123 protein-coding genes and 1 tRNA gene (2 of these 124 running past the window's edge) are annotated in these 109305 nt (G+C 66.7%); 77 read left to right on the top strand and 47 right to left on the bottom strand.

The window, feature by feature from the left end; translation table 11 throughout:
- Nucleotides 1–450: the start of a bifunctional phosphopantothenoylcysteine decarboxylase/phosphopantothenate--cysteine ligase CoaBC gene (coaBC, locus tag AC06FA_RS11395; RefSeq protein WP_478068391.1), read on the bottom strand. It extends 813 nt beyond the left edge of the window; only the first 450 of its 1263 coding nucleotides appear in the window; it begins with the start codon at nt 448–450; its stop codon lies off the left edge, out of view.
- Between the two features lie 226 nt (nt 451–676).
- Here coaBC and AC06FA_RS11390 point away from each other — a divergent pair, with 226 nt between their 5' ends.
- The 4 genes from AC06FA_RS11390 to AC06FA_RS11375 all read left to right on the top strand — a co-directional run bounded on the left by AC06FA_RS11390 (nt 677) and on the right by AC06FA_RS11375 (nt 4760).
- Complete coding sequence (locus AC06FA_RS11390) at nt 677–1303, top strand: response regulator (protein ID WP_478068390.1); 627 nt, start codon at nt 677–679, stop codon at nt 1301–1303.
- A 69-nt stretch (nt 1304–1372) separates the two neighbouring features.
- On the top strand, nt 1373–2077 hold the full coding sequence (radC, locus tag AC06FA_RS11385; RefSeq protein WP_478068389.1) for a RadC family protein: 705 nt from the start codon (nt 1373–1375) through the stop codon (nt 2075–2077).
- A 103-nt stretch (nt 2078–2180) separates the two neighbouring features.
- The gene (argS, locus tag AC06FA_RS11380) at nt 2181–3869 is read left to right on the top strand and encodes an arginine--tRNA ligase (RefSeq protein WP_478068388.1); all 1689 of its coding nucleotides are present in this window, start codon (nt 2181–2183) and stop codon (nt 3867–3869) included.
- A gap of 21 nt (nt 3870–3890) precedes the next feature.
- Nucleotides 3891–4760, top strand: coding sequence for an SPOR domain-containing protein (locus AC06FA_RS11375; protein ID WP_478068387.1), 870 nt, complete (start codon nt 3891–3893; stop codon nt 4758–4760).
- Nucleotides 4761–4894: 134 nt separating this feature from the next.
- On the opposite strand, the gene AC06FA_RS11370 is transcribed toward AC06FA_RS11375, so the two are convergent.
- Together AC06FA_RS11370 and AC06FA_RS11365 are read right to left on the bottom strand one after the other, a co-directional pair.
- On the bottom strand, nt 4895–5644 hold the full coding sequence (locus AC06FA_RS11370; RefSeq protein WP_478068386.1) for an SDR family NAD(P)-dependent oxidoreductase: 750 nt from the start codon (nt 5642–5644) through the stop codon (nt 4895–4897).
- Between the two features lie 148 nt (nt 5645–5792).
- Nucleotides 5793–6269 (bottom strand): hypothetical protein, encoded by a 477-nt coding sequence (locus AC06FA_RS11365; RefSeq protein WP_478068385.1) that lies wholly within the window; start codon nt 6267–6269, stop codon nt 5793–5795.
- An 84-nt stretch (nt 6270–6353) separates the two neighbouring features.
- Between AC06FA_RS11365 and AC06FA_RS11360 the strand changes: the two genes are divergently transcribed.
- On the top strand, nt 6354–6821 hold the full coding sequence (locus tag AC06FA_RS11360; RefSeq protein WP_478068406.1) for a YehS family protein: 468 nt from the start codon (nt 6354–6356) through the stop codon (nt 6819–6821).
- Here AC06FA_RS11360 and AC06FA_RS11355 read toward each other — a convergent pair.
- On the bottom strand, nt 6790–7677 hold the full coding sequence (locus tag AC06FA_RS11355) for a LysR family transcriptional regulator (RefSeq protein ID WP_478068384.1): 888 nt from the start codon (nt 7675–7677) through the stop codon (nt 6790–6792). The two genes, AC06FA_RS11360 and AC06FA_RS11355, sit on opposite strands and share 32 nt — an antisense overlap.
- Nucleotides 7678–7821: 144 nt before the next feature.
- On the opposite strand from AC06FA_RS11355, the gene AC06FA_RS11350 reads away from it, so the two are divergent.
- Nucleotides 7822–8955: an MFS transporter gene (locus AC06FA_RS11350; RefSeq protein WP_478068405.1), complete on the top strand. Its 1134-nt coding sequence runs from the start codon at nt 7822–7824 to the stop codon at nt 8953–8955.
- A 76-nt stretch (nt 8956–9031) separates the two neighbouring features.
- Nucleotides 9032–9421: a DUF6165 family protein gene (locus tag AC06FA_RS11345; RefSeq protein WP_108748204.1), complete on the top strand. Its 390-nt coding sequence runs from the start codon at nt 9032–9034 to the stop codon at nt 9419–9421.
- 7 nt (nt 9422–9428) lie between these two features.
- Here the strand turns inward: AC06FA_RS11345 and AC06FA_RS11340 are convergent, their stop codons facing one another.
- Complete coding sequence (locus tag AC06FA_RS11340) at nt 9429–10106, bottom strand: response regulator (RefSeq protein WP_478068383.1); 678 nt, start codon at nt 10104–10106, stop codon at nt 9429–9431.
- A gap of 193 nt (nt 10107–10299) precedes the next feature.
- Nucleotides 10300–10872 carry an OmpO family porin gene (locus tag AC06FA_RS11335; protein WP_108748202.1) on the bottom strand — a complete coding sequence of 191 codons (573 nt, stop codon included), beginning with the start codon at nt 10870–10872 and terminating at the stop codon, nt 10300–10302.
- 276 nt (nt 10873–11148) lie between these two features.
- On the opposite strand from AC06FA_RS11335, the gene AC06FA_RS11330 reads away from it, so the two are divergent.
- Complete coding sequence (locus AC06FA_RS11330) at nt 11149–11508, top strand: DUF1428 domain-containing protein (protein WP_478068381.1); 360 nt, start codon at nt 11149–11151, stop codon at nt 11506–11508.
- Between the two features lie 15 nt (nt 11509–11523).
- Here the strand turns inward: AC06FA_RS11330 and AC06FA_RS11325 are convergent, their stop codons facing one another.
- From AC06FA_RS11325 to AC06FA_RS11310, 4 genes are read right to left on the bottom strand one after another with little or no spacing between them, the layout of a single operon-like run.
- Nucleotides 11524–12213, bottom strand: a complete 690-nt coding sequence (locus AC06FA_RS11325; RefSeq protein WP_478068380.1) for a hypothetical protein — start codon at nt 12211–12213, stop codon at nt 11524–11526.
- Between the two features lie 39 nt (nt 12214–12252).
- Nucleotides 12253–13287: a cupin domain-containing protein gene (locus AC06FA_RS11320; protein WP_478068379.1), complete on the bottom strand. Its 1035-nt coding sequence runs from the start codon at nt 13285–13287 to the stop codon at nt 12253–12255.
- Between the two features lie 17 nt (nt 13288–13304).
- Nucleotides 13305–14021 (bottom strand): ATP-binding protein, encoded by a 717-nt coding sequence (locus AC06FA_RS11315; protein WP_478068377.1) that lies wholly within the window; start codon nt 14019–14021, stop codon nt 13305–13307.
- 35 nt (nt 14022–14056) lie between these two features.
- A complete protein-coding gene (locus tag AC06FA_RS11310; RefSeq protein ID WP_478068376.1) occupies nt 14057–14560 on the bottom strand; it encodes a Dps family protein in 504 nt (167 codons plus the stop codon).
- A 225-nt stretch (nt 14561–14785) separates the two neighbouring features.
- Between AC06FA_RS11310 and AC06FA_RS11305 the strand changes: the two genes are divergently transcribed.
- From AC06FA_RS11305 to AC06FA_RS11285, 5 genes are all read left to right on the top strand, one after another.
- On the top strand, nt 14786–16732 hold the full coding sequence (locus AC06FA_RS11305; RefSeq protein WP_478068375.1) for a PAS domain-containing sensor histidine kinase: 1947 nt from the start codon (nt 14786–14788) through the stop codon (nt 16730–16732).
- A 1-nt stretch (nt 16733) separates the two neighbouring features.
- Nucleotides 16734–17369: a response regulator transcription factor gene (locus AC06FA_RS11300; protein WP_478068374.1), complete on the top strand. Its 636-nt coding sequence runs from the start codon at nt 16734–16736 to the stop codon at nt 17367–17369.
- A 125-nt stretch (nt 17370–17494) separates the two neighbouring features.
- Nucleotides 17495–17902 carry a response regulator transcription factor gene (locus tag AC06FA_RS11295; protein WP_478068373.1) on the top strand — a complete coding sequence of 136 codons (408 nt, stop codon included), beginning with the start codon at nt 17495–17497 and terminating at the stop codon, nt 17900–17902.
- A 66-nt stretch (nt 17903–17968) separates the two neighbouring features.
- On the top strand, nt 17969–18805 hold the full coding sequence (locus AC06FA_RS11290; RefSeq protein WP_478068372.1) for an alpha/beta fold hydrolase: 837 nt from the start codon (nt 17969–17971) through the stop codon (nt 18803–18805).
- A gap of 58 nt (nt 18806–18863) precedes the next feature.
- Nucleotides 18864–20054, top strand: a complete 1191-nt coding sequence (locus AC06FA_RS11285) for an MFS transporter (RefSeq protein WP_478068371.1) — start codon at nt 18864–18866, stop codon at nt 20052–20054.
- A gap of 60 nt (nt 20055–20114) precedes the next feature.
- Here the strand turns inward: AC06FA_RS11285 and AC06FA_RS11280 are convergent, their stop codons facing one another.
- Nucleotides 20115–21020: a histone gene (locus AC06FA_RS11280; protein WP_478068370.1), complete on the bottom strand. Its 906-nt coding sequence runs from the start codon at nt 21018–21020 to the stop codon at nt 20115–20117.
- A gap of 457 nt (nt 21021–21477) precedes the next feature.
- Here AC06FA_RS11280 and AC06FA_RS11275 point away from each other — a divergent pair, with 457 nt between their 5' ends.
- The 9 genes from AC06FA_RS11275 to AC06FA_RS11235 all read left to right on the top strand — a co-directional run bounded on the left by AC06FA_RS11275 (nt 21478) and on the right by AC06FA_RS11235 (nt 29688).
- Entirely contained in the window at nt 21478–22911 is a 1434-nt protein-coding gene (locus AC06FA_RS11275) for a Do family serine endopeptidase (RefSeq protein WP_478068369.1), read from the top strand.
- 100 nt (nt 22912–23011) lie between these two features.
- Entirely contained in the window at nt 23012–23374 is a 363-nt protein-coding gene (locus AC06FA_RS11270) for a hypothetical protein (RefSeq protein ID WP_478068368.1), read from the top strand.
- 8 nt (nt 23375–23382) lie between these two features.
- On the top strand, nt 23383–23853 hold the full coding sequence (locus tag AC06FA_RS11265) for a phage holin family protein (protein ID WP_108751902.1): 471 nt from the start codon (nt 23383–23385) through the stop codon (nt 23851–23853).
- Entirely contained in the window at nt 23850–24326 is a 477-nt protein-coding gene (locus AC06FA_RS11260) for a protein sip-5 (RefSeq protein WP_478068367.1), read from the top strand. The genes AC06FA_RS11265 and AC06FA_RS11260 overlap by 4 nt, the downstream gene beginning before the upstream one ends.
- A gap of 67 nt (nt 24327–24393) precedes the next feature.
- On the top strand, nt 24394–25494 hold the full coding sequence (locus AC06FA_RS11255) for an AI-2E family transporter (RefSeq protein WP_478068366.1): 1101 nt from the start codon (nt 24394–24396) through the stop codon (nt 25492–25494).
- A 31-nt stretch (nt 25495–25525) separates the two neighbouring features.
- Nucleotides 25526–26245 (top strand): HAD family hydrolase, encoded by a 720-nt coding sequence (locus AC06FA_RS11250; protein WP_478068365.1) that lies wholly within the window; start codon nt 25526–25528, stop codon nt 26243–26245.
- A gap of 3 nt (nt 26246–26248) precedes the next feature.
- A complete protein-coding gene (locus AC06FA_RS11245; protein ID WP_478068364.1) occupies nt 26249–27616 on the top strand; it encodes a leucyl aminopeptidase family protein in 1368 nt (455 codons plus the stop codon).
- A gap of 435 nt (nt 27617–28051) precedes the next feature.
- Nucleotides 28052–29155: a catalase family peroxidase gene (locus AC06FA_RS11240; protein WP_478068363.1), complete on the top strand. Its 1104-nt coding sequence runs from the start codon at nt 28052–28054 to the stop codon at nt 29153–29155.
- Nucleotides 29152–29688, top strand: coding sequence for a cytochrome b (locus AC06FA_RS11235; protein ID WP_478068362.1), 537 nt, complete (start codon nt 29152–29154; stop codon nt 29686–29688). The genes AC06FA_RS11240 and AC06FA_RS11235 overlap by 4 nt, the downstream gene beginning before the upstream one ends.
- Nucleotides 29689–30068: 380 nt before the next feature.
- Here the strand turns inward: AC06FA_RS11235 and AC06FA_RS11230 are convergent, their stop codons facing one another.
- From AC06FA_RS11230 to AC06FA_RS11215, 4 genes are read right to left on the bottom strand one after another with little or no spacing between them, the layout of a single operon-like run.
- Entirely contained in the window at nt 30069–30671 is a 603-nt protein-coding gene (locus AC06FA_RS11230; protein ID WP_478068361.1) for a response regulator transcription factor, read from the bottom strand.
- Nucleotides 30668–31882: a sensor histidine kinase gene (locus AC06FA_RS11225; protein ID WP_478068360.1), complete on the bottom strand. Its 1215-nt coding sequence runs from the start codon at nt 31880–31882 to the stop codon at nt 30668–30670. Before AC06FA_RS11225 ends, AC06FA_RS11230 begins: the two co-directional genes overlap by 4 nt.
- 6 nt (nt 31883–31888) lie before the next feature.
- Nucleotides 31889–32665 (bottom strand): ABC transporter permease, encoded by a 777-nt coding sequence (locus AC06FA_RS11220; protein WP_478068359.1) that lies wholly within the window; start codon nt 32663–32665, stop codon nt 31889–31891.
- The gene (locus AC06FA_RS11215) at nt 32662–33558 is read right to left on the bottom strand and encodes an ABC transporter ATP-binding protein (protein ID WP_478068358.1); all 897 of its coding nucleotides are present in this window, start codon (nt 33556–33558) and stop codon (nt 32662–32664) included. Before AC06FA_RS11215 ends, AC06FA_RS11220 begins: the two co-directional genes overlap by 4 nt.
- Nucleotides 33559–33761: 203 nt before the next feature.
- Here AC06FA_RS11215 and AC06FA_RS11210 point away from each other — a divergent pair, with 203 nt between their 5' ends.
- The 5 genes from AC06FA_RS11210 to AC06FA_RS11190 all read left to right on the top strand — a co-directional run bounded on the left by AC06FA_RS11210 (nt 33762) and on the right by AC06FA_RS11190 (nt 41488).
- The gene (locus AC06FA_RS11210) at nt 33762–35009 is read left to right on the top strand and encodes an efflux RND transporter periplasmic adaptor subunit (protein WP_478068357.1); all 1248 of its coding nucleotides are present in this window, start codon (nt 33762–33764) and stop codon (nt 35007–35009) included.
- Nucleotides 35010–35112: 103 nt separating this feature from the next.
- On the top strand, nt 35113–35802 hold the full coding sequence (locus AC06FA_RS11205; protein WP_004153799.1) for an ABC transporter ATP-binding protein: 690 nt from the start codon (nt 35113–35115) through the stop codon (nt 35800–35802).
- Nucleotides 35803–35816: 14 nt separating this feature from the next.
- Nucleotides 35817–36974: an ABC transporter permease gene (locus AC06FA_RS11200; protein ID WP_478068356.1), complete on the top strand. Its 1158-nt coding sequence runs from the start codon at nt 35817–35819 to the stop codon at nt 36972–36974.
- 12 nt (nt 36975–36986) lie between these two features.
- Entirely contained in the window at nt 36987–38303 is a 1317-nt protein-coding gene (locus tag AC06FA_RS11195) for an ABC transporter permease (protein ID WP_478068355.1), read from the top strand.
- Nucleotides 38304–38662: 359 nt separating this feature from the next.
- Nucleotides 38663–41488, top strand: coding sequence for a TonB-dependent receptor plug domain-containing protein (locus AC06FA_RS11190; RefSeq protein ID WP_478068354.1), 2826 nt, complete (start codon nt 38663–38665; stop codon nt 41486–41488).
- A 168-nt stretch (nt 41489–41656) separates the two neighbouring features.
- Here AC06FA_RS11190 and rarD read toward each other — a convergent pair whose 3' ends face one another.
- Together rarD and yedA are read right to left on the bottom strand one after the other, a co-directional pair.
- On the bottom strand, nt 41657–42583 hold the full coding sequence (gene rarD, locus AC06FA_RS11185) for an EamA family transporter RarD (protein ID WP_478068353.1): 927 nt from the start codon (nt 42581–42583) through the stop codon (nt 41657–41659).
- Between the two features lie 24 nt (nt 42584–42607).
- Nucleotides 42608–43513, bottom strand: a complete 906-nt coding sequence (yedA, locus tag AC06FA_RS11180; protein WP_478068352.1) for a drug/metabolite exporter YedA — start codon at nt 43511–43513, stop codon at nt 42608–42610.
- 245 nt (nt 43514–43758) lie between these two features.
- On the opposite strand from yedA, the gene AC06FA_RS11175 reads away from it, so the two are divergent.
- Complete coding sequence (locus AC06FA_RS11175; protein ID WP_478068351.1) at nt 43759–45093, top strand: MFS transporter; 1335 nt, start codon at nt 43759–43761, stop codon at nt 45091–45093.
- A 13-nt stretch (nt 45094–45106) separates the two neighbouring features.
- Nucleotides 45107–45460: a hypothetical protein gene (locus AC06FA_RS11170; RefSeq protein ID WP_478068350.1), complete on the top strand. Its 354-nt coding sequence runs from the start codon at nt 45107–45109 to the stop codon at nt 45458–45460.
- 409 nt (nt 45461–45869) lie between these two features.
- On the opposite strand, the gene AC06FA_RS11165 is transcribed toward AC06FA_RS11170, so the two are convergent.
- The 4 genes from AC06FA_RS11165 to AC06FA_RS11150 form a co-directional block, all read right to left on the bottom strand.
- On the bottom strand, nt 45870–47522 hold the full coding sequence (locus AC06FA_RS11165; protein WP_478068404.1) for a M28 family metallopeptidase: 1653 nt from the start codon (nt 47520–47522) through the stop codon (nt 45870–45872).
- Nucleotides 47523–47601: 79 nt separating this feature from the next.
- Nucleotides 47602–48534, bottom strand: a complete 933-nt coding sequence (locus tag AC06FA_RS11160) for an MBL fold metallo-hydrolase (RefSeq protein ID WP_478068348.1) — start codon at nt 48532–48534, stop codon at nt 47602–47604.
- Between the two features lie 184 nt (nt 48535–48718).
- Entirely contained in the window at nt 48719–49015 is a 297-nt protein-coding gene (locus tag AC06FA_RS11155; protein ID WP_478068347.1) for a hypothetical protein, read from the bottom strand.
- A gap of 136 nt (nt 49016–49151) precedes the next feature.
- Entirely contained in the window at nt 49152–50444 is a 1293-nt protein-coding gene (locus tag AC06FA_RS11150; protein WP_478068346.1) for a tryptophan--tRNA ligase, read from the bottom strand.
- A gap of 108 nt (nt 50445–50552) precedes the next feature.
- Between AC06FA_RS11150 and AC06FA_RS11145 the strand changes: the two genes are divergently transcribed.
- Entirely contained in the window at nt 50553–51374 is an 822-nt protein-coding gene (locus tag AC06FA_RS11145; RefSeq protein ID WP_478068344.1) for a hypothetical protein, read from the top strand.
- Nucleotides 51375–51455: 81 nt separating this feature from the next.
- Here the strand turns inward: AC06FA_RS11145 and AC06FA_RS11140 are convergent, their stop codons facing one another.
- The 6 genes from AC06FA_RS11140 to AC06FA_RS11115 all read right to left on the bottom strand — a co-directional run bounded on the left by AC06FA_RS11140 (nt 51456) and on the right by AC06FA_RS11115 (nt 56984).
- Nucleotides 51456–51677: a CsbD family protein gene (locus tag AC06FA_RS11140; protein ID WP_312252261.1), complete on the bottom strand. Its 222-nt coding sequence runs from the start codon at nt 51675–51677 to the stop codon at nt 51456–51458.
- A 203-nt stretch (nt 51678–51880) separates the two neighbouring features.
- Nucleotides 51881–52018: an entericidin A/B family lipoprotein gene (locus AC06FA_RS11135; protein WP_108748165.1), complete on the bottom strand. Its 138-nt coding sequence runs from the start codon at nt 52016–52018 to the stop codon at nt 51881–51883.
- Between the two features lie 167 nt (nt 52019–52185).
- Nucleotides 52186–53106 carry an arginase gene (gene rocF / locus AC06FA_RS11130; protein WP_108748164.1) on the bottom strand — a complete coding sequence of 307 codons (921 nt, stop codon included), beginning with the start codon at nt 53104–53106 and terminating at the stop codon, nt 52186–52188.
- A gap of 104 nt (nt 53107–53210) precedes the next feature.
- Entirely contained in the window at nt 53211–54155 is a 945-nt protein-coding gene (locus tag AC06FA_RS11125) for an ankyrin repeat domain-containing protein (protein WP_478068343.1), read from the bottom strand.
- A 58-nt stretch (nt 54156–54213) separates the two neighbouring features.
- Nucleotides 54214–54984, bottom strand: coding sequence for a DUF3011 domain-containing protein (locus tag AC06FA_RS11120; RefSeq protein WP_478068342.1), 771 nt, complete (start codon nt 54982–54984; stop codon nt 54214–54216).
- 356 nt (nt 54985–55340) lie between these two features.
- Nucleotides 55341–56984 (bottom strand): fatty acid--CoA ligase, encoded by a 1644-nt coding sequence (locus AC06FA_RS11115; RefSeq protein ID WP_478068341.1) that lies wholly within the window; start codon nt 56982–56984, stop codon nt 55341–55343.
- A 128-nt stretch (nt 56985–57112) separates the two neighbouring features.
- On the opposite strand from AC06FA_RS11115, the gene AC06FA_RS11110 reads away from it, so the two are divergent.
- The gene (locus tag AC06FA_RS11110; RefSeq protein ID WP_478068340.1) at nt 57113–57787 is read left to right on the top strand and encodes a response regulator transcription factor; all 675 of its coding nucleotides are present in this window, start codon (nt 57113–57115) and stop codon (nt 57785–57787) included.
- A 4-nt stretch (nt 57788–57791) separates the two neighbouring features.
- Here AC06FA_RS11110 and AC06FA_RS11105 read toward each other — a convergent pair whose 3' ends face one another.
- From AC06FA_RS11105 to AC06FA_RS11090, 4 genes are read right to left on the bottom strand one after another with little or no spacing between them, the layout of a single operon-like run.
- Nucleotides 57792–61127, bottom strand: coding sequence for a hybrid sensor histidine kinase/response regulator (locus tag AC06FA_RS11105; protein WP_478068339.1), 3336 nt, complete (start codon nt 61125–61127; stop codon nt 57792–57794).
- Between the two features lie 46 nt (nt 61128–61173).
- Complete coding sequence (locus AC06FA_RS11100; RefSeq protein ID WP_478068338.1) at nt 61174–61656, bottom strand: MaoC/PaaZ C-terminal domain-containing protein; 483 nt, start codon at nt 61654–61656, stop codon at nt 61174–61176.
- Nucleotides 61653–62531 (bottom strand): alpha/beta fold hydrolase, encoded by an 879-nt coding sequence (locus AC06FA_RS11095; protein WP_478068337.1) that lies wholly within the window; start codon nt 62529–62531, stop codon nt 61653–61655. Before AC06FA_RS11095 ends, AC06FA_RS11100 begins: the two co-directional genes overlap by 4 nt.
- Before the next feature lie 11 nt (nt 62532–62542).
- A complete protein-coding gene (locus tag AC06FA_RS11090) occupies nt 62543–64741 on the bottom strand; it encodes a TonB-dependent receptor (protein WP_478068336.1) in 2199 nt (732 codons plus the stop codon).
- A gap of 168 nt (nt 64742–64909) precedes the next feature.
- On the opposite strand from AC06FA_RS11090, the gene AC06FA_RS11085 reads away from it, so the two are divergent.
- The 3 genes from AC06FA_RS11085 (at nt 64910) to AC06FA_RS11075 (ending at nt 67485) form a co-directional block, all read left to right on the top strand.
- Nucleotides 64910–65914: an extracellular catalytic domain type 1 short-chain-length polyhydroxyalkanoate depolymerase gene (locus AC06FA_RS11085; RefSeq protein WP_478068335.1), complete on the top strand. Its 1005-nt coding sequence runs from the start codon at nt 64910–64912 to the stop codon at nt 65912–65914.
- Nucleotides 65915–66140: 226 nt separating this feature from the next.
- Nucleotides 66141–66773, top strand: coding sequence for a hypothetical protein (locus tag AC06FA_RS11080; RefSeq protein WP_478068334.1), 633 nt, complete (start codon nt 66141–66143; stop codon nt 66771–66773).
- A gap of 46 nt (nt 66774–66819) precedes the next feature.
- Entirely contained in the window at nt 66820–67485 is a 666-nt protein-coding gene (locus AC06FA_RS11075; RefSeq protein ID WP_478068333.1) for an SOS response-associated peptidase, read from the top strand.
- Between the two features lie 17 nt (nt 67486–67502).
- Here the strand turns inward: AC06FA_RS11075 and AC06FA_RS11070 are convergent, their stop codons facing one another.
- A complete protein-coding gene (locus AC06FA_RS11070; RefSeq protein ID WP_478068332.1) occupies nt 67503–67847 on the bottom strand; it encodes a hypothetical protein in 345 nt (114 codons plus the stop codon).
- A gap of 712 nt (nt 67848–68559) precedes the next feature.
- Between AC06FA_RS11070 and AC06FA_RS11065 the strand changes: the two genes are divergently transcribed.
- Entirely contained in the window at nt 68560–69723 is a 1164-nt protein-coding gene (locus tag AC06FA_RS11065) for an AlbA family DNA-binding domain-containing protein (protein WP_478068331.1), read from the top strand.
- A gap of 61 nt (nt 69724–69784) precedes the next feature.
- Here the strand turns inward: AC06FA_RS11065 and AC06FA_RS11060 are convergent, their stop codons facing one another.
- Genes AC06FA_RS11060 through AC06FA_RS11045 form a run of 4 tightly spaced genes read right to left on the bottom strand, consistent with a single transcriptional unit; the run spans nt 69785 to nt 73428 of the window.
- On the bottom strand, nt 69785–70489 hold the full coding sequence (locus AC06FA_RS11060) for a DNA-methyltransferase (protein ID WP_478068330.1): 705 nt from the start codon (nt 70487–70489) through the stop codon (nt 69785–69787).
- Nucleotides 70407–70664: a Com family DNA-binding transcriptional regulator gene (locus AC06FA_RS11055; RefSeq protein ID WP_478068329.1), complete on the bottom strand. Its 258-nt coding sequence runs from the start codon at nt 70662–70664 to the stop codon at nt 70407–70409. Before AC06FA_RS11055 ends, AC06FA_RS11060 begins: the two co-directional genes overlap by 83 nt.
- Nucleotides 70661–71671: a phage portal protein gene (locus AC06FA_RS11050; protein WP_478068328.1), complete on the bottom strand. Its 1011-nt coding sequence runs from the start codon at nt 71669–71671 to the stop codon at nt 70661–70663. Before AC06FA_RS11050 ends, AC06FA_RS11055 begins: the two co-directional genes overlap by 4 nt.
- On the bottom strand, nt 71671–73428 hold the full coding sequence (locus AC06FA_RS11045; RefSeq protein ID WP_478068327.1) for a terminase ATPase subunit family protein: 1758 nt from the start codon (nt 73426–73428) through the stop codon (nt 71671–71673). The genes AC06FA_RS11050 and AC06FA_RS11045 overlap by 1 nt, the downstream gene beginning before the upstream one ends.
- A 154-nt stretch (nt 73429–73582) precedes the next feature.
- Here AC06FA_RS11045 and AC06FA_RS11040 point away from each other — a divergent pair, with 154 nt between their 5' ends.
- The 24 genes from AC06FA_RS11040 to AC06FA_RS10925 all read left to right on the top strand — a co-directional run bounded on the left by AC06FA_RS11040 (nt 73583) and on the right by AC06FA_RS10925 (nt 90659).
- The gene (locus tag AC06FA_RS11040) at nt 73583–74446 is read left to right on the top strand and encodes a GPO family capsid scaffolding protein (protein ID WP_478068326.1); all 864 of its coding nucleotides are present in this window, start codon (nt 73583–73585) and stop codon (nt 74444–74446) included.
- Nucleotides 74447–74479: 33 nt separating this feature from the next.
- The gene (locus tag AC06FA_RS11035; protein WP_478068325.1) at nt 74480–75496 is read left to right on the top strand and encodes a phage major capsid protein, P2 family; all 1017 of its coding nucleotides are present in this window, start codon (nt 74480–74482) and stop codon (nt 75494–75496) included.
- A 3-nt stretch (nt 75497–75499) separates the two neighbouring features.
- Nucleotides 75500–76207, top strand: a complete 708-nt coding sequence (gene gpM / locus AC06FA_RS11030; RefSeq protein ID WP_478068324.1) for a phage terminase small subunit — start codon at nt 75500–75502, stop codon at nt 76205–76207.
- A 104-nt stretch (nt 76208–76311) separates the two neighbouring features.
- On the top strand, nt 76312–76779 hold the full coding sequence (locus tag AC06FA_RS11025) for a head completion/stabilization protein (RefSeq protein ID WP_478068323.1): 468 nt from the start codon (nt 76312–76314) through the stop codon (nt 76777–76779).
- Entirely contained in the window at nt 76779–76994 is a 216-nt protein-coding gene (locus AC06FA_RS11020) for a tail protein X (RefSeq protein WP_478068322.1), read from the top strand. The genes AC06FA_RS11025 and AC06FA_RS11020 overlap by 1 nt, the downstream gene beginning before the upstream one ends.
- 2 nt (nt 76995–76996) lie before the next feature.
- Nucleotides 76997–77350, top strand: coding sequence for a putative holin (locus AC06FA_RS11015; RefSeq protein WP_478068321.1), 354 nt, complete (start codon nt 76997–76999; stop codon nt 77348–77350).
- Nucleotides 77343–77618: a phage holin family protein gene (locus AC06FA_RS11010; protein ID WP_478068320.1), complete on the top strand. Its 276-nt coding sequence runs from the start codon at nt 77343–77345 to the stop codon at nt 77616–77618. The genes AC06FA_RS11015 and AC06FA_RS11010 overlap by 8 nt, the downstream gene beginning before the upstream one ends.
- A 1-nt stretch (nt 77619) precedes the next feature.
- Complete coding sequence (locus tag AC06FA_RS11005) at nt 77620–78255, top strand: glycoside hydrolase family 19 protein (RefSeq protein ID WP_478068319.1); 636 nt, start codon at nt 77620–77622, stop codon at nt 78253–78255.
- Nucleotides 78255–78779, top strand: coding sequence for a hypothetical protein (locus AC06FA_RS11000; RefSeq protein ID WP_478068318.1), 525 nt, complete (start codon nt 78255–78257; stop codon nt 78777–78779). The genes AC06FA_RS11005 and AC06FA_RS11000 overlap by 1 nt, the downstream gene beginning before the upstream one ends.
- Entirely contained in the window at nt 78776–79261 is a 486-nt protein-coding gene (locus tag AC06FA_RS10995) for a phage tail protein (RefSeq protein WP_478068317.1), read from the top strand. The genes AC06FA_RS11000 and AC06FA_RS10995 overlap by 4 nt, the downstream gene beginning before the upstream one ends.
- Nucleotides 79258–79725, top strand: a complete 468-nt coding sequence (locus AC06FA_RS10990; RefSeq protein WP_478068316.1) for a phage virion morphogenesis protein — start codon at nt 79258–79260, stop codon at nt 79723–79725. Before AC06FA_RS10995 ends, AC06FA_RS10990 begins: the two co-directional genes overlap by 4 nt.
- Before the next feature lie 80 nt (nt 79726–79805).
- Nucleotides 79806–80696, top strand: a complete 891-nt coding sequence (locus AC06FA_RS10985) for a baseplate assembly protein (protein WP_478068315.1) — start codon at nt 79806–79808, stop codon at nt 80694–80696.
- A complete protein-coding gene (locus AC06FA_RS10980) occupies nt 80689–81246 on the top strand; it encodes a phage tail protein I (RefSeq protein WP_478068314.1) in 558 nt (185 codons plus the stop codon). Before AC06FA_RS10985 ends, AC06FA_RS10980 begins: the two co-directional genes overlap by 8 nt.
- Before the next feature lie 11 nt (nt 81247–81257).
- A complete protein-coding gene (locus AC06FA_RS10975) occupies nt 81258–82979 on the top strand; it encodes a hypothetical protein (protein ID WP_478068313.1) in 1722 nt (573 codons plus the stop codon).
- 92 nt (nt 82980–83071) lie between these two features.
- The gene (locus AC06FA_RS10970; protein WP_478068312.1) at nt 83072–83638 is read left to right on the top strand and encodes a phage baseplate assembly protein V; all 567 of its coding nucleotides are present in this window, start codon (nt 83072–83074) and stop codon (nt 83636–83638) included.
- Entirely contained in the window at nt 83635–83994 is a 360-nt protein-coding gene (locus AC06FA_RS10965) for a GPW/gp25 family protein (RefSeq protein ID WP_478068311.1), read from the top strand. Before AC06FA_RS10970 ends, AC06FA_RS10965 begins: the two co-directional genes overlap by 4 nt.
- Nucleotides 83995–84009: 15 nt before the next feature.
- Nucleotides 84010–85179 carry a phage tail sheath protein gene (locus tag AC06FA_RS10960; protein WP_478068310.1) on the top strand — a complete coding sequence of 390 codons (1170 nt, stop codon included), beginning with the start codon at nt 84010–84012 and terminating at the stop codon, nt 85177–85179.
- A gap of 22 nt (nt 85180–85201) precedes the next feature.
- The gene (locus tag AC06FA_RS10955; protein WP_478068309.1) at nt 85202–85711 is read left to right on the top strand and encodes a phage major tail tube protein; all 510 of its coding nucleotides are present in this window, start codon (nt 85202–85204) and stop codon (nt 85709–85711) included.
- 58 nt (nt 85712–85769) lie between these two features.
- Nucleotides 85770–86093 (top strand): phage tail assembly protein, encoded by a 324-nt coding sequence (locus AC06FA_RS10950; protein ID WP_478068308.1) that lies wholly within the window; start codon nt 85770–85772, stop codon nt 86091–86093.
- Between the two features lie 8 nt (nt 86094–86101).
- Nucleotides 86102–86218: a GpE family phage tail protein gene (locus AC06FA_RS10945; protein WP_329757733.1), complete on the top strand. Its 117-nt coding sequence runs from the start codon at nt 86102–86104 to the stop codon at nt 86216–86218.
- 12 nt (nt 86219–86230) lie between these two features.
- Nucleotides 86231–86368 carry a hypothetical protein gene (locus AC06FA_RS10940; RefSeq protein ID WP_478068307.1) on the top strand — a complete coding sequence of 46 codons (138 nt, stop codon included), beginning with the start codon at nt 86231–86233 and terminating at the stop codon, nt 86366–86368.
- Between the two features lie 22 nt (nt 86369–86390).
- Entirely contained in the window at nt 86391–89255 is a 2865-nt protein-coding gene (locus AC06FA_RS10935) for a phage tail tape measure protein (protein WP_478068306.1), read from the top strand.
- A gap of 10 nt (nt 89256–89265) precedes the next feature.
- Complete coding sequence (locus AC06FA_RS10930; RefSeq protein ID WP_478068305.1) at nt 89266–89667, top strand: phage tail protein; 402 nt, start codon at nt 89266–89268, stop codon at nt 89665–89667.
- Nucleotides 89664–90659 (top strand): phage late control D family protein, encoded by a 996-nt coding sequence (locus AC06FA_RS10925; protein ID WP_478068304.1) that lies wholly within the window; start codon nt 89664–89666, stop codon nt 90657–90659. Before AC06FA_RS10930 ends, AC06FA_RS10925 begins: the two co-directional genes overlap by 4 nt.
- A 54-nt stretch (nt 90660–90713) precedes the next feature.
- Here AC06FA_RS10925 and AC06FA_RS10920 read toward each other — a convergent pair whose 3' ends face one another.
- Both AC06FA_RS10920 and AC06FA_RS10915 read right to left on the bottom strand, forming a co-directional pair.
- Entirely contained in the window at nt 90714–91727 is a 1014-nt protein-coding gene (locus AC06FA_RS10920; protein ID WP_478068303.1) for a hypothetical protein, read from the bottom strand.
- Between the two features lie 615 nt (nt 91728–92342).
- Nucleotides 92343–92774 carry a helix-turn-helix domain-containing protein gene (locus AC06FA_RS10915; RefSeq protein WP_478068302.1) on the bottom strand — a complete coding sequence of 144 codons (432 nt, stop codon included), beginning with the start codon at nt 92772–92774 and terminating at the stop codon, nt 92343–92345.
- 69 nt (nt 92775–92843) lie between these two features.
- Here AC06FA_RS10915 and AC06FA_RS10910 point away from each other — a divergent pair, with 69 nt between their 5' ends.
- From AC06FA_RS10910 to AC06FA_RS10840, 15 genes are all read left to right on the top strand, one after another.
- A complete protein-coding gene (locus AC06FA_RS10910; protein ID WP_478068301.1) occupies nt 92844–93176 on the top strand; it encodes a DNA-binding protein in 333 nt (110 codons plus the stop codon).
- Nucleotides 93173–93514, top strand: coding sequence for an ogr/Delta-like zinc finger family protein (locus AC06FA_RS10905; RefSeq protein WP_478068300.1), 342 nt, complete (start codon nt 93173–93175; stop codon nt 93512–93514). The genes AC06FA_RS10910 and AC06FA_RS10905 overlap by 4 nt, the downstream gene beginning before the upstream one ends.
- A 110-nt stretch (nt 93515–93624) precedes the next feature.
- Complete coding sequence (locus AC06FA_RS10900; RefSeq protein WP_478068299.1) at nt 93625–93789, top strand: hypothetical protein; 165 nt, start codon at nt 93625–93627, stop codon at nt 93787–93789.
- Nucleotides 93786–94355, top strand: a complete 570-nt coding sequence (locus tag AC06FA_RS10895; RefSeq protein ID WP_478068298.1) for a hypothetical protein — start codon at nt 93786–93788, stop codon at nt 94353–94355. The genes AC06FA_RS10900 and AC06FA_RS10895 overlap by 4 nt, the downstream gene beginning before the upstream one ends.
- Complete coding sequence (locus AC06FA_RS10890) at nt 94355–94660, top strand: hypothetical protein (RefSeq protein ID WP_478068297.1); 306 nt, start codon at nt 94355–94357, stop codon at nt 94658–94660. The genes AC06FA_RS10895 and AC06FA_RS10890 overlap by 1 nt, the downstream gene beginning before the upstream one ends.
- Nucleotides 94660–94905, top strand: coding sequence for a hypothetical protein (locus AC06FA_RS10885; protein ID WP_478068296.1), 246 nt, complete (start codon nt 94660–94662; stop codon nt 94903–94905). Before AC06FA_RS10890 ends, AC06FA_RS10885 begins: the two co-directional genes overlap by 1 nt.
- A 109-nt stretch (nt 94906–95014) precedes the next feature.
- The gene (locus tag AC06FA_RS10880) at nt 95015–97705 is read left to right on the top strand and encodes a toprim domain-containing protein (protein ID WP_478068295.1); all 2691 of its coding nucleotides are present in this window, start codon (nt 95015–95017) and stop codon (nt 97703–97705) included.
- A gap of 85 nt (nt 97706–97790) precedes the next feature.
- Nucleotides 97791–98216 (top strand): hypothetical protein, encoded by a 426-nt coding sequence (locus AC06FA_RS10875; protein ID WP_478068294.1) that lies wholly within the window; start codon nt 97791–97793, stop codon nt 98214–98216.
- Nucleotides 98209–98394, top strand: a complete 186-nt coding sequence (locus AC06FA_RS10870) for a hypothetical protein (RefSeq protein WP_478068293.1) — start codon at nt 98209–98211, stop codon at nt 98392–98394. Before AC06FA_RS10875 ends, AC06FA_RS10870 begins: the two co-directional genes overlap by 8 nt.
- Nucleotides 98387–98599: a hypothetical protein gene (locus AC06FA_RS10865; RefSeq protein WP_478068292.1), complete on the top strand. Its 213-nt coding sequence runs from the start codon at nt 98387–98389 to the stop codon at nt 98597–98599. The genes AC06FA_RS10870 and AC06FA_RS10865 overlap by 8 nt, the downstream gene beginning before the upstream one ends.
- Complete coding sequence (locus AC06FA_RS10860) at nt 98592–98783, top strand: hypothetical protein (protein WP_478068291.1); 192 nt, start codon at nt 98592–98594, stop codon at nt 98781–98783. The genes AC06FA_RS10865 and AC06FA_RS10860 overlap by 8 nt, the downstream gene beginning before the upstream one ends.
- Nucleotides 98776–99360 carry a hypothetical protein gene (locus AC06FA_RS10855; protein ID WP_478068290.1) on the top strand — a complete coding sequence of 195 codons (585 nt, stop codon included), beginning with the start codon at nt 98776–98778 and terminating at the stop codon, nt 99358–99360. The genes AC06FA_RS10860 and AC06FA_RS10855 overlap by 8 nt, the downstream gene beginning before the upstream one ends.
- Nucleotides 99357–99629 carry a hypothetical protein gene (locus tag AC06FA_RS10850; protein WP_478068289.1) on the top strand — a complete coding sequence of 91 codons (273 nt, stop codon included), beginning with the start codon at nt 99357–99359 and terminating at the stop codon, nt 99627–99629. The genes AC06FA_RS10855 and AC06FA_RS10850 overlap by 4 nt, the downstream gene beginning before the upstream one ends.
- Nucleotides 99630–99631: 2 nt before the next feature.
- Entirely contained in the window at nt 99632–99856 is a 225-nt protein-coding gene (locus AC06FA_RS10845) for a hypothetical protein (protein WP_478068288.1), read from the top strand.
- The gene (locus AC06FA_RS10840; protein ID WP_478068287.1) at nt 99856–101034 is read left to right on the top strand and encodes a site-specific integrase; all 1179 of its coding nucleotides are present in this window, start codon (nt 99856–99858) and stop codon (nt 101032–101034) included. Before AC06FA_RS10845 ends, AC06FA_RS10840 begins: the two co-directional genes overlap by 1 nt.
- A 101-nt stretch (nt 101035–101135) precedes the next feature.
- Here AC06FA_RS10840 and AC06FA_RS10835 read toward each other — a convergent pair.
- The 4 genes from AC06FA_RS10835 to birA form a co-directional block, all read right to left on the bottom strand.
- Nucleotides 101136–101211 (bottom strand) — tRNA-Thr (locus AC06FA_RS10835).
- Between the two features lie 52 nt (nt 101212–101263).
- Nucleotides 101264–102109: an SPOR domain-containing protein gene (locus tag AC06FA_RS10830; protein ID WP_478068286.1), complete on the bottom strand. Its 846-nt coding sequence runs from the start codon at nt 102107–102109 to the stop codon at nt 101264–101266.
- 9 nt (nt 102110–102118) lie between these two features.
- Complete coding sequence (locus tag AC06FA_RS10825; protein WP_478068285.1) at nt 102119–102850, bottom strand: type III pantothenate kinase; 732 nt, start codon at nt 102848–102850, stop codon at nt 102119–102121.
- Complete coding sequence (gene birA / locus AC06FA_RS10820) at nt 102847–103812, bottom strand: bifunctional biotin--[acetyl-CoA-carboxylase] ligase/biotin operon repressor BirA (RefSeq protein WP_478068284.1); 966 nt, start codon at nt 103810–103812, stop codon at nt 102847–102849. Before birA ends, AC06FA_RS10825 begins: the two co-directional genes overlap by 4 nt.
- 131 nt (nt 103813–103943) lie before the next feature.
- Between birA and AC06FA_RS10815 the strand changes: the two genes are divergently transcribed.
- Complete coding sequence (locus AC06FA_RS10815) at nt 103944–104219, top strand: hypothetical protein (protein WP_108748150.1); 276 nt, start codon at nt 103944–103946, stop codon at nt 104217–104219.
- 8 nt (nt 104220–104227) lie between these two features.
- On the top strand, nt 104228–104974 hold the full coding sequence (locus AC06FA_RS10810) for a M90 family metallopeptidase (protein WP_478068283.1): 747 nt from the start codon (nt 104228–104230) through the stop codon (nt 104972–104974).
- A 75-nt stretch (nt 104975–105049) separates the two neighbouring features.
- Here the strand turns inward: AC06FA_RS10810 and AC06FA_RS10805 are convergent, their stop codons facing one another.
- The 5 genes from AC06FA_RS10805 to dusA all read right to left on the bottom strand — a co-directional run bounded on the left by AC06FA_RS10805 (nt 105050) and on the right by dusA (nt 108873).
- Nucleotides 105050–106474, bottom strand: coding sequence for an ATP-binding protein (locus tag AC06FA_RS10805; protein WP_478068403.1), 1425 nt, complete (start codon nt 106472–106474; stop codon nt 105050–105052).
- Between the two features lie 25 nt (nt 106475–106499).
- Nucleotides 106500–107183, bottom strand: coding sequence for a response regulator transcription factor (locus tag AC06FA_RS10800; protein ID WP_053520384.1), 684 nt, complete (start codon nt 107181–107183; stop codon nt 106500–106502).
- A 71-nt stretch (nt 107184–107254) separates the two neighbouring features.
- Nucleotides 107255–107629, bottom strand: a complete 375-nt coding sequence (locus AC06FA_RS10795; protein ID WP_478068281.1) for a PepSY domain-containing protein — start codon at nt 107627–107629, stop codon at nt 107255–107257.
- 10 nt (nt 107630–107639) lie between these two features.
- The gene (locus AC06FA_RS10790; protein ID WP_478068280.1) at nt 107640–107783 is read right to left on the bottom strand and encodes a hypothetical protein; all 144 of its coding nucleotides are present in this window, start codon (nt 107781–107783) and stop codon (nt 107640–107642) included.
- 58 nt (nt 107784–107841) lie between these two features.
- Nucleotides 107842–108873 carry a tRNA dihydrouridine(20/20a) synthase DusA gene (dusA, locus tag AC06FA_RS10785; protein WP_478068279.1) on the bottom strand — a complete coding sequence of 344 codons (1032 nt, stop codon included), beginning with the start codon at nt 108871–108873 and terminating at the stop codon, nt 107842–107844.
- A gap of 161 nt (nt 108874–109034) precedes the next feature.
- On the opposite strand from dusA, the gene AC06FA_RS10780 reads away from it, so the two are divergent.
- Nucleotides 109035–109305, top strand: partial view of an addiction module antidote protein gene (locus tag AC06FA_RS10780; RefSeq protein ID WP_478068278.1) — the 5' portion only. Its footprint extends 38 nt past the window's final position; only the first 271 of its 309 coding nucleotides appear in the window; the start codon lies at nt 109035–109037; the stop codon falls past the right edge of the window.

Here is a 109305-nt window from a genome sequence, read left to right as displayed (position 1 = left end):
GATGTTGGCCTGGGTGGCCGGGTGCAGCCACATGCGATGGTTCATGGCCGGGCACACGGTGAGCGGTGCGGTGCTGGCCAGGCACAGCGTGCTGACCAGGTCGTCGGCGTGGCCGTGGGCCAGGCGGGCCAGCAGATCAGCGGTGCCGGGGGCGACCACGATGCGGTCGGCCCAGCGCGCCAGTTCGATGTGGCCCATGGCCTGCTCTGCCGCGCTGTCCCACAGCGTGGTGCGCGTGGGCTGCCCGGACAGTGCCTGGAAGCTGAGCGGGGTGACGAACTGCTGTGCACCGGCGGTCATGGCCACCTGCACCAGGGCGCCGGCGTCGCGCAGGCGCCGCACCAGTTCCAGGGCCTTGTACGCGGCGATGCCACCACCCACACACAAAAGCAGTTTCTGGCCCGCCAGCGCGCGGGCCGGCGCGGGGGAGGCGTTGGGAGAATCAGCCACCTGGAAATCCTGTGCAAACGAGGGCGCTAGCTTACCCGAAGGGCGGTGGCGTCCCGGTGCATGGCGCACATAGCGGCCCGCTATCAGCACATAGGGTTATGACCACATGAACATCCGGATCGGCCATTGTTCGATTCGGAACTTTCCTATACCTGCACGCCTGTGGTGTTTGCAGAATCACAGGTGGCCACGCCGCGTGCGCCGTTTGTTTTCCCAGGAGCCCGCCGTGCACCCGCGCATCATCATTGCCGACGACCACCCGGTCGTCCTGCACGGCATCCGCATCGTGCTGGAAGGCCACAGCCTGGACGTGGCCGGCGCCGCATGCGATGGCGCGGGCCTGCTGCAGCTGGTCGACCAGCACCGCTGCCACGCCGTGCTGACCGACCTGGCGATGCCCGGCCCCGGGCCCGACGGCCCGGAACTGGTGGCCGCCCTGCGCGAGCGGCACCCCAGGCTGCCCGTGGTGGTGCTGACCGGCGCGCGCCATCCCGGGCTGCTGGATGGCTTGCTGCGTGACGGCGTGCAGGGTCTGGTCGACAAGACCGCCGATTTCGCCGAGCTACCGCAGGCGCTGCACGCCGCAATGGCCGGCCAAGTTTTCGTTTCACAGCAGCTGCGGCGGCACCTGCAGTCGCGCGACCTGCTGTTCCAGCGCGAGCCGTCGCCGCTGTCGGCGCGGGAAGAGGAGGTCCTGCAGCTGCTGGCGGACGGACTGAGTGTGAACGCCATCGCCGACCACAGTGGCCGCAGCGCCAAGACCATCAGCCGGCAGAAGGCCGAGGCGAAGCGGAAACTGGGCCTGCACAGCAACCAGGAGCTGTACGACTACCTGCAGCGCAGGCGCGATTGAGGGCTGGCCCCACGCCAGGGCGCGGGAAGCGCCGATGGGGGCCAAGCGCGTGCCTGCCCACAATGAGCCATGACCATCCACGACTGGCCTGAAAGCGAACGCCCCCGCGAGAAACTGCTGGCCCGCGGCCCGGCGGCACTGTCCGACGCCGAACTGCTGGCCCTGTTCCTGGGCTCGGGCTTCGGCGGCCGCGATGCCGTGCAGACCGCCCGCGACCTGCTGCAGGCCCATGGCCCCCTGCGCGTACTGCTGGACCGCCCGGCCAGCGAGCTGACCCGCCTGCCCGGGCTGGGGCCGGCGCGCAGCTGCGCCCTGGCCGCCGGACTGGAGCTGGCCCAGCGCTATCTGGCCGCCGAACTGCAACAGGGCGACTGCGTGGGCGAGAACCCTTCGGCGGTGGGCCGCTACCTGCAGCACCGGCTGCGCGGGCAGGCCCGGGAAATCTTCATGGCCCTGTTCCTGGACAACCGCCATCGCCTGCTGGCCTGCGAGGAACTGTTCCAGGGCACGATCAATGCGGCGCCGGTCTACCCCCGCGAAGTGGTGCGCCGGGCCCTGCTGCACAACGCCGCAGCGGTCATCCTCAGCCACAACCACCCCTCGGGCGACCCTGAACCCTCGGCGGCCGACACCCGCATCACCCGCGAGCTGCAGCAGGCCCTGGCGATGGTGGACGTCAGGTTGCTTGACCACTTCGTGGTGGGCGAAGGGCGCCCGGTTTCATTTGCTGAACGAGGCCTTCTGCCAAAGCTGAGCGCCCGCCTGCAAGGCTGAACACGGCGGCGCGTCGGTCTTCACAAGTCGCGTCCGGCCAACGACCAGGCCGGCATCTGCGCTAAAATGGGCGATTCCGCCGCTCATTCTCACAGCAGGCCTCGTGAAAAATCTCCTCCGCGCCCTGATCAACCAAGGCATCGAAGCCTTGCGCGCCAATGGCACCCTGCCCGCCGACACCCTGACGCCGGACTTCGTGGTCGAGCGCCCGAAGACCCGCGAACACGGCGACTTCGCCACCAACGCCGCCATGCTGCTGGCCAAAGCCGCACGCAGCAATCCGCGTGCGGTGGCGCAGGCGCTGGTCGAGGCATTGCCGCGCAGCGAGGATGTCAGCAAGGTCGAGATCGCCGGCCCTGGCTTCATCAATTTCCACCTGGCCCCGGCCGCCTACCAGCGCGAAGCCGCGCTGGTGCTGAAGGAAGCCCAGGACTACGGCCGCAATCTGTCCGGCAATGGCCGTACCGTGGGCGTGGAGTATGTGTCGGCCAACCCGACCGGCCCGCTGCATGTCGGCCACGGCCGCGCGGCGGCCATCGGTGACTGCATCGCCCGTGTGCTTGATGCCAATGGCTGGAACGCCAAGCGCGAGTTCTACTACAACGACGCCGGCGTGCAGATCGAGAATCTGGCGCTGTCCACCCAGGCCCGCGTGAAGGGCATCGCCCCCGACCAGGACGGCTGGCCGGAAGGCGGCTACCGCGGTGAATACATCGCCGATGTCGGCCGCGCCTACATGGCCGGCGCCAGCGTCGACCTGGAAGGCACCACGGTGGTGGGCGCCAAGGACCCGGACGACCTGCAGGCCATCCGTCGCTTCGCCGTGGCCTACCTGCGCAACGAGCAGAACCTGGACCTGGCCGCGTTCGGCGTCGATTTCGACATCTACTTCCTGGAAAGCTCGCTGTACGCCGACGGCAAGGTGGCCGAAGCGGTGGCCAAGCTGCAGGCCTCGGGCCACACCTACGAGGAAGGCGGCGCACTGTGGCTGCGCAGCACCGACTTCGGTGACGACAAGGACCGCGTGATGCGCAAGTCCGACGGCACCTTCACCTACTTCGTGCCGGACGTGGCCTACCACCTGTCCAAGTGGCAGCGCGGCTACGAACGCGCGATCACCGAACTGGGTGCCGACCACCACGGTTCGCTGGCACGCGTGCGCGCCGGCCTGCAGGCCATGGAAGTAGGCATTCCGCAGGGCTGGCCCGAATACGTGCTGCACCAGATGGTGACGGTCATGCGCGGGGGCGAGGAAGTGAAGCTGTCCAAGCGTGCCGGCAGCTACTTCACCCTGCGCGACCTGATCGACGAAGCCGGCCGTGATGCCACCCGTTGGTTCCTGATCGCGCGCAAGCCCGATTCGCAGCTGACCTTCGACATCGACCTGGCCCGCCAGCAGAGCAACGACAACCCGGTGTTCTACGTGCAGTACGCGCATGCCCGCGTCTGCAGCCTGCTGCGCCAGGCGCAGGAGAAGGGCATCACCCACTCGCCCAGCGCCGGCGTGGCCGGTCTGACCCGCCTGGACGATGAAGCCTCGCTGTGGCTGATGGTGGAAATGTCGCGCTACCCGGAAGTGGTGGAATCGGCCGGCACACTGATGGAACCGCATCTGGTGGCGCAATATCTGCGCGAACTGGCACACGCGTTCCACACGTGGTATCAGAGCAAGAAGATCCTTGAACTGGACCAGTCCGAGCTGGACGCACGCCTGGCCCTGGCCAACGCGGCACGGCAGGTGCTGGCCAACGGCCTCGACCTCCTGGGCGTCAGCGCCCCGGAAAAAATGTAATTCCCCGGAGAAGCAGTAGACATGGCAGCACGACGCGGCAAGACACAGGCCCGACGCAACAGCAGCAGCCAGGGCACGCCCGGATGGGTGTGGCTGGTGGCCGGTGTGGCGATTGCCGCCGTCGTGTTCCTGGCGGCGCCGAACCTGTTCAAGGGTGAGGGCGACGGCTTCCTGCGCGCCGGTCCGCAGCCGAACCCGAACGCGCAGCCGGCGCCGGTGGCCGATGCCGATGCCGATGTGGGCAGCCAGCCGGCCACGCCGGCGGCGGCTGCCAAGCCGACGGAACCGGAAAAGCCGACGGCCACCCAGTACGACTTCTATACCCTGCTGCCGGGCAAGGAAGTGGAGATGTCCGACGCTGAGCTGGCCGCCAGTGCGCGTGCGGAAGAGCAGCGCCGGGCGAAGGCCGAGGCGCAGCGCGCGCAGGCAGCGCTGGAAGGCAAGCCGGTGCCGGCGGCCCCTGCGGCGGCCCCTGCGGCCGCACCGGTGGCAACGGCCAGCGTGGCCAGCACCGCCGCGGTGACCGCCACCGAACGTCCGTTGCCGGCCCCGTTGAGCGAGCGTCCCGTAGCGGCACCGGCCACCCCGCCGGCGGCAGCGCCGGCACGTACCGAAACGGTGGCCTCGCAGCCGGCTGCCGCACCGGCCGCCGCTGACAACACGCGTTACATCCTGCAGGCGGGCGCCTTCGGTGCTTCCGGCGATGCCGAAGCGACCAAGGCCAAGCTGGCGATGATGGGCCTGGCGGCCCGCGTTGAATCGGCGCAGATCAACGGCAAGACCGTGTACCGCGTGCGCATGGGGCCGTATGGCAGTGCCGGTGAGCTGGCCGAGGCCAAGCAGAAGCTGGATGGCACCGGCTTGCAGGCGATGGCGATCAAGGCGCAGTAAATGAAGAAAGCCGGGCAATGCCCGGCTTTTCTGCTTTTGTAGAGTCGAGCTTGCTCGACTGCTGTTGAAATCAGTCGAGCAAGCTCGACTCTACCAAGGCAATTGGGCAGTCGAGCATGGCTCGACTCTACAGATTACCCGCGGGCGACCTGGAAGCCGGCGAACGACTGGCTGACCGGCATCAGTTCCAGGCGATTGATGTTCAGGTGCGGCGGCAGGGTGGCCACCCAGAAGATCTGTTCGGCAATGTCTTCAGCGGTCATCGGGTTGGCGCCGGTGTACAGCTTGTCCGACGCGGCCTGGTCGCCATGGGTGCGCACCACGGTGAATTCGGTTTCGGCCATGCCCGGCTCGATGGTGGTCACGCGCACGCCGGTGCCGTGCAGATCCGAACGCAGCCCCAGCGAGAACTGGCTGACAAAGGCCTTGGTACCGCCATAGGCGTTGCCGCCGGGGTACGGATAGACGCCGGCCACCGACGAGATGTTGATGATCGCGCCCTTGCGCTCCACCAGCAGCGGCAGCAGGCGGTGGGTGAGCGTGACCAGCGCGGTGATGTTGGTGTCGATCATGGTGGTCCAGTCCTGCAGGCTGGCGCTCTGCGCCGGCGCGGTGCCCTGGGCCAGACCGGCGTTGTTCACCAGCAGGTCGATATCGCCGAAGGCCGGCGGCAGGGCCAGCAGCGCGGCTTCCATGGCCACCGGATCGCGCACGTCGAACACCGCCGCGTGCACCACGTCCTGGCCGTAACGGTCGACCAGCGGCTGCAGGCGTTCGCCGCGGCGGCCGGTGGCGATCACCTTCCACCCGGCCTGGGCGAAGCGATGGACGGCGGCGGCGCCGAAGCCGGATGTGGCGCCGGTAATCAGGACGGTGCGGGTCATGCAGACAACTCCGTGGGGAACCAGACCCCCATTCTGGCACCCTCGGCCGGTGCCTGCGTTGCCCGATCAGGCCGGGTTGGTCAGGCTTGGGGCCTTGCTGGGGTCAGAGCCCTTTGCCCTGGGCAAAGGGATCCGACCCCGGGGTTGTTCAGCGCAGGCGGAACACGCGTGCCTTGGGCAGGTCTTCATCCACCTGCAGGAACCAGCGCCCGGCAATGCCGGGTATCACTTCGATCTGCGGCGCCTGCAGCGGCGCGCGCAACGTCATCTGGCCCTTCATGACCTGCCACTGCTGGCCGTTGTCCAGGGTGAACACGGTGCCGGGGGCCCAGCCGGCCACCTCGCCCACCAGCCGCGCACTGACCGGGCCTTCTTCCAGCCCCAGGTGCATGGCCGCCGGCGCGGGCACGCCCGCTGGCACTGGCGCAGCGGCGGTGCCGGCAACCGGCTCACCGGCTTGGGCCTGGCGCAGCGCGCGGTTCAGCGCCTGCAGCTGTGCCGGGCTGAGCCCGACTTCGGCCAACTGGGCCGCACTGAGCCGCTGTTCCAGCGGGACGTACGGGGCCTGGGCGGCGGCGCTGAAGCTGCTGGCCAGCAGCAGGACGGAAAGGGCAAACCGGCGCATCGCGAGGACCTGTGCAGGAGAGCGCCCACGATGCTGCAATCCGGTGACAGTCCGGTGACAGGCGCCACCCCGGTACAATGGGCCATGATCAACAACGATGTACTGCGCAGCGTGCGCTATTCGCTGGACCTGGGTGACCACCACGTGGTGGCCCTGTGCCAGCTGGCCGACCCGGCCTTCGTGGTCGATGCCGAACAGGTGAAGGCCTGGCTGCGGCGCGATGACGAAGCTGGTTTCGCGCCGATGGATGATGGCGCGCTGGCGCATTTCCTGGATGGCCTGATCGTGCACCTGCGCGGCCGCGACGAGAGCCAGCCGCTGCGCCCGGTGGAAACCCGCATCGACAACAACCTGGTGCTGAAGAAGCTGCGCGTGGCCTTCCAGCTGCGCGACGTGGATCTGATGGAGATCTTCGCCAGCGCCGGCTTCCGCGTGTCCAAGTCGGAAGTGGGCGCGCTGTTCCGCCAGCCCGGCCACAACAATTACCGGCGCTGCCTGGACCAGATGCTGCGCAACTTCCTCAAGGGCCTGAGCCTGCGCCTGCGCGGCTGAGCACGGCCTGCACGAAGGCACGCGCGGCCGGGGTCGGCAGGCGCTGCCAGACCAGATGCACGCGGCGCGAGGGGGTGGGCTGCAGCGGCACCTGCACCACCTGCTGGAAACCGGCGGCGATCGACACCGGCACGATGCCGATGGCCAGGCCCTGGCGGACGAAACGTTCCACCAGTTCCATCAGGTTGACCTCGAAACGCACGGCATGCGGCAGCCCCGCCGCGGCGAAGGCATCGTCGGTCTGCCGTCGCGCACCGGTGCCGCGGGGGAAATCCACCAGGGCTTCGTCCTGCAGGTCGGCCAACGCCAAGCGTCGCCGGCGCGCAAGCCGATGGCCGGGCGCCAGCACCGCCACCAGGTCCTCTTCCAGCAGCACCTGCTGGCAGACACCATCCAGTTGCGCCGACGGCGCCAGGCCGACCAGCGCCACATCCAGCACGCGTGCCTGCACCTGCTCGATCAGGGTCTCGCTCTTGTCTACCCGCAGCTGGAACTCGACCTGCGGGTGCGACTGCTGGAACGCAGCCAGCAGCGCGACCACGTCGATATCGGTAAGCGAGGAAATCTGGCCGATGGCCAGCATACCGCGTACCTCGCCGCTGACCGCGGCCACGTCGGCCCGCAGCCGGCGCAGGCTGGCCAGCACCTGCCGTGCATGTACCAGCAGTGCTTCACCGGCCGCCGTGGTGCGCACCTGACGCGGCAGGCGCTCGAACAGTGGCGTGCCCAGTTCCTGCTCCAGATGCGCGATCTGGTGGCTCAGCGCCGACTGCACCACGTGGCAGCGTGCGGCGGCACGGGTGAAGTTGCCTTCTTCGGCCAGGGCCACGGCGAACTCAAGCTGCTTCAGATTCACCCATGTATCTCATTTTCAGATGACAGGGATGATGATGATTCATTTCCATCATGGGCGCAGCAGGCGGACACTGAGCACCCCCGCACTACGGAACAACGCGTGAGCCCTGCCCTTCCCCCCCTGCACCGCTGGCAGGTCCTGCTGATGTCGGTCGCCACCGGTGTCGCGGTGGCCAGCAACTACTATGCGCAGCCGTTGCTGCACACCATCGCCGATGCCTTCGGGGTGCCGTTCGGGCAGGTGGGCATGGTCGTGACCGCTGCGCAGCTGAGTTACGCCGCTGGCCTGATCCTGCTGGTGCCGCTGGGTGACCTGTTCGAGCGACGCCGCCTGATCGTGGTGATGAGCCTGCTGTCGGCCACCGGGCTGGTGATCAGCGCGTGCGCGCCGTCGCTGACCTGGCTGCTGGTGGGCACGGCCATCACCGGCCTGTTCTCGGTGGTGGCGCAGGTGCTGGTGCCGTTTGCCGCCACCCTGGCGGCGCCGGAGCACCGCGGCCGCGTGGTCGGCACGCTGATGAGCGGGCTGCTGCTGGGCATCCTGCTGGCGCGCACCGTGGCCGGCCTGCTGTCCAGCCTGGGCGACTGGCGCCTGGTCTACGCCATCGCCGCCGCCGTGCTGGTGCTGACCGCAGCAGCGCTGCAGCGTGGGCTGCCACGCTTCCACCACACCGCCGGCCTGGGATACTTCGCGCTGCTGCGTTCGATCGGCACGCTGTTCGTGCAGGAACCGGTGCTGCGCCAGCGCACCCTGCTGGGCGCCTGCAGCTTCGCCATGTTCGCCATCTTCTGGACGCCGCTGGCCTTCCTGCTGGCGCAGCCGCCGTATGCCTACAGCGACGCCACGATCGGGCTGTTCGGCCTGGTCGGCGCCGCCGGCACGCTGGCCGCAGGCTTGGCCGGGCGCATGGCCGATCGCGGCCAGGCCGGCCGGGCGACCGCCATCGCGCTGGTGATGCTGCTGCTGTCCTGGCTGCCGCTGGGGCTGTCGGCCCACTCGCTGCTGGCGCTGCTGGTGGGCGTGGTGGTGCTGGACCTGGCTGCCCAGCTGCTGCATGTCAGCAACCAGAACCTGATCTACGCCCTGCAGCCGGAGGCGCGCAACCGACTCAACGCCGGCTACATGACCGGCTACTTCATCGGCGGTTCGCTGGGCTCGCTGCTGTCGGCGCAGGTGTACCAGCACTTCGGCTGGACCGGCGTCTGCGTGGCGGGCGCCAGCGTGGCCGTGCTGGCCCTGCTGGTGTGGCTGCCCGGCGCGCTGCGCGCACGCCCGTAGCGCCCGGCCAGGCATCTGCGGCGGTCGCAGGGAACAGGCGCGCTATCATGGCCGCCTGTTTCCAGGAAGCAATCGCGTGGACGCCATTCTGACCCCGGTATCGATCGGCGAGCTGATCGACAAGATCACCATTCTCGAGATCAAGGCCGAGCGCATCACCGATGCCGCCAAGGTCGCCAACGTGCGCACCGAACTGGACGGCCTGCTGCCCCTGCTGCAGCAGCAGCTGCAGGCCCAGCCAGCGCTGCAGGCGCTGAAGGTGCAGCTGAAGGAGATCAACGAGCGCATGTGGGACATCCAGGACCAGCTGCGCGACAAGGAAGCCGCACAGGTCTTCGACGATGCATTCGTGCAGCTGGCGCGCGGCGTGTACGGCACCAACGGCGAACGCATCGTGGTGAAGAACGAGATCAACCGCGTGGCCGGTTCGGCGCTGGTGGAAGAGAAGCAGTACCAGGGGCAGTAAGCCGGCCTCAGCTGCATTCCAGCAGATGGCGGATACGGAACAGCTCGCCATCGCTGCGGATGCCCAGTTTCTGGTAGGCCGCTTTCTTCTGCGTGCTGATGGTGCTGGCCGAACGCTGGAAGCGCTGGGCCATTTCGCCGGTGCTGCAGCCCTGCAGCACCAGATGCAGCACCTCGCGTTCGCGGCGGCTGAGCGGTGCCAGGCTGGGTGCCAGCGCTGGCACCGGCTGTGACCGGCTGAGCTGCGCGCGCAGGTCGGGCGGCACGAACCGACCGCCGCGCGATACGACGTCCACCGCACGCAGCAGCACATCCGGCGCCGTGGCCTTGGACAGGAAGCCGCGTGCACCGGCCTGCATGGCCGTGGCGACCGTACTGGCATTGCAGTGCGCCGACAGCACCAGGATCGGCAGCTGCGGCCAGGTACGCGACAACTGGCGCAGCAGGGCCAGGCCGTCCCCCAGGTCACCCCGCGGCAAGGCATCGATCAGCAGCAGGTCGACGCCCTCGGGATCGCGCTGCAGATGCAGCAGCAGTTCGCCCTCGTCGGCAAAGCTGCCACACACCTGCACGCCGCTGTGCTGCCGCAGCAGCACCTCCACACCCAGCCGCAGCACCGGGTGCGGATCCAGCAGTGCCAGTCGGCACACTCGCTCAGGTAAAAGGGACGGAAGGACGGGCGGCATCAATGCGTGTCCGGCATTTTCGGAAATGCCACCGTAGGCTGCGGCTGTGCGGCGCGGAATCCAATTCGTTGCAATGCAACACGCGCCCCGCGCCACCGGTCATGCGCGGTTTCGATAGCTGAAAACAGAACAGGCCCGGTCACGACCGGGCCTGTTCGGGCATTGCCAGCGCGCGCGGCGCGTGGCGCTGCAATTACCAGCTGAAGCGCGGGCCGACGGTGTATTCCTTGTCGCCGTGGCGGTTCATCTTCAGCTCGCCATTCACGCCCCAGTTCTGGTTCAGCTTCACCTGGCCACCCAGGCGGCCGTACCACTGGCCGTCGATATCGACGCCGTGCTTCTTCGAATAATCTTCGTAGCCGACCAGGCCGTAGACTTCGGCGTGGGCACCGAAGGCGGTGCGGATACCGGCTTCAGCGCTGTAGCCGTTGAAATCCAGACCGTGCTTCTGGTCGAACTTCTGGTAGGCCACGCGGGCGACGAAGTCGCTGGACGGTGCGATTTCGACGTTGTAGCCGGCACCGACCTTCCACTGATCGACCTTGATGTTGGTGTGGTCCACTTCCTGACGGCTGTATTCACCGAAGGCGTGGAAGTTCGGCAGGAAGCCGTAGGAACCCTTGACGCCGTAACCATCAGCCTTCACGCCATCAACGTCGGTCTTGGCGTAGTCCGCCTCGGCGTAGTTGTAGGACAGGTTTTCAGCGGCCGAAGCGGTGAACGGCAGGGCGGCGGCCAGGGCCAGGGCAATCAGCGAATTCTTCATGGGGGTACACCTTTACTTTCTTATGGTGTGCAGCAGCGCCAGGGCGCCATCGCATCGGGAATGTAAATTCTCCGTTATTCGACACAACGCTCCCTGAAAACCCCGGTCTTCGCATTGCTGAATTTTCTGGCTTGATTCAGGCAGTTTCTGGCATACGCGCGCGCTGCGTGCACATGCACTGCATTCCAATGGCCACACGCGTGTCGATTGCACGCGCCCTCATTCGTCGAACCAGCAAGACCGTGCATCCGCCACGGTCCACCACGGAGGCAAGTGATGAGCTACATCGATGGTTTCGTCCTGGCGGTGCCCACTGCCAACAAGGAAAAATTCCTGGCCCACGCCCGCATGGGCGATGTCGTGTTCATCGAATACGGCGCGCTGCGCGTGGTCGAATGCTGGGGTGACGATGTGCCACCGGGCAAGACCACTGACTTCTTCGGCGCGGTGAAGGCCACGCCGAATGAGACGGTGGTGTTTTCCTGGATCGAGTGGCCCGACAAGGCCACCCGCGATGCGGGCATGCAGAAGATGATGGAAGACCCGCGCATGGATCCGTCGAAGAACCCGATGCCCTTCGACGGTGCGCGGATGATCTATGGCGGCTTCGTGCCGATCCTCGATCTGTTGCCCTGACCGGCGCGAGGCAACTCAGCGCGTGCCCGGGTCGTCCTCGCTGGCATGGCCGGCGCCCAGCGCGGCGCCGGCCCCCAGGCCGAGGCCGCCCATGCCAGCGCCCATACCGCCTCCGCCTCCGCCACCACCACGCGCACCCTTCGCATCGCCCTCGGCGCTGCGCGCCTTGCCGCCCGCCCCGCCACTGGCCGGCCGCGTCGGGCCTTGCGGTGGAATCTGCAGGTCGGCCGGCACCGGCGCCAGGTCCAGCGCCTGGCGTACGAAGTCTCGCAGGGACACCACCAGGTCATGGATGTGTACGGGACGGCCCTGCGCCAGTTCCGTGGCCGCACGCGCCGCCAGCCGCACCTGTTCGTCGGTGCCCAGCAACAGGATGTCCGACAGCGCCGCTTCCACCGCATCGCGGATGCGCCGTGCACGGTCCGAGCCGGGCTCGGCGCTGCCGCTTTCATGGGCGCGCTGGCGCAGTTCGCGCAGATGGGTGGGGTCCACGCCCAGATCGCCGGTGAACGAGCCGCCCAGCGTCTTGTAGGCCGCCATCAGCGTGCGCAGGCGCTCGTTGATCTGCCGGTTCTCACGCTCGCGGCGCTGCTGCAGGGTCTGCATCACCAGCAGGCGGATGCCCACGCCCAACAGGGTGATCAGCACCAGCCCGGCCAGCGTGGACAGGACCCCCTGCCAGGAACTGAAGTCGATTCCGCGCATGCTCAGACCTCCCCGGGAAGGCCTTGATGGTGGCGCAGGTCAGGTGGAGGGATCGAGAGGATTGCGGCGGGCCACGATCAGCGGGTCGCGCGTGGTGGCCGGCAGCACCGGCACCCGCTCCACCGGCACGCCGAAGGTCGCGGCCAGGGTGGCCGGGGCCAGCGCCGCGCCGCACAGCCGATAGCCGATGTCGGCGGGCATTGGCCGGTCGAAGAACACCAGGAAGTGGATGTCCTGCCCCAGCGCTTCGATCTGGTGCGGATAGGCCGGGGGAATGAAGTACACATCGCCCGGCGACAGCAGGTAGGTGTCGGTGCTGCCATCAGGGTCGAGCACGGTCATGCGGGCGTGGCCGCGGTGGACGTAGCCCATTTCCGCCGTATCGGGGTGCCAGTGCGGTTCGCGCATGCCGTCATCGCCGATCTGCAGCGAGTACATGGCCAGGTGCCGCAGCGCGGGCCAGAACTGGCTGCGTGCCACCCGCGCGTGCCCATACGGAAACGCCACCGGCGCCGACTGCGCTTCCACGTCGAAGCGCAGCGGTTGGGCGTGATCCAGCGACGGGGGCGGCAGACCCACCGGGCGCGGCACCAGGTAGCGGCTGTGGGTATCGCGCGGCAACGCCGCGAACGCGCTGGCCGGCAGATCGAAGGTGTTGCCCAGCACGGCATCGCTCATGGCACCGAAGGCTGCCTGCAAGGCGAAATCCTGCGGGTGCGCATGGCTGAAAGCGATGATCAGTTCGGCGCGACCGGGGCCCAGGTTCTCGATCAGGTGCAGGGCACCGCTGGGAACATGGAACATCTGCCCTTCTGACACGACGAACGCACTGACCTGGTCGCCGTTGTCGATCACCTGCACACGTACCTGGCCCTGGCAGACGTAGGCCAGCTCATCGGCATTGGCGTGCCAGTGCGCTTCGCGCATGGCGTCGGCTTCCAGCCGCAGGCGTTTGATCGACAGCCCCTGCAGCAGCGGGAAGGCCGTGCCGTCGAGGCGGCGGACTTCACCCAGCGCACTGGCATGGGCCAGTTCGGCATGGGCCAGCGAACGGACGTGACGGGACAGGGTCATGGCATTCTCCGTGGCGATCAGGCGGTGGTGCTGGGCAGCGCCAGCAGGAAACAGGTGCCGCGGCGCGGCGAAGACTGCACATCGACGAAGCCGCCACTGGCTTCCACCGCCGCACGCACCTGGGCCAGACCCAGCCCGCGCCCCGGCCCGCGGCTGCTGGCGCCGGGCTCGAACACGCGTGCGGCAACGGCAGGATCGATGCCCGGCCCGTTGTCGGCCACGCGCACGATGCCGTAACGGCCGGGCGTACGCCCCGGACCGGCCACCACCAGGGTGCAGGCATCGGTGCTGATGCGCAGCCGCGCACCCGCCGGGCAGGCTTCGCGTGCGTTCAGCGCCAGGTTCACCAGCGCCCGCTGCAGGGCACTGCGGTCCACCTGCACGCGGCCGGACAGCGCGCATGCATCCAGCTCCAGCTGCATGGCCGGGGCGATGGCGTGCTGGAGCAGCGGCGCCATTTCCTGCACCAGCTCGGCCAGTTCCACGCCGTCACTGCTGCACGGGCGCGGAATGTCCTGGCCCAGGAACAGCCGGGCCATGCCGGCGCCCTGCTGCAGGGCCTGGCCGGCCACGTCCAGCAGCGCGCTGTCGGCGGGGCCGAGGCGGCCGCCCTGCAGCGCCAGCCCGATCGCCGCGGCGGCCGCCTGCAGCACGTTGTTCAGGTCATGGCCCAGCATGGCCAGGCGGCTGGCGGGGGACGGCTCGGCGGGGGCCACTGCCAATGGGGTGTGCATTACCGCTCTCCTTGCAATGCGGACGGGTCGAGTGATCAGCGGGTTTCGCGGCAGGCGCCCAGGAACCAGCTGCGGCGTTCGGCCTCGTCGATCCACGTTTCGATCAGGCTGGTACTGGCCACGTCGCCGTACTCGCTGCACACGCCATGGGTGGCACGCAGGAAGCCGGCCAGGCGGCGGTTGTCGTCGGCCAGTTCGGCCAGCATGTCCTGCGCGGTGACATAGTCGGCATCGTTGTCCAGCAGGCGCTGGATGCGCTGGATGTGGCCGATCGAACGCAGGGTGGTGCCGCCGACCTTGCGCGCGCGCTCGGCAATGGCATCGGTAGTGGCCAGCACCTGTGCCGACTGCTCGTCCAGCATCAGGTGGTAATCGCGGAAGTGCGGGCCGCTCATGTGCCAATGGAAGTTCTTCGTCTTCAGGTACAGCGCGAACATGTCGGCCAGCAGCGCGGTCAGCGCCGGGGCCAGATCGGCGGCGGCCTGCGCGCCCAGGTCGTTGCGTACACGCAGGGCAGTGGAGAAGGTGGGTGCGGTCATGGCGGCGTTTCCAGGAGGGGACGGATCCAGCGTAGGCAGCGCGCGGGCCGGCGCCCATTGCACCTGGGTATCGCCCGGGGCATACCTTGGTTTGCCCGGCCGGCTGCGCACATCCGTGCAAGACACCGCGCCGGTTCCTTGCCCAGCATGGGCGGGCAAGGGACCGTAGCAGCGGTCTTTCGGCGTGGCCGACAGGCGGCGCCCCACCCTGGCACAGGAGGCCCGATGCCAACGCCGCGCACCCCATCCCCCTGGACCCCGGCACCGCACCCCAGTGGCGGCGGCGACGTGGTGTTCCCGCACCGGATCATTCCGGCGATGGCGCTGCGCGCGGTGGCCTGCGTGGTGGTGCTGGCCATTGCCCTGTTCGATACGCTGTCCACGCTGGAAGGCGCGGTGGCGGTGCTGTACGTGCTACCGGTGCTGCTGGTGGCGCGTACCGGTCGCCGCGGCGACATCATCGCCGTGGCCGTGGCTGGCGCCGGGCTGACCCTGTGCGCCTACCTGGATACCCACGGCATCGACCACGTGGGGCCGCAGACCGTGCGCGCGCTGGTCAGCCTGGTGGCGATCGCGATCGCCGCAGTGCTGGCACTGCAGAACCAGCGTTCCATGCGCACCCTGGCCGACCAGGCCGTGCTGCTGGACCTGTCGCACGACATGATCTTCGTGCGCGACCCGGCCGGGGTGATCGGCTTCTGGAACCTGACCGCCGAACAGGTCTACGGCTGGAGCCGCGAGGAAGCCGCCGGACAGCCCGCCGACCGTCTGCTGCAGACCCGCTACCCGGCGCCGCGGTCGCAGATTGAAGCGGACCTGCTGCAGCATGACCGCTGGGAGGGACTGCTGACGCAGCGCACCCGCGATGGCCGCACGCTGTGGCTGGAGAGCCGCTGGGTGCTGCAGCGCGACCGCCAGGGGCGACCGCTGCGGGTGCTGGAAACGCACACCGATGTGAGCGAGCGGCAGGCTGCACACGCGGCACTGGTGCGCAGCGAGCAGCGCTACCGGCGCATGTTCGACGGCAGCCGCATCGGCGTGGTGGAACAGGACTGGAGCGAAGTGCGTGCCGAGCTCTCGCGGCACGGAGTGGGTGACCGCGCGCAGTTGCAGGCCTACCTGCAGGCCTCGCCGCAGGCGCTGACAGGCTTCCGCCAACGGGCACGGCTGGTCGGCCTGAACCCCGCGTTCCGCCGCCTGATCGGTGAAGGTGCCGCCCCGGCCACGGTCGATGCGGTGCTGGCCGACGACGACCGCACCTTCGCCGCATCGCTGGCGGCGTTCGTTTCCGGTGCGCCCCATTGCGAAGGCGAAACGACCATCGTGCGCGCCGACGGCAGTACGGTGCCAGTGCTGTTCACCATCACCTTCCCCGATCGCCGCGAAGGCGATGGCACGGTGCTGGTGTTCGTGGTCGACATCCACGAGCGCAAGCAGGCCGAGGCGCGCGCCTTGGCCGCGCAGGCCGAACTGGCCCATGCCAGCCGGGTGGCCACCCTGGGTGAGCTGACCGCATCGCTGGCGCATGAAGTGAACCAGCCGCTGATGGCCGTGGTGACCAATGGCGAAGCCGGGCTGCGCTGGCTGCGCCGACCGCAGCCGGAACTGCACGAGGTGGAACAGGCGATCGAGCGCACCATTGCCGAAGGGCGCCGCGCCAGTGGCATCGTGAAGAACGTGCGCGACTTCCTGGGCAAGACGCCAGCCGCGCACGAAGTGCTGGCGCCGGCGGTGCTGGTGGACGACGCGCTGCGCCTGCTGCAGCACGAACTGCAGCGCGAGCAGGTGCAGGTACAGGTGGACCAGGCGACCGCGCTGCCGGACGTGCCGGGCCAGCGCATCCAGCTGCAGCAGGTGCTGGTGAACCTGCTGCTGAACGCCTGCCAGGCCATGAGCGGCCAGCCCGGCATGCGCGCCCTGCGCATCGAACTGCAGGCCGTCGAAGGCCATGTGCGCATCGACGTGCGCGACACCGGACCGGGCATCGCCGCCGAGCACGTGGCGCGCCTGTTCGAGCCTTTCTTCACCACCAAGCCACAGGGCATGGGCATGGGCCTGCCGATCTGCCGCACCACCGTGGAAGCCCATGGTGGCCAGCTGCAGGTGCACAGCACACCGGGCACCGGCACCTGTTTTACCCTGCTGCTGGCCACTGCACCGGAGACCGCCTGACATGCATCGCTCCCCGCCCCCGCCCGCCGCGCCACCGCTGGTGGTGATCGTGGATGACGATCCGTCCGTGCGCACCTCGCTGGACAGCCTGCTGCGCTCGGTCGGGCTGCAGACGCGCTTGTACGCGGCCCCTGGCGAACTGGGCGCGCAGCCACTGCCCGACGTGCCCGGCTGCATCGTGCTGGACGTGCGCCTGCAGGGCGTGAGCGGGCTGGATGTGCAGGCCCAGCTGGCCGCCCAGGGCGTGGCCCTGCCGGTGGTGTTCATGACCGGCCATGGCGACATCCCGATGACGGTGAAGGCGATGAAAGCCGGCGCGGTGGATTTCCTGGCCAAGCCCTTCCGCGACCAGGACATGCTGGACGCGGTGACCGCGGCCATCGAGCGCGACCGCCAGCGCCGCCAGAGCGATGGCGCGCTGGACGGCGTGCGCGCGCACTACGCCACCCTGACCAGCCGCGAACGCGAGGTGATGGCGCTGGTGGTGTCGGGCCTGATGAACAAGCAGGTGGCCGCCGAACTGCAGTTGAGCGAGATCACGGTGAAGATCCACCGCGGAAACGTGATGCGCAAGATGGGCGTGCGCTCGCTGGCCGAGCTGGTGCGCCAGGCCGAAGCCCTGGGCATCGGCCACTGAGCACAGGCCGCGCCCGGGCCGCTACCCACACCTGCGTATGATGGTGGCGGCCGCGCGACTGCGGCATAAAGGACACCAGCCAAGCCCGGACCCGTTGCGTCCGGGGTGGCACGAAGGAGTCCCACATGTTTCCGCCCCCCCTCATCGCGATCGTGGACGACGATGCCGGCGTCCGCGCGTCGCTGTCCAGCCTGATGCGTGCGCTGGGCTATGCCGTGCGTGCCTACGCCCACGGCCAGGCGCTGCTGGATGACAGCACGCTGCCCGCGCCGGCCTGCATCATCAGCGATGTGCAGATGCCCGTACTCGATGGCGAACAACTGCAGGCACGCCTGCGCGCGCGCGGTGAGCTGCCGCCGATGATCTTCCTGACCGCCTTTCCCACGCCCGCGGTGGAACAGCGCGTGCGTGCGTCCGGCGCGGTGGCGTTCCTGCGCAAGCCGGTGGACGCCGATGCCCTGGCCGGCTGCCTGCAGCGGCTGCTCGACGCCGGCGATCACACCAAGGTATGCCCCGGCGAACCGAGCGTGTGATGTTGCGCCAAGCCCCCCAGGCGTAGCGTGGACCTCGTTCCCACCCACCCCTGAGGAGTTACCCGGATGAGCACTGTCACCACCCCCGATGGCGTCGAGATCTTCTACAAAGACTGGGGCCCGAAGGAGGCCCAGCCGATCGTCTTCCACCATGGCTGGCCCTTGTCCAGCGATGACTGGGACACGCAGATGCTGTTCTTCCTGGCCAAGGGCTTCCGCGTGGTGGCCCATGACCGTCGTGGCCACGGCCGTTCGGCGCAGGTGAGCGAAGGCCACGACGTGGATCACTACGCCGCCGATGCCGCGGTGGTCATGCAGCACCTGGACCTGCGCAATGCCGTGCACATCGGCCATTCCACCGGCGGTGGCGAAGTGGCGCGCTACGTGGCCCGCTACGGCCAGCCGCAGGGCCGCGTCGCCAAGGCGGTGCTGGTCAGCGCGGTGCCGCCGATCATGCTGCGCACCGCGGCCTACCCCAAGGGCCTGCCGATCGATGTGTTCGACGGCCTGCGCGCCGCGCTGGCAGCCAACCGTTCGCAGTTCTTCCTGGACCTGCCCGGCGGCCCGTTCTATGGCTTCAACCGCGACGGCGCACAGGTAGTGCCCGGTGCCATCCAGAACTGGTGGCGGCAGGGCATGGCCGGCAGTGCCAAGGCACACTACGAGGGCATCAAGGCCTTCTCCGAAACCGACTTCACCGACGACCTGAAGGCGATTACCGTGCCGACCCTGGTGCTGCATGGTGACGACGACCAGATCGTGCCGATCGAAGCGGCCGCGCGTGAGTCGATCAAGCTGCTGGCCAACGGCACGCTGAAGGTCTACCCGGGCTATCCGCACGGCATGCTGACCACCCACGCCGACGTGATCAATCCGGACCTGCTGGCCTTCGTGCAGGGCTGAGGTCCATCCGCGCGGGCAATGCAGCAGACCCGCGCGTTTTTCCGCCAGGAGCCGTGTCATGTCTTCCTCCCCCACTGCGGTCGGCGCCACGCGCGCCGCACCGTTGTTCGCCATGGCCGTGGCCGCCGGCCTGGGCGTGGCCAACATCTACTACAACCAGCCGATGCTGGCGGCCATGGCCCATGACCTGGGCGACGTGCGCGTGAGCAGCTGGATACCTGCGTTGACCCAGCTGGGCTATGCCGCCGGCCTGCTCCTGCTGCTGCCGCTGGGCGACCGCCACGAACGGCGGCGGTTGATCGTGCTGCAGTTCCTGGCGGTAGCGGTGGCCTTGGTCGTGTCTGCGCTGGCGCCAGGGCTGGCCACGCTGGCGACCGGCGCGATCGTGCTGGGTGCGGCCGCCACCGTGGCCCAGCAGATCGTGCCGTTCACCGCCCTGCTGGTCGAGCCGGAACGACGCGGTGCGGCCATCGGCACGGTGATGAGCGGCCTGCTGGCCGGCATCCTGCTCAGCCGCACGCTGGCCGGGCTGGTGTCGAGCGCCAGCAGTTGGCGCGCCATGTTCTGGCTGGGCGTGCCGCTGGCGCTGGGCGCGGCGCTGCTGATGGCGCGTTCGCTGCCACGGCATGCACCACCGGGCCACCCGCCGGGCTACGGCGCGCTGCTGGGATCGTTGCGCACCCTGTGGCGCGACCATCCGCTGCTGCGCCGCGCCACCTGGGCGCAGGCGCTGCTGTTCGCCTCGTTCTCGGTGTTCTGGACCACGCTGTCACTGCACCTGGCCGCGCCGCCGCTGCAGCTGGGCGCCGCCACGGCCGGGCTGTTCGGCATCATCGGCGTGGTGGGCGTGGCGATCGCACCGGTGGCGGGGCGCCTGGCCGACCGCCGCGGCCCGGCACCGGTGGTGCGGCTGGGCGTACTGGCCACTCTGGCGTCGTGGCTGCTGCTGGGCCTGTGGCCGGGACTGGGCGGTCTGGTACTGGGCGTGGTGGTACTCGACTTCGGCGTGCAGGTGGCGCTGGTCAGCCACCAGCACCAGGTGTACGGCCTGCATCCGGAGTTCAAAAGCCGGCTCAACACCGTCTTCATGACCGGCATGTTCCTGGGCGGGGCGTTCGGCTCGTGGGCCGGCGCGCTGGCCTGGCATCACTTCGGCTGGACCGGCGTGGCGGTGTTCGGCGGTGCCTTGCCGCTGCCCGCGCTGGCGGTATTGCAGGCACGGCCAGCGGCGCCGCTGGCGCGCCACTGACAGGCAATAAAAAACCCTTCCGCCCTGAGCGGGCGGAAGGGTTCATGGCGTCAGCGCGGCTTACTTGCGCTTGGCAGCCTTGCGCACGGCCTTCTTGGCCGGCGCCTTCTTGGCGGCAACCTTCTTCGCCGGTGCCTTCTTGGCAGCGACCTTCTTCAGCGGTGCAGCCTTCTTGGCCACGGTCTTGCGGGTCGCGGCGACCTTCTTGCCGACCACCTTCTTGCCGACCACCTTCTTGGCGGCCGCAGTCTTCTTGGTGGCGACCTTCTTGGTGGCAGCGACCTTCTTGCCGACCGCCTTCTTGGCCACGGCGGTCTTCTTGGCCACGGCCTTCTTGGCAACGGCAACCTTCTTGCCGACAACCTTCTTGGCAGCGGCGGTCTTCTTGGTGGCGACCTTCTTGGTCACGGCAGCCTTCTTGCCGGCCACCTTCTTGGCGGTCGCGACCTTCTTGCCGACCACCTTCTTGGCGGCCGCAGTCTTCTTGGCGACGGTCTTCTTGGCCACGGCAGCCTTCTTGGTGGCGGCCTTCTTCACGGTGGCGACCTTCTTGCCGGCAGCCTTGGTGGCAGCCTTGGTGGTCTTCTTGGCCGCAGCGGCCTTCTTGGTCACGGCCTTGCCGGCAGCCGCCTTCTTCTTGGCCACTTCCTTCTTCAGGGCAGCGGCTTCGGCCTTGGCGTTCTTCTTGGCGGTTTCCAGCTTCTTCTTCGCCTTGGCAACGGTCTTGCCGACCGACTTGGCAGCCTTCTCGGCCTTCTTGGCAACGGTCTTCTCGACCTTGGCCACGGCCTTCTTGGCCTTGGCAACGCGGGTACCGGCAGCCTTGGTGGCGCGCTTGACGGTCTTCTTGACCGACTTCACGGCGTCTTCGGCGGCGTGGGCGATGGTCTCGCCAACGTTGGTGGCGGTTTCTTTGACGTTCTCGACGGCGTCGGTCACGACCGACACACCATTACCGTTGCTCATGTTGCCCTCCTGGGGGCCTGGATTATCAAAACGGGGCGATGCTATACCGACAATCGCCGTCGTGGAACGGGTCACGCTTCTGTAGTCGCATCCTGTGCGACGCCGCTGCTGTATGCAAACACCGCAATCGGGCCGCGCGCCATTCATCAAACCCCTTCTTTTCAGCGGTGCGCGCAAGTTCGGCTGCGCGCGGCAGTGGTGCACGCACGCGCGAGCGCGCCGTGCCAAGGCCGCCGGTGCGAGCGGCCACCGCCATGCTCATATGCGCGGAACTGCGCAAGTATCGCGCCGTGTCGGCGTGTCGCTTCCGCCATGACACGCGTCCCCGCCACGGCCGGGCGGCGTTGCATGTGCTTATCGTTTTTCATGGGCCATTTATCCGGATCGCGACACACTCATTCAGCTTGTTCTACCGTATAGGCCTACGGCCCCCATCCACGCCAACAATTTGACTGCCATGCGACCGCTACCCACCCTGCTCACGCTCGCCATTGCCGCAGCCTTCGGCGGCTTCGTTGCCACCGGCCTCAACGCGCACCTGGACAACCGTGCCGATGCAGCGCCGTTGCCGGCCGCACTGCCCACCGCCGCGGCCCTGCCTGCGTCGGTGGCCGGGCAGGCGGTACCCTCGCTGGCGCCGATGCTGGAAAAGGCCATGCCGGCGGTGGTCAGCGTCAACACCAAGCAGGTGGTGCGCGTGCGCAACCCCTTCTTCAACGACCCGTTCTTCCGCCGCCTGTTCCCGGACATCCCGCAGGAGCGCATCAACGAATCGCTGGGCTCGGGCGTGATCATCGATGCCAGCGAAGGGCTGGTGCTGACCAACCACCACGTGATCGACAACGCCGACGACGTGCAGGTCACCCTGGCCGACGGGCGCACGGTGAAGGCCGAATTCCTCGGCTCGGACCGCGACACCGATATCGCGCTGATCCGCATTCCGGCGCAGAACCTGGTCGACATCAAGCTGGCCGACAGCAACCAGCTGCGCGTGGGTGACTTCGTGGTGGCCATCGGCAATCCGTTCGGCTTCAGCCAGACGGTCACCTCGGGCATCGTGTCGGCGGTGGGCCGTAGCGGCATCCGCGGGCTGGGCTACCAGAACTTCATCCAGACCGATGCATCGATCAACCCCGGCAATTCCGGTGGCGCGCTGGTCAACCTGCAAGGGCAGCTGGTGGGCATCAACACCGCCAGCTACAACCCGCAGGGCAGCATGGCCGGCAACATCGGCCTGGGCCTGGCCATTCCATCCAACCTGGCCCGCAGCGTGGTGGACCAGCTGGTGAAGCATGGCGTGGTGGTGCGCGGCACGCTGGGCATCGAGAGCCAGAACCTGAGTGCGCAGATCGCCCAGGGGCTGGGCCTTGGCGAAACGCGCGGCGCGCTGGTTACCCGCGTGCTGGCCGGTTCGGCTGGCGCCAGCGCCGGGCTGAAGCCGGGCGACGTGGTGGTGTCGGCCAATGGCCAGCGCGTGGACAGTGCCGAAGCGCTGCACAACGTGGAAGGCTTGGCCGCCGTGGGCAGTGTGCTGACCCTGGACGTACGCCGCGAAGGCAAGCCGCTGCAGATCAAGGCCACGCTGAAAGAGCAGGCACGTGCGGTGACCGGCGACAGCCTGGACCCGCGCCTGGGCGGGGCCACCTTCGTCGACCTGCCCGAATCGCTGCGCCAATCCGGCGTGGGCGGCGTGCTGGTCAGCGAGGTCAAGCGCGGCAGCCGCGCCGCCAGCAACGGCCTGCAGCAGGGCGACATCATCGCCGAGGCCACGGTGGGTGAATTCGCCGACCTGGCCAGCTGGCGCGCCAATTTCCAGCAGCGCCCGCCGACCCTGGTGCTGCGCATCCTGCGCAACAATGGCCAGCAGCAGGGGCAGTTGGTGATGCGCTGATCGCCCCGCCGTAACACCCCCTATACCCGGCCAATGCTATTGCTACCCGTCCCATCGGCCGAACATCCGTTCGTCCCCCCATCGCAACAGGAGTGATTCGATGAGCCCCACCAATACCGAGAACCTGAAGGAACACCTGGGTGAAGCCGGTTCCCACCTGAAGCAGGCCGCCAGCGCTGCCGGCGGTGCGATCAAGGGTGCAACCGGCGCGGCCGGTGACGAACTGCGCATCGGCAAGGCCAACGTCAAGGCCGAGCTGTCCGACAGCGCCCTGTCGGGCCTGGCCGCTGCCGAATTCGGCGGTGCCGCCGCCAAGGAACAGGTCGATGCGCTGATGGACAAGGGCAAGGATCTGGTGGACAGCGCCGCCGAGCTGATCCGTGAGCGTCCGCTGGCCTCGTTCGGCGTTGCCTTCGCCGCCGGCTGGCTGATCGCCAAGCTGGCCAGCAGCAGCAACAAGTAAGCCGCGGCGTGAGCGAAGACACCACGCAGGCTCCCGATCCGGCGGCCACCCCGCCGCTGGACGAGAGCATCCGCCAGGTCGGCGCGGCCGGTAAGGCCGCCGCCGATTCGGCCAAGCACTCGCTGCGTTCGCTGCGGCGCCTGGCCTCGGCCGACTTCGCCCTGGCCCGCAGTGCGTTCGGCCGTGCGCTGGCCTGGGCCGGGGTCGGCATCGTGTTCGGTGCCTCGGCCTGGCTGCTGATGGCGGCCACCCTCATCGCCCTGCTGCAGAGCTGGGGCCTGAGCTGGCTGCAGGCACTGCTGATCACCTCGCTGCTGAGCCTGGCGGTGACCGGCTACGCGATCTGGCGAGTGTCCTACTTCTTCCACCACACCGGCATGCACGCCACCCGGCGGCAGCTTTCGCGCCTGGGCCTGTTCGACGAGCCCAGCGAGGATGATCCGGACGCCGATGTGCAGATCCCCGAGGGCAAGCCATGAAATTCGGCGCACTGCAGCGGCGGGTGAAACGCTGCGAACAGGTCGTGGCCGTGCGCATGGCCGAAACCCAGGACAACTGGGGCGTGCTCAGCCAGGTGTGGCGACGCGGCTGGTCGCCGCTGCGCATCGTGGTCGTCGGCTTGGCCGGCGGCTTCGTGGCCGGCAAGCTGGAAGTGCCGGGCAAGGTGAACGGCGCGCGCTGGCTGCAGATGATCGGCTCGGTGTCCAACCTGATGGCCAGCGGCCAGGCCGCATTCGCCGCAGCGATGGCGGCCCATGCCGCCGATACCGCCGACGAAGCCGCCGAGACTGCGGATGCCGCCGCCGACACCGCGGCGGATACGGCGGCCGGGCACACCGCAACGCGGGCGGCCGAACCGCCGGCCGCTGCCGCATCAGTACCGCCGCGCGCGGCCGACGAGCTGCGCGTGCCGCAGCCGGCCGAGGCCGCGACCGACGTCTCCGAACGTTGACACGACAAACCCGCCGCGTTGATCGCGGCGGGACGATAATGCGCTTCCCTTCCCGGTCGGTGCGCCGATGAGCGAGCCCCTGTTGTCCCCGTCGTCGCCCGCGCCCGACGCGCCCCTGCCGCCACCCTTGCGCCCACGCGGGCCGATGTCGCTGGTGATCCTGGCCACCCTGGCCGTGGCGTACACCCTGTGGGCGGCGCAGGACATCTTCCTGCCCATCCTGCTGGCCATGTTCTTCGCTCTGGTCGGCAACCCGATCCTGCGCCTGCTGCAGAAGCTGTGGATTCCGCGCGCGCTGGGCGCCCTGCTGATCCTCGGCGCCGGGCTGGGGGTAACCACCGCGCTGGCCGTGCAACTGGTAGGCCCGGCCATGGACTGGGCGCAGGAAGCACCGCAGCAACTGCGCAAGGTGGCCCGCCAGGTGCAGGACCTGACCAAGCCGGTGCAGCAGGCCAACCAGGCGGCGGAAAACTTCGCCCGCGTGGCTGGCGGCGAGAGCAGCCGCCGCGTGCAGGTCATCCGTACCCAGCTGGACGATCCCTACCGCATGCTGACCCGTGCCCCGCGTCTGGCCGCCTCGGTGCTGGCGGTGGTGCTGCTCACCCTGTTCTTCATGATCTACGGTCAAAGCCTGCAGCGCGCGGCCATCGCGTTGTTCCCCAACCGCCAGCAGCAACGCTTCACCAGTGACATCCTGCGTTCGATCGAACGCGAGGTATCGCGCTACGTGCTGACCATCACCGTCATCAACACCCTGGTCGGCCTGCTGTTCGCCGGCGTGCTGATGCTGCTGGGCATCGGCCTGCAGGAAGCGTTGCTGTGGGGCACGGTGGCGGCGCTGCTCAATTTCGCACCGTATGTCGGCCCACTGATCGGCGTGGCGCTGATGCTGCTGATGGGCTTCGTCGAATTCCGCGACCCGCTGCAGGCACTGCTGCCGGCCGCCGCCTACCTGGCCCTGCATACCCTGGAAGGCCAGCTGGTGACCCCCATCGTGCTGGGCCGGCGCATGAAGCTGTCACCGCTGGTGCTGATCCTGGCGCTGATGGTCTTCGGCTGGGCCTGGGGCATGATCGGCCTGCTGCTGGCGGTGCCGCTGCTGGTCTGCATCAAACTGGTGCTGGCACGGCTGGAGGGCATGCAGGGCTGGGCGCGGCTGCTGGAATGAAAGCCCGGCCGCGCGGGCGTAGAATGGCGGGGTGAACTTCCCTGTCCTTGCCATCACCCTCGACCTCGACGACACGCTGTGGCCGTTCGCTCCCATCGGCGCCCGCATCGACCAGGTCCTGTACGACTGGATGCGTGAACACAGCCCTGCCACCGCCGCGATGTATCCGGTGGCGGCCATGCGCGAACTGCGCGAGCGCTCGTTCCGCGACAACCCACAGCTGCATTTCGACCTGAGCGCGTTGCGCCGGCTGACCCTGCAGGAAGCCCTGCAGAACAGCGGCGCCAGCCTGGATCTGCTGGAGCCTGCGTACGAGGCGTTCTACGCCGCGCGCAACCAGGTGGAATGCTACCCGGACGCGCTGGACGCGCTGGCCCGCATCGCCGCGCGCGTGCCGGTGGCTGCACTCAGCAACGGCAACGCCGATCTGGAACGCATCGGCCTGGCCCATCACTTCGCCTTCCAGCTGGGTGCCCGCGAACACGGCGCCGCCAAGCCGGAACCGAGCATCTTCCATGCCGCCTGCGAACGCCTGGGCGTGGCCCCGGCGCAGGTGCTGCACGTGGGCGACCACATTGAAATGGACGTGGCCGGCGCGATCGCCGCGGGCCTGCGCGGCTGCTGGATCAACCGCGAAGCGGCCACCTGGAATCATCCGCAGCTGCAGCCTGACCTGCAGTTCGACACCCTTACCGGCCTGGCCGATTGGCTGGATGCCAACCTCGATGCCGCCGCACCCCGGAGTAGCTGACGCATGAGCGAGATCACTGGTTTCACCGCTTCCACCGCCACCGCCCTGCCGCTGTACGTGCTCGACCGCAGCCAGTTCGAGGCCTGGAAAGCCACCCAGCCGGCGGCCACCCAGGCCTGGCTGGGCGCACAGGGCTTCAACGGCGCCGCGCACAGCGTGGCCCTGCTGCCGGGCAGCGAGGGCCTGGCTGGCGCCGTGATCGGCGTGGGTGACCGTGCCGATGCCTACAGCTACGCCCATGCCCCGCACGCCCTGCCTGAAGGCAGCGTCTGGCAGCTGGCCAGCGACCTGAGCGCCGACGAGCAGGCCCTGCTGCAACTGGGCTGGGGCCTGGGCAGCTACCGCTTCGACCGCTACCGCAAGCGCAACCGCGCGCCGGCACAGCTGGTGGCGGCGCCGCAGGGTGAAGTGGCCGACCTGATCGCCGCCAGCCTGCGCGTGCGCGACTGGGTGAACACCCCCACCGAAGACATGGGCCCGCAGCAGCTGGAAGATGCGGCGCGCGCGCTGGCCGACGCACACGGTGCGCAGGTCGAAGCGATCACCGGCGATGCGCTGCTGCAGCAGAACTTCCCGGCCATCCATGCCGTGGGCCGCGCCTCGCACCGCGCGCCGCGCCTGGTGGTGCTGCGCTGGGGCAAGGAAAGCGACCCGGCGTTGGTGGTGGTCGGCAAGGGCGTGTGCTTCGACACCGGCGGCCTGGACATCAAGCCCGCCGACGGCATGCGCAACATGAAGAAGGACATGGGCGGCGCCGCCCACGCCCTGGCGCTGGCCGGGCTGGTGATGGCGCAGCAGCTGCCGGTGCGGCTGACCCTGCTGGTACCGGCGGTGGAAAACGCGATCGGCCCCGATGCGTTCCGCCCCGGCGAAGTCATCGCCACCCGCAAGGGCCTGAGCGTGGAAATCGACAACACCGATGCCGAAGGCCGGGTGATCCTGTGCGATGCACTCACCTTCGCCAGCGAACAGCAGCCGGACCTGGTGCTGGATTTCGCCACCCTGACCGGTGCGGCGCGCATCGCGCTGGGCCCGGACCTGCCGGCACTGTTCAGCAACGACGACAGCGTGGCCCAGCAGTGGCTGCAGGCCGGCGATGCCACCCGTGACCCGGTGTGGCGCATGCCGCTGTGGCGCCCGTACCTGCGCTATCTGTCCAGCGGCGTGGCCGACCTGGCCAACGCCGGTTCGCGCATGGCCGGTTCGGTCACTGCCGCGCTGTACCTGGAACGCTTCCTGGCCGAGGGCCAGCGTTGGGCGCACCTGGACGTGTACGCCTGGAACGACGGCGAACGCCCGGGCCGCCCGGCCGGTGGCGAAGCGCTGGCGCTGCGTTCGGCCTGGGCGATGCTGAAGGCGCGTTACGGCTGAGCCACGTAGACCTGTCCCACCGGCCCGGCCGGTGGGAGGGCGGCGTGAGGATCCTCGGCACACGAGCGGGGCCGGCCATGGCGGCCATGGCGGCCATGGCGGTCTGCGGTCTGCGGTCTGCGGTCTGCGGTCTGCGGTCTGCGGTCTGCGGTCTGCGGTCTGCGGTAGAGTCGACTGTTAGTCGACTGCTCTTCAATGGGTCGTGGAAAATCCCGCGCTGCGCGCGGTAGTCGACTAACAGTCGACTCTACCGGTCGGCGTTCCCGGGCGGGGTTTCGGTCGGCGTTCCCGGTCGGCGTTCGCGCCGAGGTTCCCGGCCGGCGGCATTGGCGGGCCTGGCAAATCTGACGAAAAATTGAATACCGGGCCTGGAAGGGTTCTGCGAGGATGTGCGGGTCGACCACCCACACGATCCGTGAAGGCAGGAACCCGACCATGCCCTTGTTCCGCTTTACCCGCGCCGGCCAGGGGCCGCGCTCGCCCCGCCCGCACACGCCCCTGCCGTGGATTGCGCTGATCGCGCTGATACTGGGCGGTGTTGCGTTGCTCTTCGCCTGGCTGGCCGGCTGGATCGGCAACCGCCTCACCGCGCAGCGCTTCACCGACACCATCGAAGCCACCGGCCCGGCCCATCCCGGCTTCCGCCGTGCGCACAGCAAGGGCATCTGCGTAAGCGGCTGGTTTGAACCCAGCGCGCAGGCACGCACGCTGTCCAGCGCGCGCGTGTTCTCGCAGCCGCGGGTGCCGGTGATGGGCCGCCTGTCGATCGGCGGTGGCGATCCCTACGGCGCCGACAACACCGCACGCGTGCGCAGCCTGGCCGTGCAGATGGTGAGCGATGACGGCCAGGATTGGCGGATGGCCATGAACAGCTTCCCGTTCTTCGCCGTGCCCACCGCCGAAGCCTTCTTCGAACAGACCCGCGCCGGCATTCCGGACCCGGCCACCGGCAAGCCCGACCCGGCGAAGATGGCCGCCGTGCTGGCGAAATACCCCAGCGCGCAGGCGTTCCAGCAGTGGGCCAGGACCGCGCCGTGGACCAGCAGCTGGGCCGACACCACCTACAACAGCGTGAACAGCTTCTGGTTCACAAACGCCCAGGGCCAGAAGCGCGCGGTGCGCTGGCGCTGGCAGCCGCAGGCGCCGGTAGTGGAAATGGATGCCGAGGCGCGCAAGCAGGCCAGCATCGATTTCCTCAGCCAGGAACTGCGCCAGCGCCTGGCCAGCGGCCCGGTGCGCTGGAACCTGGTGGTCAGCACCGCCGCCGCCGGCGATGCCATCGACGACCCGTCCGTGCCGTGGCCCGAATCCCGCGAGCAGGTGGTGGCCGGCGTGCTCAGCCTGGACCGCATGCAGTCGCAGGAAGAAGGCGCCTGCGGGCAGATCAACTTCGACCCCCTGATCCTGCCCAGTGGCGTGCGTGGCAGCGACGACCCGATCCTGGCCGCACGCTCGGCGGTGTACTCGCAGTCCTTCAACCGCCGCGAACGCGAACGCGCCGCTGGCAACGTCGAACAACCGAAGGAGGCCGCACGATGAACACCGGCAACGGCCACTTCAACCTGCTGGCGCGGCTGCTGCACTGGACCATGGCGGTGATGATCGTGGCCATGCTGTTCATCGGCGTGACCATGGTCGCCTCGTTGCACCTGCGGCCGATGCTGATCGACCTGCACCGGCCGCTGGGCGTGGCGATCTTCGTGCTGGTGCTGCTGCGCCTGTACAACCGCCTGCGCCACCGGCCGCCACCGTTGCCGGCCGATCTGCCGGCCTGGCAGGTGCTGTCGGCGAAGGCGTCGCACTGGATGCTGTACGGGCTGATGCTGGCGATGCCGTTGATCGGCTGGGCGATGCTGTCGGCGGGCGGATACCCGATCACCCTGTGGGGCGGCGTGCACCTGCCGGCGCTTGTGCCGCACAGCCCGGCCCTGTATGCCGCCCTGCGCAATGCGCACAGCCTGCTGGCCTACGTGCTGTTCGCCACGGTGCTGATGCACGTGGGCGCGGCGCTGTTCCACCTGTGGGTGCGCCGCGACGGCGTGTTCCAGGCCATGGCCCGCGGCAAGGACTGAACGGGTAGCGCCGGGCCATGCCCGGCGGATCGTTTCCGCGCCTGCAGGCGAACAGCAACCGAGCATGGCTCGGCTCTACAGAAAGCGCGCACCACTGGGAGCTTCCAGCCCCAGAATGCCGGCACTCGCGGCTGTGGCTGTTGATGTTTCCGCCTTGTAGCGAGCCGAGCACCGCAGGTCCGGCGAGGGCGAAGAGGCGCCGGTGTCTGAGCGCAGCGAGTTCGGCGCCGTCCCTCGACGGACCGAGGAGCGCAGGGTACCGGCGCGCAGCGCCGGCTCGCGGATGGCGGAGCGTTTCTTTAGTTACTTTCTTTGCGCGCAAAGAAAGTGACACCCCCGTAGAAACCGGCCGCCGAGCATGCCCCGGCGCTAGCGGCGCCCTACAGCCAGCCTTTCTGCCGCGCCAGCCGGTACGCTTCGATGCGGTTGGCCACCCCCAGCTTGCCGATGCATTCGGACAGGTAGTTGCGCACCGTGCCGTGCGACAACCCCAGCTGTTCGGCAATCTCGCTGGCACTGCGGCCTTCGCCGGCCAGGCGCAGCACGCGGCGCTCGCGGTCGGTCAGCGGGTCGGCCTGCGACCAGGCATCGAGCGCCAGCTGCGGGTCGATCGCCCGGACGCCCTGCTGCACCTTGCGCAGCGCCTCGGCCAGATTCTCCGCCGGCGCGTCCTTCAACAGATAGCCCAGCACGCCCGCTTCCAGCGCGCGGCGCAGGAAACCGGCACGGGCGAAGGTGGTCACGATCACCACCTTGATCGGCAGTTCCTGCCGCGCGATGCGCTGGGCCAGCTCCAGACCGGTCAGGCCCGGCATCTCGATGTCGGTCACCAGGATGTCCGGCTTCAACTGCTGCAGCATCCGCCACGCCGTTTCACCATCGGCCGCACTGCCCAGCACCTCGATATCCGGTTCCAGGCCCAGCAGGGCCGACAACGCACCCCGCACCATGGCCTGGTCTTCGGCCAGCAGGATACGGATCATGCGGCGCCCTCCTGCGGCAATGCTGCCGTGGCCACCGGCACCGTGGCAGCGGCCAGTGGAACGCGCACGGTCAGCACGGTGCCCTCGCCACGCGGCGACTGCACGGCCAGCGCACCGGCCAGCGCGGCCACCCGCTCGCGCATGCCGCACAGCCCGTTGCCTTCAGCCTGCACCCCACCGCGTCCGTCATCGCGTATCTGCATCACCAGTTGCCGCCCTTCCTGCATGAACTCGACCTGCGCCTGCGTGGCCTGTGCATGGCGCACGATGTTGGTGGCCGCCTCGCGCAGCACCAGCGCCAGGCCGCGCTCCACTTCCACCGGCATCGGCGGCGGCACGCTGTACTGCAGATGCACCTGCTGGCACTCCAGCAGCAACCGCGCCGAGGCCAGCTCACCGGCCAGATCGCTGGCACGAATGCCGGTCACCGCGCTGCGTACCTGCGCCAGCGCTTCGCGGGCAATCGCTTCGGCTTCGCCGATCTCCTGCCGTGCACGTTCGTCCTGGCGGTCGTACAGCTTGCGCGCCAGTTCCAGCTTCAGCGTGATCAGCGACAGGGTATGACCCAGCAGGTCGTGCAGGTCGCGGCCGATGCGCTCGCGCTCGGCGGTGGTGGCCAGCCGCCGCACTTCGTCCTGGGAAAGCTGCAGCGCCACGTCGCGCTGGTGGCTGAGCGATTCCACGTTCACCACCAAGCCAACGATGAACGAAACCGCCGGCATCCACACCAGCGCCTGCCAGGGGTAGCCGAAGTACAGCGCGGCCGTGCCGAACAGCAGGTTCAGACCGGTCAGCTGCAGCAGATACACCCACCAGCCGCCGCGCCCGCTCATGCGCAGCAGCACGCAGCCGAACACGAAGTAGCTCAGGCCCGACGGGTACCAGGGCAGCAGCACCAGCGCCATGGCGACCATCGCCAACGCGTAGCGCCAGGCATGGTGGCGCGGTGCCAGCATCACCCGCGCGTACAGCAGCAGGAACAGCGGATAGCTGACCAGGGTGATGAACAGCCAGCGCAGGGTGAAGCCATTGCCCAGCACAGGGGTCAGGAAGATCCACACCGACCACAGCAGGTGGATGGCGCCGCTCCACGGCGACTTGCCCCGCCGCAGCAGATCGGCCACCGATGAATCCGGCGCGGGGCGCAGCAGCGACGCAAGCCAGTTCGATGGCACGGGGGAATCCAGGCGGGGATGATCGCTGTCGATCATGCCAGTTCAGCCGATCCGACGCAGGCGGCGGCGCGCCAGCAGCAGGGCGGCCGTGGCCACCGCCAGCAGCGCCAGCAGATGGCCCAGCGCGCTGCCGGCGGCGGGCTGCCCCACTACCGGCAACGCCAGCTGCGCCAGGTGCCAGGTCGGCCACAGTGGCGCCACGGTGGAAAACACCTTAGGCAAAGCGGCCAACGGCAGCCACAGGCCGGACAGCAGGGCCAGCGGCAGGTACACCAGGTTCACCACCGCCGGCGCCGCGCTGGCCCCCACGTGGCTGCCGATCAGCAGACCGATGGCCCCCAGTGGCACCGCGGCCAGCGCCGCTACCGCCAGCAGCTGCAGGATCTGCAACGGCTGCAGCCGCACGCCACCGAAGGCATGCGCCACCGCGATCAGCAACGCGGCGATAAGCGCGGCAAACAGCACCGCCATCGCCAGCCGCGCCAGCAACGGCGCCGCCGCCGGCAGCGGCAGCGCACGCTTGAGGGTCAGCAGGCCGCCTTCGCGGTCCAGCGCCAGCTGCACGCCAAAGCCGAACAGGGCGGGCGCCATCGCACCGAACACGCAGTAGGTCGCCAGCAGGTACAGCGGTGCGTGGCCACGCCCCAGCAGCACGCCGAACAGCAGGTAGAACAGCACCGGGAACAGCAGCGACGGCAGCACGAAGGCCGGCGTCCGCCAGGTGCGGCGCAGTTCGGCCTGCAGTTCGGCGGCATAGGGGCGCAGCGTGGTGCGCCAACGGCCTGCGCCGGTGGATTCAGGGCGGACGAGGGTGTTCATGCAGCCTCCCGGGTCAGTTCAAGGAATGCGTCGGCCAGGGCGGCGCCCTGCACTTCCAGCTCCTGCAGCTGTGCATCGGCGGCCAGCAGGCGGGCCACCACCGGTTCGGCCGGGCTGGCCAGCAGCAGCAGATGCGCGCCGTCGCGCTGCACCTGCTGCACCCCCGCCCAGCGCTGCACGTCTTCGACAGCCAGCGCGCTGCGGCAGCGGATGCGGCGGGGACGGTCGGCCAGGCGCAGCTCGGCCAAGGGGGCGTCGGCCAGTACCCGGCCGCCCTCCAGCACCACCACGCGCTGCGCCAGGGCCTCGGCCTCCTCCAGGTAATGTGTCGTAAGCAGCACGCCGCCACCTTCGGCCACCCACTGCCGGATCGACTGCCACATCACCTGCCGCGCCTGGATATCCAGGCCCGTGGTCGGCTCGTCCAGGAACAGCACGCGCGGCCGTCCACACAGGGCGATGGCGAACTGCACCGTGCGCTGCTGGCCGCCGGACAGCTGACCGTAGCGGCGGCGGGCCAGATGCTGCAGGCCGGTACGTTGCGGCACCTCGGCCAGCGGCATGGGATCGGGGTAGCAGGCGCTGGCCTGCGCCACCAGTTCATCGACCTGCAGCATCGGCGGCAGGTTGGTGCTCTGCAGCATCACCCCCAGGCCAACGCGGCTGGCGCGCTGCTGCGGATCACCGCCCAGCAGCTGCACCTGCCCGGCATCGGCGCGGCGCAGGCCCAACAGCACGCTGATCGCGGTACTCTTGCCGGCACCGTTGCGGCCCAGCAGCGCCAGCACCTGGCCAGCGCGCACCTGCAGGTCGATGCCGTGCAGCGCGGTGTGGTCGCCATAGTGCACCTGCACCTGCTGCAGATGGGCCAGCGACGGGGGAATCGGATCCATGGGCGGTGCCGGTAGCGGGGACGTTGCCATCCTGTGCCGCCGTGGTCACATCCGGCAGTTGCCGCCGTCAGGAACATCCAATGACAGCTGTCACTGCCCCTGCTGCCGTGCCTGCCGTCATGCTGTGCCGCACGCTCCACCGCCGGAAACGCCGTCGTCTGCCCTTCCGGCCACACCCGCCCGAACGCCTGTGATGGAACGCAATGAACGCTTCTGCCGAATTGTTGAAAGAACTCCGTATCGACCGCAACGCAGCGCCGCCCCCGCGCGGTAGTGGGGGGTCGCGCCGCTGGCTGTGGATCGTGCTGGCCCTGCTGGTGCTGCTGCTGGGGGGCGCGGCCTTCCTGCTGTTCGGCCGCGAACCGGCAGTGGAAGTGAGCACCGCCCCGGCCGTGGCCATCCAGCAGGGCAGCGCCAGCAGTTCGGTGCTCGACGCCAGTGGCTACGTCGTGGCCCGGCGCATGGCCACGGTGTCGGCCAAGATCACCGGCAAGGTGCGCGAAGTCATGATTGAAGAAGGCATGCGGGTGGAGGCAGGCCAGATCATGGCCACCCTGGACCCGATCGATGCCGATGCGCAGCGCAGCCTGTCGGCGTCGCAGGTGCAGGCCGCGCGTGCGCAGGTGGCCGGCCTCGCAGCGCAGCAGCGCCAGGCCGCCGCCGAAGCCAGCCGCCTGCAGGCGCTGGTGGGCCAGCAGCTGGTCTCGCGTTCGCAGTACGACCAGGCCGTCGCCCAGCGCGACAGCCTGCGCGCGCAGCTGGAAACGGCCCAGCGCAACGTCAAGGTCGCCAGCGACCAGCTGGCCATTGCCGACCTGGGCGTGGACAACAACATCGTGCGCGCGCCGTTCTCCGGCGTGGTCACCGCCAAGGCCGCGCAGCCGGGCGAAATCGTCTCCCCCCTGTCTGCGGGCGGCGGCTTCACCCGTACCGGCATCGGCACCATCGTCGACATGGATTCGCTGGAGATCGAAGTCGAGGTCGGCGAGGCCTTCATCGGCCGCGTGCAGCCGAAGATGCCGGTGGAAGCCACGCTCAATGCCTACCCGGAGTGGAAGATTCCGGGCGAGGTGATCGCCATCATTCCCACCGCCGACCGCGGCAAGGCCACGGTGAAGGTTCGCGTAGCGCTGAAGGTGAAGGACCCGCGCATCGTGCCGGAGATGGGCGTGCGGGTCAGCTTCCTGGAACAGGCACAGCCGCAGGCCTCGGCCAGCAAGCCGCAGGGCGTGCGCGTGCCGGATGGCGCAGTGGTTCAGCGCGACGGCGCGTCAGTGGCGTTCGTGCTGGGTGACGCCGACCGCGTGCAGCAGCGCAGCGTGCAGGCCGGCCAGGCGATGGGCAAGGATCGCCAGCTGCTGAAGGGCGTAAGCGCCGGTGAGAGCGTGGTGGTCAGCCCGCCCGACACCCTGCGCGATGGCGCCAAGGTGACCGTGAAGCAAGCGCAGTAACGGCCTGGCGCCCACATGGCGCCGCCGGCAACACCGCTCGACGCATGCCCCGGCCACCGGCCGGTGCGCCTACCCGTTTCCCGCCTTCCGTGGAGAACCACCCATGTCGACCCTGGTTTCACTGCGCAACATCACCAAGACCTACCAACGCGGCCCGGAAAAGGTGCAGGTGCTGCACGGCATCGACCTGGACATCGCCCGCGGTGACTTCGTCGCCCTGATGGGCCCGTCCGGTTCGGGCAAGACCACCCTGCTGAACCTGATCGGCGGGCTGGACAACCCCAGCGGCGGCGAGATCAGCATCGAAGGCGAACGCATCGACCAGATGAGCGGCGGCCAGCTGTCTACCTGGCGCAGCCACCACGTCGGCTTCGTGTTCCAGTTCTACAACCTGATGCCGATGCTGACCGCGCAGAAGAACGTGGAACTGCCGCTGCTGCTGACCCACCTCAGTGCTGCCCAGCGCAAGCGCAACGCCGAGATCGCGCTGACCCTGGTGGGCCTGGCCGACCGCCGCAGCCACCGCCCCAACGAGTTGTCCGGCGGCCAGCAGCAGCGCGTGGCGATCGCCCGCGCCATCGTTTCCGATCCCACCTTCCTGATCTGCGACGAACCCACCGGCGATCTGGACCGGCAGTCGGCCGAGGAGATCCTGGGCCTGCTGCAGCAGCTCAACCGCGAACACGGCAAGACCATCATCATGGTCACCCATGACCCGAAGGCTGCCGAGTACGCCACCCATACGGTGCACCTGGACAAGGGCGAGCTGGCCGACGCCCCGCTGGCCCACTGACGGAGGCCCCGGCGATGAAATACTTCTCCCTGGTGTGGGCACAGCTGTTCCGCAGCCGTACCCGCACACTGCTGACCCTGCTGTCGGTGGTCGCCGCGTTCCTGCTGTTCGGCATGCTCGATTCGGTCCGCGTGGCCTTCAATTCCGGTGGCAGCGTGGAAGGTGCCAACCGCCTGATCGTCGCCTCGCGCCTGTCCATCACCCAGTCGCTGCCGATCCGCCTGGAAACCCAAGTGCGGCAGGTGGCCGGCGTGCGCGACGTGGCCTATGGCATGTGGTTCGGCGGCATCTACCAGGACCCGAAGAACTTCTTCCCCAACTTCTCGGTGTCGCCCAACTACTTCGATGTCTACCGCGAACTGCAGATCGACCCGACGCAGCTGGAAGACTGGAAGCAGACCCGCACCGGCGCCATCGTCGGCGAAACGCTGGCCAAGCAGTTCGGCTGGAAGATCGGTGACACCATTCCGCTGCAGGCCACCATCTTCCCGCGTGGCGGCAGCAACGACTGGCCGCTGGAACTGAAGGGCATCTACCGTTCCAAGGACCGCGCGCAGGCCGGCAACGAAGAACGCCAGTTGATGATGAACTGGAAGTACTTCGACGAATCCAACGACTACATCAAGAACCAGGTGAGCTGGTACACCGTCACCCTGGACAATCCGGACCAAGCCTCGCGCGTGGCCCAGGCCATCGATGCAATCTCGGCCAACTCCGACCACGAGACCAAGACCCAGACCGAATCGGCGTTCCAACAGGCCTTCGTCAAGCAGTTCGCTGATATTGGCATGATCGTGACCTCGATCATGGGCGCGGTGTTCTTCACCCTGCTGCTGCTGACCGGCAACACCATGGCCCAGGCCGTGCGCGAACGCGTGCCTGAGCTGGCCACGCTGAAGACGCTGGGCTTCAAGGACAGCACCGTGCTGGCGCTGGTGATGGTGGAATCGGTGCTGTTGATCGGCCTGGGCGGCCTGATCGGCATGGGCCTGGCCGCGCTGATCCTGCCGGCGATCGGGCCGAAGAGCATGGGCATGCTGCCGCCCCACGTCCCCACGCCCACCTGGCTGGTGGGGCTGGGCCTGATCGTGGTGATCGGCATCATCGTCGGGCTGCTGCCGGCGTTGCGCGCCAAGCGCCTGAAGATCGTCGACGCACTGGCCGGCCGCTGAGGAGCACACCCCATGAAGAAACTCAAGAAGTGGTTGAGCAACGCCTTCACCGTGTTGCTGCTGGCGGTGGGCCTGGCGCTGTGGATCGGCCTGCCGTGGTTCGGTGTGCTGGCCGTGGCCGTGCTGGTCGCGCTATGGCTGCTGCTGACCCGCAGCGGGCGGCTGGCGCTGGCGGCGACCCGTATCGGCGTGGCCAGCCTGCCGCAGCGCTGGGGCGCGTCCTCGGTGATCGTGGTCGGCATCGCCGGCGTCGTCGGCGTGCTGGTGGCCATGCTGGCCATGGGCGAAGGCTTCCAGGCCACGCTCAGCAATACCGGCGATGACACCACCGCCATCGTGCTGCGCGGCGGCTCGCAGGCGGAAACCAACTCGGTCATCACCCGCGAACAGGTGCCCACCCTGTCCACCCTGCCCGGCGTGGCGCGCGATGGCGAAGGCCGCCCGCTGCTGTCACCGGAACTGTCGCAGGTGGTGAACCTGGTCTCGCGCGCCGACGGCACCGACGTCAACGCGCAGTTCCGCGGCGTCGGCCCGCAGGCCTGGGCCGTGCATGACAAGGTGAAGATCGTGCAGGGCCGCAGGTTCAACGCGGGCCTGCGCGAGATCGTGGTCGGCCAGGGCGCGCAGGGCCAGTTCCGCAACATGGAAGTGGGCAAGACCCTCACCCTGGGCAACCAGAGCTGGACCGTGGTGGGCGTGTTCGCCACCGGCGATGCGCACGATTCGGAACTGTGGACCGACGCCGACACCCTGGCCACCACCTACCAGCGCAGTGCGTGGCAGTCGATCAGCGTGCGCACCGAAGGCAAGCCGGGCTTCGAGCAGTTCAAGGCCGCCGTCGCCGCCGATCCGCGCCTGAAGCTGGATGTGGAAACCACCCGTGCGTACTACAGCAAACAGGGGGGCGGGCTGACCAAGCTGATCGACATCCTTGGCAAGGTGATCGGCACGATCATGGCGGTGGGCGCGGTGTTCGGCGCGCTCAACACCATGTATGCGGCCGTGGCCACGCGTGCGCGCGAGATCGCCACCATGCGCGCGATCGGCTTCCGCAGCCTGCCGGTGGTGACCGCGGTGATGCTGGAAACCATGCTGCTGGCACTGCTGGGCGGGCTGCTGGGCTGCGCCGTGGCGTGGCTGGTGTTCAATGGCTACAGCGTGTCCACGATCGGCAGCAACTTCAGCGCGGTGGTGTTCAAGTTCCATGTGTCGCCGGAGCTGCTGTGGACCGGCTTGAAGTGGGCACTGGGCATCGGCCTGGTCGGCGGTCTGTTCCCGGCGCTGCGTGCGGCGCGGTTGCCGATCACTACGGCGCTGCGCGAGACCTGATCAACGCACAGATGTACGGCGTGGTGGATGGAAACGGGCGAAGCGAAGGCTTCGCCCGTTTTTTTTGGCGCGTCATCCACGCATGGCGTGGATGAACCGGCGCACACCACGCGCATTACAGATCACCCACCACCGGCCGCTATCGATGCCTCTGCGCACGCAAAACACGCCCTGCGTGATGCCGCGCACACACAACCTGTGGATTGTTGGTTGCGATTCATGTTCGCGCGCATGTGACACGCCGGGACAAACAGTTACGAATGAAAACACTCTAGAATCGCGCCCCCCACGTTGGTTTGCAGCACCCTCCGCGCCCACAGAACGGGCGCATGTTTTTTCTGAAACACGAGATTTCACGGATGTCCCTGAAGACCACCCCGCTGCGCAACGCCATCGTCATCGCGCTTGCTGCCAGCTGCACCACCCCCGCCTTCGCACAGGATGCGGGTGACACCACCACCAACCTCGACCGCATCGAAATCACCGGCTCGCGCATCCGCCAGGCCAGTGTCGAAACCGCCCAGCCGGTAGTTGCGCTCAACCGCGCCGAGATCGAGAAGAAGGGCTACGTCAACGTTGCCGACATCCTGCAGGACGTGACCGCTGCCGGTTCGCCGAGCATGAGCCGCGCGTCCTCGCTGACCTCCTCGCGCGATTTCGGCGGCATGTATGTCAGCCTGCGCAACCTGGGCCCGGAACGCAGCCTGGTGCTGATCGACGGCCGCCGCATGGGCGTCAGCGCCGGCGGTTATTCGGACCTGGCCTCCATTCCTTCGGCCATCGTCGAGCGCGTGGAAGTGCTGACCGACGGCGCTTCGGCGCTGTACGGCTCGGACGCCATCGCCGGTGTGGTCAACATCATCACCCGCAAGAACTTCGACGGTGGCGAAGCCAGCGTCTACGTCGGCCAGTACGGTGAAGGCGACGGCCAGAAGCGCTCCTACAGCGCCACCTTCGGCAAGACCTTCGACCGCGGCTGGTTCAGCGTGGGTGCCGAGCGCACCAAGGAAGACGAAGTGATGGGCGGCGCGCGCGAGTTCAGCCGCTACGTCAATGGCCCGCGCCACCCCAATGATGGCCTGAACGGCACCACGCCGTGGGGCAGCGTCACCGTCGGTGGCAAGGCACTGACCGTCGGCCCGGGCGGTGACCCGACCGATGCGGCGAACTTCCACGCGCCGAACCCGGCCGATGGTGCCAACACCAAGACCAACATGAGCCTGCTGACCGGCCTGGAGCGCACTTCGGTGTTCGCCAACGGTGGCTTCTCGTTCACCGACAACCTGCGCCTGGTTGCCGATGCGATGTACAGCAAGCGCGAATCGACCAAGCACCTGGCCGGCTACCCGTACTCGGTCACCGCTGCGCAGGCGCGCAACGGCACCCGTGCCGCCCTGTCCAAGGACAGCGCGTTCAACCTGTGGGGCCAGGACGTGCTGTTCTCGCACCGCACCGAAGAGATGCTGCGCGGCACCGAGAACACCCTGGAAACCAAGCGCGGCAGCCTGGGCCTGGAAGGCAGCTTCGAAACCGGTTCGCGTTACTGGGACTGGAACGTCAGCTACACCTACAACCGCAATGAAGGCGAGCGCGTCGGCACCGGCAGCATGTACCAGCCGAACGTGAACCAGGCCGTGGGCCCGTCGTTCATCGAGAACGGCGTGGCGTACTGCGGCACCCGCGATGCAGTGATCGCCGGCTGCGTGCCGTGGAACCCGGCCGCGCCGATGGGCTACACCGGCCCGGGCTCGCTGAGCAACCAGGACGTGCAGGACTATCTGTTCGCCCGCTTCGTGGACAAGAGCCAGACCACCACCAAGGTGGCCAGCGCCAACATCTCCGGTTCGCTGTTCTCGCTGCCGGCCGGCGACATCATGGCCGCGATGGGCTTCGAGCACCGCACCGAGGAAGCGCGCTACACCCCGGACTTGATGGTGCAGAACGGCCAGATCGCCGGCACCAGCGGCCAGCCGACCCAGGGCGACTACTCGCTCAACGAGGTCTACCTGGAACTGCAGGTGCCGCTGCTGGCCGACATGGCCTTTGCCCGTGAACTGTCGCTGGACGTGGCCGGTCGTTATTCGGACTACAACAACTTCGGTTCCACCACCAACAGCAAGTTCGGCCTGAAGTGGAAGCCGATCGACAGCCTGCTGGTGCGCGCCACCTACGGCACCGGCTTCCGTGCGCCGACCGTGGACGACCTGTACGGCGGCACCGTCAGCAGCCGCGATTCGTTCACCGATCCGTGCGATACCTCGTTCGGCACCGCCGCCACCAGCGCCACCGTGGCAGCCCGTTGCAAGGCGCTGAACGTGCCGGCCAACTTCCGCCAGCTCAACAGCGATGGCAGCGTGGCCAGCAAGCCGGGCCAGCAGGCCACCACCGATTTCAATTCGGGTTCCAACCCGAACCTGAAGCCGGAAACCGCCAAGACCTGGACCGTCGGCCTGGTCTACAGCCCCGACTTCGTGCAGGGCCTGGACGTGAGCCTGGACTGGTGGAAGATCCGCATCGACAACGCCATCGTTGGCGAGTCGGCCACCAACATCCTGGAACAGTGCTACGTGCAGGGTTCGGACGCTGCGTGCGGCCGCTTCACCCGCGGCAGCAACGGCCAGGTCAATGCGCTGGACCGTTCGCTGGTCAACGCCGGCTACCGCGAAACCGCTGGCTATGACATCAGCGCGCGCTACCGCCTGCCGGAAACCGCGTTCGGCAAGTTCGCCGTCACCTGGAACACCACCTACACCGACTACCTGGAGCAGCGTAACGACAACGCCGCTACCACCCCGGTGGAACAGCTGACCAGCTGGGGCGGCAACTTCCGCGTGCGCTCGACCTTCAACCTGGACTGGCAGTACGGCAACCTGGGCATCGGTTGGACCGCGCGCTACTACTCCAGCATGAAGGAGAAGTGCTCCTACATGGACGAGTGCAACATGCCGGGCTTCAGCTCGGCCTACACCGATGCCTCGCCGACCAACAAGGTGGGTTCGAACACCTTCCACGACCTGCAGGTGCGTTACGCACTGCCGTGGGATGGCACCGTTTCGCTGGGCCTGAACAACGTGTTCGACCACCAGGGTCCGATCATGTACAGCCAGCCGAACAGCAGCTTCGTCTACTACGGCGGCTTCGACATCGGTCGTTTCATGTACATGAAGTACCAGCAGCGCTTCTAAGCCTGCACCCGCGTTCCCGTTCCGGCCAACTCTCTCCTGGCCGGAGATGGAAGCAGAACGGCGCCCTTCGGGGCGCCGTTCTTTTTTTCCGGGGTCCCGCGGTCCCGGGGTCGGATCCCTTCGCATGGCGAAGGGCTCTGACCCCATCGCTTCCCCAGGGTTCGGGGGTCAGATCCCTTCGCGTTGCGAAGGGATCCGACCCCGCGCCGCGCGCATCGCCCGCACGTTCTCGGCCACGAACAGCACCAGTCCGGCCCAGATCACCGCAAAGCCGATCGCCTTGCCGGTGTCGAACGCTTCATGGAAGAAGAACACGCCCAGCAGCAGCTGCAGGCTGGGCGCGATGTACTGCAGGATGCCGACCAGCGACAGCGGAATGCGCTTCACCCCGTAGGCGAAACCGATCAATGGCACGGCCGTGACCACGCCGCCAAAGATCAGCAGCAGGTCGTTGCGCCAGCCCCAGCCATGGAAGAACGCGCCGCCATGGCCGTTCTCGGCCCAGATCGCAAAGCCCAGCGCCGGCAGGAACAGGTACAGGCTTTCCACCCCCAGGCCAGCCACCGGATCGACCGACACCAGCTTGCGCAGCAGCCCGTACAGCCCGAACGAGCAGGCTAGGCCCAGCGCGATCCACGGCGGCGTGCCCGCATCGACGGTCAGCCAGGCCACGCCCACGGCGGCCATGCCGACCGCCACCCACTGCAGGCGGCGCAGCCGTTCCTTCAGCACCAGCACGCCCAGCAGCACGTTCACCAGCGGGTTGATGAAGTAACCCAGGCTGGTTTCGATCACGTGCCCGGCGTTCACCGCCCAGATGTACAGGCCCCAGTTGAAGGCAATGGTCAGGCTGGACACGGCCAGGATCGGCAGCGCGCGTGGCTGCGCGGCGATCTTCTGCCACCAGCCCAGGCGTGCGCTCAGCAGCAGCCAGGCCACCACCAGCACGGTGGACCAGATGATGCGGTGGGCGATGATCTGGAACGACGGCACCTCGTTGAGCAGGTGCCAATACACGGGCACCAGCCCCCACAGCACGAAGGTGGAGGCGGTGACCAATAGGCCGCGGCGTTGTTCTTTCTCGTCGATGCTCACTTCTTCATGCTCACTTCTTGGTGCTCATTTCTTTCGGGTCCGGGCCATGGTCAGCACCACCACGCCCAGCAGGATGACCGCCATGGCCAGGAAATCACGCCAGCCGAAGCGCTCGCCATTCAATGCCGCGCCCAGCAGCACCGCGATCACCGGGTTTACGTAGGCGTAGCTGCCGGCCAGCGCCGGTCGCACGTTGTGCAGCAGCCACACATAGGCGGTGAAGGCCACGATGGAGCCGAACACGCACAGATAGGCCATCGCCAGCAGGCCACCGGTATCGGGCAGCGTGGTCGGGCGCTCGCCCACCGCCAAGCCGATCAGCACCAGCAGCACGCCGCCGCACACCATCTGTCCAGCGGCGGTCATGAACGGGCCGGGCAGATCCAGCCCGCGCGCCCAGACCGAGCCGAACGCCCAGCCGATCGGGGCGATCAGCAGCAGTACCAGCCCGGTGGGCGAAGCGGTCAGGCTGCTGCCCGCGTTCAGCCACACCACGCCTAGGAAGCCCACCGCGATGCCCAGCCACTCGCCACGGCTGGCGTGCTGGCCGCGCAGCGCGGAAAACAGCGCCATCCACAGCGGCACCGAGGCCACCGCTGTGGCGGCCAGGCCCGACGACACCTCACGCTCGGCCAGCACCACCATGCCGTTGCCCAGCACCAGCATGGTCACCCCCATGATGACCAGGTTGCGCCACTGCCGCAGGGTCGGCCGGGGCAGCTTCCAGAACACCCGCAGGGCCAGGTACATCAGCCCACCGGCAATGATGAAGCGACTGCCGGACACCATGGTCAGCGGCAGCGCACCGCCGTGCAGGGCCTTGGCAATGCCCAGATAGGTGGACCCCCAGACCACGTAGACCAGCAGCAACGCCAACGCAACAAGGCCGCCCCGGGGGGCAGCCGCAGAAGAAACAGGGGGAGCCGACATGACGCACCAGAAAGCCGGGGGAAGCCGGATTCTAGAGGGTTCGGCTGCAATGCGTACGACGATCTAGCTATGGTCCCTCCCCCCCAGCGCTGTCATCCTGTGCGGTCCCATGCCCTGCCCCGCCTGTTCCGGCACCTGGCGTTGACATGGGATGCAGTACCCAGGAGGCTGACCGCCAGCGCCCCGCGCGCGGCTGGCACCGATCTTTCCCGCACGGAAGCGCCGCATCGAGGATCCCCAACCGGATGAGCACCACGTCCCATTCCGCTGTCCCCAGCACCGACGGCGCCGCGCTGCGCCGGTCGATCTCCAATACCCTCAAAGGCTCCGCCGGCAATCTGGTGGAGTGGTATGACGTCTACGTGTACTCGGTGTTCGCCGTGTACTTCGAATCGCAGTTCTTCTCGCCCGAAGACAAGAACTCCACCATGTACGTGTGGGCGATCTTCGCCGCCACGTTCCTGATGCGCCCCATCGGTGCCTGGTTCTTCGGCCGCTTCGCCGATCGCCATGGCCGCCGCCTGGCACTCACCGTGTCGGTCACCCTGATGGCCGTCTGCTCGTTCCTGATCGCCATTACCCCCACCGCGGCCAGCATCGGCATCTGGGCGGCGATCATCCTGCTGTTCGCCCGGCTGCTGCAGGGCTTTGCCACCGGTGGTGAGTACGGCGCCAGCGCCACCTACATGTCCGAGGCCGCCATTCCCGGCCGCCGCGGCTTCCTGTCCTCGTTCCACTACGTCACCCTGGTCGGTGGCCATGTGCTGGCCCAGCTCACCCTGTTCCTGATGCTTACTGTCTGGGGCAAGCCGGAAATCTCCGAGTTCGGCTGGCGCATCGCCTTCGGCATCGGCGGTATCGCGGCTGTCGTGGTGTTCTGGCTGCGCCGTGGCATGGACGAGACGATGGAAGAATCGTCGATCGAAGCCGCGCGCGAAGGCAAGGCCAAGAAGTCCGGTTCGATGTACGAACTGTTCGTGCACCAGTGGCGCCCGCTGCTGCTGTGCTTCCTGATCACCGCCGGCGGCACCATTGCCTTCTACACCTACTCGGTGAACGGCCCGAAGATGATCCAGAGCGCGTTCGCCGCCGACGACCCGATGACCGCCACCCTGGTCAACCTGGGCGTGCTGACGTTCCTGATGGTGCTGCAGCCGGTCGGCGGCTGGCTGTCGGACATCATCGGCCGCAAGAGCCTGCTGGTGTTCTTCGGCGTGGGCGGCGTGCTGTACAGCTGGTACCTGATCACCCAGCTGCCGCACCAGCACGATGCCACCCTGGCCTTCCTGACCCTGGCGCTGGGCTTCGTCATCCTCACCGGCTACACCTCCATCAACGCCGTGGTGAAGGCCGAACTGTTCCCCGCCCATGTGCGTGCACTGGGCGTGGGCCTGGGCTACGCGCTGGCCAATTCGCTGTTCGGTGGCACCGCGCCGCTGCTGTACCAGGGCGCGCTGAAGACCGGCCATGTGGATTGGTTCGCCATCTACGTCACCGCCACGATCGCGGTATCGTTGGTGGTCTATGTGTTCTTCCTTACCAACAAGGGCCCGAACTGGCTCGACGGCACCCGCAAGTAACGGTGCAGTTCTGATGGCAGCCACCGGTGCAATGCCGGTGGCTGCGGTTTACCCGGCCACCCCACTGATGTGGGTGGCACTGGGCACGGCCCTGGCCACGATGCTGGCCTGGCTGCTGCGACGCCCTCCCGCGCAGGCCGCATGGCCGCGTATCGGGTTCGGCATCGCCCTGCTGCTGTTCTGCATTGCCCTGCTGGTGGCGCTGGTCACGGTGCTGGGCGGCGATACCACGCCCATGAACCTGCAACTGCATCGCGGTGAGAATCCCGGCCGTGCGCTGGCGCCCGGTCCGCGGGCCGGCCTGTATGTAGTCGCCCTGCTCGCCAGCGCCTGGGGCGCATGGCGGTTGCTTCGTGGCCGCAGCTAACGGCGGCTGGGTAGAGCCGGCTGGGTAGAGTCGACTGGGTAGAGTCGACTGTTAGTCGACTGCCTTCCCGTCCGACGCATGAAACCCGCGCTTCGCGCGAAGTCGACTAACAGTCGACTCTACCGCAGGCGTCATTGGGCCGTTGTCGTACCGCAGGCGTCATTGCGCCGTTGCCGTACCGCAGGCGTCATGGCGCCGTTGCCATATCGCAGGCGTCATTGCGCCGTTGCCGTACCGCAGGCGTCATTGCGCCGTTGCCATATCGCAGGCGTCATGGCGCCAATGTCATACCGCAGGTGTCATGGCGCCGATGTCATATCGCCCACGTCACGGCGCCGGTGCCATATCGCCATCGTCATGGCGACGTGGTCATACCCACATCGCCACGGCCGATATCAGCACTCCCCCATCAGCGGCGGGCGGCTTCGCTCTTCTCGCGGGCGCCGCGGAATTCCGAGGCTTCTTCCCAGGTCGGCCAGCGGCGGCTGTTGGCCAGCTCGGCGCCCAGGTCGTACACCAGCAGCGTGTCGGCGGCATGGCCGGCCGGGTCCCAGCTGGGGGTCCAGGCATCGCAGGCCTGGTGGTAGCAATCGGCGAAGTACTTCTCGCGCAGCGCGCGGCCGGCTTCCACGCCACCGTCCAGCTTGTCCAGGCCCGGGCCGATGGTGATGGCCGGCACGCCCAGGCGGGCGAAGGCGAAGTGGTCAGCGCGGTAGAAGAAGCCGGCTTCCAGATTGGGGTCGGGGCTGTAGCTGCGGCCACGGGCCTTGGCGACACGCTCCAGATCTCCTTCCAGCGACACGCGGCCCTTGCCCCACGAAGCGATATCGCGGGTGGCACCGTCGGGGCTGAACATTTCGATGTTCAGCACGGCGGCGGTCTTTTCCAGCGGTGCCAGCGGGTGCGTCGCGTAGTAGCTGGCGCCCAGCAGGCCCTTTTCTTCAGCGGTCAGGGCCACGAAAAACAGCGTGCGCTGCGGCTGCGGGCCGGCGGCGAACACCCGGCCCAGTTCCAGCACGGTGGCCACGCCGGTGGCGTTGTCGATCGCACCGCGGCGGATGCGGTCGCCCTTGGCGTCGGGCTGGCCGATGCCGAAGGCGTCCCAGTGCGCCGAGAAGATCACCGCTTCATCGCCATGCTCGCCACCGGGCAGCTTGGCCACCACGTTGCGAGTGACCACCTGCTCGCGCTTCAGTGCGAACTCCGCGCTCAGCCGCGCGTTGTCCAGCAGCACCGGGCGGAAATCGGCCTGCATGGCCTTGCGCTTCTCGGCATCGAAATCCAGGCCGGCATCGGCGAAGATCGCCTCGGCCAGCGAACGCTGCATCCAGCCACGCAGCGGCGTGTGCTGGGCCATCGCCTCGGCGTTGCTGCGCTCGATGTCAAACAGCGGCGAGGTGCCCGAACTCTTCACCGTGGCCCAGCCGTAGGCGGCCGGCGCGGTCTCGTGCACGATCAGCACGCCTTCGGCGCCACGGCGCGCGGCTTCCTCGAACTTGTAGGTCCAGCGGCCGTAGTAGGTCACCGCCTTGCCATCGAACGCGCCCGGCGCATCAGCCTCGAAGTCGGCATCGTTGATCAGCACCACGGCGATCTTGCCGTGCAGGTCCACGTCCTTGTAGTCATTCCAGTGGCGTTCCGGCGCATCAATGCCATAGCCGACGAACACCAGCGGCGCATTCTTGATCTGCACGCGCTTGCGCGGCTGCAGGCTCTGCAGGGTCACGTCCTCACCGTTCACCAGCGCACGCGTACCGCCCTTCAGCGCCAGGCTGGCCTTGGCCGCGCCATCCAGCTGCGCACGTACCAGCGGCACCGGCTGCACCCAGCTGCCATCGACGCCACCGGGCTGCAGGCCGTAGCTGCGGAACTGTTCGATCAGGTACTGCACGGTGCGCTCTTCGCCTGCCGTGGCCGGGGCGCGGCCTTCGAACTCGTCCGAGGCCAGCACACGCACGTGGCGCGACAGCGCCTGCGGATCGATGCCGCCACCGGGCAGGTCGTTGGCCGCATGGGCCAAGCCCCCGACGAACAGGCAGGACGACAGCAGCAACACGCGCATCGGATTCACGGCAATACCACGGCAGGAAGGGGATGCCCCGCAGTGTAGCGTGACAGTGCGATGACGGCGTGCGTTGCGTTCAGCGACGCACGCGATCCAGCCAGCAGGCCAGGCCCTGCGCGTTCAATTCGATATCCATGGCCAGCACCTCGGCCACCGCGGCCTGGTCCAGCGCGCAGCCATGCGCCTGCGCGCGTTCCAGGTACAACGCCTGCAATGCCGCCAGCAGGCAGCGATGGCGATCGGGCCGGCCGTCGCATTGGCGGCCGATGGTGGCCATGGCATCGATCTGCTCGACCAGGTCTGCGGCCAGCGCCTGCACCTGCTGCACCCGTCCGTAGTGGGTCAGGTACATCGCCTGCGGGTCGTAGCCCAGCATGCGCTGGATCGACGCCTTCATCGCCTCGGGGTCGAACTGCACCGGCGAGGACGTAGGGAAGATGAAGGCGCCCTTGGCACTGTCCAGTTCGCGGTAGGAAATACCGAAGGTATCGCCGGTGAACCAGCTGCGGCTGCGCGCATCCCACACGCAGTAGTGGTGCAGGGCATGGCCGGGCGTATGCAGCAGCAACAGCTCGCGTCCCGCAAGATCGATGCGGTGGCCATCATCGGCCACCACCACGCGATGTTCGGCAATGGGTTCGATACGGCCGTAGCTGCGCGCGATTTCCTCGGCGCCGTACACCGCGGTGGCGCCGGCGATCAGCCGGGTGGGGTCGATCATGTGCGGTGCACCACGCGGATGCAGCACGGCGCGGGCGTTGGGCAGCTGCTGCATCAGCAGGCCGGCGCCGCCGGCGTGGTCCAGGTGCACGTGGGTCAGCAGCAGCCAGTCCACCGCTTCCGGGCCCAGCCCTGCATCGGCCAATGCCTGCAGCATCGCGGGTACCGACAGGCCGGTACCGCAATCGACGAAGGCGGCACGACCGTTTTCCACGATCAGGTAGGCGGCATCGAACTGCGCCCGCTGGAAACCGGTATCGATGGTGTGGATGCTGGGGTCGGCGGTCATCGGCACGCACCTGGCAGGTGGCGGAACAGACGCCCATGGTAGGCCGCCGCGGGGGACCGGTTCGATGCGGCTTTGGTCGGAGACTGCACGGGGGCCGGGGGTAGAGTCGACTGTCAGTCGACGTCGCGCGAAGCGCGGATTGTTGGCGATGCCCTGCAGGAGAGCAGTCGACCCACGGTCGACGCTACCTTTTTAGGTACCTCGGCCGCAGCAGCAGCGCCAGCACCAGTACCGCCAGGAAGGCGCCGTAGGCGTACAACACGGCCAGCACCTGCGGCCAGATCGGGCCGGCACCGGCCTGCACCAGGCCGATATGGTGGCCCCACAGCATGGCCAGGATGCTCAACAGGAAGGCCAGCACCAGGCTGGCGCTGTCGAACACGCGCCGCCGCAGGCTGCGCGGCTGGCGCGGGAACAGCCAGAACAGGCTGCCCAGCAGCAGGAACCAGGGCAGGAACAACAGCAGCGACAACCAGGCCATTGCAGACTCCCCCTGTCCTTGCATCAGGTCTGTAGCGTCGAGCCATGCTCGACTTCCCTTCTGTAGAGTCGAGCCATGCTCGACTGGCGCATCAACAGCAGTCGAGCATGGCTCGACTCTACAAGGAAGGGCCAGGTTACTCGGCGCGCAGCACCGCCAACGCGGCCAGCACGGCCTCAACTTCGGCTTCCAGCTTGAACAGCTCGCTCTGCAGCGCGTCGCCCTGCTCGGCCTGCTTCAGCACGGCAATCAGCTGGCCGGCATCGCGCGGCGAATCGAAGCCTTCGCTCTGGATCAGCAGCGTGCCGTCGCCGGCGGTCAGCTTGAAGTAGAAGCGGCCGTCCTTTTCGCGGTACTGCTTGAACAGCGGCGGGGCCACGCGGGCCACGCCGGCATCTTCGCTGGCGATGTCGCCTGCGCTGGACAGATCGCGCAGGCCGACGGCATGGCGCAGTTCGTCCAGCAGCGGCATGGCCAGCTGTTCGCGCAGCTGCTGGCCACGGCGCTTCAGCAGCGCCTCGATCTTCTCCGGCTCGGCCATCAGCGCGTTGTAGCGCTCGCGCAGCGGCGACAATTCGCTGTCGATACGCTCGAACAGCTGCTGCTTGGCATCGCCCCAGCTGATGCCCTCGGCGAAGGCCTGGGCAAACGCCGCAGTCTGCTCGGCGGTGGCGAACGCCTGGTACATCTGGAACAGCGCCGAACCTTCGGTGTCCTTCGGTTCGCCCGGTGCGCGCGAATCGGTCAGGATCGAGAACACCAGCTTCTTCAGCTCTTCGCGCGGGGCGAACAGCGGAATGGTGTTGTGGTAGCTCTTGCTCATCTTGCGGCCGTCCAGGCCGGCCAGGGTGGCCACCTGTTCGTCGATCACCACCTCGGGCAGCGGGAAGTACTCCTTGCCGTACACGTGGTTGAAGCGCTGGGCGAAGTCGCGCGCCATTTCGATGTGCTGGATCTGGTCGCGGCCGACCGGCACCTGGTGGGCCTTGAAGATCAGGATATCCGCGGCCATCAGCACCGGGTACATGAACAGACCAGCGCTGACGCCGGCATCTTCATCCACGCCTTCTTCGCGGTTCTTGTCCACCGCGGCCTTGTAGGCATGGGCACGGTTGAGGATGCCCTTGCTGGCAATGGCGGTCAGGAACCACATCAGTTCGGTGGTTTCGCGGATATCGCTCTGCCGGTAGAACCAGACGTGTTCCGGGTCCAAGCCGCAGGCCAGCCAGCTGGCGGCGATTTCCAGGGTCGCGCGCTGGGTGCGCTGCGGGTCCTGGGCCTTGATCAGGCTGTGCAGGTCGGCCAGGAAAAAGAAGCTTTCGATATCCGGGGCGCGGCTGGCGGCGATCGCGGGGCGGATGGCGCCAACGTAGTTGCCCAGATGGGGCGTGCCGGAGGGGGTGATGCCGGTAAGGACTCGGGTCGTCATGACTGCGTGCGGAAACCTTCGATGAACGGGGCCAGTTTACCGCGTGCCGGGCCAACCCCGTTGTGGCTGGCCATGCGTTTGTTCACTCGAGCCCACCGGAGACCTGCCATGAAGCGCCTGCTGCCCCTGCTGCTGATCCTGCCCCTGGCCGGCTTCCGGCCCGCCCCGCCGCCGTCGGCCCCCTACCCGCAACAGCCGGTGCGCATGGTGCTGGTGGACCGCGACCGCGATACCGAACTGCGCAGCTACGCCGCCGACGGCCAGCGCTGGGTGGCGGGGGAACGCGGCCACCGCTATGCCGTGCGCCTGTACAACGACAGCCCGCGGAGGGTACTGGTGGTGCTGTCGGTGGATGGCATCAATGCCATTTCCGGCGAGGATGCCGACCCGTCGCAGACCGGCTACGTGCTCAACCCGGGCCAGAGCGCGGACATCACCGGCTGGCGCAAGAGCCAGGACGAGGTGGCCCAGTTCGTCTTCAGCAGCCCCGGCGGCAGCTACGCCAGCCGCACCGGGCGGCCGGACAACATCGGCGTGGTCGGCATGGCGGTGTTCGAAGAGGCCTACCGCTGGCGCCCCACCCCGCGCCCGCCGCTGCGCCACCTGCCGCCGGCACCGGCCGCGCCGGCCCCGGCAGCCGAGTCTGCCGCGGCCGATGCCAGCGCCAGCCGCATGGAAAGCAGCACTGCTAGCAAGGCGCGCAGCCAGGCGCCGGCGCTCGGCACCGGCCATGGCGAGCGCGAGTACTCGCAGGTGCGCGACACCCAGTTCGAGCGCGCCAGTCGTACGCCCGCCCAAGTGGTGCAGCTGCGCTACGACAGCGCCCGCAACCTGCGCGCACGCGGCATCCGCCTGGATGCACCGTCGCGCCTGCCGCTGGAACCGCAGGCCTTCCCCAACCGCTATGTGCCCGATCCGCCGGCGCGCTGAGCGCACACAGCACAAGGCCCGCACCGTGGGGATGCGGGCCTTGTGCGTGGGGCTGACGGTGGAGCGTCAGTGGAAATCAGGTCAGTGGAAATCGGGGTAGTCCTTGCGCATCGCTTTCTCGAAATCGCGCACTTCATCTTCGGCGCGGTCACGGGCCCAGCCATAGCGTTCCTGCAGGCGCCCGGCCAGGTACTCGGCATTGCCTTCGGCCACCTTGAAATCGTCGTCGGTCAGATCGCCCCACTTGGCCTGGGCCTTGCCCTTCAGCTGCGACCACTTGCCGGAAATGATGTCTTTGTTCATGGCAGGATTCCTTCGGTTGCGACGGCGTTGTTACCGTGGCTGCAGCTTCGCGCAGTGCCTGTTGCAGCGCGGTCAACCGGCCATGAAAGCCCTGCTCACCTGCTTGAATCGTTCACTACCCAGCGCCGTGCACGGCGCCTGCACGCGCGCACGAAAAAGGCCGGGACATGCCCGGCCTTTCCGTGTGTCGCACCACCGCAGGCTCAGTTGCCCTTGGCGGCATCCTCGACCTTTTCGCCAGCCTTCTGCACATCCTTGCCGGCACCGGCAACGGTATTGCAGCCGGACAGCATGGCCACCGAGAACATCGACAACAGCATCAGGGCAACTACACGCTTCATGAGCTTCTCCTTGGGTTGGCCGCTACACCGCGCACATCGCGGGTCGGATTCTGTCGGTTGGCGGCGGCATCCGAAGGCACCGCCGTCGCTTGACGTGCAATCTGGCGGCAACGGCGTGGAGCGAGTGTGAACGGCGCAGCGGGCCATTCAGACTGCGGCAGGCAGGCTCAGTCGCGCATCAGGGTGGATTTGCCGAACAGGCTCTCCACCAGGTCCACGGCCAGCTCGGCGGTGGTGTTGTGGTTGTCCAGCAGCGGGTTCAATTCCACGATGTCCAGCGAGCCCATGCGGCCGCTGTCGGCGATCATTTCCATCACCAGCTGCGCCTCGCGGTAGTTCACCCCGCCCGGCACGGTGGTACCCACGCCGGGGGCGATGCTGGGGTCCAGGAAATCCACGTCGAAGCTGACATGCAGGTGGGTGTTTTCATCCACACCGGCCAGCGCCGCTTCCACCGTGCGCTTCATGCCGTTCTCATCGATGTAGCGCATGTCGTACACATCAACGCGGTGGGTCTTGATCAGGCGCTTCTCGTCCGGGTCCACCGAGCGGATGCCGATCTGGTGCACCTGGGTGGGGGCGATGGCCGGGGCGCTGCCGCCCAGTCGGGTCAGTTCGTCTGGGCCCAGGCCACACAGGCAGGCCACCGGCATGCCGTGGATGTTGCCCGACGGGGTCACATCGCTGGTGTTGAAATCCGAATGCGCATCCAGCCACAGCACGCGCAGGGTCTTGCCCTGCTCGCGGCACCAGCGCGCCACGGCGGTGATTGAACCGATGCCCAGGCAGTGGTCGCCGCCCAGCATGATCGGCATGCGCCCGGCCTGCAGTTCTGCGTAGCTGGCCTCCATCAGCGCGCGGTTCCAGGCCACCACTTCATCCAGGTGGCGGTAGCCGGCCACCGGTGCGGTCCACGGATTGCGCGGGCCGTCCAGGTTGCCCAGGTCGCGCACGTCCACGCCACGCGCGGCCAGCGCCTCCGGCAGGCCCGCCACGCGCAGGGCTTCCGGCCCCAGCCGCGCCCCGCGATGGCCCGCGCCCACGTCGGTGGGTACGCCGATCAGGGTGACGGAAATGGGATGGGCCATGGGTGCCTCCTGCGAACGAAAAAGAAGCCCAGTCTAGCCAGAGACATGTGACACCACTCGCGGCGGTGCAGCAGGAGCACAGTCGCGTTCAATCTGCCTGATCGCTAGAGAATGGCCGCCGCCCAACGCTCGGTGTGAAACACGCGCTTCTTCAGCACATCGATCCGCCACTGCCCACCCACACGCTTGAGCACGAACAAGTGCTCGTAACGCAGGGAGCGCGACTTCTGCGGATCATCGCGGACCAGCACTTCCGCCTTCGACGCCGAGGGCCTCGCAATGGCTACCAGCAAATCGTCAGGCACGTATCGCCGGGGGTTCCCCACCGAAACGCCGGTCGAGTACACACGCCTGCGGTCGGTACACCAGGTCGTCAGAATGGTCAGTTTATCCTGCTGGAAACCCTCGCTGAGCATGAGGTTACCGCCGGAGCGGGAATCGTTGTAGCCGCGCGTTTCCCAGGCGTGATAGTCCAACACGTAACCGCGCACCACCGCCGCAGGCTCCCCTCCGGCGTCTGGCTCAGGCCACTCGAGGGGCCGCGCCTCCACCAGAACGGGCGGCATCTGCGCACCTGCCGCCTGCAGGCGTACTGCCACGTCCCCGTGGTTGCGAGCCACAGCCAGCATGAGTGCATTGCGCCCTTCAAAATCCAGCGCTGCCACGTTGGCGCCGCTTTCCAGCAAGAGTTCAACCATCGGTAAATGCCCACCGGACGATGCCAACATCAACGGTGTGTACCGCGACTCCGGCGATGCGATGTCCACCGGAGCTCCGCGCTCGATCAACAGCCGTCCGATATCAACATCGCCTTGCTCGGCGGCCCAACCCAACGCCGTGTAGCCGAGTGCGCTGCAGGCATGCTGGATGTTGGCGCCACGATCCAGCAGCCTTGCCACTGCGTCCCGCTTCCCGGCAATGACGGCCGACAGCAGGGGGGTACGCCCCGTGCCCTTGTGCTGCCACTCGATATCGGCGCCTGCATCAAGCAAGGCCTCCATCCGGTCGAGATCCGCCTTTTCCGCGGCCTTGGCCAGAAGATGGGACATGGTTCTGACTATCCAAGCAGGTGAGGGCAGCTACCATAGGGCGGCGGGCACGAACAGCTCAACCCCCGCGACGGCGCACCGGCGTCAGGCTCTGCACCTGCCCGTTGTTGCGCAGCATGCACAGGAAGCGGCCATCGGAATAATCGATGATCAGTTCCTGGTAATCGCTGCCCACCGGCACCTGGGTGACCAGCGTGCCCTGGTCGCCCTTGCGGGCATTACACGATCCCAGCGCGGTATCGCCGGCGGGTACGGCGCGGGCCGCGCTGGAGGTGTTGCGGAACACGGCGCGGCAGCCGCCGCTGACCCACACCGAATGCCGCGACAGACCCCAGTTCAGCCCCTGCTCGCAGCGGGTGCGGCTGAGCTGGCGGCTCACTTCCACGTTGCCACGGGTGTTCATGTCACACGACACCTGGCGCTGGTCGTTGGATTCGCACGTCACCTCGTTGGGCAATGCGGCATCGCCGTCCGTCTCGTGCCGGCGCACGGGCGATGGCGATGGCGGTGCCGCTGCTCCGCTGTCGCTGACCTGGCAGATGCCGTTGGCCCCACCGCGTCCGGTATAGCTGACCTGCGGGGTGCCGTCGTCGCCGGTGCTGATGGATACCGTCAGCCCAGTCTGCGCGTCGCGCGCCTCGGCGTAGCGGTCGTTCACGTGTTTCAGGGTCGTCTGCCGCCCCTGTACATAGACCGGTCCGCCTGCGTCGGCGTGCACGTCGATGCCGCCGGGACAGCGCGCATTGAGGAACGGCACGGCGGCCAGCGCCGGTGCCGCCAGCGCGATACCGAACGCGGTGAAGATGAGGGAGAGAGCGGAATGGCGCATGGTCGATTCCCTGGACGGCCCGGAGCGGGCAGATGGGCGGAGTATGCGACCGGGCCATAGGCCGGCATGTGAGGAATGCTGCGATGCCCTCCTCCGTTCAGCGGCACCGCGCATTCTGTCGTTGCAGAACCGGCACTCGCGCGCGCGCCGCGCGTGCAGATCATGCAATACCAGCAACCACGGCATGCCGGGCTTCACTCCTGCGAATGAGGTTCTTACCCTGCGCACCTGCCCGCATCGGCTCTACGGCGGGCGCTGCGTGGGGGCCGCGTGCCCACCGGTTTCGTCACGTTCGCCGGGATTGAGACCACGCAGCGCCCGCCACCTTCCGCCGCGCGCCAACGGTCTGCGCCCGCTCACTGCGTTGGAATCGCGGCCTCCGGGTCGTGCAGGCTGCGCAGCTTCTTCTTGTTGATCTTGCCCACGCTGGTGCGCTCCAGTGCGTCCACGAAGCGCACCCGTTCGGGAATCGCATAGCGGGAAATGTCGCCGCTGCGGCTGCGCGCGGCCACCAGTTCGATGATCTCCGCTTCGCTCACTTCGCTGCCGGCCTGCCGCACCACCAGCGGCAGCGGCCGCTCGCCCCACTTCGCATCGGCAATGCCGATCACCGCCACCTCGTTCACCGCCGGGTGCAGCGCGATGATGTCTTCCAGCGCCAGCGACGAGATCCACTCGCCGCCGGTCTTGATCACATCCTTGATGCGGTCGGTCACCCGCAGGTAGCCGCCGCTGTCGATGTTGCCGATGTCACCGGTATGCAGGTAGCCGCCCGCCCACAGCGCCGCCGATGCCTCGGGGTTGTGCAGGTAGCCCGGGGTCAGCCACGGCGCACGCACCACTACCTCGCCGGTGGCACTGCCGTCGTGGGCGACGTCCTGCATCTGCGCATCCACGATGCGCAGCTCGACCAGCGGCACCGGAATGCCCGCCTTGGTGCGCAGTGACAGTTCCTGGTCCGCATCGGCCACCGCGTCGGCATCGATCTGCGCCAGAGTCAGCAGCGGGCAGGTTTCGGACATGCCGTAGCCGCCGAACACATCGATGCCGCGCGCCAGCGCCTGCTGGGCCAACGCACGCGGCAGCGCCGCACCGCCGATGATCACCTTCCAGCCGCGCAGGTCCGCCTGCACTGCATCCGCATGCTCCAGCAGCATGTGCAGGATGGTCGGCACGCAATGCGAGAACGTCACCTTCTCGCGGTCGATCAGCTGCAGCAGGCGGGCCGGCAGGTAGCGGCCGGGATACACCTGCTTGATGCCCATCAGGGTGGCCACATAGGGAACGCCCCAGGCGTGCACATGGAACATGGGCGTGATCGGCATGTAGACGTCGTCGCGATGCAGGCGTCCCTGGATGGCCGCACTGCCCAGCGCGGCCATCGCGGCCAGCGAATGCAGCACCAGCTGGCGATGGCTGAAGCACACCCCCTTGGGCAGGCCGGTGGTGCCGGTGGTATAGAACACCGTGGCCCGCGTGTTCTCGTCGAAATCGGGGAAGCAGGTGACCGGCGTGGCCGCGCGCAGACCGGCTTCATATTCGGTGGCAAACCCGGCCGGCAGCGCGCCGTCCTCATCATCCAGCAGGATGCGCGTGTGCAGGTCCGGCAGCTGTTCGTGCAGCGCGTCCAGCACCGGCAGGAAATCGCGGTTGGCCAGGATCACCCGCGCCCCGCTGTGGTTCAGGGTGTAGGCGATCTGTTCCGGCGCCAGGCGGATGTTCACCATCATCAGCACCGCGCCCAGCATCGGTACGGCGAAGTAGCTTTCCAGGTAGCGGTTGCTGTCCCAGTCCATCACCGCCACGGTATCGCCCGGCTTCACGCCCAGCGATGCCAGCAGGCCGGCCAGTTGGCCGATGCGCGCCTGCAGGGTGCGGTAGTCGAAGCGCACGCGGTCGCCGTACACGATCTCCTGCTGCGGGCGCGTCGCCAGCGGTGTGTGCAGCAGTTGTTTGATCAGCAGCGGGTAGGCCTGCGCTGCGGCGTGTTCCGTTGGCATGGTGCGCTCCTTGTGGGCCGCCTCAGGGTGGCCGGGTTCATTGGCCACACTAGCGATCCACGCAGGCCACGCCAGCGTACCTAGGTACCTGTGCCCGGCAGCGGCGGTTTTGCTAACCTCGCCAGAACATGCCCAGCCTGCTGATCGCCGACGACCACCCCTTGTTCCGCGCCGCCCTGCACCGCGCGGCCGAGGACGCCGTGGCCGACCTGCAGATCAGCGAGGCCGATTCGCTGGAAACGGTGCTGGAAGCACTGGAAAGCCAGCCCATCGACCTGATGCTGCTGGACCTGCACATGCCGGGCAACCACGGCCTGGCCGGGCTGGCCACCATCCGCGCGCTGCAGCCGGGGCTGGCGATCATCATCGTGTCGGCCAACGAAGAACCGCACGTGATCCGCCGCGCGATCGATCTGGGCGCGGCCGGCTACCTGCCCAAGAGTTCCGGCCTGAACGACCTGCAGCACGCGCTGCAGACCGTGCTGGAAGGCGAACGCTGGATTCCGGCGTTGCTGCGCGAAGCGGTGGCGCGGGTTACGCCGTTCAACAAGGACGCCGACCTGGCCGCACGCCTGTCCAGCCTGTCGGCGCACCAGTACAAGGTGCTGAGCCTGGTCGCCGAGGGCCTGCTGAACAAGCAGATCGCCGATCGCCTGGGGGTGCAGCTGCGCACGGTGAAAGCACACATGACCCGCATCATGGAGCGGCTGGGCGTGCGCAACCGCGCGCAGGCCATCCGCGTGCTGCACGAAATGGGACTGACCGATCCCGCTCGTCAGATCGAGGACACGCAGGAGGCCTGAGCCTTCAGTCGGCCACGGTAACCGGTGCCGCCAGCAGGTGGTTGATCGCCCAGCGCAGGGCCAACGGCTTGAAGGGCTTGTTGAGCAGTGACAGACCCACCGCGCGCACCGCCTCGCGCACCTCGCTGCCGGTGTCGGCGCTGAGCACCACGGTCGGCCGCGGTCCATGCGCGGCCACCAGCCGCTGCCACAGCGCCACCCCGGTATCGCCCTGGTCCAGGTGGTAGTCGAACAGCCACAGGGCGGCGTCGGCCGCGGCACTGCCCACGGCGCTGGCATCGCCCACCGCCACCACCTCGCAGCCCCAGGCCAGCAGCATCTGCTGCAGGGCCTGCAGCGCGTCGGGATCGTTGTCGACCACCAGCACCCGGGTGCCCTTGATCGCGCTGCTGCCACCGGCGCTGGCCTGCGGGCGTTGGACCGCGGGGGGCGTTGCCCGCGCCACACTGATCGAAAACGCCGAGCCGCGATCCAGCACGCTGTGCAGCTGCAGCGGTGCATGCAACAGGTGGGCGATGCGGTGGGCGATGGTCAGCCCCAGTCCCAGGCCCTGGCCATTGCTGCGGTCACCGCGGTGGAATTCCTCGAACACGATGGATTGCTGCTCCGGCGCGATGCCCGGGCCGCTGTCATGCACCCCGATCAACAGCGCCGGACCACGACGACGCACCCCCAGCAGCACCCCGCCCTGGCGGGTGTAGCGGATCGCATTGGCCAGGAAGTTCTGCAGCACGCGCCGCAGCAGCAGCGGGTCGCTGTGTACCCAGGCCGTCGTGCGCACATAGCGGAACTGCAGGCCGCGTGCAGCGGCCAGCACGGCGAATTCCTGCGCCAGCGGATCGAGCACGGTGGCCAGCGCGAACGGGCGCGGGTCGGGCACCAGCCCGCCGGCCTCCAGCCGCGAAATGTCCAGCAGGCCCGACAGCAGATCGTCGGTGGAATCGAGCGCCCCGCGGATCTGGCGCAGGAAGCTGCCGAGGAACTCCGAATCGATGTGCTGGGACATGGCGTCGGCCAGCAGCTGCGCCGCATGCAACGGTTGGATCAGGTCGTGGCCCACGGCGGTCAGGAAACGGGTCTTGGCCACGTTGGCCCGTTCGGCCTCGTGCACCGCCTGTTCCAGCCGCGCGGTGCGGTCCTGCACCCGCCGTTCCAGGGTTTCATTGCTGCGCTTGAGCGCAGTCTCGGCGCGGCGGAAGGCGGTGACGTCGGTGAAGGTGGCCACGTAACCACCGCCGGGCATCGGGTTGCCACGGATTTCAACGATGGTCTTGTCGGGGAAGATGCGCTCGGACAGGTGCGGGGTGCCGCGCCGCATGTGCGCAACGCGGCGCTGCAGTGCCTGCTCGGGGCTGTCACCGGCACGCTGGCCGATCTGCAGCTGGTCCAGCGCCCACGCCGTCAGGTCCACCACCGGCCGCCCGACCTGCAGCAGTTCCGGCGGGAAGCGGAACAGCGCGGCATAGCGGCTGTTCCACGCCACCAGCTGCAACTGCGCATCGACCACGCTGATGCCCTGGCTCATGTTTTCCAATGCCGCCTCCAGCAGGCGCTGGTTGAAGCGCAGCGCCTGGGTCGCCTCGCCCACGGCGCGGGTGACCACCTCCAGCGGCGCCGCGCCACCGTCACGCGCCGCTTCCACCAGCAGCCGCGCCATGCCGGCGCCGACCACGGCAGTCAGCTCACGCTCGATGGCGGTCACCCGTTCGCCTTCCAGCATCTGCCCGGCATGCCCTTCCATCAGCTGCCGGGCACGTTCCTGGCCCAGGAAGCGCCCGGCGGTGCGGCGCATGGTCGCCGCCGCCACCGCATTGCGCTGCCGCGGCAGTGAGGGGCGCACGGCGCGCGCTACCAGCACGATCGCCACCAGGTTCGCGGCCAGGCTGGCGCACATGCTGATGGCGATGTGCCCCGGCTGCAGGCGAACCGACAGCAGTGCCAGCCAGTGCAGACCGTCGCCGCTGGCGGTCGGCTGCGGGGCCGGCACCACCATCGGCAGCAGCACCAGCCACAGCCACACCAGCGAGCCCACCACGATGCCGGCCATGATGGCCGGTGCCGGCGTGCGCGGGCGGTACACCGCCAGCAGCACCGCCGGTGCCAACTGCGAGAGCGCGGTGAACGACATCAGGCCGAAATCGCTCAGTGCTTCGGTATCACTCATCGCCCGGCTGTACAGCCAGGACATCAGGAACACGGCGACGATGCCGGCGCGGCGCAGGGCCAGCACGCGCGGGCGCAGGTCGGCACCGGCATCGCCGCCCTGCATGCCGCCCAGCAGGCGCGAACCGACGCCATGGTTGCCCAGCATGATCGACAGGGTCAGGCCGGACAGGATCATCATGCCGGTGGCCGCGCTCAGGCTGCCCAGATAGGCCACCAGGGCCAGCAGATGGTGGCCACCGGCCAGTGGCAGACCCAGCACGTACAGATCCGGCGATACCGACGGCGGCAGCTGCGCCGCGCCATACAGCGCCATCGGCACCGACGGCAGACCGATCAGCAGCAGATACAGCGGGAACAGCCAGCGCGCCGTCTTCAGATCGGACGATTGGCGCAGCTCGACCACGCCCACGTGGAACTGGTGCGGCAGGGTGAACGCGGCCAACGCACCCAGCAGCACCATGGTCAGGAAATCGGGGATGACCGCCGGCGGCGGCAGGGTCACCATCTTTTCCAGCAGCGGCGTGCCGGACTGCTGCACCGACAGCGCGGCGTACACGCCGATGGCCAGCAGCGCCACCAGCTTCAGCACCGATTCCAGCCCCAGCGCCACCACGATGCCGCGGTTGTGCTCGGTGGCCGAGGCCTTGCGCGCACCGAACAGCAGGGTGAACGCGGCCATGGTCAGGGCGAACCAGAACGACATGTCCAGGCGCCAGCCATTGGCCGCGAAGTGATCGCCCAGCAAGGCGCCCAACCCCTGGCTGACCGCTTTGAGCTGCAGCGCGATGTAGGGAATGATGCCGAACAGCGCCACCACGGTGATGGTGATGCCCAGCCCCTGGTCGCTGCGCAGGCGCGCCACCACCAGATCGGCCAGGGTGGCACTGTTGTGCTGCTTGGCCAGCCGCCCCAGGCGCAGCAGGAACGGCAGGCCGAAGGCAAAGATCAGGGCCATGCCGATCAGCGTGGGCGGCACCGGGAAGCCCCACTGCACGCCCTGCGATGCCGCCCCGTAATAGGTCCATGCGGTGCAGTGCACCGCCAGCGACAACGCGTAGATGATCGGCCACGCACGCGCCAACCGGTGCCCCTTGCGTTCGCCCCACAGCGCGACGCCGAACAGCAGCACGGTCCATGCGATGCAGGCCACCAGGACGATCGAGGGCGTCAACATCGCTCCATAGTAGTAAGAACCCGTGCCGCCGTGCAGCGGCCCCGCGCTAGGTGGCGACCACCACCAGCGACAGCTGTTCGGCCACCACGGCCACCTGCCCGTCCGGCACCACTTCCACGGTCTTGTGCTGGGTCAGCAGCCACTGGCCGGGCTGGCGCGCTTCCAGGCCGACCAGGCGCGAGCGCACCTGCACCTCGCTGCCGCTGGGTACCGGGGCCAGGAAGCGCACCTTGTTCAAGCCGTAGTTCAGCACGTGGGCGATGCCGGCAAACCCGGCCAGCGCGGCCACATCGTCTTCCACGGTCAACGCCAGCAGCAGGAAGCCATGGGCGATGGTCTGCCCGCCCGGCAGGTCGCTGCGGGCGCGCTGCGGATCGACGTGGATCCAGTTGTGGTCGCCGGTGGCATCGGCGAATGCAGCAATGCGGGCCTGGTCGATGCGCCTGCGTGGGCCCAGGCGCTCGCTGGCCGCCCAGCGCCACAGCGCCTGCAGGGCCGCCGGCAAGGCCTCGGCATGGGCGGCCGTCACCGCACGCGCTCCAGCAGGGCCAGGATCGCATCGCGCGCCTCGGGCTCGTTCAACATCGGTGCGTGGCCGACCGCCGGCACTTCCACCAGGCGGGCATGGTCGGAGGTGACCACCATCTGCCGCGCGACATCGGCCGGCAGGATGTCCGACAGCGCACCGCGCACCACCAGCACCGGCACGCGCGCGGTCAGCCCACGTACCGCCCGCCACAGCACCGGGCGCAGCAGCCACAGCAGCCACGGCCGGGTGGTACGGATCACCGCCGGGTCGTAGTCCAGTTCCAGCAGGCCGTCATCGCGCACGCGGAAGGTGCGCTGCGCCATCGCCCGCCAATCGTCGCTGCCATAGCGCGGGAACGCGGCCTTGCCGATCGACTCCACGTACGCGGTGGCCTGGTCCAGGTCCATCGCGGGCAGCGGCTTGCCGGCGTACTTGCCGATCCGCGCCAGCGCTTCGCGCGGCACCTTCGGGCCGGCATCGTTCAGTACCGCCGCTGCCACGCGTTCCGGTGCGCGCGAGGCTACGGTCAGGGTGACCAGTACGCCCAGCGAGGTGCCGATGAACACCGCCTTGTCGATGCCCTGCGCGCGCAGCAGCGCCACCATGTCGTCGGCGTAGGTGCGCGCGTTGTAGCTGGCCGGGTCGGCCGCGCGCTGCGAACCGGCGCGCCCGCGCAGGTCCACCGCCAGCACGCGCCAGCCGGCCGCCGACAACGAGGCGGCCAGCGCATCGAAGTCGGCCGCGTTGCGGGTCAGGCCTGGAATGCAGACCACGGTGCCGCATGGCGCGGCCCCCGCTGCAGGTGCATGGTCGCGCGCGTGCAGGCGCAGGCCATCGTCACTGTTCCAGTACAGATCCTGGTAAGACGGCGTCATGCAGTTCACTCCTAGAAATCGTAACGGACGCTCAGACTGTACTGCCGCGGCGGGCCGTAGAAGCCAATGAGAGTACCGACCGCCGGAATGTTGTAGCCGGTGGTGCGGTATTCCTTGTCGGTCAGGTTGGTGCCCTGCAGCGAGAACGTCCAGGCATCATCCAGCCGCCAGATGACACCGGCGTTGACCAGTCCGTAGCCGTCCTGGCGGATCACCGGGCTCAGGTCGGTGGTCGGCCACACCTCGCTCTGGTAGCTGTAGGTGACCCGCGCGGACAGATTGCCGCCGTTGGCCAGATCGGTGCGGTATTCCACGTTCACCGCGCCGGAGAAGTCGGGGGCATTGGTGAACTTCATCTGGTCGGCCACGTTGACGCCGCGGTCCATGTACTCGTCGTACTTGGTATCGAGCCAGGCCAGGTTGCCGGAAATCAGCCAGTGCTGGGTAGGCAGGTACTGGTACTCGATTTCCAGGCCGTTCACCGTGCCCTTGCCGGCGTTGGTGAAGTCACCGAAGAAGCCATCGGCCACGCCATCGCCGTTGGTGTCGATGCCAGTGAACACCGACAGCTGGATGTCCTTGTACTTGTTGTGGAACGCCGACAGGTTCAGGAACAGGCGCTGGTCGAAGAAGCCCATCTTGCTGCCGATCTCGAAGCTGTCCACGGTTTCATCGTCGAACGGCTCGGCCGAGCGCGGCACCGCCACCGCATTGGCGCGGATGTTGTAGCCGCCGGATTTGAAACCACGCGTGGCCAGGCCATAGACCATCACGTCCGGGGTGATCTGGTAATCCAGCGAGACCTTGGGCGAGACGTTGCTGAAGTTGGTCTTCTTGTCGAAGTCGGCGGTGACCGCCACCGGCCGGCTGAAGCCGGGGTCGGCATACAGGCGGTTGAGCACGATCGCGCGCTTGTCCTCGTCGGTGTAGCGCGCGCCCAGGTCAAGCTTCAGCTTGTTGGTCAGGTCGAAGGTCCAGTCGGCATACAGGGCGATGCTGTCGGTCAGCACCTTGCCCTGGTTGTCGGCGAACTGCGCGCTGAAATAGTTGTTCTGGATCTGGCCACCGGCCTCGCCACTGAACTGGTACAGGCCGACCACACCGCGCACGCGGCCGCCGGCATCGTAGTTCAACTGCAGTTCGTTGCTGATCTGGTCGTCGTGGTAGGTACCGCTGACGTCGGCCAGCTTCACCGGCGTGGTATCGAAATCGACGTTGCCATCGCTGTCCGATTCGCGCTTTGCCACCACGTACTTCAGCGCAACGTCCTCGCTGGGCCGCCAGTTCACCGTGGCCGACGCGCCCTTGCTTTCCACGTTGTTGAGGTTGCGCATGCCCGAGCGGATGTCATAGCGGCTGTCCATCGGCTGGAAGGCCGGCAGGAACGGGTTCGGCGCCAGCATCTTGGAACCGCGCATGCCGGATTTGTCGTCGATCCAGTCCAGCGCGAACTGCACATCAAAATCGTCGCCGGCATAGGCGCCCAGGTTGAAGCGCGCCGCGTTGATCTGCTTGTCGCTGACCGGCTGGCCGTTGAAGGTGTTTTCGCCGAAACCATCCTGGTTCATGCTGGCCACCGCCACGCGCGCGCGCAGGCCGCTGTCGGCACCACCGATCGGGCCGCCGATGGCCGCCTTGGCGTCCAGCTGGCTGTAGTTGCCCACGGTGATCTGTGCGAAGCCTTCGGTCTGGGTGGGCAGGCCGCGCGAGATGTACTTGATCGCGCCACCAATGGTGTTCTTGCCGTACAGCGTGCCCTGCGGGCCGCGCAGCACTTCAATGCGCGACACATCGAACACGTCCAGCAGCGCCCCCTGCGGGCGCGCGATGTAGACGTCGTCCAGGTAGATGCCCACGCCCGGGTCGGCGCCCCAAGTGGGATCGGACTGGCCGACGCCGCGGATGTAGGCGGTGACGGTGCTGCTGGCACCGCGCGCCGCGTAGATGGTCAGGTTCGGCACCTGCGCATCCAGGTCGCTGATGTCCTGCACGTTCATCTTGTCCAGCGCTTCGGAGGTGAACGCGGTGACGGCCACCGGCACTTCCTGCAGGGTCTCTTCGCGCTTGCGCGCGGTAACCATGATGCTGTCCAGGTTGGTGGCCGTGGCCGCCTTGCCCGCGGTGGGCGCAGGCTCTGCCGCCTGCTGGGCCAGTACCGGCCCGGACACCACCAGCGCGCCGATCATCAGGCTCAAACAATTCCGTTTCATTCGCTCCTCCCCAGTGCCACGCGGGTGGCCCACGCCGCCCATCGTGCCAAGGCTAGCGGCGCGGCCGGGGCCCGGCGAGTGGACCTAGGTCCAGTCGGCAGCCCGGGCCGGATCGGGATACTGGGCGCGCCGTCACCGGCGGCCATCGCGCACGCACCAGGAGCTGGCATGAACGCTGTCGTCGATTCGATCAGAGCGGCAGGGCGGGCGTTGTGCCTGTGCCTGGCCATGGGCGTAAGCGCTGCGGCGGCAGGCGCCGAGGGGCACTGGGATGCCGGCGTGTACGGCAACCTGTTCGGCAGCCGCGAGTACCAGGTGTGGGTGCCTGCCGGCTACCAGGCCAGCCAGCCGCTGCCCGTGCTGCTGGTCCTGCACGGCTGCGTGACCGGGCCCAACCTGATGGGCGAGGCATCGGGCTTCAACGAGGTAGCTGACAGCGAGGGCTTCATCGTGGTGTACCCGCGGCAGAACGTGACCGCCAATGGCGGGCGCTGCTGGAACTGGCAGTTGCCGGTGAACCAGGCACGCGGCAGCGGCGAGGCGTCGATCCTGGCCGGCATTGTGGGCGCGGTGAAATCCGCTTACAGCGTCGATCCTCGACGGGTCTATGTGACCGGCATTTCTGCCGGTGGAGCGATGACGTCGATCATGCTGGCCTGCTATTCGGATGTGTTCGCCGCCGGTGCGGTGCATGCCGGTGGCATGTACAAGGGCGCGACCACGGTATCGGGCAGTGCCTATGCGCTGCTGGCCGGCAGCGTCTACTCACCGGACAGCAACGGGCGGCTGGCCTGGCAGTGTTCGGGATCGCCGTCACCACGACCGCTGCCGGTGCTGGTATTCCATGGCAGCGCCGATACCACGGTGAATCCCGTGAACGGCCAGCAGGCGGTGCGCCAGTTCCTGCAGACCAATGATCTGGCCGACGACGGTCTGGACAACGATTCGGTGGGCACCGCGCCAACCAGCGTCTTCAATGGGCAGGTGCCGGGCGGGCATGCCTATACGGTCTACAGCTACCAGTACGGCGGCCGCACGCTGGTGCAGCACTACGTGGTGCAGGGCATGGGGCATGCGTGGAGCGGCAGCACCTCGGGCCTGCCGTTCACCGACCCGCAGGGACCGGACGCGACGCTGATTACTTGGCTGTTCCTGAGGGATCAGCAGCGTTGAGGAGGCTGGAAAGTGGTGCCGCTTATCCGAATCGAACGGATGACCTACTGTTTACAAGATAGTTAGACTAATCAATGAAATCAGCACGTTAGCCTCACTTATTTTCCCGGCGGGGCCGCGTGGAACCGTTGATATGATTGAGGGCCATTCCCATTTTTCCCGGCCCAGCCCAATGCGAACGCGCACCTCTGTCGCCCTTCTGATCTTGCTGGTCCTGGCTGTTGGCTTGGCATTGATCGTCCCCGCGTCGGCGACTTATTTCAGGGCCCTGGTCGCCGTTCCGGGCATTGTGGCAGTCACGGGCGCGGTCTTCCTTCTTCTGCGCGATGAGCTGGCCTATCAACGCCAGCTCGAGCGCGAGAGCAGCTCTAACGCCTTCCACGTTGCTGCACAATCGCACATGGCCAAGGTGGTGTTTGATAAGCACGTGGAACTCGCCGAAGCGTACTCTGCTGCTGCCCGCACTCTTGTATCAATGCTGTTTCGCGACGGCCCGACTGCAGACGCGCGAAACATCGATCCGTTGATAGAAGTGCGGATGAAGCATGCGCTGTGGATTTCGTCCAGTTTGGCGGAGCGGCTGAACAAGTTCGAGGAACAGTTCATCAGCATCGGCAACGCGATCGCGGTGTGGAACCAAAAATCCATGCGAGACCGTCTTCCCGAAGATCACCTCGAAAGAGCGTTCGATACCTTCTATGACCTGACGGGGATCGCACGCGCTGATCTGGGCAGCGGGGATTCGGAAGCGCAGGCTCACAGCGTTCAGAAGATGATGGTCTGGTTACAGGAGTTGCTTGGGGTTGAACAGCTAACTGCAGCCCGCGACCGGGCTATCTCAGACGCTTCTTCGGCATAGCCGGAATATCGCTCTACCGCCAGCCGATAGGTGTACGCTGCCCGCCATGTGTGGCCGATTCGTACAACGCCCCGTCCCCGACTTCGGCCTACCATCGGTGGTCGACCTGGCGCCGGCGTTGGCCGCGATTCCACCCAGCTACAACCTTGCTCCCACTCAGCGTGCGTCGGTCATCCTCGACCGTGGAACGGGCCGGCAGGTGTCCCGGCTCGCTTGGGGGCTGTTGCCATTCTGGGCCAAGGCCAAGAACCTACAGGGTTCCACTATCAATGCCCGCGTCGAGACTGTGGCCACCAAGCCTGCATTTCGCGCGGCATTCAAAATGCGCAGATGCTTGGTGCCGATAGCCGGTTACTACGAGTGGTCGATCAGCGAAGTGGACGGCAAGAAAGATCCTTGGTTCATCCACGCCGATGGTCCACTTTGGGCTGCAGGGCTTTGGGAGGACACCAGCCCACTGTTGCCTGACGGAAACCTGGGTACGTTCACCATCATCACCGGCGGGAGCTCGGGCGTATCAGCCGATATCCACGACCGCATGCCCGTGTGGCTCCATCCAGACCAGCTCGACGTGTGGCTCACGGCCAAGCCCGATGACGCTATGGCGATGCTGCTGGCGCCTGAACCACCGGAGATGGAGGCGTACCGCGTGTCCCGTGCGGTCAACACCCCTCGCAACAACAACGAGCAGCTGCTGCAGCAGGTCACCTGACGCCACGTTTCGCGGCCCTACCCCATCCAACCGAACGGCGGCGCGGTGTGCAGCTTGGCCAGCCTGTTCGCGCTTACTGCCTCCCGATACGCCGTGATCCTGCCCACGTCCTCGCGCAGGCGGGCCTCATGCCTGGCCACCCACAACTCAGCACCCGCGCGGCCCTTCTCGAAGCTGCTGCAGCGCCGCCATGGCCCGCCCGGCCCATGGCGGTGTCTGTCCAGCGTAGCCACCCAACTCCTGTCGTCCACGCGCTGCGACAGCACGACAACCCACACGCCCGCGCATGCGATCACGGTCAGGGGATCACCTGGGCGGCTGGCGGAGCGTTGCATCCAGTAGAAGTCGGCGGGCAGCGGCATGGCCGGCAGCATACGGCTGGCCGTCGCAAAGCCTGCGACAAGGGCGCGGGCGGCAGGCGTGAGCGCGTGCGGCTGCGGGGATGCTGATGGCCCCCCTTACACGCGATAGATTGCAATTTTTGAGGTGGCCACGGGAAAGAGGTAACAAAGGTAATCAGGCGGCAAAAAGATGCCGATTAACGTTTAGAATCAATGGTTTATCTACTCTGTCTAAAGGTAACAATAGGGTAACCATCGAGTAACCAGATTACCTTTTAGACAGGTAACCTCTGCCGGGTAAAAAGTCTTTATGAATCAATGACATTACCTCTTGGCCAGCAGGAAATTACCTCATATCACCCGAAAAGGTAACCTCACTTTTCCATTTGCAATCAATTGCTTACGAGTGGTTTGAGGATGTGTGTTACCTGGTTACCTCCTTCCCGTGGTCACATGAAAAATTGCGACTGTCGAGGGGTGGCCAGGGAACGCCCGCAGGCACGCTCACAGGCGGCCCTTTCGCGCAGGGAACCGCAGGGTCAACGGGTGCCGGAGAGTCCCGGAGAACGCCATACAGGGCCGGGGCTGTGCCGTGCTGCAGGTAGTGCAGAAAAAGCACCCCATGAAGTGCGCAGGCGTGGCGGGGAGACGAGTGCGCGCGCCGACCCTCGGACGGCTTGACCCACACGCGGAGTCGCGGTCTGATGCGGCCTGACGGACGGAGACCAACGGCATGGCAGCGGTAAGCAGGGAGTGGCTGGAGGCGCTGGTGCAAGACCGGGCGCAGGAGTCGGTGCATCTGGACTTCAAGCGCGAGCAGCCATCGAAGAAAGAGGATGGCCGGAGGGAACTTCTTAAAGACGTCTGTGCCCTAGCCAACACTGAGGGCGGGCGAATTGTGTACGGCGTCGAGGAGGACGACGATGCTTGCGCCTCCCGAATCTTGCCAATCACAGGTGAAGACAGCGACGCTGCGCAGCGACGACTGGATCAGTCCATCGTGGATGGCATCCAGCCGCGGCTTGTGGGATGCACGGTCACAGCACTAACTGTCGGTTCCGGATACGTGTTAGTGATTGATGTGCCCCCCCAGTACGGCGGTCCCTTCCAGTCTTTCTTCAACAACCAGCGGCGATTCACTTACCGTCAGGGCACCATGAATATCGAGATGGACTACAACCAACTCCGCGTCGCATTCCAAGTGCGCGGTAGGGCACTGCAGGAAGCATCAGCATGGCGACGCTCCCGGCTGGACCACCTCAGTGACGCGATCCGCAAAAAGCGTATGGTGGATAGGGCTTGGCTCCTCGTCCACATCGTGCCGTTCAGCGCCTTGTTCGACGGCGACCTGATTGACCTTAATGCTCTAGCAACGAGCCACCGGAGCGTGATCCACGATCATGCTGACTTCCGAACATTCACTGCCGACGGCCTGCTCTATCAAGATGCACGCCCAGGAGACCGTCCCGAGGAATTTGTAAGATTCTTCCGCTCCGGCTTAGTTGAATTCGGTTGGCTCGGGGATAAGCGACCCTCTAACGGAACGCTGCATGTTCTTGGACTGACAGCAGCCCTGAACATCCGCCATCTTGCACATCGCTGCGCGACTATGCTCGTTGAGCGCGGTGTCTCCGGGCCAGCATACATTTCGCTTTCGGGCGTGCTAATCGAAGGCCACCGCCTCTACTTCCGAGGCCGTGACTACGACGAGCAGACGCCGGAGCCCTGGGAATCCGAAATGGAACCCCCAATGCTCGAAGTCAGCAGCTTGTCCGAACTGGCCGCTTCTCCTGATAGCTGGTGCCGTCGCCTATCGGACATGCTGTTTCAGACTTTCGGCTTGGAGCGCTGCCCCTATTACGACGACCAAGACACGTGGAAGCCGCCACGCTATTAGTCGCAAAGTCCAACAGAGAAGGCCGCCTAGTCGGCGGCCTTTGTCGAGTCCACGGCAGTACTCACGCCTCTTGTGTAAGCCGTGCCTTGGCGACCTGATGGTAGTGGGCCGTCATCTCGATTCCGGTCCAGGAGTAGCCCTCAGCTTCGGCAGCCACCAACGTAGTGCCCGAGCCGGCGAACGGGTCGAGGATGCGGCCGCCCTGTTCGCAGATGCGCACGAGTTGGCGCATCAGGTCGGTCGGCTTACCGGTCAAGTGGTGCTTGTCAGCCTTGCGCACTGCCTCGCGGAACACACCTGGCAGTGTGGGGGCCGCCCGGTCCAGCGGCATCCCGCCCTTGCTGCCCCACACAACGTATTCCGCCTGGTTGGAGAATCGGCCGCGCTGGGGCCGTACGCCCGCTGTCTTGTCCCAGACCGCCACGCCGCGCCAAGTGAAGCCGGCACACTGCAGGGCATCGGTCGTCAGCGGCAGCTGCCGCCAGTCGGTGAACAGCAGCACCGGCGCACCGTCGCGCAGCACGCGGTGGCACTGCGCCAGCCACAGCTGCATCCACGCCAAGTGAGAGCGCTGGTCGCGTTCGTCGCTGGGGAAGTCGGCATGCAGCCCGCTGCGCACGTATTTGCTCGACGGTGGGTGCTGGCGCGAAGCAGCGTGCACGCCGCCGCTCGCATAAGGCGGGTCAGTGATGAGCGCGTCGAAGCTGTTGGCCGGCAGCGTCGGCAGGACGGTCAGTGCATCGCCGTGGATCAGTTCGTTCTTCATGGGTAGAGCCTTCTTCGTGGTGTCGCTCGCGGCGATCCGTGGAGAGGCTCTGGGCCTTCATGTGGTTCATTTCCCCGCAACGGGGACATTTCATCTGGAGATCGTACTCACCTGCTGCCTTGGCCAGCAGGCGCGCACATCCGCCGCAACGCAGGTTCTTTCGGTTCACATTCATGCAGCGGGAGCCAGTTCGAAGGGGTCAAAGGCGATCACGTCCTGGCCGAGCCATTCATTGATCGCGGTCAGCCGTGTCTGCAGCGGAGCCAGTTCCATAGCAGCCCACACCATCGCCGCCTCGCGGATGGAACCGAAGCCGCCGCTGTTCTGCGGCACGATCCCCAGCAGCTGCGGCGGGGTCCGTAGCGAGGCCAGCATGTCGTCGCGGGTGACGCTCTTGATACCGGTGAATTCATCCTTTGCCGCCACTTCGCTCACCGGAATCAGCTGCAGGCCATCCTTCTTCCCGTTCGGCGAATGCACGAACAGGTTACGGAAGTTGCCAGGCCCGCGTGACTGCCGCAGTGCCTCGCGCAGCTTGGAAACATCGCCATCCTCCGGCTGCGGATCGGTCAGGTAAAGAATGAACCCGGCGTGCGAGCCGTTGTTGTAGTACTTGCGACGGAACAGCGTCGCCGATTCGTTGAGCAGTGCCGACTGCACCGCCGGCATCCATTCCGGCAGACCATAGACCTCCTGATCGGGGTCGGCCTCGCGCAGCTGGAACACCTCGCCCGGCTTGAACTCGTGCTCGACGCGGCCGGCGCGCACCTGGAAGTACTCGCCCGCCTCAACGCCACGACGCATGTACTGCGCCAGCGGCACCGCTAGGCTGTGCGCGTTGCCCGACATGGCCCGGCGGCGCTCCACATAGGCCATTCCGAAGGTGATGTAGTCCAACGCCAGCTGCGCGAAAGCTTCCCTGCTCATGAGCCGGTGCGGCCGGAAGGTTCGCACCAGCATATTGCGCTTGAACGTCAGCCCGCTCTGCAGGTAGGGATTGGCTCGGGTGGTGCGCGACAACCCATGCAGATCCACCGGCGGCTCGTAGTAGCGCCCGTTGCGCCAGCATTCGAGGTAATCGAAGATCCCGCGCGATTCCAGCACCGGCGTGGGATCGCCGAAGGTGAATACCTCGGTGGTGGCCGGTTGCGCCACAGTGGCGCCTTGGTCGGTGTCTACCATCAGAAAATCTCCATAGAGCTGCGAGCGGCAGTGCCGCCTTCGAGCGGCTCGTTCTGTAGCGCGTGCATGAGTGCCCAGGCCAGATCGGCGTGACCGGTGGTGCGCGAGCGTCCAGCCGTGTACGTGACCTGGCGCCCGCTGGGTGTGATGGTCTTCTGGATAGCCAACAGCGACTGGGTTAGGTCGGTCCACCCCGCGTCGTATTCGAGGCGCTCGTTCTTGATGACATCGAACGCCTTCAACACCAGCCGAGCCTTCACCTCAGGCGAGTAGTTGAAGATGGTCACGCCAGGGAAGAACTGGCGCACCAGCTGGGCAACACCGGTACCCATGCCGGTGGCATCGATGCCGATATACGTCACCCAATAGCGCAGGGTCACCTGCTGAATGAATGCAGCCTGGGCCGCAAAATCCATGCCCTTGAACTGATGCCGTTCCAGTACGCGGAACTTCCCACCCGGCACCAGCGGCGGTGCCAGCACGACGATGCCCGCACTGTCGCCCGTCTCTGCTGGGTCGTATCCGATCCACACCGCACGGTCGCCGTAGGGCCGGATGGCCAGCGGCTTGAAGTCGTCAGCCCATTCCACCCAGCTATCGACCTGGCAAGGTTGCAGCATGGTGAGCGGGAAGATGCTGGCGCTGTCATCCACGAACTCGCACATCAGCAGGTTGGCAAACTCCTCGGCGCTGTACTCGCGGCGAAGTTCCTCGATATCAAACAGATCGCAGCCTCGGCCAGCCGCATCGAGTACGGTCACGATCTGACGCCAGATGGCGTCCTCGCACCTGCGCCCGCCCATCAGCCTCCCGTGGCTCACGTCCAGCTGTAGCTGCTGGGATACTGGCCGGCCCTTGTTGAAACGGTCGCCGGTCCAGAAATCGAACGCTTCGTGCGCCATCGTAGACGGCGTGCTGAAGTAGGTCTTGCGCCACTTCGTGTGCATCGCCATACCGCTGGCGACCTTGTTCAATTCCTTGAAACCGTAGGTCCAGAAGAACTCGTCGAAGTAGAGATTGCCGTGGTAGCTCTGCGCGGTGCGGGCGTTCGTACCGAGGAAGTACAGCTCGGCACCGTTGGCCAGGGTGATCGGATCGCCGGTCAGATCCCGGTCCAGCACCTGACGCACAAAGCCACGCATGTAACCAAGGAAGACGTGTGCCTGGCTCTTGGATGCGCTCAGGAAAATCTGGTTGCGGCCCGTTGTCAGCGCATCAATCAGCGCCTCGCGGGCGAAGTAGTAGGTTGCGCCAATCTGACGCGACTTCAGTATGATGCGCGTGCGCTCGTTGCCGGCACGGTACCAGTCGCGCTGGTAGTCGAAGCAGCCATCTACGAACGCCGTCTGCAGGCGCTCGATCTCTTCCTCGCTGAACTCGTTCTTGCGTGCCTTCTTCTTCGGGACGGCATTGCGGTTGGCCACTGCCGGATTCAGGTCGCTCTCGTTGCCACCACCCTGGTATCGCTGGATACGAGCCTGCCGTTCCAGCTGCCGGTGCAGCAGATCGATCTCCTTAAAGTCGCCGCCCGTCTTTCCCTCTTTGTGGATCAAGATGGCAAGGCGTGCTTCAAGCGCACCGCCGATACGTTCGACGGTGTCAGCACGGTCCCATTCGTCGCGCGCCTTCCAGCTGTGGACGGTCTTCTCCTTCTCACCAATCAACGAGGCGATATCGCACACGCGCCAGCCCATCCAGTACAGGAACTTGGCTTGGCGTCGTGGATCGACGTGGAGTTGTTCGGCTACGCTGGTCACGTGAACAGGTTGACCGGGCTCACGCGCGCGCGACACCGAAACCCTACGTATAACAGCGCCTTACAAACCAATCGCGTTGCCGCCCAACCGCTCTCAATCGACCATGGGTCATCACATCGAGAACCGATGTGCACCGACACCAGCAGAGGGCGAGATGGCCACCAAAAACAAGAAGCGTTCCGAGTTCTTCCGCGTGGCCGTCGAAGGCGCCACCAGCGACGGTCGTGTGATCGAACGGCAGCAGATTGTCGAGATCGCTGAAACGTACAACCCCGAGGTCTATGGCGCCCGGATCTGGATGGAGCACATCCGCAGCTCGCTGCCGGATAGCCCCTTCCGGGCCTACGGCGACGTGGTGGCGGTCAAGGCCGAAGAGGTCGATATCGCGGGCAAGAAGAAGCTCGCACTGTTCGCTCAGGTCGAGCCGACCGACGACCTGGTTGAGATCGTCAACAACCGCAAGCAGAAGGTGTTCACCAGCATCGAGATTGCGCCGGAGTTTGCCGATAGCGGCAAGGCCTATCTCTTCGGCCTGGCCGTGACGGACTCGCCGGCGAGCCTGGGCACCAGCATGCTGGCCTTCGCTGCCCAGCACCCGGACAAGAATCCGCTCGCTGACCGTAAGCAGGCGCCTGAGAACCTGTTCACCGAAGCGGCCGAGACCACGATCCACTTCACCAGCGACGCTCCGGCCAGCGCTCGCCCCGGCCCTGTCGCCACCCTCCTTTCCAGCCTCGGCATGGGCAAGAAGCCCGCCCCGGCAACGCCGGTCAAGGATGAGGCCGATTTCGACCTGGCGGCTTTCGCCGATCAGCTGCTGGGCGCCGTAGGCGAGCAGGATGCGGCCATGGTGAAGCTGGAGCAGGACAACCGCGACCTGCGCGAGCAGGTGCAGGCCCTCTCCACCCAGGTTGCCGGCTTCCGCAAGAAGCTCGATGAAACCCCGCAGGGCTTTACCCAGCGCCCCGTCATCACCGGCGGCAAGGACGTGGACGCCGCGAACGTCACCGACTGCTGATCGCCCCCACCTTCCAGATACCCGGAGAAACCCATGCGTACCGAAACCCGCCGCCAGTTCGAGGGCTACACCCAGCAGGTTGCAAAGCTGAACAATGTCAGCGGCGTGGCCAACACCTTCTCCGTCGAGCCGACGGTGCAGCAGAACCTCGAAGCCCGAATTCAGGAGAGCAGCGCTTTCCTGCAGGCGATCAACATGGTCGGCGTGAACGACCTCAAGGGCCAGAAGGTCGGTGTGGGCATCAGCGGCACCATCGCCGGCCGTACCGACACCAGCGGCAACGGTGAGCGCAACCCGTCCGATCCGACCTCGCTGGTTTCCAATACCTACGAGTGCCAGAAGACCGACTTCGACACCGCGCTGCCCTACGCGCGTTTGGATGCCTGGGCCCATCGCCCCGAGTTCCAGACCCTGATCCGCGACGCCATCGCGCAGCGCCAGGGTCTGGACCGCATCATGATCGGCTGGCACGGCACCAGCATTGCCACCACCACCAATCGCATGACCAATCCGATGCTGCAGGACGTCAACAAGGGTTGGCTGCAGAAGTATCGTGAGGACGCTCCCGAGCGCGTGATGCACGAGAGTGTCGAGGGCTCGGGCAAGATCAAGGTCGGCGGTGCCGGCGCCGACTTCCAGAACATCGACGCCCTGGTGCTGGACCTGGTCGCCAACATGATCGACCCGTGGCACCAGGATGATCCGAACCTTGTCGTGATCTGCGGTCGCACGCTGGTCCACGACAAGTACTTCCCGATCATCAACAAGGCGGACGCTGCCACCGAGAAGGTCGCGGCTGAACTGATCCTGGGCACCAAGCGCATCGGCGGCCTGATGCCGGTGATCGTGCCGTTCTTCCCGGCCAAGTCGCTGATGGTGACCAGCCTCAGCAACCTGTCGTTGTACTGGCAGATTGCCTCCCGCCGCCGCCACATCATCGAGCAGCCGAACAAGAACCGGGTCGCCAATTTCGAGTCGTCCAATGACGACTACGTGGTTGAGGACTACGGCTTGGGCGCTGTAGCCGAAAACATCGAGTTCGGGACCTAAGCCATGGCCGACACTCCCGCCAGTCGCCACGTAAGGCGCGTGCTCGCCGCAAAGGAGGCCGCACGCACCGCCGGCAGCAATCTGATGGAAGGGACGACCATCTATCAGCAGATGCAGCTGCGCCTGGCCCATGACCGCGCCCGGCTGAAACAGATTCAGTCCACGCAGGCAAAGGCCACGCTCAAGGTCACCCTGCTGCCGGAGTACGCGCCGTACGTGGAGGGCGTGCTTGCGGCGAACAAGGGCGGCGAGGATCAGATCGTGGCCACGGTAATGCTGTGGAGCATGGACGCCGGCGAGTTTGGCCGTGCCCTGGACATTGCCGAGTACGTCCTGGCCCACGGGCTGTCCATGCCTGATGCGTTCAGTCGTACCGCTGGCTGCGTCGTTGCCGAGGAAATCGGCGTGGCTGCGCTCAACGCCCAGAAGACGGGCGGTGACTTCGACCTGACCGTGCTGACCCGCGCGATGGAACTGACCGAAGGCCAGGATATGCCCGATCAGGTCCGTGCCCGGCTGCTGCTGGCGCGCGCACGCGGCGTGCTGGCCACCGACACCGAAGATGCGCCGCTGGACGCCGAGGGCGTTGCCCAGGCCGTAGCGGATCTGCGCCGAGCCATTCAGCTGCATGACAGCTGCGGCGGCAAGGAAGACCTCAAGCGCGCCGAGCGTCTTCAGAAGAGGTTCGAGGCCAGCCAGTCCAACGACTGACCTCACACAGAGCGTACCCCGCAACCCCGCCGGCTCGGGGCTGATCACCAAGACCTCTCTCCCTTGGTGTGACGCCCCGACCACCGGCGACCTAAGAGGCCACCATGAGCAGCTTCACTGCCAACGCATCGCCCAATGCAACGCAGGCCCCTGTGACTGCCGGCGCTTTCTGGCCGGAAGTCGATCTGGCCGTGCTGCGCGATGCGATTCGCGTACCTGGTGATGTGAGCCAGCAGCGCATGCGAGCCACGGTGGTAATGGCGGTTATGTCCGTAACGGGGGAACTGGAACAGTGGCAGGCGGACAAGGAAGCCGCCGGCCACCCGACACTGGCAGAGGTGCCAGCACGGCTGATTGATGGCACCTCCCGGCTGGTGAAGTTGTATCTACGCGCCGTGTACTGCGCCACAGCCGTGGAACTGCACGAACGCTACCGGTCCTACGACGCTACCGCGCAGGGCAACCAGCGTGCCGATGATCTGAGCCCAACCATTGACGAGATGCGTCGTGATCTGCGGAACGCCATCAGTGATCTGCTCGGCACACGCCGGGTCACGGTGGAGCTGATCTGATGCGCGTGGTTTCTCTGCAGGGCGACACCATCGACGCGCTGTGTCACCGGCATTTGGGCACCACCGCCGGCATGGTCGAGAAGGTGTTGGCACTGAACTACGGAATCAGCCTGCATGGGCCGGTTCTTCCGATGGGCACTGTGGTGACGCTACCCGACGTGCCCACATCATCCACAGGCGCGGTGATGCGCCCGCTTGTCCAGCTATGGGATTGACGATGACCGAACCAACCTCCACTGGCAGCATGGTGGCGCTGGCCACCGGTGTGGGCCTTGCTTCGCTGCTGCCTGGCATCGAGACCGACGCCTTCATTGGTGCCTTCGCCGGCGCGACACTGTTTGTTGTCTCGGCCAAGGACCTCTCCGTCTGGAAGCGCCTGATCTACCTGGCCATCAGTGTCGTCGCCGGCTACATGGGCGGCACGGAGGTGATGCGCCGTTTCGATGTGGCATCGAGCGGCCTTGCCGCGTTCCTGTGCGCGGCCACCATCATCACCCTCACCCTGGCCCTGATCGAGCGCAGCCGCAGCGCCGACCCGAGCCGCCTGCCGCGCGGAGGCAACGATGGCTGAGTTCCTGTCCGCCGCCACGCTGCTGTGCTGCGTGGCCATCTGCGTCCGACTACTGACCTACCGACCGGCGCCCAATGCCAACCATCGCCACGGCATCGCCTGGTGCGCATGGCTGCTGATCGTCGCCACCGGTGGCCAGGCCCTGCAGATCATCTTGCAGGGCGCTCGCGCCAACGTGACCGCCTGGCAACTAGTGCTGCTGGTGGTGCTGCTGGTGGCCACCTATCGGGCGCGCGGCAACGTCGCCCACTTGTTTGGGAATAACTGACATGCTCACCGCTACCCTGCTCGCCCAGATCATGCAGTGCCCGTTGCCTCGCGCCCAGCGCTGGGTCGAGCCCCTGAATGCGGCCATGAAGCGCTTCGGTATCAACACGGCCGTGCGCGCAGCCTACTTCCTCGCCCAGCTGGGCCACGAAAGCCTGAGCCTGTCTCGCACAGAGGAATCGCTCAGCTATAGCCGCGACCGCCTGCTGGAAGTGTTCGGCAAGTACATCGCGCCGGTCGACGCTGCAGCCTTCGTGCACCAGCCGGCCAAGCTGGGTAGCCACGTGTACGCCGACAGAAACGGCAACGGCAACGCGGCCAGCGGTGACGGCTACCTGTTCCGCGGCCGAGGGCCGATGCAGCACACGGGCCGGGGCAATTACCGCCGCATGGGCCAGCTGATCGGACAGCCTCTGGAAGATCAGCCGGGCCTGTTGATCGAGCCGGAGATCGGCGCCATGGCAGCGGCAGCGTTCTGGCACGACAACCGCCTCAGCGTCTACGCCGAACAGCGCGACGTGCTTGCCGTCAGCCGCATCATCAACCTGGGCAACGTTCGCAGCCGCGCCACACCCAACGGCATGGCCGACCGCACTTCCCGCACCAATCGCGCCCTGGCTGCGCTGGGCGCACGCTGATGCTTTACCGCGCCCTCGCCCTGTCTGCCCTTGTCCTGGCCACCGCTGGCCTTTTCAGCTGCCAGCAGGCACGGGTCAGCCGTGCCAATGCAGCGCTGGATCGGGCCAACGGTGCGCTGGCCGCCGCAGCTGCCGAGAAGGCCGACCTGACCAGCAAGCTGCAACTCGCCGAGGGCACCACCCACGTGGTCACCGAGTACGTTGACCGCGTGCAGCTGGTCCATGAGCGCGGCGCCACCATCGTCAAAGAGGTTCCCGTCTATGTCACCGCGACTGCTGATGCTGCTTGCACTGTTCCCGCTGGCTTCGTGCACATCCACGATGCCGCCGCGTCAGGCGACGCCTCCCCCGGCCTTGCCGGAGATCCTGATGCGCCCGCCGCCGGCGTTACGCTCTCTACCGTCGCCGAGACCACCGCCGCCAACTACGCCACCTGCCGCGCCACAGCCGCCCAGGTAACCGGCCTGCAGGCGCTGGTCCGCCAGCTGCACGCTGCTTTGGCCCGGCAAGCAGGTACACCATGAAGAAGCCGCAGCTGCTGCGCGACCACCTGATCGCGGCAATCCCCGCCTTGCGTGCAGACCCCGAGCGGCTTCTGATCTTCGTAGACAACGGTGGCCTGGCCGGCACCTACCGTCCCGGCGCGTCTTTCGAGTACCGCTACACACTGGATCTGGTGCTGACCGACTTTGCCGGCTCCCCCGAGGCGGTCATGGTGCCCTTGATGCAGTGGCTGACCCGGCATCAGTCGGAACTACTGGCCAACCCGGCAAACCGGGACAAGCTCACCTTCGAGGTCGACGTGCTTTCCGACAACCTGGTGGATCTGGCCATCAAAATGCCGCTCACTGAACGCATGCGCGTGAGCCGTGCAGACGATGGCACCCTGCTGCTGGAACACCTGCCCGAGCCGCCCGCCGAGCATGAGCACGCCGTAACACTGGCCGGCGGCACGCTGATGGCTGATGGCCAGGTCATCGCAACGCTGCCTCGCATCACCGAATGAGCGAGGATCTGCAGCGCCTTGAGACCTGGGTGGCGCCGCTGCTGCAGCAGCTGCAGCCAGCCCAGCGCGGGAAGCTGGCGCGCAGTGTAGGAATGGCGTTGCGGAGGGCGCAGCAACAGCGCATCACTGCCCAACGCAATCCAGACGGCTCGCCATTTGCCCCTCGCCGCAATGCGCCGCCGCGCCGTGCCAAGGCCGGTCGCATCAAGCGCGGCGCCATGTTCGCCAAGCTCAGGCAAGCCCGCTACCTGCGCGCCCGCAGCACTGCCAACGAGGTCACAGTGGGATTCTCTGGCCGCGTGGCACGCATCGCCCTGATTCACCAAGAGGGCCGAACGGGCGCCGTGAGCAAAGATGGTCCGCGCGTCACCTACCCCAAGCGCCGGCTGCTGGGGTTTTCACCGGCCGACGAACAGCTGGTGCGTGATCTGATCCTCGATCACCTGCGCGACCTAGCGCGTTAAGCGCCCCTTTACAACGCGGCAGTGCTGGCCTCACGCGCGCGCGATGGGAAGCTGAAACGCATCTCCCAGCCGGTACTGCCGTGTCCACCTTTACCGCCATCGAAGTCGACAAGCTCCCGGCGCCCGATATCTTCGAGCAGCGCGCCTTCGAGGCGATCTACGCTGAGCGCTTGGCAGAGTTCCAGCGACTGTGCCCGGAGTACAGCGCCGTGGTCGAGTCCGATCCGGTGATAAAGCTCCTGCAGGCCAGCGCGTACCGCGAGGTTCTGTTGCGCGAGCAGTTCAACCAGCGCGCACGCGGCCTCTTGTTGCCCTATTCGCAGCACGGCGACCTGGACAACCTCGCCGTTCCTTACGGCGTGAAGCGCAAGCTGCTGACCCCGGCAGATCCTGACACCGGCACACCTGCTGTCTACGAGAGCGATACCGACTTCCGCCGGCGCATCCAGCTGGCGCCTGAGGGTCTGTCGGTTGCCGGTCCCGAGGGGGCCTACATCTTTCACACCCTGTCCGCCGACGCAGACGTGCTGGATGCCAGCGTGGCCAGTCCATCGGCAGGCGAGGTAGTGGTCACCGTGCTTTCGCGCGAAGGGGACGGTACGCCGAGCGCGCAGCTGCTGGCCAGCGTGACTGCAGCACTTCTCAATGGCAACGTACGGCCCCTCACGGACCATGTGACGGTCAAGGCGGCAGAAGTTCAGCCCTATGCGATCCGCGCCAGGCTGACCACCTTCAACGGCCCCGACAGTGCCTTGGTCCTGGCTGAGGCGCACCGTCGGGTTGAGCTGTTCCTGAGCCAGTCCCAGCGCCTGGGCCGGGACGTCCCGCTGTCTGCTCTGTACTCGGCCCTTCACGTTGAAGGCGTTCAACGGGTCGTACTGGAAAGCCCGGTCTCGGAAATCTCTATGAACGCCCAGCAGGCCGCGTTCTGCACGTCGGTGGTGATCGAACATGCCGGCAGCGATGACTGAGGTCCGCTCCCTACTTCCACCAAACTCCACGCCGCTGGAACGCGCAGTGGAGCGTGCGGACGCACAGCTGGAAGCGGTGCCCATGGTTCACCAGCTTCTACTGGACCCGTGGAAGTGCCCGGTCGAGTTCCTCCCGTTTCTGGCGTGGACGGTATCCGTTGACACCTGGAACAGCGACTGGCCTGAACACATCAAGCGTGCCCGCATCGCCAGCTCGTTCCAGATCCAGCGGCACAAGGGGACCGCGCAGAGCATCGCTGAGGTGGTTGGCAGCTTCGGAGGGCAGGTGCAGATCCGCGAGTGGTGGGAGTTGGACCCGCCAGGCGAGCCACACACGTTCGACCTGGTCCTGACCTTGAGTGGGCAGGGCGGGCAGGAAGCAACTGCGGAATACATCAATCAAATGATGGCCGCTGTTGATCGGGCAAAACCGGTTCGCTCGCACTACACCTTTACCCAGGGGATCAACGCAGAGGGTGCCATCGGCGCGCTGGGCATCGCTCGGATCATCACCTCAACGCGGCTGCAGCTGACAGCCCGAGAATCGTAGGAACCACCTCAATGCCATTGCCCCAGATCGTTATCACCCCTGCAGGCTTCGCCGCCGTAGTCAACGCGGAACACATGGGCACCGCACCGGTCAAACTGACAGAGGTTGGGTTGACCGCACAGGCATTCGATACGGCCGTGGTCGGAACCTCACTGCCTGGGGAGTTCAAGCGCATCACGACGTTTGGCGGCTCGGCCGTGGCGCCCGACACCCTTCACCTCAACGTGCGCGACGATGGGTCCGATACCTACGCAGTGCGGGGCTTTGGCCTGTACCTGGCCGATGGAACGCTGTTCGCTGTGTATTCGCAGCCAACCCCCATCATGGAGAAGGCTGTAGCCGCGACCTTCCTGCTGGCCACCGATATTCGCTTCACCAATATCAATGCCACCAGCATCGAAGTGGGGGACGTTGATTTCATCAATCCGCCTGCCACCACCAGCCGCGCAGGTGTTGTCCGTCTCTCCACAGATCCGGAGGTGGACGCCGCTGCTGACAACGCCACTGCCCTCACTCCCCGAGGGTTGGGGCGGTACATCAACAACCGCTTCGGTACAGGCGCGCCTTCGGATTTCGTGAAGGTTCTTCTCGGCGCGGCCACTGCCGCCATCTTCCGAGTGCAGCTGGGCCTCAAGTCTGCTGCACTGAAGGAGGAAGGCGCCGGCAATGGGCTCGACGCAGATCTGCTCGATGGCGCGCACGGTGCTTACTATCTCGACTGGAAGAATCAAACCAATCTGCCGTCCAGTTTCAATCCCTCGATCCATAGTCACGCCATCGGAGAAATCACAGGTCTTTCTACCGCCCTTGATGGCAAGGCGAATCGCTCCGGCGACATCTTCACGGGCAGCATTGCGGTCAATGGGGGAAGCCTGCGCTCCTACGGGTGGCTCGGCGTTCCCAGCAACGGCGTGCTGTTCCTGGGCGATACCGGCTCGTATGTCCAGAAGAACGGCAGGTACTTCGAGTTCTCCAACTCCGCCGGCGGCTACATGGCGTACTTGGACGCCGGTGGCGGCATCTGGACCACTGGAAACTTCAATCCTGCCAGCAAGGTGAACAAGAACGGCGACACCATGACCGGTCCCCTGACGGTGCCACGGATCGACGTGAACGGCGGCAGCATCGGCGGCAGCTTCGGCGAGGAAGCGATCTGCTTCAATCTGAATGTGACCTCCACCAACGGGGAGTCCCTGCAGGCGGCGCTGGTGCGGCACAACTCGGGGCAAGGATGGCAAGGCACGGCATGGCGCATCCGTCGCGCGGTAGACGGAGTCAAGCAGGGCTATATTGACTTCGGGCCCCACTACGGCGGTGTCGCGGTCCAACTCGGGTATGGCGACGACCGCCGCGCCTGGCTGGCAACCGATGGCCAGTTCCATGCACCGGGTGGCTTTGGTCAAGGCTCTTCGCGCAAGCTCAAGCACATCGCCGGGGATCTGCCCTATGGGTTGGCTGAGGTGGTGAGAATGCAGACTGCGACGGGCACCTACCGCGAAGAGTTCAACAACGATGCCCGGCGTAGACTCTTCTTCATCGCCGAGCAGTTGATGGAGCTTGTTCCTGAAGCAGTCAATGCAGAAGGCGTCTATTTCAATGGCGAGTGGGTTCCGGCCGTTCTGATCGAGCAGCTTCTGCCTGTGTTCGCCAACGCCATCCGGGAGTTGCACGCTGAGGTCGCGGTTCTCCGGGATCGCATCGGGATCGCGCCGGCCGGTAGCGTCAGCGCGTAGCGGTCCGTCCAACACGTCAGCGGGGCTTGTAAGTGCTGGCCATACGCGGCGCGCCCCGTGCGCGCGCGCGGCTCGGCGTGGAGCATGGCGCTATGGATAGCGCCCTGCCCCAACAGATAAACAACCTGCTGCGCGACGGCGTTGTGACCGAAGTCGATCACGCCAATGCGCTCTGCCGCGTTCGTAGCGGCGAGCTGCAGACCGACTTCATTCAGTGGCTGGCGCCGGCTGCCGGCGAACTGATGGTATGGGCACCGCCGAGCGTAGGCGAGCAGGTGAAGCTGCTGTGCGGCGACGGTGACGTGGGTAATGCCATCGCTCTCGGTGGCCTGTACAGCGCACAGTTCCCGGCTCCGTCAAACGACGCTGGCGTTGTGCTAGTCCGATTCAAGGATGGCGCCCTGCTCCGCTACGACAGCCAGGCGCATGCGCTTGCTGCCACGCTTCCTCCAGGCGGGACGGTGGCCATTAGCGCAGATGGTGGGGTCACCATCACCGGCCCGGTCACCATCAAGGGCGACACCGCTATCACCGGGAAGGTAACGATCACCGGCGCAGCTGAAGTATCTGAGGACGTCGTCGGTGGTGGCATCAGCCTCAAGCAGCACAAGCACGGCGCGGTCCAGCCGGGCGGCGGTACCTCGGGCCCGCCGGCATGATCGGCATGGATGCCGCCGCTGGATCGATTGCTGATGATGATGCCCACCTGCGGCAGTCCATCGCAGACATCCTGACCACTCCGATTGGATCTCGTATCCAACGCCGCGACTACGGGTCGTTGTTGCCGGAGTTGATCGATCAGCCCTTAAACGACACCACCCGTCTGCGCCTGTACGGCGCCACTGCCACCGCCTTGATGCGCTGGGAACCCCGTCTGCGCCTCAGCCGCCTCACGCTCTCGCGCGGCCAGACGCCCGGCACCTTCGTGCTGGATCTGGACGGCCAGCGCGCCATGCCGGCGGGCGCATCCAGCACCACCCGCCTTTCCGTACCGCTCCGCTTCCGCAGCCCCTAATCGTAGGAGACACCCATGGCCACCGACTACCATCACGGCGTCCGCGTCATCGAAATCAACGGCGGCATCCGACCCATCCGCACCGTTGCCACCGCTATCGTCGGCATCGTCTGTACCGCAGAGGACGCGGATGCCTCTGTGTTCCCGCTCGACCGCCCGGTGCTGTTGACCGACGTGCTGGGCGCTGTTGGAAAGGCTGGCACCAGCGGCACGCTGCGCGCCACGCTGCAGGCCATTGCAGACCAGGCCAACGCCATCACCGTCGTCGTCCGCGTCGCCCAGGGCGCCGACGACAGCACCACCACTGCCAATGTCATCGGTAAGAAGGACGGTGCGACGTACACGGGCATGCAAGCACTGCTGGTGGCCGAGGCCCAGGTGGGCGTGCGTCCCCGCATCCTGGGCGCGCCGGGTCTGGATACCCAGCCGGTTTCCGGCGCCCTGGCGGTGATCGCCAAGAAGCTGCGCGCGATGGCCTATGTCAGCTGCGCGGCCAGTGCTTCGGTCACCGAAGCCATCGCCTATCGCGAGCAGTTCGGCCAGCGCGAGCTGATGCTGATCTATCCGGACTTCGTGGCGTTCAACTCCGCCGATGCCACCACCGGCATGGCCTTCGCCACTGCACGTGCACTGGGCCTGCGCGCGATGCTGGATGAGCAACAGGGCTGGCACAAGTCCATCTCCAATGTCGCCGTTGCGGGCGTCACCGGCATCAGTCGCGATGTGCATTGGGATCTGCAGGACCCGGCCACCGACGCTGGCCTGCTCAATGCCGCCGATATCACCACGCTCATCAACTCCAACGGCTACAAGTTCTGGGGCTCTCGCACCTGCAGTGATGATCCGCTGTTTGCTTTCGAGACGGCCACCCGCAGCGCGCAGATCCTCGCTGACACCATCGCCGATGCCCAGCTGGTCTATATCGACAAGCCGCTGCATCCCTCGCTCATCCGCGACATGCTCGAAAGCATCAATGCGAAGTTCCGCGAGCTGGTCAACGCCGGCTACCTGCTCGGCGCAAGCGCCTGGTACGACGAGGCGGCCAACCTGTCCAGCCAGCTGCAGGCCGGCAAGCTGGCCATCGACTACGACTACACGCCGGTACCGCCGCTGGAGAACCTGCTGCTGAACCAGCGCATCACCGACCGCTACTTCGCCGACTTCCCGGCCCGCATCACCGGCTGATGCCGAACAAGGAACTCAGACAATGTCCCTGCCCAGCAAGCTGAAGAACCTCAACCTGTTCAACGATGGCGCCAGCTACCTCGGCCAGGTGGTCGAGGTAAAGCTGCCCACCCTCACCCGCAAGATGGAAGAGTTCCGTGCCGGCGGCATGGTTGGACCCATCGAAATCGACCTCGGCCAGGAAAAGATCGAACTGGAATGGAAGTGCGGCGGCATGATGCGCGACGTGCTGCGCCAATACGGCGCAGTGCGCCACAACGCCGTCCAGCTTCGCTTCGCTGGCGCCTACCAGCGCGAAGACAGTGCCGACGTTGATGCTGTGGAGATTGTCGTCCGCGGCCGTCACAGCGAGATCGATGCCGGCACAGGCAAGGTCGGCGACGACACCGAGTTCAGCACCAAGACCACGGCCAGCTACTACAAGCTGAGCATCAACGGACGCACCGAGATTGAGATCGACATGGTGGGCATGGTGTTCAACGTCAACGGCGTGGACATGCTCGCCGCCCAGCGCCGCGCCATTGGCGCCTGATCCCCCAGCGCCGGGCGGCGACTGCAGCCCGGCCAAGCCTTCCTGAGAGAGACGCACCATGACTGCCAAGACCAAGACCGACACCATCAACTCCCCCGATCCGAACACCGTCACCCTGGACTACCCCATCCAGCGTGGCGAGCAGATCATCGATGCCGTGAGGCTGCGCAAGCCCAGCGCTGGCGAACTGCGGGGCATCAAGCTGGTGGATCTGCTGCAGATCGACGTGACTGCTGTGGCTACGCTGCTGCCGCGTATCACCGAACCGACCCTGACCGCCGCCGACGTGAACAAGCTGGACCCGGCTGACCTGGTCGCCATCGGCACCCTGACGGCGGGTTTTTTCGTACCGAAGGCGCAGCGGGAATCCCTGAACGGGTAGAGGACTTCATGGCCGATATCGCGGTGATCTTCGCGTTCACCCTCACCGAGCTATCGGCCCTTTCCCTGTCTGAACTGATCGAATGGCGCGAGCGCGCCCGTGTAAGAAGTGGAGCCGAGCCGTGATACCTTCCGCCCATGGCCACCTTGATCGCCATCGTTGTGTCGTTGCTCCTGCTCGCCTCGGCCGGCGGGCTGCTGGTCTGGGCACTGAGCGCGCTCTGCCGCTTCCTGGCTGCATTCGCTCCCGATCCGCCCGACAGCCCCGCGCCGTAGTCGGTGCCTCGGTTGTCGTCGCATGAGCGGCGGCAGCCTTCGGCTGCAGGTTGTTCTGCAGGCCCTTGACCAAGCCACGGCTCCCTTCCGCAAGGTGATGGCCGGCAGCAAGGGATTGGCCGGCGCGCTGCAGCAGCAGCAGGCCACCCTTCGCCGCCTCAACAACGCCCAGCGCGATGTGAGCGCCTACCGTCAGCAGCAGCAGGCCCTGAGCCGTACCGAGCAGAGCTACCAGCAGGCCCAGGCCCGCGTGGCGGCGCTGGCCCGGCAGATGAAGGAGGCGGGCACTCCCACCCGCAAGCTCAGCCGCGAATTCGGCCAGGCCAAGACTGCCGCTGCCCAGCTGGGCGCCCAGCAGAAGCAGCAGCATGTGGAACTGCAGCGGTTGCGTTCAGGGCTGGATAGCGCCGGCATCAGCACGCGCCAGCTCGGCGCCCATGAGCGCAAGCTGCGCACGGATATCGCTGCCGCCTCGCAGCAGATGGAACAACAGCGCACACGCTTGGCCGCCCTCGACGCGGCCAAGGCGCGTAGCCAGAAGATCCACAGCGCCGGCATGAACGCCGCCGCGCACGGCGCAGGCGTCGCTCTGGCCGCTTTCGGCGCGCTGCGCGCCCAGGGCCTGCCCATCGCTCAGGCCATGGTCTTCGAATCGGCCATGGCCGACGTGAAGAAGGTGGTGGACTTCGATACGCCCGATGGCTTCGAGAAGATGGGCAACGATATCGAGGAACTGTCACGGCGCCTGCCGATGGTGCCCACCGACATTGCCAAGATCGTCGCCGCCGCCGGCCAGGCCGGCGTCGCCAGCAATGAACTGACCCGTTTCGCCGAAGACGCGGCGAAGATGGGCGTGGCCTTCGACACCACGGCCGAGGATGCTGGCCAGACGATGGCCACATGGCGCACTGCGTTCCGCATGGGCCAGGATGACGTCGTCGTGCTGGCCGACAAGATCAACTACCTGGGCAACACCGGCCCGGCCAGCGTCCAGAAGATCAGCGAGGTGGTCAACCGCATTGGTGCCCTCGGCGAGGTCGCCGGCCTCGGTAGCGGCCCGTTGGCGGCGCTGGGCGCCACGGTGGCCGGTATGGGCATCGAGTCGGAAGTGTCTGCCACCGGCATCAAGAACATGCTGCTCACCCTGTCCTCGGGCGAGGCCGCAACTGCCCGGCAGGTGGCATCGTTCGACAAGCTCGGCCTCAAGGCGGGGGACCTGGCCAAAGCGATGCAGGACGATGCCGGCGGCGCCATTCTCGAAGTGCTGGAGAAGCTCAAGCAGCTGCCCAAGGCCGAGCAGGCCGCCACCATGACGCAGCTGTTCGGCCGTGAATCGATCGGCGCGATCGCACCGCTGCTGACCAACCTCGATCTGCTGAAGGAGAACCTGGGCAAGGTCGCCGATGAGCAGAAGTACAGCGGCTCGATGAACGCCGAGTACGCCGCGCGCGTCGGTACTGCTGAGAACGGCCTGATCCTGCTCAAGAACAGCGCCATCGTGCTTTCCCAGCGCATTGGCAAGACCCTCCTGCCCACGGTAAAGGAACTTGCGGCGCGGGTGGCCAAGGTCGCTGACCGCATGGCCGAGTGGGTGAAGAACAACCCGCAGCTGGTGGCAACCATCGCCAAGTTGGTCATCAGCGGCACCGCGCTGGCTGCGGCGCTGGGTGGCCTGCTGGTGGCCGGTGGCGTGGGCGCGATGGCGCTGACGCAGATCCACAAGGCCGTCATGCTGTTCAGCGGCGGCGGTGGTTTGGGCAAGCTGGTGGGTCAGGTGCTTTCGCTAGGTGGCCGAGCCTTCCCGATGCTGTTCAATGTTGGCCGCATGCTGCTGCCGCTGCTCGGCGGCATCAGCCTGCCTGTGCTGGCCATCGGCGCCGCTGTCGCGGTGGTGGCGGCGCTGGTGTGGAAGTATTGGGAGCCGATCAAGGCGTTCATGATCGGCACCTGGCAGGGCATCCTCGACGTGGTCAGTCCGATCATGGATGAGCTGGCCACCGCGCTCGAACCACTCGGCCCGGTGTGGGACATGGTGTCCGACGCCATGGGCAAGACATGGGATTGGGTCAAGAAGCTGTTCGCCCCCTTCGAGGCCACCAGCGAGCAGCTGCAGGGCGCCACGGATGCCGGGCGCGGGTTCGGCCAGATCCTGGGCACAGTGCTGACCGTGAACCTGCGCATGGCGGTCAAGGCCATCGGCTGGCTGGTCAGCGCCTTCATGACCATCCTGCCTGTGATCCAGAACGCCGTTGGTGGTGCTTGGACGTATCTGCAGGGCGCTTGGAATCTGATCGTGGGCCTGTTCACGGGCAACGGCGAGAAGATCCGCTCGGGTCTGAGCGCGATGTGGGCTGGCGTCAATCAGATCCTGCTCGGCTGGCCGGCGCAGATGATGCAGGCCGGAATCGACATGGTGCAGGGTCTGGTCAATGGCATCGTGTCCAAGGGCAGCGCGGCCATGGACGCCGTCGCCGGCATCGCCTCGGGCGTTGTCGGGAAGTTCAAGGGCATGCTCGGCATCCACAGCCCCTCCCGCGTCTTCGCGCAGTTCGGCGACTTCACGATGCAGGGCCTGGCCGGCGGCCTCGACCGTAGCCAGGGCGAGCCGCTTTCGCAGGTAGCAAGCCTTGGCGACAGAATGAAACAGGCCGGCGCCGGTATCGCGCTGGGAGCGGCAGCAATGCCGGTGATGGCTGGGGGCTCTCCGGTAGTGTCGCCCGGCGCTGCGGCTGCCGCAGCCGGCGCCTCCGGCGGTTCCAGCTACACCATCCAGGTCACCGTACCGCCTGGCACTGATGGCCAGGGGATTGCAGCCCAGGTCCGCGCGGAGATCGAGAAGATTGAGCGCGAGAAGTCCAGCCGACGTGCCTCCCGCCTGACCGACTGAGATCCCACCCATGATGATGAGCTACGGAACGTTTGTATTCTCCTTGCCCACGGCTGCCTACGAGCAGCTGCAGCGGCAGATGAGCTGGCGCCACGCCAGCAGTGAGCGTCTGCATGCGCGTCCCGCGCGGCAGTATGTTGGCCTGGGCGAGGACACCATCAGCCTGCAGGGCGTGATCGCCGGCGAGCTTGCGTTGAATCTGGATGTGCTGGACGAACTGCGCGCCCTCGCCGACGAAGGCAAGCCGCAGGCGCTGGTCGAGGGTACCGGACGCGTGTATGGGGCCTATCTGCTGGTCAGCCTCAACGAGACGCGCAAAGAGCTGTTCGCCGATGGCACGCCGCGCCTGATCGAGTTTCAGCTGCAGCTCGAACGCGACGACGATGGCGCAGCTGCCGAGGTGCTGGCATGAGGGCTACCGCCTACCCGATTCCCGCGTGGCGTGTGGTGCTGGACGGCATGGATCTGACCCGCCGTCTCGCGCCGCGCCTGCTCGACCTGTCGCTGTCGGAGAGCCGTGGTGATGAGGCCGACCAGATTGACCTTCGACTGCACGACCATGACGGGCGCCTGGCGCTGCCGCGTCGCGGCGTCGAACTGCAGGTGGCCATCGGCTGGGAGGGTAGCGGCCTGTTCGACAAGGGCACGTTCGTGGTCGATGACGTCGAGCACAGCGGCTCACCAGACATTCTCACGATCCGGGCGCGTTCCGCGAACCTGACGGGCGCCGTACGGAGCCGACGCGAGCGCAGCTGGCACGACACCACCCTGGGCGATATCGTCGGCGCCATTGCAGGCGAGCATTCGCTTCGACCGTCGATAGCCGCGGATCTGGCGCGCCAGGCCATCGGGCACCTTGACCAAGCCAATGAGAGCGATATCAATCTGCTCACGCGGCTGGGCAAGCGCTTCGACGCGGTGGCCACGATCAAGGCGGGTGCCCTGATCTTTGCCCCCATCGGCTCCGGCACCACCGCCAGCGGTCAGCCGCTTCCCGGCGTGCAGATCACCCGCGCCAGTGGTGACCAACACCGCTACACCGTAGCCGACCGCGAGAAGTACACCGGTGTGCGCGCCTACTGGGGTGACCGCAAGGCCGCGCGCCGCGCCGGCGTGCTGGTCGGCACAGCGGACAACGAGAAGAAGTTGCAGGCGACCTACGCCACCGTTGACGAAGCCCGGCAGCATGCTGAGGCAGAATTCAAGCGACTGGATCGCGGCACTGCCCAGTTGAGTTACACGCTCGCGCTGGGCCGTGCCGACATCTACCCCGAGCAGACCGTTTCGGTAAGCGGGTTCAAGCCGGAGATCGACGGTACCGACTGGCTGGTGTCCAAAGTCACGCACACCATCGACGGCAGCAGCGGGTTCACAACGGCGCTTGAGTTGGAGCGAGTCTCTTAGCACCCCGGAACATCCAATAGCCGCGTACAGCCAGTTGCTGCCGGGGTAGCCAAGCTACTTACCCCTAGCCCAGTCGATCTGCTCTTGGATGTAACCATCGAGGAGCTCGGACTGATGAGATACCGCCTCCCGCAACACCTGTGTTTGCGTAATGAAGCTGCAGTACTTCTGCAGTGCCTTGTGCGCATCGCTCTCCTTGCGGAACGACTGCAGGCGTTCTCTCCACGCAGGGATGGGGTCAACGGGAAACGGCGCTTTATAGTTTGACAGGAGCCACTTCGTGATTGCGGGCCCTTGTGCTGCGCGCCCGGAATACCCGTTCTCAACTGCGTACTTGACGCCCTTTTCCGTAGATACCAACGCCCACGTTTGGGCGTCCACGACCACCTGATCTCTGGTGTAGTTTCCCCGATGTGGCGCGTTCGTTGCGATGAACGCGATTTGAACATCCACACGTTCGATTGTCTTCTCCCAATCCCGGGTCAGATCGCCAACCATGTCGGGCTTCATGTTGACCGCCACGGCCCTAAGACGCTTCCATGCCAAGTCGAACAGATCGCCCATCTTCCAGATCAACGCAGTACTGTCAGTGTCGTCCAGATACTTTGCGACGCGATGGGAAACCCGCCCTGATCCGAATGACCACACTGCGGGTCGGTACCTGGTCAGAAGATCACAGCAGTTGAGGAAATAAAATATTGCAAGCGAATGCAATATTCCCTCGTGACGCAGTCCCGCGTGATACGAGCTATTTCGGAATGAATGAAGCCAATTGATGGACTGGCTCATCTCCTTCGTCAACAATCCTGTCTTAAGCGCAAAGGCCACCTTCGCATCGAACTTGTGACCTAGGGCTGCCTCCAAGGCTTTCACACTGAACGTCGTGTCGCTTGAGGGGCTCCATCCCCCATCGAATATCTGCTTATCACGGGCGTGCTGATGCAGCGTCAGCTCGACCACGTTGTCAATCAGCATAATTGCGAAGCGATCAAAGTTCCGATCCTTCATGGCTAACTGATCTAGTGCCAAGTCCAACTGATCAATGTGATCACACAGCATCTGATTCACGCGAAAGCTCCTACGCTATAGGTCGACCAACCTGGTCTTTGATGTTTCAGATATCTAAGGTTCCACTGCCCTAGTCACGCTTGAACTTAGCGTCCAGATCTCTAGCGCCCAGCCGCCGAAGCTCCAAGTTCAAGTTTTCCATTCCGCTAACACTTATTCGTACTCTGCAGAGCCGGTGTACCGAGAGTAGTGCTCGGCTTGTGCGTCTCAACAATGCTCGCCCATGCGATACCCTCAGGTAGCGCACTGCAATGCCACAACATAGGAACAGGGCTGCTTGGGGTAGTGATGCAGCGCTTGGACTCTCGGTCAGCGGCAACGCCAGCCACGACTGCCAGAGCGCGATGGCAAGGACGGCTGATGCGAGGGGCCTGTCGGGCTGGCTAGATGGACGTTCCACCGAAGTTGTGGCGTGAGGGCATTGCATTTGCACATCGCCAGTGAACACCTGGCCAATCACGGCCCCCTCGAACACGGTAGGACCGCTGCACACGCACGTTGCCTGACCACGCTTCACTTCACCGCTACAACCCATATTCCCTCACATCAGATTCCGCGCCCTGCCGGCGCCCTGTACGGGCGAGTTAGCGGCCTGAATGCGATGTGGGGTGAGCCTCAGCGAGCGAGTTTCTTTGATCCCTTCGGAGCCTTGACAACGACCTTTTGCCCGCGCAGATCCACATCGCCGCTGATCTGCTGGCCGATGCTGGTGTTCTCGAAGCTGGTCCGAGGCGCAGTTGCTGTCGCGGTTGGCGTAACACCGCGCAGCGTGGCAAGCACTGCTGCGCGTGCCGATGCCGACGCACTGCGCCAAGCATCGAGCAGATCCGCATCAGCCTCGGCCAAACGATCCCGGCGCCCAACCAGCACATATGCCAGATCCACCCCGAGCTCGTCCGCCGCAGCGAGATAGGCACCACCGGGCAGATGCTCGTCCTTCTCAAACAGGATCTGCGAACGCTTCGTTACGCCGCAGGCCAGTCCGATGGCCTCCTGGGTAAGACCCAGCCGCTTCCGTTCTTCTTTCAGGCGATTACCGACAGACACGCACTTTCCCCTTGACAGGTGTAGTTAACTTCACCAACATTCCGCTTAGAAATACACAGGGCAAACGGAATGAACGCCAAACGACGTACCGCAGCACCAGCGCTGCGCACTGCCGAACAAGCCCGGCAGTGGCTGATCGACAACGGTCTCTCCGTGTCTGCTTTCGCAGAGAAGCACGGGCTGGACCGAAACGCCGTGAACAACGCCTTGCGCAGCAGCAGCAGGTGCCGGATCGGCAAGACCCACGATGCTGCCGTTGCCCTCGGCATGAAAGCCGCCCCTGATTCTCACACAGAATTGCCCGTTTCTACCCGTGTGCGCTCACCCAAGAGCAAAGACGGCAAAGCCTCGGCCACAGCGAAGGCTGCAAAGAAGGCGATCAAGGCACGGGGTAAAGCATGAGCGCGGCAGTCGGACAGCGCGCTGTGTTCTGCTGCCCCGCCTGCAATGCCCCGCTGGTGAAGCGCACCAGCGCATTGCAGCACCCGTTCCTGCGGACTGACGCATACGTCTGCCCAAACCCCATGTGCGGCGCCACCTACACCGGCAGTTCTGAACTGACCAATCTGGCCAGCCCGAGCGGCCTCCCCAGCGCTCCGGCCTGCGAACTGCCACCGACACCCGGATACCAACGGTCGATGCTGCAGACGCGCTGGAAGCAGGATCGCGGCGACCTGCAAACCGACTGGATCGACGCAATCGAATCCTGTCCTGCTGACGGCGAACAGCCGCCGGTCTGATCCACCTTTCCCCTTCCACCACCAACTGACCTGGCGCCGTCTGGCGCCAGCAAGGGAGTGCTGCGCCTGTGATGCGCCACAAGACTCAATTTGATGGATGGTCCTCGGCAATGGCGCCGAGTTTCGTCACCGCGCCGGCGCAAGTCGAGTACGTGTCCTATACACAGAAGCAGCGCGACGCCGACGAGCTTCGCGCCCAGGTCATGGCACACATTGCGCGCGGTGGCGCCTACGAACAGCTGCCGTCGATCACTACCGCACAGGGGGCCGTATGAACCTGGCCGCCGCTGTAACCAATCTGCACATTTCTACACAGTTTTACTTGACTTCCCCAAGGACGGGGAGCAGGATCTGCGCCAAGGAGCTTAGAAACTCCGAGGATACAGCGGCATCCGCGCCCGTCAGCATCGCGGTTTTTTTGCGCCTGCAAAACGAGCGCACCGACGTTTTTCTGCGTCGGGAGGCGGCAGCGATACAACACCCGCAAGGGGAAAGCTGTCGGCCGGTCTGTATCCCGGTTTCTAACCTCCCGACTTCCTCGGTGCGGCGCTTAGAAACGTCTCGCCGAGGCCACACCTCGGATACAGGAGACGTCTCCATGCCTCATGGCGCCCCTTCCACGCCCGGCAACCCTTCCGCGCGTCAAATCTCGCTCGCTTTCGGCCTGATCGCCGACACACTCGAATGGTCCAACGAAGACTATCAGGCGTTCATCGCCCGGCTGGTCGCAGTTGGTATGTCCCCGCTCGCCATCACCCTGGGCGACGTGCTGATGGCCTATACGGCGCAGTGCGACGCCCGTAGGAGCGCACCTGCCGCAGACAGCAGGGGGGCGCACTGATGGCCCCGGTGAATGTCGCGATGCCCGCTGAGGCGCTGCGCCCGGTGATCGTTCTGGAAACCCAGGTCCCCGGCTTCGGGCTGCGCGCCTCCTTCGACCAGCGCCGGGTGCTGTACCTGGCCCTGATACACCTCGATTCGGATACCGCCGCAACCGTATCCGCGCACAACTCGAGAAATGTGCAGCGCGCCGCTACCGAAGGCATCCAGACCGGTGCCGTCGTATACCTGCTCGCCAAGGGCGAAGCCGACCGGTTCTTCGACTGGCTTCGCACCGGCGATACCTATCCGGGCGGGGTGAACTGATGGCCGGCCACAACGGACACACCCCTATCCTGCTCGCCGCCACAGATCGAGGTGCCCAGGTCATCGGAAGCGACGACTACCTGCGCCTCTGCCGCATCGCCGACGCGGCCGCGCTGCTGGCCAAGCTTCCGAGCGAGGCGGCAAAGATGCTGGAAATCGAAGCGGACCACACCTCAGCGATCGCGCAGTACATGGCCGAGGATCTGGCCGCGATCCTGAGCCGCTCCCGGCCCGCAGACGAGTAACGCACCACCCCAGCCTCTGCAGCGCGCCAACGCCGCAGGGGCTGGTCAGGAGAGAACCATGCAACACCACCGCACCGCCGCAACTGCGGCGAACGAAGGCTGAGCCGTCATGCAAGAAGAAATCCGCCAACAGGTACTGTCGCGCATCGAGCGCGACTATGGCCTCAAGCACCGCAGCGGCACTGAGTACATGCGCGGCGGCAAATGCCCCCACTGCAGCAAGAAGGAGCTCTACACCAGCTACCAGAAGCCATGGGTGCTGCGCTGTGGCCGCCAGGCCAAGTGCGGTCAGGAGGTGCGCGTGCGCGACCTCTACGATGACCTGTTCGACGACTATTCCAAGAACAACCCGCAGACACCGCAGGCGCCGCACGCCGCCGCCGATGCCTACCTGGCCACGGGCCGCGGATTCAACGTAAAGCCGCTGCAGGGGCTGTACACGCAGGAGAGCTACTACGACCGCACGAAGCGGGAGGGCACGGCAACTGTGCGCTTTCCGCTGGTCAAGGGCGGCTGGTGGGAGCGACTGATCGACCGCCCGCACCGCTTCGGTAAGCAGAAGGCTCGCTTCGCGCCAGGCGAGAGCTACGCCGGAGTGTGGTGGGGTGCCGCAGCGAAGGACCAGCTACGCGTGGCCCGTGAGGTCTGGATCGTAGAAGGCATCTTTGACGCCATTGCGCTGCTGCAGCGCGGCATCTGCGCTGTTGCCGCTATGTCGAGCAACGCCTATCCCGAACTGTCTCTCAAGGAACTGCGCGACGCGCGCCCGGGCGATCTGCCGGTGCTGGTGTGGGGGTTGGACAACGAGCCCGGCGCGCGAGCCTATACGGTCAAGCATGCGCGCCGTGCCGAGAAGCTCGGCTATCGCTGCATGGCCGCACAGATCGAACAGGTTGGCGAGAAGAAGACCGACTGGAATGATCTGCACCTGCGTGCCCAGGCTGCCGAGGACGGCGATGCGCAATGGCAGGCCGACCTTGACCTGGCACGCCACAACGGCGCTGTGCTGATGGCGCGCACCGCCGTGGATAAGGGGCTGGTGATCTACCAGCGTGAGCAGAAAACCCAGTTCCACATCGAGTTCGCCTCGCGGCTGTTCTGGTTCGAGTTCGACGCGGTGCGCTTCGACAAGATGATGCGGGAAAAGAACCCCGACGACGAAGAGGGCGCGGTCAGCGAAGAGACCGAAGCCAAGATCCAGCGCGCCTGCGCGTCGGTCCAGCAGATCGCCAACTGCTACCCCGAAGCGCTCTACTTCCAGCGCCACGAGGCAACCGACGAAAGCTGGTACTACTTCCGCGTGGACTTCCCGCACGATGCACCTTCGGTCAAGGGCACCTTCACCGGCGCCCAGGTGGCGAGCGCGACCGAGTTCAAGAAACGAATCATCAGCCTTGCGCAGGGCGCCGTGTTCAGCGGCAGCGGACAGCAGCTGGATCGGATGATGGAAGATCAGCTGTTCAACATCAAAAAGGTCGACACGGTCGATTTCGTCGGATACAGCCCGGACCACAAGGCATACATCTTCCCCGACCTGGCCGTACGTTCCGGCGAGGTGACCCTCGCCAACGCGGAGGACTACTTCGAGTTCAACAAGCTGCGCATCAAGACCACGCAGCGGTCGATCCGGATGGACATTCAGCGCGACCATGAGCAGTACACCATCCAGTGGCTTGAGTGGCTGTGGATGTGCTTCGGCACGCATGGCGTTGTCGCCCTGACGTTCTGGTTTGGCTCGCTGTTCGCGAACCAGATCCGCAGCGCGCACAAGTCCTTCCCGTTCTTGGAAGCAACGGGCGAGGCCGGCGCTGGCAAGACCACGCTGCTCAACTTCCTGTGGAAGCTACTGGCTCGCGCCGACCATGAAGGCTTCGATCCTGCCAAGTCGACCAAGGCTGGCCGCGCTCGCGCCATGGGCCAGATTTCCGGCATGCCCATCGTGCTGCTGGAAGCAGACCGTAGCGACAGCAACGACAAGGCGCATGCCAAGTCGTTCGAGTGGGACGAACTCAAGGACTACTACGGCGGCGGCACCCTGGCCACGCGCGGCGTGCGCAATGGCGGCAACGAAACCTATGAGCCGCCGTTCCAAGGGACCATCGTCATCAGCCAGAACGCGGCCGTCGATGGCAGCGAGGCGATCCTTACCCGTATCGTCAAACTGCATTTCAAGAAGCCCAGCGCCACCACCGAAAGCCGTCAGGCGGCCGACAATCTCAATGCACTACCCGTCGAGAAGCTGAGCTACTTCCTGCTCGCTGCGCTCAAGGCAGAGGCCGCCGTAATGGAGAAGTTCGGCGAGCGGGTGAAGTTCTACGAGGCCAGGCTGCGCGAGGACAAGGAACTGCGGGTCGAGCGCATCATCAAGAACCATGCGCAAATGCTGGCGCTGCTCGATGCAATGCGGCTGGTAGTGCAGATGCCCGACGACATGGTGCGCGATACCCGCGCTGCCCTGGTCAAGATGGCAACCGAGCGGCAGGACGCCATCGGCGCCGACCACCGAATCGTTTCCGAGTTCTGGGACGCGTTCGAGTACATCGAAATGCAAGCCAGTGGGGATAGGCCAAGTGTGCTGAACCACTCGCGCGACGATGGCCGCATCGCCATCAATCTCAATGAATTCATTCAGAAGGCCGGCTACTTCGGTCAGCAGGTGCCAGACATTGGCGACCTGCGCCGGTTGCTGGTCGAGTCGAAGCGCCACAAGTTCGTGAGCGCCAACACCGCAGTCAACAGCGCGATTCGATCAAACCCATCGATCAGCAGCACCGTGAAGTGCTGGGTGTTCCAGAAGTAAGACCCGCAGTAACAGCAAAGGCCCGGCGGGGAGTGCGCCAACACAGCCCCCAAGGCCATCCACCAACGAAGTTCAGGAGAGAACCATGCAACAGATGACAGGCCAAGCCGTGACCACCCTCGCAAAGTCGCTGGATTCCAGCACCGGACCCGGACCGGAGGCTACCACGGGTGTGCATAACTGTGTGAATGCGGGTGTCGGCGCGGACGCCGAGGCCAGCGCGACGATCACGCTCGACGTCACCCACAACCGCGTGATCGCCACGGCGACGCTGAACATGGGGCCGGCCAAGGTCGCGCAGTGCGTGTTCGAGCGCCGCAAAGGGAGCAAGAAGGGCTGGGCGTTGGTCAAGGGCACCGACTTCAACGATGAAACCATCTGGATTTCGCCCGAGCTCGCGGACCTGGCCAGCCGTATGCCGTTCCCCTATGAGGTAGCCAACATGCTGCCCGGCAAGCGGGCAACGGCCGCTGCCGTGGCGCAGGCCGCGCAGGAGGTGGCCAATGGCTGATCTCGTTGCCCTGGCGGTCATGTGCGTGCTGCTGCCGGCCGCCGGCGCCACCATGCTCAAGATGTGGCAGACGCGCCCGCCTAGGCGGCGTCATAGCGGCATGGCCGTGGGCCAGATTCCGCAGGCGCTACGCCGCCGCGCCCCCATGGCCGTGCGCCGGGAGGTGGCCCATGGTTGAACTGATGATCCGCGACGCCGCCAGACACTGCCCGGACTGCGGCCAGACCGGCGTCCTCGATTTCACGAATGTTCCCGCTTCGGTGCGGACGTACACCCGCGAGGACGGCAACTATTCGGACCACAACGGCCCCTCCCGCGACTACGAGTGCCGCGAGTGCGGCGCTTCATTCACCCTCACTGGCTGGGAGGATTCCCGTGGTTGATATCGACGCCGCCCGCCGATTCCTCGCCACTCAGTTCGAGAGCGCCGGCCTGCCTCACGTCGCCGGCGGAATCCTGGCCGGCACCAGCCCGTTCGGCCATGGCATGTACATCGCAGCCGTTGCGTCCGCACTGGCTGCGCCCTGTGCGGCCTGTGGCGTCCCGCAGGAGGCCACCCATGGGTAAGCGCCAGATCATCGCTGTGTGGTTCTCCTGCGGCGCCGCGAGCGCGGTGGCGGCGAAGCTGACGCTCGACCGCTACGCCTCAACCCATGAGGTGCGCATCGTGAACAACCCCGTAGCCAACGAAGATCCGGACAACCTGCGTTTTTCCCGCGATGTGGCGGCATGGCTGGGGGTGGAGGTCGAGACAGCCATCAATTCCAAGTTCCCCTCCTGCGACGCAGTTGATGTGTGGGAGAAGGAACGGTACATGGCTGGTGTCGCTGGCGCCCCCTGCACCCGAGCACTCAAGAAGCGCGCACGCCAGGACTGGGAGTTGATCCACAAGCCAGATTTCCATGTCCTCGGCTTCACCGTTGAAGAACGCGCGCGCCATGATCGGTTCGTGCGCGGCGAGCGCGAGAACGTGCTGCCGGTGCTGATCGAAGCGGGCCTGAGCAAGCCCGACTGCGCGGCTCTGCTGCTGTCCGCCGGCATTGCGTTGCCGGCCATCTACCTGCGCGGCTACCCGAACGCCAACTGCATCGGCTGCCCACCAAAGGCCCGCGCCATCATCACCGCGCTGCGGGAGGCCGCATGACACAGCGACAGAAGACGCCGCCGCGCGCAGTTCCTGCCTGCCCGGATGACCACACGGCGCGGTACATCCACGATCTACGCCGCGAGGGCGCGGGCGGTGGCCACCTTATCGAATGCCGTTGCAGCAGCACGGCGAAGCACCCGACGTTCGACCTGGCGTGGGCGCACTGGCACAAGCAACACGGGCTGCAGCCGACCGCCGCGGCAGTGGAGGAACCGCTGCCAAACAACGTATTACAGATGAAATTGTTCGCCGCAGGGAGGGCTTGAGCATGGCGCAGATCCTGCACTTCACTGATCTACAACGGATCTGCGCCCCTGATGGTCCGCCCCCGACGCCGGCAACGGTTGAGCGGTGGGCGGACGGTCAAGGGATTTTGTATAAGTACGACCGGCGCGGGCGCATCTGGACCACCGTAGAGGCCCTCAACGCTGCCTTGGGTCTGCCGGGCGCAACGGCACCACCCCACGAAACAACACTGCTGGAACTGGTTTGATGACACGTGGTCGAAAAAGGAAGTTCAACCCGGAGATCCCTGGTCACATCGACCAGGGATCGCTGCCGCGCGGCCTGTACTGGGCGGATGGGCGCTGGTACGTGCTTTCCCCTCACCCCGAAGGTATTGGCCGAATCAAGACAACGGTGGCCAACGGCAACGCTCGGTTGTCGGACCTGCACGCGATCATGGAAGCGCGGGGCGGTGGCAGTCTGCGCGGCTCGCTCGATCACCTGACCGAGATTTTCAAGAGGTCCAGCGAATACCTGGACCTCACCGCCAAGTCCAGGGCGGGATACGACTACTGCGCCGCCAAGGCTTGCGGATACCTACTGCGCGATGGCCGCATGCTTGGCCAACAGCGCATAGAGCAGCTGTCGGTGCCGGTACTGCAGCGCGTCGTAGAAACGCTGGCCACTGGCCGGCCAGCCATTGGAAAGGTGCCGGGGATCCCAGCGACGCCGGCAGCGGCCAACCGCGTCGCCAGCTACCTACGGCGCCTGTTTGCTTGGGGCATCCGGCACGGGCACTGTGCGACCAATCCCGCTGACGGCATCCGCAAGGTGCGTGAGAAGCGCGACGCACGCATGCCTGACCACGATTCGTTCGACGCGGTGCTGCAGTTCGCCCGGATTTGTGCGAACCGACAAGCGCATACCGCAGGCAGCTGCCCGCCCTATCTCCCAGCGGTCATGGAGCTGGCATACGCGGTCCGCCTGCGCGGCATTGAGGTGGACACGCTCACCGATGCCCACATGCAGCATGAGGGCATCCGTAGCAATCGCCGAAAGGGGTCACGCGACAACGTGACGCTGTGGACCAAGGAACTACGCGCGGCGGTGAACTGGTTGCAGGGTTACCGGGACGACCGAATGCAGGCCCACGGCCGGCCCATACCGATCAAACCGGAACAGCGGCGCCTTCTGGTTTCGGAGTCCGGCACCCCGCTGACCAAATCGGCCCTCGATAGCGCCTGGCAACGCATGATCCGCCGCGCGATTGCTGAGGGAGTGATCGAGAAGGACCAACGCTTCGCGCTCCACGGCCTGAAACACCGGGGAATCACCGACAGCGAAGACAAGGGCGCTGGTGGTCACGTGACCGAGGCAATGCGCCAGCTGTACGACCATTCAGTGCCGGTGGTCAAAGCTGCCGTGAAACCAAGAAAGAGCCGCTAATTTTCCCGGTAATTTTCCCGGTAGACGTACAAAGGCCAGCGCCCCGCGCTGGCCTTTTTCGTTGAAACCCCTATTTCTAAGGCGTTTCGTCGCGTCCTCGGTGGTGCCGCTTATCCGAATCGAACGGATGACCTACTGTTTACAAGACAGTTGCTCTACCAACTGAGCTAAAGCGGCATGGGGTGCTGGGTGCTGCGCCGGCGGCGCCTGGCGCGGCCGGGACCCGATTCTAGCGCAGTCGCGTGCAGTCCAGCGACCGTTGCTGTGCGGCGGCACTGCGCTGCTGCACCTGGGCCGGCTCGCTGCCGCTGGCCAACTGCCCTTCCAGCCACCACTGCCCGGCTTCGCCGCTGGCGACCAGCCGCGGCTGGAAGCCGGCGGCCTGCACGGCGGCCATGCGCCGTTCGGCACCTTCGCGGTTGCGGTACTGGCCCAGGGCAATGGCATTGGCCTCTTCGCCCTGGCCAATGATGTAGTAGTCGCTCAGCCCGGCGGCAACGATGCGCTTGACCGTGGCCTGCGCGTCATCGCGGCTGGCCGCGGCAGGCAGCAGCACGCGGTAACGGGCACTGCCGCTGGCGGCCGGCTGCTCGCGCAGGCGGGCCGGCGCCAGCAGGGAGCCGGCACGGCCTTGCGCGGCCACGGCGGCGGCGCGGTCGGCAAACGGCCCCAGCGCGATGCAGCGCGGCGGCGCGGCCGGCTTTTCAGGCGTCTTCTCCGGCGCGGGCTTTTCGGCGGCGGGCGGGGTCGGTTCGGCGGGCTTGGCCACGGCGGCAATTGGCGCGGCGGCGGTCGGCTGCGGCGCTGCGGTGGGCGTGGGCACCGCAGCCGGTGCATCGGCAGGCGCCAGCGCGGTGCCCGGTGCGGCTTCGCGTGCCACCAGCGCTTCGGTCGGCGCGGCACTGGTCTGCGCCGCGGCCACCGCGTCGGTGCCGCCCGGCAGCCAGCGCAGCTCGGCCACGCCGCTGGGCGGCGTTGGCGCAGGCGCGCGCGCAGGTTCGGTTCGCAGCAGCCACCAGCTGGCGACCCCCAGGTTGAGGATGGCCAGTACGACAATCAGGGCACGGGTCAGCATGCGCCGATACTAGCCTGCTGCCGGGTGCACCGCCCAGCGGGCCAGGCCATCGAGCACCAGCGACGGGTGGTAGTCGGCGCCCGGCAGCAGCGGCATCAGCGCCGGTGCGCCGCCACCATGCACCAGCAGCGCGGGCGGCGTGCCCAGCAGCGTCTGCGCCTGCTGCACGCTGCGCTCGATCAGCGCCACGGCCGCACCATCGCAGCCCGACGCCAGCGCATCGGCGGTGTCGTTGGCGAATTCGCTGTACTCGCCACCACTGGCCGGCAACTGCACGGCACGCGCGTGCAGGGCTTCGCGCATGGTGGTGGGCGATGCGGAAATACGGCCACCGTGGTGCTGGCCGTTGCCATCCAGCAGGTCCAGGGTGAGTGCGGTGCCCACCCCGACCACCAGGACCGGGCGCTGCGCGGTGGCCGCTGCCAGCAGGGCCAGGAAGCGGTCCACGCCGAATTTTTCCGGCTTCGCATAGGCAATGCGCACGCCCGCGCATTCGGCGCTGGTGCGCACCACGCGCACCTCATCGAAGCGGCGCTGCAGCTGGTCCAGCATCGCGGCGGTAAGCGACGGTGCGGCCACGCTGGCAACGAAGGCGACGCGGCCGCTGGGCAGGCTGTGCTCAGGCTGCGCGGCCATGCCTTCGGCGCCATGCGCCCAGGCCTGCACATCGCCGGCACGGTTGCCTTGCAGTGGTGCGAATTTGAAACGCGAATTTCCCAGATCGAACAACCAATCGCTCATGCCGCCCTCACGCTGACTTCGCCGGCGTGCAGCAGGCGTTCGCGGCCATCGATGCGCACGCGCAGTGCGCCGTCATCGGCCAGGCCCAGCGCAGTGCCGTACTGCCATTGGCCATCCAGTTCCACGCGCACTTCCTGGCCGGCCAGCATGTCCAGCGCGGCATAGCGCGGCAGGAACGGCGCCAGGCCGTCGCGGTCGAAGGTTTCCAGCGCCGGCAGCAGGCGCGCCAATACGGCGGCCACCACCTGGTTGCGGTCCACCACGGTGCCGGCCAGCGTGTCCAGGTCCACCCACGGCTGGGTGATCTGATCACCGAACGCGGGCGGCATATGCACGTTGATGCCGATGCCGATGACCGCGCGCGCCGGACCGGCATACTCGCCGCCGCCCTCGGCCAGCAGGCCCACCAGCTTGCGGCCGTCCACCAGCACGTCGTTGGGCCATTTCAGCTGCGCCTGGGTGAAGCCCAGATCGTGCAGCGCCTCGGCCACGGCCACGCCGGCCACCAGGCTCAACCCGGCCAGACGGCCCAGGCCGCCTTCGAACAGGCGCAGCACCGACAGGTAGACATGGGCGGCCAACGGCGAGGCCCAGCTGCGGCCGCGGCGCCCGCGGCCACCGGTCTGGCGCTCGGCCAGCAGCACGCTGACCCCGCGCACCGGCGCGCTGCAGCGCAGCAATTCGGCGTTGGTGGAGTCCACCGTCCAGGCCACCTGCAGGTCGTGCAGCAGGGCTTGAGCATCGGCGGGCAGGCGGCTGCGGATCGCCTGCGGGTCAAGCAGCTCCAGTGCCCGGGTCAGCCCGTAGCCCTCGCCCGCACGCCCCTGGATGTCCACACCAGCGGCCCTAAGTCCTTGAATCCGCTTCCAAATGGCGGCCCGGGTCTGGCCCAGCTCACGGGCCAGGGCGTCGCCGGAGAGGCGACCGGCAGCGAGTTTGGCCAGCAGTTGGCGATCGTCCACGGCAGTTTCCGTCAGGTCAGGCAGGAATTATGCGGGAAAGGCCGGGCAGGCGCCCGCCGGGGGGCTTCCACTGCGGGGCCGGGTTCGGGCTATGATCGGGAACTCACCTCCCCTTAACGTGGATGTCGTCAATGCGCCGTTATGCCCATTGCCTGATCCTGCTGACGATGCCCTTTGCGGCGTCTGCAACGGCAGCGCTCGATGACAGCCGGGGTGCCTGTGTGTATTCGGCCGGGGATGCCGCTTCGCAGCGCGCGCCCAGCGCCGCGCCCACCAGCGCAGCGGCCAAGCCGGCGCCGGTACGCCCTGCGGCCAGCACTACCACCGGCGGTGGCGGCGATGACGATGTGCTGCCGCGCATCCGCGCACCGAAGTGGCACAGCTACCTGCCGGGCATGTTCCGCTGATCAGGTCGTTGTTGCAGTGGCTGCGGCCCACGCCGCGGCCGATCGAAGATATCCATTGGGATGATGCCTGCCAGCGCGCGGCGTGGCTGCGCGGCCTGGACGATGCGCGGCGCGCGCGTCTGCGCGTGCTGGCCACGCGCTTCCTGCACGAAAAGACCCTGACGCCGGTGGGCGGCCTGCAACTGCAGGTGGCCGACGGCGTGCTGCTGGCAGCGCTGTGCTGCCTGCCGCTGCTGGAATTCGGCGAAGTGGGGCTGCAGGGCTGGTCGCAGCTGATCATCTACCCCGATGCGTTCCGCGTGCACCGCAGCCACATGGATGCGGCCGGCGTGCTGCACGAATGGGATGACGAGCTGATTGGCGAAGCCTGGGACAGCGGTCCGCTGATCCTGTCGTGGGCCGATGTGCACGCCGACCTGGCCGCGCCCCACGATGGCTTCTGCGTGGCCGTGCACGAGATGGTGCACAAGCTGGATGCATTGGACGGCGCGATGGATGGCACCCCGCCGCTGCCCCGCGACTGGCAGCGCGAATGGGCAGCCACGTTCCAGCAGTCCTATGACGCCTTCTGCGCGCAGGTGGATGCGGGTGTGGAAATGTTGATCGATCCGTATGCGGCCGAAGCCCCGGAAGAGTTCTTCGCGGTGGCCAGTGAGTACCATTTCTCCGCGCCGGATCTGCTGACCGAGGCGTTGCCCGAGGTCGCCGCGCATCTGCGGCGGCTGTATGGCGCGCCGCCGGCGATGGTGGGGTGATTCATGTGTTCGCCGGGCATGGCCCGGCGCTACCGTGGGCCGTGGGTAACGCCGGGCGATGCCCGGCGGCGGGGATCACGGGCCCGGCGGCAGGCGTACTTCGAAGCGGGCACCGCCCAGTTCGCTGGAGCGGGCCACCAGCAGTTCACCGCGGTAATCCTTGATCAGGTCCTGCACGATCGACAGGCCGATGCCATGGCCCTGCACACGCTCATCGCCGCGCACGCCGCGCTGCAGCACCTTGCCGATGTCCTCCGGGGCGATGCCCGGGCCATCATCGTCGACCGCCAGCAGCAGACCGGCGCGGCGCGCGTTCGGCGCCGGCAACGGCTGGGCGGTCAGCAGCACGCGGCGCTTGGCCCACTTGAAGGCGTTTTCCAGCAGATTGCCCAGCAGTTCCTGCAGGTCCCCCGGCTCGCCGTGGAAGCGCGCCGCCGGGTCGATGTCGAATTCGCACAGCACGCCCTTGGCGGCGTAGACCTTTTCCAGCCCGCGCACGATTTCTTCGGCGTTGGGTTCGATCGGCAGCGGCGCGGAGAACAGCTTGTGGCCCGACGAGGCGGCACGCGCAAGCTGGTAGGACACCAGGTTGTTCATGCGCTGCAGCTGCACGTCCAGCTCCTCGCGCAGCGCGCCGTCGCCAGCGCCGCTGTCCATCTGCGTGCGCAGCACGGCAATGGGCGTCTTCAGGCTGTGCGCCAGGTCGGCCAGGGTGTTGCGCTGGCGCTCCAGGTTCTCGCGCTCGCTTTCAATGAAGGCGTTGATGCTGTCGGTCAGCGGCTCCAGTTCGCGCGGGTGGCGTTCGCTCATGCGCTCGGTTTCGCCGCGCTGCACCTTGGTCAGCTCGGTGATCACTCGCCGCAACGGGCGCAGGCTCCACTGCAGGATGACCGTCTGCAGCAGCAGCAGGATCAGGCCGATGCCGCCCAGGTAGAACCAGACCCGGCTACGGAACACGCGCAGCTGCGCACCCAGCGCGCGCGAGTCTTCCATCACGTAGATGGTGTACGGGAATTCGGTGGCCGGGTCGGCGTCGGCATCCCACACCAGGCCCAGGCCATAGCGGTACACCGAGCCTTGGCTGCCATCGATCTGGATCATCGGCAGCGGGCCTTCGAACACTTCCTGGCGCGGCGCCAGCAGGCCACCGCCCACGGTGGGCAGCATGGGGCCTTCGGCGGACATGGAATTGCCCTTGCCGTCGGGCATCACCACCTGCAGGTAGAGGCCGCTGCCGGGCACGTCGAAGCGCGGATCCGGCGGCTGTTCGCGGATATACAGCGAACGGTCGCGGGTGAAATCGATGCCGGCCGCATAGGCGGTGGCGTAGTTCTTCAGGCGCTCACGCAGGTTCGCCTTCGCCGTATCGGCGAAGGCGGCGTCGAGCGCGTAACCGGCCAGGGCCAGGAACGCGACCAGGCCCACGGACGCGGCAAACGTCTGGCGCGCCTGCAGTGAGCGCGGCCGCCAGCGTCGGAAGAACCACAGACGGCCGGACATCATGCAATCGCCAGGGTGAGCCGGCTCAGCCCTCGTTGCGCGGAATCGCGAAACGGTAGCCGCGGCCGCGCACGGTCTCGATCGGCTTCAGTTCGCCGTCCGGGTCCAGCTTCTTGCGCAGGCGGCCGATGAACACTTCCAGCACGTTGGAGTCGCGGTCGAAATCCTGCTGGTAGATGTGCTCGGTGAGGTCGGCCTTGGAGACCAGTTCACCGGCGTGCATCATCAGGTATTCCAGCACCTTGTACTCGTAGCTGGTCAGGTCCACGTTGCTGCCGCTCACGCTGACCGTCTGTGCGGCCAGGTCCAGGGCCACCGGGCCGCATTCCAGGGTGGGCTTGCTCCAGCCAGCGGCGCGGCGCAGCAGCGCGTTGACGCGGGCCAGCAGCTCTTCCACGTGGAACGGCTTGACCAGGTAATCGTCGGCGCCCTGCTTCAGGCCTTCGACCTTGTCCTGCCAGCTGGAACGGGCGGTCAGGATCAGGACCGGGAACTTCTTGCCTTCATCGCGCAGGGCCTTGATCAGCTCCATGCCCGACATCTTGGGCAGGCCCAGGTCGATGATGCCGACGTCGAACGGCACTTCGCGGCCCATGTAGAGGCCTTCTTCGCCGTCCTGTGCTGCATCGACGGCAAAACCTTCGCGCTTGAGCCGGGCTGCCAGGGTCTCACGCAGCGGGGCTTCGTCTTCGACCAGAAGGATACGCATGAACTCTCCCTAGTGTGCTGGGTGTGGCCCGCAGGCCTGTGGGTACGGGGTGATGCGGCAACTATCCCTGTTCAGGGGTTATCGCCGCGTAGTGATGACATATCCGACCGCGGCGTGCGCGGCTGTGAACGTGCCGGGGCGGGGTCGTCCATGTAGCGGACCCGGCCCCTGTCGTCCATGTATTTCACCCGGTTGATGTCACGACCATCGAACGGGACCCGCTCGGCGCCCAGGATGTGGCCGCCGGTGGTGCGCTGCACCCGACGCACCGCGTCGGACAGCGAACGTTCGTCACCGCGGCCGCCGCGATCACTGCGTTCCATCATCTCCGCGCGCCCCTGGTCACCGCGCGGCGGCTGCTGTGCCAGCGCCGACGACAGCGGCGCAGCGGCCAGCGCCACGCAGGTGGCGAGGGCAAGACGGCGATGGAGGGAAGCGGAAGACATCGAAGCGATCCTAGCCGAGCGCGGCAATTTGTTCAAAAGTCGTAAATCCGGGGATCGGGCGCCAGGCCCGACCTTTACAAATCTTTTGCAAATTCTTGGTTTGCAGCAGTGAATCCGGTCTGAACTTTTCCGGTCCCGCCTCCGCTTCGTTCATCTAAGTGAACATTCGGGACGAATCAACTGCGCTTGTCAAGTCAGGAATGTGACTGAAATCACGCCGCGGCGCGGTCGGCCTCGCGTTCGGTCACCGCCAGCGCCTGCTCGATCAGGGCCCAATCGGCGCCGGGGCGGTGGGCGCCCTCGCTCAGCACCTGGCGGAACGCGCGGCCACCGGGCTGCCCATGGAACAGGCCCAGCAAGTGGCGGGTGATGTGCTTCAGCGCCAGGCCTTCGTCCAGGCGCGCCTGCACGTAGGGACGCAGCGCGCGCAGCAGTTCGCCACGCGGGCGCAGCGGGGCGCCGGTGTGCAGCGCCTCCAGCTGATGCAGCAGATAGGGGTCGTGGTAGGCCGCCCGGCCCAGCATCACGCCATCGACGTGCGCGGCCTGGGCCTGCACCGCCTCCACCGTCGCCAGGCCGCCATTGATGACCACCGGCAGCGCCGGGCGCTCCTGCTTCAGGCGGTAGGCCCAGTCGTACTTCAGCGGCGGCACTTCACGGTTTTCCTTCGGCGAAAGACCCTTCAGCCAGGCGTTGCGCGCGTGCACCACGACCATGTCCGCGCCGGCCTGCACCTGGCGATCCACGAACGCGGCGAACACCGCGTAATCGTTGTCCTCGTCCACGCCCAGCCGGCACTTCACCGTCACCGGAATGTCCACCGCCGCGACCATGGCGGCCACGCACTCGGCCACCAGCTCCGGTTCGCGCATCAGGCACGCGCCGAAGCGACCGGCCTGCACGCGGTCGGAGGGGCAGCCGCAGTTGAGGTTCACTTCGTCGTAGCCCCAGTCGGCGGCAATGCGCGCGGCCTGCGCCAGCAGCGCCGGATCGCTGCCGCCCAGCTGCAGGGCCAGCGGATGTTCGCTGCCGTCGAAGCCGAGCAGGCGCTCGCGGTCGCCGTGGATGACGGCGTTGGCGTGCACCATTTCCGTGTACAGCCGCGCGCCGGGCGCCAGCACGCGGTGGAACACGCGGCAATGGCGGTCGGTCCAGTCCATCATGGGGGCGACGGACAGGCGCAGGGAATCGGCGTAACGGGCAGTAGCGGACGTCATCGGGGCATGGATCGTGGAGACTGGCATTGCCAGTGAGATCAATAGTTTACACCGGACGGCTGAATGGCGAGGGCGCGGCGCGTGGCGAGCGTTGCGACCGTTGACGCAACTGCCAATTGAACGATGTATCCTTCTGGATACGATCAACCCATGGCATCCCTGCACGCAACCGCGGGATCTGCACGATCATGAGCAAGCTCAAGACCCTCCCTTTCGATCCGGCTGACTACCTGCAGGACGATGTGGCAATTGCAGCGTATCTGACCGAAGCGCTGGCGGCCGGTGATGCCGGCCATTTCCAGGAAGCGCTTGGCACCGTTGCACGGGCCAGGGGCATGGGCGGCATTGCAGAGACGTCCGGCCTGGGCCGCGAGAGCCTGTACAAAGCGCTGCGACCGAACGCGCACCCACGATTCGATACGGTGCAGCGTGTGCTGCTGGCCCTGGGCGTCCACCTGA

The organism is Stenotrophomonas sp. Steno-C17, assembly GCF_056393165.1.
This window is presented reverse-complemented; position numbering and strand designations above follow the sequence as displayed.

Excerpts from the sequence above, each read along its gene's own strand:
- radC (WP_478068389.1), top strand. The coding sequence starts at position 1,373 with ATGACCATCCACGACTGGCCTGAAAGCGAACGCCCCCGCGAGAAACTG.
- AC06FA_RS11375 (WP_478068387.1), top strand. The coding sequence starts at position 3,891 with ATGGCAGCACGACGCGGCAAGACACAGGCCCGACGCAACAGCAGCAGC.
- AC06FA_RS11370 (WP_478068386.1), bottom strand. The coding sequence starts at position 5,644 with ATGACCCGCACCGTCCTGATTACCGGCGCCACATCCGGCTTCGGCGCC.
- AC06FA_RS11365 (WP_478068385.1), bottom strand. The coding sequence starts at position 6,269 with ATGCGCCGGTTTGCCCTTTCCGTCCTGCTGCTGGCCAGCAGCTTCAGC.
- AC06FA_RS11360 (WP_478068406.1), top strand. The coding sequence starts at position 6,354 with ATGATCAACAACGATGTACTGCGCAGCGTGCGCTATTCGCTGGACCTG.
- AC06FA_RS11350 (WP_478068405.1), top strand. The coding sequence starts at position 7,822 with ATGTCGGTCGCCACCGGTGTCGCGGTGGCCAGCAACTACTATGCGCAG.
- AC06FA_RS11340 (WP_478068383.1), bottom strand. The coding sequence starts at position 10,106 with ATGCCGCCCGTCCTTCCGTCCCTTTTACCTGAGCGAGTGTGCCGACTG.
- AC06FA_RS11335 (WP_108748202.1), bottom strand. The coding sequence starts at position 10,872 with ATGAAGAATTCGCTGATTGCCCTGGCCCTGGCCGCCGCCCTGCCGTTC.
- AC06FA_RS11330 (WP_478068381.1), top strand. The coding sequence starts at position 11,149 with ATGAGCTACATCGATGGTTTCGTCCTGGCGGTGCCCACTGCCAACAAG.
- AC06FA_RS11325 (WP_478068380.1), bottom strand. The coding sequence starts at position 12,213 with ATGCGCGGAATCGACTTCAGTTCCTGGCAGGGGGTCCTGTCCACGCTG.
- AC06FA_RS11320 (WP_478068379.1), bottom strand. The coding sequence starts at position 13,287 with ATGACCCTGTCCCGTCACGTCCGTTCGCTGGCCCATGCCGAACTGGCC.
- AC06FA_RS11315 (WP_478068377.1), bottom strand. The coding sequence starts at position 14,021 with ATGCACACCCCATTGGCAGTGGCCCCCGCCGAGCCGTCCCCCGCCAGC.
- AC06FA_RS11310 (WP_478068376.1), bottom strand. The coding sequence starts at position 14,560 with ATGACCGCACCCACCTTCTCCACTGCCCTGCGTGTACGCAACGACCTG.
- AC06FA_RS11305 (WP_478068375.1), top strand. The coding sequence starts at position 14,786 with ATGCCAACGCCGCGCACCCCATCCCCCTGGACCCCGGCACCGCACCCC.
- AC06FA_RS11300 (WP_478068374.1), top strand. The coding sequence starts at position 16,734 with ATGCATCGCTCCCCGCCCCCGCCCGCCGCGCCACCGCTGGTGGTGATC.
- AC06FA_RS11295 (WP_478068373.1), top strand. The coding sequence starts at position 17,495 with ATGTTTCCGCCCCCCCTCATCGCGATCGTGGACGACGATGCCGGCGTC.
- AC06FA_RS11290 (WP_478068372.1), top strand. The coding sequence starts at position 17,969 with ATGAGCACTGTCACCACCCCCGATGGCGTCGAGATCTTCTACAAAGAC.
- AC06FA_RS11285 (WP_478068371.1), top strand. The coding sequence starts at position 18,864 with ATGTCTTCCTCCCCCACTGCGGTCGGCGCCACGCGCGCCGCACCGTTG.
- AC06FA_RS11280 (WP_478068370.1), bottom strand. The coding sequence starts at position 21,020 with ATGAGCAACGGTAATGGTGTGTCGGTCGTGACCGACGCCGTCGAGAAC.
- AC06FA_RS11275 (WP_478068369.1), top strand. The coding sequence starts at position 21,478 with ATGCGACCGCTACCCACCCTGCTCACGCTCGCCATTGCCGCAGCCTTC.
- AC06FA_RS11270 (WP_478068368.1), top strand. The coding sequence starts at position 23,012 with ATGAGCCCCACCAATACCGAGAACCTGAAGGAACACCTGGGTGAAGCC.
- AC06FA_RS11260 (WP_478068367.1), top strand. The coding sequence starts at position 23,850 with ATGAAATTCGGCGCACTGCAGCGGCGGGTGAAACGCTGCGAACAGGTC.
- AC06FA_RS11255 (WP_478068366.1), top strand. The coding sequence starts at position 24,394 with ATGAGCGAGCCCCTGTTGTCCCCGTCGTCGCCCGCGCCCGACGCGCCC.
- AC06FA_RS11245 (WP_478068364.1), top strand. The coding sequence starts at position 26,249 with ATGAGCGAGATCACTGGTTTCACCGCTTCCACCGCCACCGCCCTGCCG.
- AC06FA_RS11240 (WP_478068363.1), top strand. The coding sequence starts at position 28,052 with ATGCCCTTGTTCCGCTTTACCCGCGCCGGCCAGGGGCCGCGCTCGCCC.
- AC06FA_RS11235 (WP_478068362.1), top strand. The coding sequence starts at position 29,152 with ATGAACACCGGCAACGGCCACTTCAACCTGCTGGCGCGGCTGCTGCAC.
- AC06FA_RS11230 (WP_478068361.1), bottom strand. The coding sequence starts at position 30,671 with ATGATCCGTATCCTGCTGGCCGAAGACCAGGCCATGGTGCGGGGTGCG.
- AC06FA_RS11225 (WP_478068360.1), bottom strand. The coding sequence starts at position 31,882 with ATGATCGACAGCGATCATCCCCGCCTGGATTCCCCCGTGCCATCGAAC.
- AC06FA_RS11220 (WP_478068359.1), bottom strand. The coding sequence starts at position 32,665 with ATGAACACCCTCGTCCGCCCTGAATCCACCGGCGCAGGCCGTTGGCGC.
- AC06FA_RS11215 (WP_478068358.1), bottom strand. The coding sequence starts at position 33,558 with ATGGATCCGATTCCCCCGTCGCTGGCCCATCTGCAGCAGGTGCAGGTG.
- AC06FA_RS11210 (WP_478068357.1), top strand. The coding sequence starts at position 33,762 with ATGAACGCTTCTGCCGAATTGTTGAAAGAACTCCGTATCGACCGCAAC.
- AC06FA_RS11205 (WP_004153799.1), top strand. The coding sequence starts at position 35,113 with ATGTCGACCCTGGTTTCACTGCGCAACATCACCAAGACCTACCAACGC.
- AC06FA_RS11200 (WP_478068356.1), top strand. The coding sequence starts at position 35,817 with ATGAAATACTTCTCCCTGGTGTGGGCACAGCTGTTCCGCAGCCGTACC.
- AC06FA_RS11195 (WP_478068355.1), top strand. The coding sequence starts at position 36,987 with ATGAAGAAACTCAAGAAGTGGTTGAGCAACGCCTTCACCGTGTTGCTG.
- AC06FA_RS11190 (WP_478068354.1), top strand. The coding sequence starts at position 38,663 with ATGTCCCTGAAGACCACCCCGCTGCGCAACGCCATCGTCATCGCGCTT.
- yedA (WP_478068352.1), bottom strand. The coding sequence starts at position 43,513 with ATGTCGGCTCCCCCTGTTTCTTCTGCGGCTGCCCCCCGGGGCGGCCTT.
- AC06FA_RS11175 (WP_478068351.1), top strand. The coding sequence starts at position 43,759 with ATGAGCACCACGTCCCATTCCGCTGTCCCCAGCACCGACGGCGCCGCG.
- AC06FA_RS11170 (WP_478068350.1), top strand. The coding sequence starts at position 45,107 with ATGGCAGCCACCGGTGCAATGCCGGTGGCTGCGGTTTACCCGGCCACC.
- AC06FA_RS11165 (WP_478068404.1), bottom strand. The coding sequence starts at position 47,522 with ATGCGCGTGTTGCTGCTGTCGTCCTGCCTGTTCGTCGGGGGCTTGGCC.
- AC06FA_RS11160 (WP_478068348.1), bottom strand. The coding sequence starts at position 48,534 with ATGACCGCCGACCCCAGCATCCACACCATCGATACCGGTTTCCAGCGG.
- AC06FA_RS11155 (WP_478068347.1), bottom strand. The coding sequence starts at position 49,015 with ATGGCCTGGTTGTCGCTGCTGTTGTTCCTGCCCTGGTTCCTGCTGCTG.
- AC06FA_RS11150 (WP_478068346.1), bottom strand. The coding sequence starts at position 50,444 with ATGACGACCCGAGTCCTTACCGGCATCACCCCCTCCGGCACGCCCCAT.
- AC06FA_RS11145 (WP_478068344.1), top strand. The coding sequence starts at position 50,553 with ATGAAGCGCCTGCTGCCCCTGCTGCTGATCCTGCCCCTGGCCGGCTTC.
- AC06FA_RS11140 (WP_312252261.1), bottom strand. The coding sequence starts at position 51,677 with ATGAACAAAGACATCATTTCCGGCAAGTGGTCGCAGCTGAAGGGCAAG.
- AC06FA_RS11135 (WP_108748165.1), bottom strand. The coding sequence starts at position 52,018 with ATGAAGCGTGTAGTTGCCCTGATGCTGTTGTCGATGTTCTCGGTGGCC.
- rocF (WP_108748164.1), bottom strand. The coding sequence starts at position 53,106 with ATGGCCCATCCCATTTCCGTCACCCTGATCGGCGTACCCACCGACGTG.
- AC06FA_RS11125 (WP_478068343.1), bottom strand. The coding sequence starts at position 54,155 with ATGTCCCATCTTCTGGCCAAGGCCGCGGAAAAGGCGGATCTCGACCGG.
- AC06FA_RS11120 (WP_478068342.1), bottom strand. The coding sequence starts at position 54,984 with ATGCGCCATTCCGCTCTCTCCCTCATCTTCACCGCGTTCGGTATCGCG.
- AC06FA_RS11115 (WP_478068341.1), bottom strand. The coding sequence starts at position 56,984 with ATGCCAACGGAACACGCCGCAGCGCAGGCCTACCCGCTGCTGATCAAA.
- AC06FA_RS11110 (WP_478068340.1), top strand. The coding sequence starts at position 57,113 with ATGCCCAGCCTGCTGATCGCCGACGACCACCCCTTGTTCCGCGCCGCC.
- AC06FA_RS11105 (WP_478068339.1), bottom strand. The coding sequence starts at position 61,127 with ATGTTGACGCCCTCGATCGTCCTGGTGGCCTGCATCGCATGGACCGTG.
- AC06FA_RS11095 (WP_478068337.1), bottom strand. The coding sequence starts at position 62,531 with ATGACGCCGTCTTACCAGGATCTGTACTGGAACAGTGACGATGGCCTG.
- AC06FA_RS11090 (WP_478068336.1), bottom strand. The coding sequence starts at position 64,741 with ATGAAACGGAATTGTTTGAGCCTGATGATCGGCGCGCTGGTGGTGTCC.
- AC06FA_RS11085 (WP_478068335.1), top strand. The coding sequence starts at position 64,910 with ATGAACGCTGTCGTCGATTCGATCAGAGCGGCAGGGCGGGCGTTGTGC.
- AC06FA_RS11075 (WP_478068333.1), top strand. The coding sequence starts at position 66,820 with ATGTGTGGCCGATTCGTACAACGCCCCGTCCCCGACTTCGGCCTACCA.
- AC06FA_RS11070 (WP_478068332.1), bottom strand. The coding sequence starts at position 67,847 with ATGCCGCTGCCCGCCGACTTCTACTGGATGCAACGCTCCGCCAGCCGC.
- AC06FA_RS11065 (WP_478068331.1), top strand. The coding sequence starts at position 68,560 with ATGGCAGCGGTAAGCAGGGAGTGGCTGGAGGCGCTGGTGCAAGACCGG.
- AC06FA_RS11060 (WP_478068330.1), bottom strand. The coding sequence starts at position 70,489 with ATGAAGAACGAACTGATCCACGGCGATGCACTGACCGTCCTGCCGACG.
- AC06FA_RS11055 (WP_478068329.1), bottom strand. The coding sequence starts at position 70,664 with ATGAATGTGAACCGAAAGAACCTGCGTTGCGGCGGATGTGCGCGCCTG.
- AC06FA_RS11050 (WP_478068328.1), bottom strand. The coding sequence starts at position 71,671 with ATGGTAGACACCGACCAAGGCGCCACTGTGGCGCAACCGGCCACCACC.
- AC06FA_RS11040 (WP_478068326.1), top strand. The coding sequence starts at position 73,583 with ATGGCCACCAAAAACAAGAAGCGTTCCGAGTTCTTCCGCGTGGCCGTC.
- AC06FA_RS11035 (WP_478068325.1), top strand. The coding sequence starts at position 74,480 with ATGCGTACCGAAACCCGCCGCCAGTTCGAGGGCTACACCCAGCAGGTT.
- gpM (WP_478068324.1), top strand. The coding sequence starts at position 75,500 with ATGGCCGACACTCCCGCCAGTCGCCACGTAAGGCGCGTGCTCGCCGCA.
- AC06FA_RS11025 (WP_478068323.1), top strand. The coding sequence starts at position 76,312 with ATGAGCAGCTTCACTGCCAACGCATCGCCCAATGCAACGCAGGCCCCT.
- AC06FA_RS11020 (WP_478068322.1), top strand. The coding sequence starts at position 76,779 with ATGCGCGTGGTTTCTCTGCAGGGCGACACCATCGACGCGCTGTGTCAC.
- AC06FA_RS11015 (WP_478068321.1), top strand. The coding sequence starts at position 76,997 with ATGACCGAACCAACCTCCACTGGCAGCATGGTGGCGCTGGCCACCGGT.
- AC06FA_RS11010 (WP_478068320.1), top strand. The coding sequence starts at position 77,343 with ATGGCTGAGTTCCTGTCCGCCGCCACGCTGCTGTGCTGCGTGGCCATC.
- AC06FA_RS11005 (WP_478068319.1), top strand. The coding sequence starts at position 77,620 with ATGCTCACCGCTACCCTGCTCGCCCAGATCATGCAGTGCCCGTTGCCT.
- AC06FA_RS11000 (WP_478068318.1), top strand. The coding sequence starts at position 78,255 with ATGCTTTACCGCGCCCTCGCCCTGTCTGCCCTTGTCCTGGCCACCGCT.
- AC06FA_RS10995 (WP_478068317.1), top strand. The coding sequence starts at position 78,776 with ATGAAGAAGCCGCAGCTGCTGCGCGACCACCTGATCGCGGCAATCCCC.
- AC06FA_RS10990 (WP_478068316.1), top strand. The coding sequence starts at position 79,258 with ATGAGCGAGGATCTGCAGCGCCTTGAGACCTGGGTGGCGCCGCTGCTG.
- AC06FA_RS10980 (WP_478068314.1), top strand. The coding sequence starts at position 80,689 with ATGACTGAGGTCCGCTCCCTACTTCCACCAAACTCCACGCCGCTGGAA.
- AC06FA_RS10975 (WP_478068313.1), top strand. The coding sequence starts at position 81,258 with ATGCCATTGCCCCAGATCGTTATCACCCCTGCAGGCTTCGCCGCCGTA.
- AC06FA_RS10970 (WP_478068312.1), top strand. The coding sequence starts at position 83,072 with ATGGATAGCGCCCTGCCCCAACAGATAAACAACCTGCTGCGCGACGGC.
- AC06FA_RS10965 (WP_478068311.1), top strand. The coding sequence starts at position 83,635 with ATGATCGGCATGGATGCCGCCGCTGGATCGATTGCTGATGATGATGCC.
- AC06FA_RS10960 (WP_478068310.1), top strand. The coding sequence starts at position 84,010 with ATGGCCACCGACTACCATCACGGCGTCCGCGTCATCGAAATCAACGGC.
- AC06FA_RS10955 (WP_478068309.1), top strand. The coding sequence starts at position 85,202 with ATGTCCCTGCCCAGCAAGCTGAAGAACCTCAACCTGTTCAACGATGGC.
- AC06FA_RS10950 (WP_478068308.1), top strand. The coding sequence starts at position 85,770 with ATGACTGCCAAGACCAAGACCGACACCATCAACTCCCCCGATCCGAAC.
- AC06FA_RS10945 (WP_329757733.1), top strand. The coding sequence starts at position 86,102 with ATGGCCGATATCGCGGTGATCTTCGCGTTCACCCTCACCGAGCTATCG.
- AC06FA_RS10940 (WP_478068307.1), top strand. The coding sequence starts at position 86,231 with ATGGCCACCTTGATCGCCATCGTTGTGTCGTTGCTCCTGCTCGCCTCG.
- AC06FA_RS10935 (WP_478068306.1), top strand. The coding sequence starts at position 86,391 with ATGAGCGGCGGCAGCCTTCGGCTGCAGGTTGTTCTGCAGGCCCTTGAC.
- AC06FA_RS10930 (WP_478068305.1), top strand. The coding sequence starts at position 89,266 with ATGATGATGAGCTACGGAACGTTTGTATTCTCCTTGCCCACGGCTGCC.
- AC06FA_RS10925 (WP_478068304.1), top strand. The coding sequence starts at position 89,664 with ATGAGGGCTACCGCCTACCCGATTCCCGCGTGGCGTGTGGTGCTGGAC.
- AC06FA_RS10910 (WP_478068301.1), top strand. The coding sequence starts at position 92,844 with ATGAACGCCAAACGACGTACCGCAGCACCAGCGCTGCGCACTGCCGAA.
- AC06FA_RS10905 (WP_478068300.1), top strand. The coding sequence starts at position 93,173 with ATGAGCGCGGCAGTCGGACAGCGCGCTGTGTTCTGCTGCCCCGCCTGC.
- AC06FA_RS10900 (WP_478068299.1), top strand. The coding sequence starts at position 93,625 with ATGGCGCCGAGTTTCGTCACCGCGCCGGCGCAAGTCGAGTACGTGTCC.
- AC06FA_RS10895 (WP_478068298.1), top strand. The coding sequence starts at position 93,786 with ATGAACCTGGCCGCCGCTGTAACCAATCTGCACATTTCTACACAGTTT.
- AC06FA_RS10890 (WP_478068297.1), top strand. The coding sequence starts at position 94,355 with ATGGCCCCGGTGAATGTCGCGATGCCCGCTGAGGCGCTGCGCCCGGTG.
- AC06FA_RS10885 (WP_478068296.1), top strand. The coding sequence starts at position 94,660 with ATGGCCGGCCACAACGGACACACCCCTATCCTGCTCGCCGCCACAGAT.
- AC06FA_RS10880 (WP_478068295.1), top strand. The coding sequence starts at position 95,015 with ATGCAAGAAGAAATCCGCCAACAGGTACTGTCGCGCATCGAGCGCGAC.
- AC06FA_RS10875 (WP_478068294.1), top strand. The coding sequence starts at position 97,791 with ATGCAACAGATGACAGGCCAAGCCGTGACCACCCTCGCAAAGTCGCTG.
- AC06FA_RS10870 (WP_478068293.1), top strand. The coding sequence starts at position 98,209 with ATGGCTGATCTCGTTGCCCTGGCGGTCATGTGCGTGCTGCTGCCGGCC.
- AC06FA_RS10865 (WP_478068292.1), top strand. The coding sequence starts at position 98,387 with ATGGTTGAACTGATGATCCGCGACGCCGCCAGACACTGCCCGGACTGC.
- AC06FA_RS10855 (WP_478068290.1), top strand. The coding sequence starts at position 98,776 with ATGGGTAAGCGCCAGATCATCGCTGTGTGGTTCTCCTGCGGCGCCGCG.
- AC06FA_RS10850 (WP_478068289.1), top strand. The coding sequence starts at position 99,357 with ATGACACAGCGACAGAAGACGCCGCCGCGCGCAGTTCCTGCCTGCCCG.
- AC06FA_RS10845 (WP_478068288.1), top strand. The coding sequence starts at position 99,632 with ATGGCGCAGATCCTGCACTTCACTGATCTACAACGGATCTGCGCCCCT.
- AC06FA_RS10840 (WP_478068287.1), top strand. The coding sequence starts at position 99,856 with ATGACACGTGGTCGAAAAAGGAAGTTCAACCCGGAGATCCCTGGTCAC.
- AC06FA_RS10830 (WP_478068286.1), bottom strand. The coding sequence starts at position 102,109 with ATGCTGACCCGTGCCCTGATTGTCGTACTGGCCATCCTCAACCTGGGG.
- AC06FA_RS10825 (WP_478068285.1), bottom strand. The coding sequence starts at position 102,850 with ATGAGCGATTGGTTGTTCGATCTGGGAAATTCGCGTTTCAAATTCGCA.
- AC06FA_RS10815 (WP_108748150.1), top strand. The coding sequence starts at position 103,944 with ATGCGCCGTTATGCCCATTGCCTGATCCTGCTGACGATGCCCTTTGCG.
- AC06FA_RS10805 (WP_478068403.1), bottom strand. The coding sequence starts at position 106,474 with ATGTCCGGCCGTCTGTGGTTCTTCCGACGCTGGCGGCCGCGCTCACTG.
- AC06FA_RS10800 (WP_053520384.1), bottom strand. The coding sequence starts at position 107,183 with ATGCGTATCCTTCTGGTCGAAGACGAAGCCCCGCTGCGTGAGACCCTG.
- AC06FA_RS10795 (WP_478068281.1), bottom strand. The coding sequence starts at position 107,629 with ATGTCTTCCGCTTCCCTCCATCGCCGTCTTGCCCTCGCCACCTGCGTG.
- AC06FA_RS10790 (WP_478068280.1), bottom strand. The coding sequence starts at position 107,783 with ATGAACGAAGCGGAGGCGGGACCGGAAAAGTTCAGACCGGATTCACTG.
- dusA (WP_478068279.1), bottom strand. The coding sequence starts at position 108,873 with ATGCCAGTCTCCACGATCCATGCCCCGATGACGTCCGCTACTGCCCGT.